Below are 115,343 nucleotides of genomic sequence, written 5' to 3' on the forward strand. Positions count from 1 at the left end.
AACTCGGCGAGATCGAAACCGCACTCCTCACCCACCCCCACATACACGAATGCGTCGTCACCGCCCACGAAGGCACCGACGGACACCGCCGGCTCGTCGCCTACACCGTCACCGACACCGACGTACCCGTCACCGACCTGCGCACCCACCTCGCCCACACACTCCCCGACTACATGATCCCCGCCCTCTTCGTCACCCTCGACCACCTCCCCCTCACACCCAGCGGCAAGGTCGACCGCCGCTCCCTGCCCGACCCCGAGACCCGGGCCGAGCAGCCGGGTGCCGCCTACACCGCCCCGCGCGACGAGACCGAGGAAACCCTCGCCGCCATCTGGGCCGACGTCCTCGGCATCGACAAGGTCGGCGTCCACGACAACTTCTTCGAACTCGGCGGCGACTCCATCCTCTCCATCCAGGTCATCTCCCACGCCCGCCAGGCGGGCCTGCGTCTGACCTCCAAGCTGATGTTCGTCCATCAGAGCGTGGCCGAGCTGGCGTCCGCCGTGCGGCGCGTCGGCGGCGAGGCCGGGCCCACCGAGGAGGAGGCGCCCGAGGTGTCCGGCAGGGTCGAACTGACGCCCGTCCAGCGGTGGTTCTTCGCCGAGCACCCGGCGCACCCCGACCACTACGCGATGTCCGTCCACCTCGCGCTGGCCCCGGACACGGATCCCGCCGTGCTGGAGCGCGCCCTGGAAGCGGTGGTGGACCACCATGACGCGCTGCGCATGCGGTACACGGCCGACGCCGCGGGCGGCAGGGTCCAGGAGTACGGCGAGCGCCCCGCCGGCCTGCTCACCGTCCGGGACCTGACGGCCGTGCCGGACACCGAGCGGGCGCTGCACGACGCCGCGCTGCACGGCGCCGCGCTGGAAGCGCAGCGCGCGCTGGACCTGCGCACCGGCACCCTGGTGCGGGGCGTCTTCCTGCGCATGCCGGACACGGCGCGGCCCCGCCTGTTCCTGGCCGTGCACCACCTGGTGATGGACGGGGTGTCGTGGCGCGTCGTCCTGGAGGACCTGGCCACCGCGTACCGGCAACTGGCCGAGGGCGGCCCGGCCGACCTGGGCGCCAAGTCCACCAGCTACCAGCGGTGGGCGCGGCGGCTGGCCGATCTGGTGCGCTCGGGCGGCCTCGACCACGAGACGGCGTACTGGCGCAAGGCCGTCTCGGGCGCCGTGGACATCCCGTGCGACGGGCCGGCGGCGAGCACGTACGGCGAGGTCGCCGTCGAGTCCTCGGCGCTGGACCGGTCCGTCACGGCGGTGCTGCTGCAACGGGTGCCCGGCGCGTTCCGCACCCGGATCAACGACGTGCTGCTGACCGCGCTGGGCCGTGTGCTGCGGGACTGGGCGGGCGCGCCGGTGACGATCACCCTGGAGGGCCACGGCCGCGAGGAGCTGTTCGACGACGTCGACCTGTCCCGCACGGTCGGCTGGTTCACCACCCTGTATCCCGTCGCCCTCGACGTCCCCGAGGGTCCCTGGGAGCCGGCGCTCAAGGCCGTGCGGAAGGCGCTGCGCAGGCTGCCCGGGCGCGGGCTCGGCTACGGGGCCCTGCGCTACCTGTCCGAACCGGGCAGCGCCGCGCACACCGCGCTCGCCGACGCCCGGCACCCGCGGATCAGCTTCAACTACCTGGGGCAGTGGGACGGCACGGCCGACGACGGGCTGATCCGGGACCGGCTGGACGGCCTCGGCGCCGACCAGGCGCCCGGCCAGATCCGCCCGCACCTGATCGACGTCGTCGCCGCCGTCAGCGACGGCGAACTCCGCGTCGACTGGCTGTACGCGCCGTCCGTCCACGCCCCCGCCACCGTCCGCCGGCTCGCGGACGAATTCACCACCGCCCTGCGGCAGATCGCGGCCGCGGCCGGCAACTGACTACCCATCGGAGGTCTTGCTGTGGCTCGTTACGTCCTGAGCGACGACGAGAAGCACGAACTGGGGGCGCTCGCGGACGAGTTCCTCGCCGCCCACCCCGTCTGGACACCGCTGGAGCACGCGGACGGCATCCGCGCCGAGGCGGAGCGGCTTCCGGTGGGGGTGCGCCGGTTCCTGGTGGCGTCCCGCGCCGCCGAGGACGCCGTCATCGTGCTGGGGAACCTGCCCGTCGACGAGGACCTGGTACCGACCCCGCCGAGCTGGCGGGTCGCGGAGAAGGAGGCCGCCGCGATCCGCGAGGAACTGGTACTGCTGCTGACCGGGTCCGTGCTCGGCGAGCCGTTCGGCTGGGTGAACCAGCAGAACGGCCGCCTGGTGCACGACGTCTGCCCTGCCAAGGGGCATGAGAACTCGCTGACCAGCGCGAGCAGCCGACAGCAGCTCACCCTGCACACGGAGGACGTGTTCCACTCCTGCCGCGGTGACTACGTGGCGCTGATGTGCCTGCGCAACCCCGACGCGGTGGGGACGACGGTGGCGCTGGTGGAGTCGGTGGAGTTCCCCGACGCGGTGCGGCGGGTGCTGCACCAGGAGCGCTTCCGGTTCTTCCCGGACGACTCCCACAACGTGGTGCCGCGGCACAGCGCCGAGAACCCCTCGGCGCTTGAGGACCGGCCGCACGAGGTGGCGTCGGTGCTGTTCGGCCCCGAGGAGGCGCCGTACCTGCGGATCGACGCGGACTTCACCGACGCCGTGCCCGGCGACGGGGAGGCGGAGGCCGCTCTGAAGGAGGCCGCCGGCCTGCTCGCCGACGCCGCGGACCGGGTCGTCCTGGACCCCGGCGACGCCGTGTTCATCGACAACCACCGGGCCGTCCACGGCCGTGACACGTTCACGCCCCGCTACGACGGGACCGACCGCTGGCTCAAGCGCACCAGCCTGGTCCGCGATCTGCGGCGCACCTATGTGCGGACGAAGTCGCGTTCGCGCCTCCTCGGCTGATGCCGCCCGAAAGGACGCGGCCAGGCGGCGGCTTCACGCTGCTGTGGGTGAGTTCGGCGCTCGGCGAGTTCGCGTACAGCACGTCGCTGATCGTGCTGCCGCTGATCGTGCTGGCGCTGACCGGTTCGCCCTCACAGGCGGGGGTCATCGGCTTCGTCGACGCGGCGGCGATGCTCCTGACGGGGCTGCCCGCCGGGGCCGTCGCCGACCGGTTCGACCGCCGGAGTGTGCTGCTGGGGTGCCAGACGGCGCTGGTCGCCGTGTTCGGCGTACTGGCCCTGCTGCTGTGGGCGGGCACCGTGTCACTGCCCGCGCTGGTGGTCCTCGCCCTGGTCAACGGGGCGGCGACCGCCCTGGCGGTGGCGGCCGGCGAGGCGATGATCCCGAGCCTGGTGGCTCAGGAGCGGCTCGCGGACTCGGTGGCGATGAACGGGGCGCGCACCTACGCGGGCCAGCTCGCCGGCACGTCCGCCGGCGGGGCCCTGCTGGCGGTGCGGAACGCCTTCCCGTTCGTCGTCGGCTGCCTGGCGCATCTCGCCGGACTGGTCCTGCTGCTGTTCCTCGAGCGGCAGCCGCCGGCCGCCGGCGCCCCGGCCGACCGGCCGGTGATCAGCGGGCGGGGGCTGCTGGAGGGGGTCCGCTGGATCACCTCCCACCCGTTCCTGCGGGTGGGACTGGTCTGCGCGACGGCGACGAACTTCTTCTTCGGCGTCATCTACTTCGTCGTCATCGCCTCCGCGCAGGCGAGCGGCATGAACACCGGGCTCATCGGGGTGATGGCGGCGCTGCTCGGCGTCGGCGGCCTGCTGGGCGCCCTCGCCTCGCCCCTGCTCCAGCGGGTCCTGACCGGCGCCCGCCCCATCTACGTCGTGCTGTGGACGTTCGTCGTGCTCACGGCGGGGATCGCGGTGCTTCCGGGCGGCTGGACGCCTGGGATGCTGCTGGGCGCGATCGCCTTCGCGGCGCCGACGGCGAACGCGTACTTCACCACCTGGCAGCTGAAGCTCACCCCGGACAGCCACCGGGGGCGGGTGGTGAGCGTCGCGGCCATCGCCAGCGGTGCCGGCGGCGCGATCGCCCCGCTGGCGGGCGGCATCGTCCTGGACGCGGCGGGCCGGTTCGCCGGCCTGCTCGGCTGCTCGGCTGCGATGGCGGTCATCGCCCTGCTGACGTCCCTGAGCCCGGCCCTGCGCGAGCCACCGGAACCCGCGGCGGCCGAGGCCGCGCGGCCCGACGCCGCCCCCGCCGGCTCCGCCGATCCCGCCTCCCCCGCCGGTCCCGCCGACGAGGCGCCGTCCGCCGCGGAACCGGCCGCGGTCATTCCTCCCCCCGTCCGCTGACAGACAGGCAGAGACACCCGCCATGACCCTTGATCTGGCCAACCCCGATCTCTACACCACCGATGCCCGCTTCACCATGTGGCAGGAGTACATCCGGGCGGACGCCAAGGTCTGGAGCGATCCGGGCCTGGCCCCGTCCGGCTTCTGGTCGGTCTTCTCCCACCGGGACGTCTCCGCCGTCCTCTCCCCCAAAGCCCCCTTCACCTCCGAGTACGGCATGATGATCGGCTTCGACGCCGAGCACCCCGACAACTCCGGCGGCAGGATGCTGGTGGTGAGCGAGGGCGACTGGCACTCCACGCTCAAGCGGCTCATCGGCCCGTTCCTCTCCCGGCTGCGCGCCCCCGAACTCCAGTCGGTGCTGCACCGGGAGGTACGGGACGTCATCGACCGGCTGCGGTCCCAGGACTCCACCGACATCGCCCTGCGCATCGGACCGCGGCTGCCCGCCGCGATCGTCTGCGAGGTCATCGGCGTGCCGCTCAGCGAGCGGGAGCACCTGATCGAGCTGACCAACCACGCCTTCGGCGGCGAGGAGAGCAGCTTCGACCGGATGACACCGGCCGAGGCGCACACGGAGATCCTCTTCTACTTCTACGAACTGATCGAACGGCGCCGCCGGCAACCCGGCTCCGACCTGGTCAGCGCGCTGCTCGAGGACGGCCGGCTCAGCACCGAGGACGTGCTCATCAACTGCGACAACGTGCTGATCGGCGGCAACGAGACCACCCGCCACTCGATCACCGGCGCCTTCCACGCCTTCCAGGCGTTCCCCGGCACGCTGGACGCGCTGCGCGCCGACCCGGACCTCGCCGGGCCGGCCGTGGAGGAGGTGGTCCGCTGGACGTCCCCGGCGGCGCACGTCCTGCGGGTGGCCACCGAGGACTGCGCGATCGGCGGCCAGGAGATCCTCAAGGGGCAGCCGGTGGTGGCGTGGCTGTCCGCCGCCAACCGGGACGAGCGGCTCTTCGCGGACCCGCACCGCTTCCGCCCGGACCGCTCACCCAATCGCCACCTGGGGTTCGGCAACGGCCCGCACCATTGCCTCGGCGCCGCCCTCGCCCGTCTCGAACTACGCGCGTTGCTCCAGGAGTTGGCCACCGAAGCGCGTGGTGTGGAACTGGCCGGGGAGGTGCGCTGGATGCGCTCCAACCTGGTGCAGGGATACAGCGGCCTCGAGGTCTCCATGGACTGGCGCTGATCCTTCACCCGTTCATATGCTCGTGACCGACCACTGGGGGGAGCCCTCGTCGTGCTGGAACTGTGCCTCGGCGTTGAGGACCTGGCTCGTGTACGCATCATCGGCACCCTGGGCGTCGCGTTCGAGGCCCACATGGCCTGGGGGCGGTTGGCGGAGCGGCGCCGGGACGCGCTGACCGAGTGGCGCCGGGCCACCCGGCACCGGCTGCGCAGGATCTCCGCCACGCATCCGGTGACGGAGCCGGGCGCGTCCCTCGTGGAGACCCTGACGTCACCCTTCCCGCGTGAGACGGACACGTTCCACGCGGTGGCCGTCGAGCCGTTCTGGGACCGCATCCAGCGATTACTGAAGGCGGAGCGCGACGCCGCCGGGCGGGCGATGCTCACCGGCGGCATGGAGCAGGTCCTCAACAGCCGGCACGACGCCATCCGGTGGGACGCCCCGGTGCTCCGCGTCGACACCGCGCAGCCGTCCCGGCGCGCCGGCCTGGGCGGCCGGGGCGTGACGCTCGTCCCGTCCCTGTTCGCCCCGCACCCCCTGCTGATCGACGACCGCATGGGCTGGCACGGCCTGCCGATCCTGGTGTACGACATCGCCCCGGAAGCGGAGACGGCCGCCGCGCTGTGGCAGGGCGGCGAGGGGGAATCCGCCCTGCACGCCCTGCTCGGCCGCACGCGGGCCGACGTGCTGGCGGCCCTGCGGGAGACCCGTTCGACCGGGCAGGTGGCCGACCGCGTGCGGATATCGAGCCCCTCCGCGAGCAAGCACCTCACCGTCCTGCGCCGCGCCGGATTCGTGACCACGGAGCGCCAGCAGAACCTGGCGGTCCACAGCCTCACCCCGCTGGGCGAGGCCATCCTCGGCTGAAGATCGGACCCCACCGTGCCCACTTCCTCACCCTCGCCGTACCTGACCCGCCACACCCGGCCCGGCCGCCCCGCGCGCCGCCTGGTCTGCTTTCCCCACGCGGGTGGCGCGGCGAGCTTCTACCGCCCCTGGGCCCAGTACACGGACCCCTCGGTCGAGCTGCTGGCCGTCCAGTACCCGGGCCGCGAGAACCGGTTCCGGGAACCGCTGATCCCGACGATGGACCCGCTGGTGTCGGCCGTCACCGACGAGCTGTCGGCCCTGCCGCCGCTGCCGACCGTGTTCTTCGGGCACAGCATGGGCGCGGCCGTCGCGTACGAGACGCTGCTGCGCCTCGAACACGCGGGCGCCTCCCAGGTCACCCGGCTGTGCGTCTCCGGCCGGTCCCCCGACGGCTCGGCCGGCCCGGCCGTACGGACGGACGACGACGTGGTCGAGACGGTCCGGTCCCTGGGCGGGACCCACGCGGACGTGCTCGGCGACCCCGAGATGCGGGAGCTGCTGCTGCCGGTGATCCGCAACGACTACCACCTGATCGACGGCTACCGCCGCCGGCCGGACGCGCCCGCGCTGCGCGCCGACGTCCACGCCCTGACCGGCGACCGGGACCCGCGGGTCACCCCGGAGGAGGCGGCCGAGTGGAGCGCGCTGACCTCGGGCTCGTTCGCCCTCACGGTCCTGGAGGGCGACCACTTCTACCTGGTGCCGGGGGTCGAGCGGGTGGCCCGCATCGCCATGGAACCGGCACGGACTCTTCCGGTTTAGCGGCATGCCCGTGGTCGGGAGAGCCCACGCGGAAGCGGGGGTGCGTCGGATGTCCTGAGGCCGCGCGGAGCCGGAACCTTGTCGTATGGCACGCAACCGGTCCGTACTCGTCCTGTTACTGGTCCTGCTGCTCTGCGCGGGCGTCGTGGGCTCCGGCACCCTCCCGCCACCCGAGACCCGCGCCCTGCGAGCCGCGGAACGCGGCGCCCGCCCGCTGCTCACCACCGGGCCGTACGGCGACCTGGGCGACCTGCGCCCCCTGGGACGTATGGTGGGCGGCGCGAAGGTGGTGGGGCTCGGCGAGGCGACCCACAGCTCGCACGAGTTCTTCACCCTGAAGCACCGCGTCCTGCGCTACCTGGTGGAGCACGAGGGCTTCCGCACCTTCGCTCTGGAGACGAGCTGGAGCAGCGGCCTGCGGCTGGACTCGTACGTGCGCACCGGCGCGGGCGACCCGCGGCGCATCATGCGGGAGGAGTTCCAGGACACGTACGCGTGGTGGAACACGGAGGAGTACCTGGCCCTCGTCGAGTGGATGCGCGCCTACAACGTCGGGCACCCGGCGGATCCGGTGCGCTTCATGGGCGACGACTTCGCGTACGCGGGACCGGAGCAGTACGACAGGGTGCTCCGGTACACGGCCCGGTACCTGCCGGACCTGCTGCCGCGCCTGACCGCGCTGTACCGGGGGCTGCGGCCCACCACGACGGCGGGCGCCTACATGAAGGCGTACCTGACCCGGCCCCTGGCCGAGCGCCGCGCGATGGCCGTCCGCGCGGAGGCGGCGCTGTCCCTGCTCGCCCGGCGGCCGGTTCCCCCCGGCGCGACCGAGGACGCCCACGCCTGGGCGGTGCAGCACGCCCGGACCCTGGCGCAGACCGCGCGCGGCTACGCGTTCGACTTCGACGACCCGGAGCAGCTGAGGCGGTCCATGGGCTACCGGGACCGCCTGATGGCGGACAACGTCGCCTGGTGGGCGGCCCGGACGGGCCGGAAGGTCCTGCTGTCCGCGCACGACAGCCATGTCGCCTACCGCACCTCCGACCCGCGCTACCCCCGCATGCAGGGCGCGTTCCTGCGGGAACGGCTGGGCACGGACTATGTGAGCGTCGGCGTGACGTTCGGCGACGGCTCCTTCAACGCGACGGACCGCGACGGCACGGCCCGTGTCCACACCGTGGGCGCCCCGCCGCGCGGCAGCACCGAACGCTTCCTCGACCGGGTGCGTCCCGGCGACTTCTTCATGGACCTGCGCACCGCCCCCGCCGAGGCCCGCGCCTGGCTGAACACCCCCCGGCCCACCCGCAGCATCGGCACGTCCTACCCCGAACGCCCCCACGAGATCGCTCCCACGGCCTTCCACGACCTCCTCTTCCACCTCCACCACGTCACACCGGCCCGCCTCCTGGCGCCCCCGGCCTGACGACCCCCGCGCGGCCGGCGACCCGGCTCGGGGCCGACTCCGGATCACCGCCCGCCCGCGGCCACCGGTACGGAGCCGGTAGCCGAGCGGCACGCGGCCCGCCCCGGCGAGCCCCGTGCCGCTCGGTACGCTCCCGCACGTGAAGCCGCCCGAATCGAGCACCGGCACCGGGGCGGGTCCTCGGCTTCGGACTGCACCTCGCCGCGCTGCGCGACCCCGCTCTGCGCGCGCTGACACACGAGTGGACCAGGGCCTCAGGCGCCGTTCTGGCCCGCTTCGCCGGGCCCGAGGCCGCCGCCCGCCTGGACGCCCTGCTGGAAGGGCTGATCACGCACGCACTGCTGTCGACGGACCAGGAGCCGCGTGAGGAGACACGGGCGGCCATCGCGCAGACCCTCGGTCCGGCCACCGGATCGGGAACGTGAACACCGGTGCCGGCGAACCGGGTTCGGTTCGCGTGAGACCGCGATGGCCGTGCGGTCGACGTACCTGGTCCTCGCCGCCCTGGGCCTGGCCGGCGCGACCTGGGTGTCCCGGCTGCCGGAGACCCGCGAGCGCATGGGCCTGGACAGCGCGTCGGTGGACCGGAGACCTGGGCGCCGGCATCACCTCACGTCTCGCCGAAGCCCACCCCGAGGCGGTCGTCGGCGTCCACCTGCTCGCCGCCGCGGCCCCGGCCGAGCCCGACCCGGCCGGACTCACCCCCGAGGAGGAGACCTGCCTGGCCTCCGTCGCGGCCTGGCAGGCGCAGGAAGGCGGCCACCCGCACCAGCAGAACACCCGCCCCCTCACCCTCGCCCCCGCCCTGACTCCCTGATCACGGTCGTCTCCGCACACACCGACGGCTACGCGGGGTCCAGCACGGGCTCCGCGGGGAGCCCGCCGTTCTTCTCGCAGCGCAGCTCCTTGGCCATGGCCAGCGAGATGGAGTGGGCCACGGTGGCGTAGGCGTCCTTCAACGCCTTGATGTCACCTTCGGGCTCCTTCGGCATACCCCAGCGCTCCACGCCGATGACGATGTGGGCCGGTTCCGCCGTCTCGGCCAACTTGTCGCTCCGGCAGGCGAAATAGACGTACGCCTTGTCCGCCGCCGCCACGGCCCGCTCCCCCATCTTCAGCGCCGTGAAATTCGGAGCCGAGTCGCCCGTCGGGGCGCCGTCTTCCACGTTCCAGGTGATCCTGAGCTCGAATTTCGGCGTGCCGATGGGCGTGTAGACACGGCAGACGTCATTGGTCCTAGTGGGGGTCGGGTACATCTGGGCAAGGTTCGCCGCGGCCCGCGCGACGGAGTACTCCTTGCCCGACGCCTCGAACCGCGACGACCCCGTGATCACCTTCAGCGCACGGGACGCGTCGGCGGACACGGCATCACCACCGCAGAGTTGTGTCCCGGCAACGATCTTGTAGTCCTTCGGAAGTCCGTCCTTGTCTCCGTCTCCTCCACAACCGGCGGCCCCGAGAAGCAACGAGGCGGCCACGGCCGCGGAGAGGAGTCCTCCGCGTACCGACCTACGACTGATCACTGTCCGCACCCTTACATGTCCTCGGCCGTCCACCGGCCTCAGCCGGTCTCCGGGCGGTTGCCCTGCTGGTTCTCCCGGTCGTTGCCGACCCCGTAGCCGATCCGGCGTCGATTCGTGCAGGTCCTGCCTGAACACGTCCTTCGTTCCCACACCGTGAGACGCCAGGAACTCCTCCATCAGGGCCTCGGCCATGCTCTCACCGGCGGAGTAGATCTTCTTCTTCTCCGTGTCGGTGAGGCCCTCCATCTTCTCCTTGTGCTCATCCACCCAGTTGTCGGAGATGTCGCCGACCATCTGGCCCATGACCTGTTCGACAGCTCCACTGGCGGTATCGGTCGCCAGCGGGATGAGCACCGCGGCCGTGCCCACGGCCGCGGTCGCGGGCAGAAAGCCGACGCCCGCCGCGATGCCCGCCGTGGCCCCGAACTCGATCCATCCCGACCGCTTGGCAACCGTGAGGCGGGAGGAACCCCGGCCGCGGCGCGGCCGGGGTCCCTCGGAACGGTGAGCGCCGGTCAGCAGGCGGGAGGGCCCACGCGGTGAACCGCTTTCCCACATGCTCGCGGACCGCACCACATCACGGTCACCGTGGACCGGGCGGGTCAGCGCCGCAGGGTGAGGACACCCGGCCGCCACGGCAGCTGGTCGTAGGGGCCGCCCGCGGTGGGGGACTTGCCCTGGTACAGGAACTGCAGGTTGCAGGGGTCGACGGTCATGGTCTGGTCGGGGTTGTTGCGGACCAGGTCACCGTGGCTGATGTCGTTGGTCCAGGTGGCACCGCTGTTGGCCTTGCCCGCGAAGGGGTTGCTCTCGCCGGCGCCCTGCGGGGTCCACGAGCCACTGAGGCTGGAGGCTGTGAAGGAGCGGAAGTAACGCCCGTTCGCCCCCATGGCCTCGACGATCATCAGGTACTGGTTCTGGCCCTGGACCTTGTAGACCTGCGGCGCCTCGAACAGGTTGGCCTTCGTGTCGCTCATGACCGTCGTGTACGACGAGCCGAAGTTGCCCGGGAAGTTCCCGATCGGCATGCTCGCCCGGTAGATCTTGCCGTTGTCCCCGGCGAAGAACAGGTACATGTTCTGACCGTCGGCGATCAGGGTCTGGTCGATCGGCCCGGTGTCGGAGCCGGAGATGCTCCCGGTGAACAGCGGCTGCGGAGCGGACCAGCCGTTGGGGTTGGCGGGGTCGCTCGACGTGCGGTAGACGAAGGGCGACGCACCCCACTGGTAGGCCAGCACCCAGATGTTCTTGGGCGCGAAGTAGAACAGCGTGGGCGCCACCGCGGCCTGGTTCATCCCCATCTGGCCGGCCGACGCCATGTCCGACCAGTTCGTGAAGGGGCTGAACATCATCGAGCCGTAGGACGATCCCGACACGTTCGACGCGTAGACCAGGTGCTTTCCGTTGTACGTCACGGTGGTGAAGTCCTTCACCGCGGCCCACCCGTTCGCCGGCTGTGCCAGGACGCCCGTCGACGTCCACCGGTACGTCGACGGAAGAGAGCACGTGCCATCCGTCGGCGGCGTCCCGGTCAGGCCGGTCCACTTCTGGTTGCTGCCACCGTTGCACGTCCCGATCTGCACTGCCGTGCCGTTGGCCGTACCGGCGCCCGCGGCCTCCAGGCACAGCCCGGACTCCACTCCGACGACCGCGCCGTCGGAGTTCACCCGCCACTGCTGGTTGGCGCCGCCGGAACAGGACCAGATCTGCACCCGGGTACCGGGCGCGGTGGCGTGGCCGGGGACGTCCAGGCACTTGTTGCCGTACACGGTCAACTGATGGTCGTCCGTCAGCGTCCACTGCTGGTTGGTCCCACTCCAGCAGTCGTAGATCTGCAGGTTCGTGCCGTCGTCCTGGCCGGCGCCGATCACATCTAGACACCTGTTCGAACCGACACCGCGCAGGGCGCCGCTGGTCGCCGCCTGGGCCGGGGTGACGACGAGCATCGCCGCCAACGCGGCCAGGACCGCGACCGCGGCGGCGAGCACCGCGGACGTGTGCCTGCGCCTGAGACTTCTCCTGTGCATGGGGACTTCCTCAACGTTGAGTGGGCGGTTCCGGTCGGCCTCGTCCGAGGGCGTCCGGACTGTCGGTGCGGTGCGGTGCGCAACGGCCCTGAGCGCCACGGTTGACCGCTTGTGACCTGGCGGCCCTTCGCGACCTCCTCCAGGGCCGGCGGCGCCCCCGGCGCCTGCGGGCGGCAGAGTGCCAGGGGTGGAGGCCTGGACGGCCGGACACCCGGGTGTCACGACCGGACAGCGTGATTGGCGCGGCCATGACATACGCATGCGACACAACTCCTTGCGGCTCTGCGTCAGGGCCCTGCGCCCCACCCGGAATTGCCCTGCTGTGCGATGGAGCGAATTGCCCTGCTGCGCGATGGAGCGACTCGCCACGTTCGCAATATCGAACAAAGGTCGAAGTGTCGAGCAAGCTGAATGATAGGGAACGGATGCTCGGCGTCAACTCCCCTCGCAGGTATCGCTACTCATGCCGAAATGTTGCGAGGAACTCGCCGACGAGACATCGCACGTCAACCGACAGAACGACTGCACCTCACCCCACCTCACGTCAGAGCGAGGAGAATCGTCCGCACACTTCCCCGATGTCGACCTCTGCCCTACGGCTTCCGGCTCCGACCGCGCCGCAGTTCACCATCCGCCCGGCAGGGCATCGAAACTTTCGGACATAAATCAGAAACTTCTTGGGCGTCGAGTATTGACGATGCCGGTGCAGCACCTCAATCATTCCTGTCTGAGAAACCGGCCCCAGTTCGACATTTCGAACCACGTCGCCTCGGGCAATCCCTGACGTACGCCAGATCCACGCACGACTGCACCACCGATCCACGCACCACATCACCTCGGCCACCCCGTTTCGTTCCGGTGGGGCTCGCATCAGCGCGTCCCCGGCTCCGCAGGCAGGGGGAAGGTACGTGACGCCACGGTTCCCCGACCGAGCCGACGGGGGTGCCCCGTGCCCGTCTCGAAGCCCGTCTCGAAGATCGTCCCGCCGCATGACCACGGTGTCCGGTCATTCCGTGCTGCCCGGACTCCGGCCCGACCCGCCCGTCCGTTCGTTCGTGCGTCCGTCTACCGCATGGGAGCGGACGACGCGGACTCCTGCGCTTCAGTCCTTCCATGATCTCTCCCTTGATCTCCCCCTTGGAGGCACAGTCATGGGCTCGTACGCCCTTCCCAGACCCGTCGTCCGCCGGAAGATCCGCGGCCTGCTGTTGACGCTGGTCGCCGGCGTCCTGGGCGTGGTCGCCGCACTGGTCGCGCCGCCGAGCGCGCACGCCGCCGAGAGCACGCTCGGCGCCGCGGCGGCGCAGAGCGGCCGCTACTTCGGCACCGCCATCGCCTCGGGCAGGCTGAGCGACTCGACGTACACGGCGATCGCGGGCCGCGAGTTCAACATGGTGACGGCCGAGAACGAGATGAAGATCGACGCCACCGAACCGCAGCGCGGCCAGTTCAGCTTCACCGCCGCCGACCGCGTCTACAACTGGGCGGTGCAGAACGGCAAGCAGGTGCGCGGCCACACCCTGGCCTGGCACTCCCAGCAGCCCGGCTGGATGCAGAGCCTCAGCGGCAGCGCACTGCGCCAGGCGATGATTGACCACATCAACGGCGTGATGGCCCACTACAAGGGCAAGATCGCACAGTGGGACGTCGTGAACGAGGCCTTCGCCGACGGGGGTTCGGGGGCCCGGCGCGACTCCAACCTGCAGCGCACCGGCAACGACTGGATCGAGGTGGCCTTCCGCACCGCGCGCGCCGCCGACCCGGCGGCCAAGCTCTGCTACAACGACTACAACATCGAGGACTGGACCTGGGCCAAGACCCAGGCCGTGTACTCCATGGTGCGGGACTTCAAGCAGCGCGGCGTGCCGATCGACTGCGTCGGCTTCCAGTCGCACTTCAACAGCGGCAGCCCCTACAACAGCAACTTCCGCACCACCCTGCAGAGCTTCGCCGCCCTCGGCGTCGACGTGGCCATCACCGAACTGGACATCCAGGGCGCCTCGGCCTCGACCTACGCCAACGTGGTCAACGACTGCCTGGCCGTCACGCGCTGCCTGGGCATCACCGTCTGGGGGGTGCGCGACACCGACTCCTGGCGATCGGGTGACACGCCGCTGCTGTTCAACGGCGACGGCAGCAAGAAGCCCGCCTACACCGCCGTCCTCAACGCACTCAACGGCGGCTCCACGACGCCCCCTTCGGACGGCGGGCAGATCAAGGGCGTCGGCTCGGGCCGTTGCCTGGACGTGCCCGGCGCCAGTACCGCCGACGGCACCCAGCTCCAGCTGTGGGACTGCCACAGCGGCACCAACCAGCAGTGGACGTACACCGACGCCGGCGAGCTCAGGGTCTACGGCAACAAGTGCCTGGACGCCGCCGGCACCGGCAACGGCGCCAAGGTCCAGATCTACAGCTGCTGGGGCGGCGACAACCAGAAGTGGCGCCTCAACTCCGACGGATCCATCGTCGGCGTCCAGTCCGGCCTCTGCCTCGACGCCGTCGCAGGCGGCACCGCCAACGGCACCCTGATCCAGCTCTACTCCTGCTCGAACGGCGGCAACCAGCGCTGGACCCGCACCTGATCGACGGATCCCGGCGAAGCCCTGGTCAGGACCGATTCCTCGGCTCATCGTCCGCCGTGCGGACGCCCAGACGTCGAACGGGCGTCAGGGCCGGGAGTCCGTCCCGCCCAGGGCTGAGCAGACCGCCGCAACCAGGTGGTGGACCGAGAGAAACAGGTGGAGCGCTCCACCCGAACCACGAAACCCGGCCGGGGCGGTGTACTCCGCCGAACCGACCGCCGACCGCCGGGGCAGTGCCGCCACTCGCGCCGGTGGGACCGTGGCATGCCGAATGGATGGCGCCGAGCGAAGGCCGACGGCGGATCCACCGCACGGCCTGATGCGCGCCCCCACCGAACAACGCGACGAATGCCCTCAGCTTCAGGACGACTCAGCCGACGTCGGGCTTACGGGCGCGCAGGACGACGTCGAACCGCCCGGGATATTGCCGGTCCATCGGCTCGAACCCCGCTTCGGTGTACCACTGCTCGAATTCCTTCGGCGTGTAGATGCGGCCCTCGGGCGACGCGATCGTGTGCACGTACGCCGACATGAACGCGGCGTGGGCGGGACCGGTCTCGTCGTCGTCCTGGGCGCAAGCGACGATCACCAGGTGTCCTCCCGGCTTCAGCGCCCGGTAGGACTTGGCGAAAAGGTCGCGCACCTGTTCCGGCGACCAGATCTCGAGGAATCGAGAGAATACGACGCAGTCGTGGGACGTGGGGAACTCTTCCTGCCAGATGTCGGCTCCGACCGCGTGGACACGGTCGACAAGACCCGCCTCGGCGATCTGCTCCTCCGCCATCTTCGCCACGTTGGGGAGTTCGAGGATGGTCGCCTGGAGGTGCGGCCACCGCCGGGCGAAGGCGATGGCATTTGTTCCGGTGCCGCCGCCGACGTCCAGTACATGCCGGTAGGATGAGAAGTCCACGGAATTGACGAAGTCCTCGACCACCGAGCGGCTCTGATGTTCCATCATGGCCGTCCACACCTTTTCGAGGTTCTCGTCCTCGCCGAGCAGCTCGTAGAGCGTGGTCGCCGACGAGCCGGCAAGCAGCTCACGGTCCAGCCCCAAGTTGTCGTTCTCCACCAGCGATTCGTAGAGCCAACCCATAGGGCGATACAGCATCTCGTGGGTGTAGCGGATGACGACCGGCATGAATTCGTCCGGATCGCCCGCGAGGACATCGGTCGCGGCAGTGTTGTGATACCCACCGTCCTCCTTGCGCACAAGCTCGAATGTGCTGCATCCCAACAGCAGCACATGGCCCGCGCGTTCCTCCAACTCCAGCGCCTGGGTTATCTCTTCGAGAGTACTGCCTGGCCGCTCCTTGAGCAGGGCAAACAATTTCAGGCGCAGTGCGGCGTGCAGGAACGGGAACCGAAAGCTGGTATAAACCAGCTTCCACAGCTCGTCCATGGCGGTCGCTGACGGTGTGGTCATGGTGATCTCCTTCACGGTGCTACGAGCCTCGGGCGTGAATCCTCGGCCGTGTCGTGTCGTGGCGAAGTCCAGCAATGTCCGGTTGCAACGATTGGCGGCATTGAGACAGGCAGTGGAAGCGAGATCCCCGCAGCGTGCCGCACCCTGTCCCGGGGACGCGGCACCAAGTGGGCGGCGCTAGACCGTCACCCTCACCTGCGTCATCGACGATTTCCTCCCCGTTGACGCGCCCTGCCCGCACGACGAATCCGTTCAGGTCGCGATGCACCATGAGGCAACACCAACCCCGAGAACCGCGCAAGACCATTGCCGCCCCAACCCGCTCGTTGATGGCCTGAATCACTCGCTTCCACCTCCGCACCCCTTCATTTTCGACCGAAGGAGCCCCGATCCCGGCCCCAGCCCGAGCGTCAAGGGGCTGAAAATCGCCCATTGGATAGAGCGGCAGGTAGCCGGAACTTTTTTTCAAAACGGACAGGCCGCCGGAATCGCGACCCCCCATTCGTCGATTACAGTCGAGGATCCGCTCCGGAATATGGCTGCGAGACGCGCAAGCGTCGAAGAAGACCAAAAAGCATCTGGCCGGCCATGGGGCGTTCTGTATCTTTTGATGCCGTCCGCAGCCACATCCGTGACCCAGAGGCGACTCGACCCACAAGGATCCCCGATGTACCTCCGGCTACTCGACGCACAGTTCAATGATCCCGCCTACGACGCCTATCTCGAAGCCCAGCAGCGCGCTTACTCCGCACCCGGCTACGAGACGTTGACGAAGTACGGAAGCACGGACCCGCGCACTACTCGCGACCCGTTGAGTTACCTTGCTGTTTTCGACGAGACGGCAGGCGACGAGGACGAGAGCCTCGTCGGCGGTATCCGCATCCACCGGAAAATAGCGGGCCAGCTGCCGTCCGAGATCCACCTCGCGAGCCAGGATTTCAACGATGCCTTGGCGGACGAAGTCGCCGCCGGCGAGTCGGTGGCAGAGATCTGCGGCATCTGGGTGGATCACGACTGGCGGGGCCGCAACCTCGCGTCCCTGCTGTGCTTCGCCTCCGTCGTGGCGGCCCAGCGACTGGGGGCAACCGTGATCTGTGGCAGCGGCCCCACCGAACGGATCAAGGGATACGAACGGTGCGGTCTCCGTTTCCGGCATGACCGCCCCCTGCACGACCGCCCGTTCCCGGGCATCACGGCGTACTACTCCATCAACCGGGCAGAGGCCATCCGCCATCGCGAGGAGCGATTGACCGATGCGGCGGTGCTGCTGGACCGCGCCCTGGACGAAGCGCCCCTCATCCCCACCGACGTGGCCCGCGCCGTCGCCGAGAAACTCGGCCTCGGGCACTCCACCGCCTCGGCATCCGTAGGCGACGCACGTTAGGAGATCAATGAACCTGGAAGCGCGTCTCGGCACCCTCACCCAGACCGCCGGCGACATGGCTCCATGGCGACCGAGGCTGTACGCACCGGTCGAGCCCGAGCAACGTGCCGCCCTGACAGAGCTCCTCGAAAGCGGTGTCGTCGACTCCGTCCACGACACGTGCGCCGACCAGCTGGCAGAGCTCCTCTCCGCTCGACGCCCCGACTGGCGTCCGAACGCCGACGAGTTGGCCTCCGCGGTCACTGACCACCTCGGCGGTAGGCCCCCGGCGGAGTACGGCACATGGGCGTGGTACGCCTGGTCGCGGCAGCTCGTCCACGTCCTACCGCCGGCCGAGCACCGCGAGCTCCGTCAGTCCCGCAACCGCTACAAGATCACCGCCGAGGAGCAGAACCTCCTGTCACGGAAGACCGTGGCCGTGGTCGGCCTCTCCGTGGGCGCCGCAAGTGCGGTCACCCTCGCTCAGGAGGGCGTGGGCAACCGTTTCCGGCTCGCCGACTTCGACCACCTCTCCCTCTCCAACCTCAACCGGCTCCGCGCCTCGGTCGCCGACGTCGGCCTGCCCAAAGTCGTCATCGCCGCACGGCAGATGTACGAGATCGACCCCTACCTCGACATCTCTGTCTGGCCGGAGGGACTGACCGAGGAGAACACCGACGCCTTCCTCGCGGGCGGTGGCCGCACCGACCTCCTCGTCGAGGAGTGCGACGACATGTTCCTCAAGGTCCACGTCCGCGAACGCGCCCGCGCGCTCGGCATCCCCGTCCTGATGGAGACCAACGAGCGCGGCATGCTGGATGTGGAGCGGTTCGACCTCGAACCTGGACGTCCCCTTCTGCACGGCCTTCTGCGGGGAGTGGCGGCCGCCGGGGTCAAGGCGATGTCGACCCGCGAAAAGCTCCCGCACCTCCTCCGCATCCTCGGTCAGGACGAGCCCTCCGAGCGTCTGGTCTCCTCCCTCGTCGAGACGGGCAAGACCATCTCCTCATGGCCACAACTCGCCTCGGGAGTCAGCCTGGGCGCCGCGCTGGTGACGGACACCGCTCGCCGCCTCCTCCTCGGTCAGTTCACCGCCTCGGGACGGTACTTCGTCGATCCCGGCACGCTGATCCGCGAGGGCGCGGAGACCGCCTTGACACCAGCGGAGCCCACGTCCGAGCCCACTGCGGAGGAGGCCTCCCCTCCCCTCCTCCTGCCGCCGTCCATCAACGCCGGCGCCACCCTGAGTGAAGAAGGCATCCGCCGCCTGGTCGCCTACGGCATCCAGGCGCCGTCCGGCGGCAACAGCCAGCCCTGGCAGTTCACAGCCCATGACGAGGCGTTGGACTGCCGCGTCGACGCCACGCAGCCGCAGACCATGCTCGACTTCGAAGGCCGCGCCACCCATCTGGCCATCGGAGCGGCGGTGGAGAACATTCACCTCGCGGCCCAAGCCTCGGGCTCGGCCTGCCATGTGCGGTACTTCCCCATCCCGGCCGACCCCGGCCTGGTCTGCCGACTCACCTTCTCCAGCGCGGCTGACGTCCCGCGCCCCGCACTGTTCGACTGGATCGAGCACCGCACCACCAACCGCGGTCCCGGCCCCGTTCGCCCACTCGCCGAGTCGCACGCCGCAGCGCTGACGGACTGCGCCACCGAGAGCGGCGCCCGACTCCACCTCGTCACCGGCCGCGAACAGTTGGACGAGATGGGGCGGGTCCTGGGGGCGGGCGACCGGCTGCGGATACTCTCCCCGCAACTGCACCGGGAGATGATGAACGAGTTGCGCTGGGACCCCGAGGAGACGCGGCGCACGCGGGACGGCATAGACGTCGCCACTCTGGGGTTCGACGAGGTCGACCTCGCGGGCCTCCGTCTGGCGCGACAATGGCCCGGTCTGGCTTTCGTCCGCCGGATCGGCGGCGGCAAAGCCTTCGAGGAGAGTGCCGGAAAGGCCCTTGCCGCCTCATCGGCCGTCGGCTGCCTCACCATCCCGGGCAAGGGCCCTCACGCCTTCGTCAAGGGCGGCCGCGCCCTGCAACGGCTCTGGCTCACCGCCACTTCCCTCGGCTTGGGATTCCAGCCCCACACCTCCCTGCTCTACCTGTTCGCCCGCGTGGAAGGTGGCAGCACGACCGGGCTCGACGCCACCGAGACCGACGTCCTGCGCACTCTGCGCACCAGGTTCAACACCCTCATCCCCGGCAAGCCGGACGAGGCCGAGCTCATGCTCTTTCGGCTCTCCTACGCGTCGCCGCCGACGACCCGCTCGCTGCGCCGCACCGTCGACTCGGTGCTCCGATTCGCAGGGCCGCCTTCGCGGAGCAGGGCGTGACGTGGCTCCGGCACGGCCGCGGAACGCTGTCGGTGATCTTCAGGCGGCCATGTTCCGACAGCGCGTGACGCCGTGAGCGTCCGCGACAACGGATGCGTCATGAGGAGGGTCGCCCTCGTTGACCCGGCCGCGGGGCAGGACGCCTGCCGGTTCGCGGCCCCCGACCGGCACTCCTGGAAGCATCACTCCGTTACGGGCAGACACTCGTCGAGCAGACCGACGACGTCACTCCAGGCACGTCGCGCGTGTCGAGGGTGGTGGCCCACTCCAGGGCGCACGCGCTGGTTCACCGGCGGGTGGTGGAAGGCGTGCAGAGCACCGCCGTAGATCACGAGACGCCAGTCGACTCCCGCGGCCACTATTTCGGCGACGAAAGCCTCCCGTTGCGCGGGCGGCATGATCGGGTCTTCCGATCCGACCCCTGCCCACACAGGACAGCGGATGCGCGCCGCCTCACCCGGTCGGCCCGTGGTCAGGGCGTTGACTGTCCCGATCGCACGCAGGTCGACACCGTCACGCCCGAGTTCCAGCCCGATGGCGCCCCCGGTGCCGTAGCCGATGACGGCGATCCGGTCGGGATCGGTCCGCGGTTCGGCACGCAACACGTCGAGCGCCGCGTGACCGATCCCCCGCATCCGGTCGGGATCCGCGAGCAGGGGGGTTACTCGTGCCATCATCTCTTCGGGCTCGGTGAACCACCGTCCGCCATGGATGTCGAAGGCGAACGCCACGTACCCCATCTCGGCCAGGGCGTCGGCCCTGCGGCGCTGGAAGTCGTTCAGTCCGGTCCCCTCGGGCCCGACCAGGACTGCGGGCCGACGGTCGGTGCCGGCCGGGAGCGCCAGGTGCCCGACCATCGTCAGACCGTCGGCCGGGTAGGCGACCGAACGTGTGGTAACCGCGATCATGGGAACGCACTGTAGCGACCTCCGGGCCGGGACGATCGGACCGACAGGGCCGACCGGACAACGCTGGTACCTCTCTGAACTGCGACGATGACCAGCAGGTCGCTGCGATCTTGGTCCCGGCACGTCACCGGCATGGAGCACAGACCGCTGTTGACCCCGGCAACGGTCGATGTCGCGACGTGCCGCGCCCTCCGCCGACAGCACCGACGACGGCAGGGCATGGGAGGGGTTCGTCCAGCACGATGGCCGTCGTCGGCGAGACCGTGACGATCAGCGACGACGGCCGTCCAGTGACCGGGCCCGGCATGTGACGCTTCCCTCGTGTACGAGGGAAGCGAGGAGGAGGGGATGACCTCGACGCCCAGCTCACCGCCGGAATGCGCCGCTACACCGCCGACCGCGACCGGCTCACCGTCTACCGGCTACCGCCCTACGCACCCGACCTCAACCCGGTCGACGGCATCTGGTCCGTCCTGCGCCGCTCCACCACCGCCGACCGGGCCTTCAGGACCCCAGCCGGCCTGATCACCGCGATCCGGCACGGCCTCCGCCAACTCCAGTACCGACACGACGTCCTCGACGGCTGCCTCACCGGCACCGGACTCCTCGATTCACCGTGACGACATCGCGCGTTCAAGGTCAGTAGTGGCAAGGGGAGCGGGTAGTTGTGCGGGTGGTGGTGCGAGATTAAAGTGAGCGGCCGTGCTCGGAGTGCTCGGTGTGGCCGGCGGGGACCGGTCAACCCGGGCCTGAGGGAAGGGAATCCCGTCGTGACCGAGACCGAGAAAGCCGCCGCCGATCCCGCGATACCCGACAGAACCGAACGGCGCGACAACCCCGGCGGGATCGAGTTACTCGCCTCGCTCAGCCCCGACTTCGTCGCCGACCCGTACACCGCCTACGCGAGGCTGCGCGAGCGCGGTCCGGTGCACCAGGTAGTGACGCCCGACAGGGGCGTGGTGTGGCTCGTGGTCGGGTACGAGGCCGCGCGCGAGGCCTTCACCGCCCCGCAGCTCAGCCGGGACTGGCATCGCGAGTGGCGGCAGACCGGCTGGAGCCCGCCGTACGCCCTGAACATGCTCGGCAACTCCAACATGCTGATGAGCGACCCGCCCCACCACACCCGGCTGCGGAAGCTGGTGGCGGGGGAGTTCACGGCCCGGCGGGTCGAGGGGATGCGGGGGCGCGTCCAGGAGATCACCGACGAGCTGCTGGACCACATGACGGCGGACGGAGCGCGCCGCGCCGACCTCATCGAGGCGTTCGCCTCCCCGCTCCCCATGATCGTCATCTCCGAGCTGCTCGGCGTCCCCGGCCTGGACCGCGCCTCCTTCCACGCCTGGTCCAACGAGACCCTCGCGCCCACCAGCCCCGAGGCGGAGAAGGACGCGTACGAGCGGATCATGCCGTATCTCACCGGGCTCATCGCCGCCAAGCGCGAGAGCCCTGGGGAGGACCTGCTCAGCGCCCTCGTCCACACGGTCGACGAGGGCGGCGACCGGCTCACCGAGGACGAGCTGGTCTCGTTGGCCTTCCTCCTGCTCGTCGCCGGGCACGAGACGACGGTCAACACGATCGGCAACGCGGTGCGCGCGCTCCTCGCGCACCCCGAGCAGCTGGCGGCCGTACGGGCCGATCCGGCGGGGCTGGCGACGGGGCTGGTGGAGGAGACGCTGCGCTACGACGGGCCGGTGGCGACCACCACGCCGCGCATCGCCCTTGAGGACACCGAGGTCGGCGGCGTATCGGTGCCGCGCGGTGCCATCGTGCTGATCGCCATGGCCGGCGCGGACCACGACCCGGCGCGCTTCCCCGATCCGGAACGCTTCGACGTACGGCGCAGCGACGCCCGGAACCATCTGTCCTTCGGACACGGGATCCACTTCTGCCTGGGCGCCCCCCTCGCCCGCCTCGAGGGCGAGGTGGCGCTGCGCACGCTGCTGGAGCGCTGCCCGGATCTGACGGCGGACGGGGAGCCGGGCGAGTGGCTCCCGGGGTTGCTGATCCGGGGGAGGCGGAGCCTGCCGGTGCGGTGGTGATACGCCCGCCGCAGGCGGGCTGACGGGCGGTTGAGCGGTCACGGCACGCCGTTCGCGCAGGTCAGCGGGGACTGTCAGGGGCGGGGTCCACACTGTCCGCGGTGCTGCGGCGCAGGCGTCGCGCACCGGACGGGAGAGAGGCGATCGTCATGACCGCGACCCCGCTGCCGGCGAGCACCAGGAAGGGGCTTTTCCCATGTCTGCTGTCGAAGTCATCGACCTGAGCAGCCTGAGTGCTCCGGCCGGGGGCTCGCAGAGGCTGAAGGGGCACCTCACCCGACCGGATGGCCCAGGACCCTGGCCGGGCGTGGTCATCGCTCACGAGGTACTCGGCGTTGACGACGTCATGCTCCGCCAAGCCGAGCGCCTGGCCGGCGCCGGGTACCTCACGCTTTTGCCCGACCTGTTCACCGCGGGCGGCGCACGGCGCTGCCTGATCCCCACGATCCGCGCGGCCATGTCCGGGACCGGGCGTGCTTACCAGGACCTGGAGGCTGCCCGCTCCTATCTGCTGGCCCGGAGCGACTGCACCGGTGCGGTCGGCATCATCGGCTTCTGCATGGGAGGCGCGTTCGCCTTGATGACGGCCGGACGCGGTGACTACGACGCGGCGTCAGCCAACTACGGACAGCTTCCCAAGGACCTGGACGTCCTCGCCGGCGCCTGCCCCGTCGTCGCCAGCTTCGGCAGGAAGGACCGCACCCTGAAGGGGGCGGCCGACCGGCTGAGCGCGGCCCTCGAACACCATGGAGTCGTGCATGACGTCAAGGAGTACCCGCAAGCAGGCCACGCCTTCCTCAACGACGCCGAGGCCGGCCCCAGGCCACTGCGCCCCCTGTTCCGCGTCATGAACATCGGCCCGGATCCGGACGCTTCGGCGGACGCCTGGCGGCGCATCGAGACCTTCTTCGCCACTCACCTTCACGCTCCCCGCACCTGAGTAAGCCGAGTCGTGAGCATTCTTGGCTTTGACGGTTCGAGTCGGGGTCCGGCACACATTCCGGGCTCTGTCGCGGATGTGGTGGTGTACCCGATCGCGGACGGGTGGGCATCACCTGTTGTGTGAGGGATGCGGTGAGCGTCGTTGACGTACTTCTCCCGGTGGGGGGTGTGCCAATTCGTCACCGTCATCGAGGCCCCGCAGGCCGGTGCACACCGCAGGTTCCGCAAAAGCCCGGTATCGCCGCAGGTCAGGTCCTCTCGCTGGACAACTTCGGGACGGAGTTGATGCATCGTGGAACGACGCATGTCGGTTGCGACGCACTGGGGCAGTTTTGTCGCGGTGGTTGATTCCGGTCGGCTGGTGCGAATCGAGCCGAGGGGCGATGACCCCGCGCCGTCGCCCATCGGACCCGGAATGGTGACAGCCGCCGACGACAGCGCCCGCGTGTTGCGCCCCGCGGTGCGCAAGGGCTGGCTGAACGGCCTGCCGCGTGCCCACGACGCGGCCAGGGGCACGGACGCCTTCGTGGAGGTGAGCTGGGACGACGCGATCACCCTGGTGAGCGAGGAACTGCGCCGAGTGCGTTCACAGCACGGAGACCGCGCCGTGTTCGGCGGCTCCTACGGCTGGGCGAGCGCGGGCGCTTTCCACAACGCGCAGGGGCAACTCCACCGGTTCCTGGCGTTAGGCGGGGGGTACACCGACTCTCGCAACACGTACAGCACCGCGGCTTTGGAGGTCATCCTCCCCCATGTGATCGGCGGAGCTCCGTGGAGCTACCAGTCCCGGATGCCGATGTGGGACGAGATCGCCGAGAACTGTGAGCTTGTGGTGGCGTTCGGAGGGCTGGCCCTCAAGAACAGCCAGATCAACCCCGGCGGACTGGCCAGACACCGGACGCAGGACCTTCAGCGAGAGTGCCGTGCGGCCGGGGTGCGGTTCGTGAACATCAGCCCTATCCGCAGCGACACCGCCGGCTTCCTCGACGCCGAGTGGCTGCCCGTCATCCCCAACACCGACACCGCCGCGATGCTCGGCATCGCACACACCATGCTGGTCAACGGCTGGCACGACGAGGACTTCCTTCGCCGTTGCTGCGTCGGGTTCGACCGCTTCGCCTCCTACTTGACCGGCGCATCCGACGGCGTCGCCAAGGATGCCGCCTGGGCGGCGAGGATCACGGGCATCAGCCGGGACACGATCATCGAACTGGCTCGCCGCCTGTCCGCGCAGCGTTCGCTCATCATGGTCAACTACGCGATACAACGGGCGGATCACGGCGAACAGCCGATCTGGATGTCGGTCGTGCTGGCTGCCATGGCGGGTTCGATGGGGCGGCCCGGCTGCGGCTGGGGCGCGGGCTACGCGACGATGGACGCGACCGGCGTCGCCCCCGGCCGGCCCTCCGTGGCTTCGATTCCCCGGGTTCCCAACCCTGTCGCGGATTTCATCCCCGTCGCACGGATCGCCGACACCCTGCTGCATCCGGGCAAGACCATCGACTACGACGGCCGGCGCCTGACCTTGCCCGAGCTCCGCCTGATCTACTGGTGCGGAGGGAACCCGTTCCACCACCACCAAGATCTCCACCGCTTGACCCGCGCCTGGCAGACCCCTGACACGGTGGTGGTTCACGAAGCCTGGTGGAACACCACGGCCAAGTTCGCCGACATCGTCCTTCCCGTCGCCACCAGCCTGGAGCGCGACGACTTCGCCGCCGGATTCTCCGACCCCCACCTCGTCGCGATGCCGAAAGTCCGTGAGCCGGCGGGCGAGTCACGAACCGACCACCACATCTTCACCGCCCTGGCCTCCCGGCTCGGATACGAGTACGAGTTCACGCAGTCACGCTCCGAGATCGAATGGGTCCGGCACCTCTACGAGCAGACGAGGGCCGACCTCGGCGACGACGGGGCCTTGCCGGGCTTCGACGACTTCTGGCGAAGCTCGACGGCTGAGCTGCCGACGCTCAGCGGCCCGTTCCCCGGCAGCTTCGAGGCGCTCCGCGCAGATCCGCGGCGTTTCCCCCTTACCACCCCGTCGGGCCGGATCGAGATCTTCTCCGAGGAGATCAACTCGTTCGGCTACGACGACTGCACCGGGCATCCGGCGTGGTTCGAACCGGTGGAGTGGCTCCGTGCCGGCCTGTCGGACCGATTCCCGTTGCACTTGATCTCGAATCAGCCCGCCTCACGCCTGCACAGCCAGTACGACAACGGCGGCCACAGCCTCAAGTCGAAGATCCATGGCCGTGAGCCCGTGACGATCAATCCGCTGGACGCCGCGTCCCGAGGCATCGAGAACGGCACGATCGTGCGCGTCCACAACGACCGCGGCAGCTGCCTGGCGGGCGCAGTCCTGTCGGACGACGTCATGCCAGGCGTCATCCAACTGTCCACCGGAGCATGGTGGGACCCGGCCCAGCCAGGCCGGAGCGGCACCTTGGACCGCCACGGCAATCCGAACACCCTCACGGCCGACCGAGGGTGCTCGCGCCTGTCCCAGGGACCGAGCGCCCACAGTGCGCTCGTCGACATCGAGCCCTACGACGGCCCCCTTCCGGATGTGCTCGCCTTCGCACCACCACACCTCGAACACTGACACGCAAGCCGCCTGCCTCTTCGGGGAGGTCCTTCGTGTCCGCCGTCGTCAAGCGCGCAGCGGGCCGCCCCGGCTGCCAGAGGCCCCCCCGTTTTGCATTCGCGTAATCAGATGAATACTGTGCGCAGTCGTGACTGCACTTCAAGACCTCAAGTACGGCCAGTGGTTCAGGGGCGCCGACGTCGACGGCGACGGGTTCATCACCCGGCGAGACGTCCGCGCCATGAGCGAGCGCTACATCGCCGCCCGAGACGCCGCGCCGGACTCCGCGACCGCCCGCCGACTCATCGAGGGAATGGACGGGTTCTGGACGAATGTGATCGCCCCGATGGACCAGGACGGTGACGGGAAGGTCGATCTGCGGGAGATGACCGAAGGCTTCAGGAGCGTCCTGACCGACCCGGCCCTCTATCCGCAGCAGATCGCGCCGGTCACCAACTGCTTCTTCGACCTCGTCGACCTCAACGCGGACGGCAAGATCGACCAGGCCGAGTTCCAGCAGATGTTCGACTCGGTCGCCGGAGTGCCCGCCGAGGACTGCGCCACGGTCTTCGCCGCTCTGGACAGGGACGGCTCCGGTGGGCTGGACCGCGCCGAGTTCCACCAGGCCCTCACCGAGTTCTTCTACGGCAACGACCCGGATGCTCCTGCCAACCACCTCTTCGGCAGGGTCACCGCCTGACAGCCCGGGATCCGACCGCCCACACCACTGCCGTGCGGGCGGTCGGCGTCGAGGCCCCGGGCCAGGCGATCAGCGACCGCAGGAAGGCGAGCCGGCCGGCGCCGTCCTCGGCCGTGGCGAGATCCAGGCCGAGAGGGCGAAGACGGTGGCCGCACCGAGCACACCCGGCTCCAGAGGAACGCGCAGAACCGTCCAGGTGTCGCCCGCGAACCAGTCGGGCACTGGGAACGGCTTGGCCACTGAGAGGTCGGGTCCCCTACACGGAGGCCTCGGCACTCCCTACGACACAGGGTGACGCGGCCGGCGCAATCAGTACAGGTCGCCCGGAGACCTGCCGCCGTACGGCCCGAGCCCGAAGGACAGCCCTAAGGCGCTGCTCGACGGGTCAAGCCCGACAGGTCGATTGACCCGCGCTGTCTGATCCAGGACGACGGACGACTACCTCACGCACCGTCAGACACAGCGTCGAGCGAGCGTCAAGACATGCACCGAGCCCGTCTCTGACGGAGTTGAGGCAGAGCGTTCTGGACCCACGCCCCCGCTGCGAAACCGCGGGTGAGCCACGTGGCGGGAACCTACGACATGCTCCACGCGGTGAACTTCGGGAAACGGGTCGAGCACCACCCACCACATCCGGAAAACCCGAGGAAGTCGAAGGTCGGAGTCCCTTCGCAGCAGGCTCCGAAATCGCCACGCACTCCACGTGGTGGGTCATCGGGAAGATGTCACACGTCGAAGCTCCCACGAAATCGCTGGTCAGAGGCCAGTCTTGGCTCAGCCAGGGGCTTTCGGTCGCTCGGAGCGTCAAACGGGCGTCAGCCACCCGCGCCGACGGCATCTTCACGGAACCACTGCGGCGAGGTCTGACAACAACAGGTCAGCCACCAGTTCCTCGACCACCGCGGTGCCGTGTTCGGTCATGGCGCGCGTCAGTTCGGCGTCCCAGGGCGCCTCGGTGAGTCGGCCGGGCTGAGGGCCGTGCGGTGTGCGGGCGACGGCGGCACGGTAGTCCGCGGCCGTCATGCGCCAGGGGCAGACCGGTGTCTTGTCCATGAGGTACGCGGCGATGCGTATGCCTTCTCCGTCGAAGTCGCCGTGGTACCGGAGGATGGCGCCCTGGCCGGCGAGGAGGCGCAGGAGTTCGATGGCCGCGCTGTTGGGCCAGCCGGACGTGCACACGAGCGGCGGGCAGTCCGGGCCGAAGCGGCGCAGGGCGAGAGCCAGGATGCTGGGGTTCTCCACAGCGTGGACCACGGGTGCGGAAGCGACGGCCGGAGTGAACTCGCCAGGGGAGCGCAACTGGGCGAGGGTCAGGCTGGCGGCCTGACCGGCCTCGGCACAGACGCGGGCCACCCGGGCGAGCGGGCCGTCGCCGGACGGCCGCAGTCCAGCGGCGAGCACGGTGGCGGAGAGGTCGTCGTCGGCGACACCCGCCCGCGCCCACAGGGCTCGCCGGTCTGCCGCCGACTGGGGCGCGGCCGTGTCGTGGAGGGTTGCCAGGGCCCGCAGGACGAGCGTGGACACCGGGGTGCCGTCGTCGAGTGCGTGGGAATGACCGTTCAGGACGCGGGCGGCGAAGACCGGCAGTGGCTCCGCCCGGGCGGGCAGCTCCCCGAGCACCGTGAGCGCGTCGGTGAGCAGGGACCGGGTGCGTTCCGGTGAGGCTCCGACCAACCCCGCGGCTCGGCAGGCGGCGACCCACTCGGCGAGCGCGGGCTGGGCCCGCACGGTGTCGTGGCCGGCCAGCCAGGTCCACAGCTCGGCGCGTTCGTCCTGTTGGCGGCGCCGTTCGCCCGCTCGGTCACCGAGGGGGCCGATAAGTTCGGTGACGGTGTCGCGCACGGTACGGCCGCACAGGTCGGCGACGGCTTCTTCCAGCCGGGCGAGGGCGACGGAGGGCCGCGCGTCCGGCAGCCGGTCCATGCCGAGAAGGTCGGCGAGAGCCTCGCGCTGGGCGTCGTCGAGCGGTCCGAGGCGTACCCGTGCGACGGGGCGGCCGGAGGAGAGGCGGTCGTGGACCGTGCGCCAGAGCGGTAGGAGTTCGGGGCGGCGCAGGGTGCGTTCGCCCGGGGACGCATCCGGGCGGGTCATCCCGCCTCCAGATCCGTACCGTTCCAGACGAAGCGGACGCTGGTGACCGCGTCGTCGTCCCCGCCGGTGAGGAGTTGGTGCACAGCGATGCCGGGCAGTTCCCCGTAGGTGCACCATTCGTGGTCGGAGGTGATCACGAGGTCCAGGTCGAGTGCGGTGAGCAGAGCGAAGACCTGCCCTCGGTTGACCGTGTCGACACCGACGAAGACCTCGTCCAGCAGGATGGGCCGGGGGGCCGACGGCACGGCCTCGTAATGGGCGGCGACGGCGGCGAACAGCGGCAGGTGCAGTGCGATGGCCTTCTCCCCGCCGGAGAGTGCGCCGTGCAGCTTCTTGGTCAGCGGCTGCCAGCCGGCTTCGTTCGCCCGGTCGAGGCGGACGGTGAAGCGGTGCCAGGCGGTGTAGTCGAGCACCTCGCCGAGCTGTTCCTCCCAGCTCGCGGCCGTGTCGCTGTCCTTCGCCTCCTCGATACGGGCGCGGAAGAAGGAATGCAGGGCCTCCCGGTCGGTCTCGGTGACCCGGCCGGGGTCCTTGAGCAGCAGCTGACGGGCGGTACGGGTGCTGTCCGGAAGGTCCGGACGGACGTCCCAGACGAGTTGGACGGCGACGTGGGACGCGGTGCGGACCCGCTCCAGGTGCCCGTTCATGCGGTCGACGAGTTCACCGGCCTGACGGATGCGCGCCGCGAGGTGGCGGCGGATGTCGCCGGTGAGGATCTGGTCGAAGAGGCGCCGCTCGGTGGTGGTGATGTCGTCCCGGCTGCGGTCGCGCTCCTGGGTGAGCGTGGTCAGCAGGGCCGTCGCTCCCACGCGCACGCCGTCCAAGGTGGCGGTGAAGAGCTGGATGTCGTCGTCCGGCTCCAGGTTCAGGTCGGCGCGGGCGCCGAGGCGTCGGCGAGCCTCGTGGACCGCTTCGGAGAGACGGGTCGCGGCGTCGCCCAGGTTGCGTGGCGCGTGCGGGACGCCTGGCCACTTCGCCGCTGTGGCGCGGGCGGCCTCCAGAGTGGCCTTGGTGCCGTCACCGGCGTCGAGTTCCGGTGTGATGCCGGCGTCCTCGGCCAGCCCCGCCAGACACTGGTGCCGGAACCGGTGCGCCGCGGTGTCCCGGCTCGCGACGGCCTGTTCCCGTCGTTCGGCGTCCTGGCCGCTGGTGGCCCGCAGTTCTCCGATACGTCCTTCCAGGCGTAGCAGGAGATCGGCCGCCCGGCCGGCCTCCTCACGGCAGCGACGCAGTTGCGCGCGCGCCTGGGCGACGCGTGCGACGATCTGCCGGTAGTCCTCGCCGACGGTGGCTTCCACCGCCTCCAGGCGCGCTCTCAGCCCCGCCGCCTCCGCTTCGGTGGCGGCCGCGTCCTCGGCCTCTTCCTCGGCGGTGCGGCGCGAACGGTCCGCCTGCGCGGCCCTCTGGTGGGCCCGGTCGGCGGCGGCGATCGCGGCGAGGCGGGCGTCCACCCAGCTGTCAGCGGTGTCCCTGAAACTGTCGACGGCGGCGGAAAGTTCACGCAACCGGTCGCGGTCGGTGGGTAGTCCGTGTTCCGCGGTCCGGCGGTCGAGCATGCGCAGAGCGCCCGCCACCACGCTCTCGCACCGCGCGAGATGCCCGGCGGCGTCGCGCACGGCGTCGTCCCGAGCCGCCACTCTGTCCTCCGCACGGTCCCGGTCACGCCGCCGGGCGTCGAGTTCCCGGTGGCCGGGGCGGGCGGCGCGGTCGGCGTCCAGTCGCGCGCGGCGAGCGGCGAGGCCGCGCAACTGGTCCTCGAGTGAGGAAAGGGCGGCGTTCGTCTCCCCGATGCGGTCGGTCAGTTCGCCGATCCTGAGCTGCCGGGCCCGCTGCCGTGCGAGGGCTCCGATGTGGGCCGGTTCCGGCTTGCTCCAGGTCCCGGTGGCCAGCGCGAGACGCCAGGCGCCATCGGCGGACACGGCTGCGGGGTGCCCCCCGGGCAGACCTGTGCCGTACGCGATGCCGGCGAGGATGCCACTCACGGTGTCGGCCGGAACGGGGATGTCCTCCTCGGGCCTCAGCACCTCCAGCAGGCTGGGACCCGGGGCGGCCACGGCCAGGGCCGCCTCGACGCGGGTGTCGTGACCCGGCAGGGTGATCCCGTCGTAGGGGCTGACCCAGGCGTCCAGGAGGCCCGAGGCCTCCAGCGCGGCCTCCACCGCGGCCTGGACGGAGAGCGGGACGCCTTGGCGGAAGGTGACCAACCGCCACAGAGGTGCTCCGGCCGTCGCCGTGCGGACGGTGGTGCGAGTGGGCGGGGGCACGGGCGGCAGGTCGGTCTGACCGCTCAGCCGCCGTACCTCCTCCTCCAGTCGGCTCCGCTCGTCCCGCAGGCCCTGGCGTGCGGCTCGGGTGGTCGCCTCCCCCGTGGTGATCTGCTGTTCCACCGGGCGCGCGGCGGCTTCGGCCAGGGCCGTCACCTCGGCCTCATCCGCTGCTCTTGCCTCCAGTTCCCCGAGATCGGGGATGCGCAGTTCCGTACAGTCCTCGGCCCAGGCGAGCAACCGCTCCACCTGTGCGGCAAGGGCGCGGTCCCAGGCGGCGGACGCCTCGTCCCGCCGGGCGATCGCCTCCGCGAGCCGGGTGCGGGCCTCGTCCAGCAGTTCCTCGGCGGCGCCCCGGTCGCGTACGGCGCGATCGTGCTCGTCGATCGCGTCGGTGACGAGGCTGACCTGCTGCCGTCGGGCGGTGACCGCCCCGCGCAGCAGCCGACGGGCTTGTCGTGCCCCGTCCTCGGCCGTCGTGCGCGGGCTGCCGGAGCCCTGGTCACGCCCCGTGCTGCCGGGGAAGTCCACCGCGGGATCCGCGTCGAGGACCGCCCTCACCTCATGGTGGATGGACTCCAGACCTGCCGCCCGGGCCGACCTGTTTGCTTCCGCGGCGGCTTCGCGTGCGTGCTCGTCGAGCGTGCGGGCCCGGCCCGCCGCCTCGTCGGCGTGCCGCTGGTCCTCCTCCGACCGGTCCCGGGCGGCCTGGGCAGCGGCTCGCTTTCTCCCGGCGGCGGCGGTCACGTCCTCGGTGCGGCGGCGGAGCCGGTCGACTTCCTCGCCTTGCCGGAACGCGTCGCTCTCGCGCAGGCCTTCGACGGTCTCCTCCAGAGTGTGCGCGCGCAGCTCCTGTTCCTCGCGCCGGGCCCGGGCCGCCTCGCGTTCGGCCAGCGCCTGTTGGAGCTCCTCGGCGCTCCGGCGGGCGACGCGGGTGAGGTTGTCCATCTCGGTGGTGGCCGAGATCAGTGCCGCAGCACCGGCACGCAGGACCCGTCGCGCGTAGGCGCGCTGCCGGGAGGCGACGGTCTCGGCCGCCGTCACCTCGTCGTCGAGCCGCTTGAGGTGTTCGCGCTGCCGGTCCAGCCGCTCGAAGCCCTCGGCGAGTTCGGCGATCTCTGCCTCGCCCAGCGGGGGCAGGGCACGGGACAGCAGGGTGGAGAGCAGGGACGGGTCGAGCCGTTCGGACAGTTTGGGCTGGCGCAGCTGGAGCAGGGCGGACAGCAGCGACTCGTAACGCTGCTCCCCCATGTCGGCGAAGAGTGTGCGCCGTACGGCCGTGCGGTAGTCGGTGGCCGACGCATGGACGTCGCCCCGGTCACGCAAGGTCTCGGCGAGGGCGGCCCGGGTCAGTGGCTGTCCCGCCTCGTTGACGAGGAGCACACCCTCGGGGTGGGCGATTCTGGAGCCGGTGGTGAAGTAGTCGACGTGCACCGTGCTGGTGTGCACGCTCGCCTGCAGGCGCGCCCCACAGCCGAACCACCGCTCGGTGCCGTCGTCGCCGAGGCGGCAAAACTCCATCCACACGTACCCGACACGGGTCTTGCCGGAGGCCCCCTCACCGAGCAGGTTCCAGTGCATAGTGCGTTCCGAACCGCCGAAGGTGGAGAGGCGGTTGGGGCGAAGGCTGGCGTCGAAGAGGAACGGCAGCAGAAGTTCCAGCGCCTTGGACTTGCCCGAGCCGTTCTGGCCGCGCAGCAACAGGCGGCCCCGGTGGAAGGTGAATGTCTCGTCGTAGTAGCGCCAGACGTTGAGGATGCCGGCGCGGTTCGGCTGCCAGCGGCTGCGGGCGGCTTCCGCCTGTGCCGGTGCCCCGGCCGGCTCGGTGGACTCCGGCCGCCGGGGCAGAGGAAGCTCTGTCACGCTCACTGGCGGTCTCCTTCCGCGGCGACGTCTTCGCAGGCCCTGCTGCCCGCCGACCCTGCCGGGCGGGCGTCCCGCTCCGCTGGCGGCTTGGCTTCCCGATCCGGACTCGTCGTCCCCGCCAGGCGGTAGCGGTACGCGGCCGGGCACGCGACGAAACGGCCGCCGCCCCGGCGGACCAGACCGACGTCACGCAGCACGCGTACGGCGTCGTCGGTCAGCCGGGCCGCGCCGTCCTCGGACCGATACGCCCTGGCCCACCGCGGAAAACGCCGCAGCAGGTCCGCTCCGGCCTCGGTGAGCTGCTCGGGCAGCAGCCCGGCGGGCGCGGCGCACAGCGGCTCCAGCAGGAGCAGCGCGGCGACCCGTGCGGTGGACGTGTCGTCGGGGAAGCGGACGTCGGTGGCCAGCCCGTCCGGGTCCACCAGCAGGAAGCCCTCGGCTCGTTCCTCCAGCAGCAAACCGGCCTGCGCGACCGAGCGGCGCAGGATCTGGCGTCCGGTCAGGGAGGTGACGTACGCCAGTTCGTCGTCGGTGAGGTCCGCCCGGTACAGCACGGGGTCGTCGAAGAGGCGGCGCAGCACCGAGTGGCGCAGCCTCAGATTGCGTTGCGCGTCCGTGGCGGCGGTGTCGCCGGGCGGCTCGTCCGTGGTCCCGTCGGCGGGCGCGCTGCCGTACCGGCGCTCACGTACGAGCCCGGTGAGCAGTTCCTCGAACCGCGCGGGCACCTCGTCCGGGGGCACGGCCAGCCGGGAGGCGCCGACGGGCGCGGCGGGCAGACGCATCAGAAGCGTGAGGTCCACCCGGTAGAGAACTTTCGCCTCCGCGGACTCGACATACGCCTCGGTGGTCCCGTCGACCGCGCGCAGCACGCCGTACGACTCCAGCAGCTTCAGGACGTCGACGAACGCTATCCGCTCCGGCCTGTTCACCGGGTCGAACGCGGCCAGCGCCCGGTCGGCCGCGGTGGCCTGCACGACGCGGTCGGCGAGCATGCCGATCGTCGTCATCGGCATCGACAGCAGTTCGGCCGCGGTCACGCACAGCAGGACGTACCGCCGGCGGTCGAACGGGGCCCGGCCGGCACGCGTCCTGCGGGCGGGGCGGGAGCCGTCCGGGTCTGCGCGGACCTTGGTGAGGCGGGCGTAGCCGCGGCGCGGCTCCACCACCAGGCTCCAGCCGCAGGTGTAGTCGAACCACTGGGCCAGCGGCTCGCGACGGCGGCGTACCAGTTCGAAGCCGGCCGGGTCGGCGGCCTCGGTCAGCAGGGGGCGGGCCAGCAGCAGGCGGACGGCGCGGGCGACCTCCTCCCGTTCCGCGGCGGCCAGTTGGTTGGCGAGCGTGCTCATCCGGCCGCCTCCCGGCGCCCGGTGCGGACGCCGGTGAGGGCGCTCCCTCCGCCGGCCGCCGTCATGTGGACGACGTAGTCCGGTCCGGCCAGTGTGCCCTTCGTCGTCCGCAGTACGGCGGTGCGCTCGTCGGGAGGCGCAGACAGCGCGATCTCCACCCGGCCGTCCCCCGTCATGGCGCGCCGCAGGCCGCTCGCGTCGGGCCGGGCGGACAGCGCCCGACCCAGCAGATCGAGCAGCCGATCGAAGACGGCGGGATCCAGTGCGCCGAAGGAGGACAGGCGCACGGGGCCGTCCGTCTCCAGCACCCGCCAGGCACACGCGAGTTCCGCCCGCTCCGCGCGGGCCCGCTCCGCACGCTCGGCTCTGACCGCCGCGACGTCCCGCACTCTGGCGGTACGGGTGAAACGCTCTGTCCGTCCACTGGTCCGCAGCAGCGCCGACACCTCCACGGGCGGGGCCTCGGACCAGGAGTGGGACGACGGGATCAGCTCCGGGTCGGGGTGGGCGAGGTGGGCGTGGCGTGCCGGACCCAGTCCGAAGGCCGCGGCCCACAGTCGGTGCAGATCCTCCTCCGCGGGGGCCGCGGCGAACCAGCGCGACAGCTCCCGGAAGTCCTGCACCGCGCTGGAGGAGCGGCGCCGTGACTCGTTGATCCGCTCCAGGACCTGCAGCAGTGACACGATGGCCCGCCGGGCGATGTCGTGCAGCTGATCGATCCGGGGCCGTGTCCCGTCGTCCGGCAGGAACCAGGCTCGCAGACCCGCCCAGCGCGCGCGTCTGCTCTCCAGCCAGCCCGCCGCGGGGTCCTCGCCGGCCATCGGCGGCAGCTCCGCCCCGCGCAGGGCTCGCTCCCGCAGCACGGTGATCCCCTGCTCCTCCACCCGGGCCACGGCGGCGGCGACCGTCTGTCCGCGCCGGTCGAGGTTCACCAGGAACTCCTGCAGATACGCGACGGTCGCGGCCTTGACCTCGCGGAACACCTCCAGGTCCGCGCCCTCGGCGCGCAGCAGGCGCTGCAGTTCACCGTTGAACGCCTTGGTGTTCTCCACCAGGGCCTCCAGGTGTCCCTCCAGCTCGCGCAGGGTGCTGAAGATCCGGCGGTCGGCCGAGGCGGGTTCACCAAACAGCAGGCACAGTTCGTCCAGCCGGTCGGCGATGGCCTCCAGTACGGCCGTCTGCAGCGCCCCCGTGGAGGCCAGCACCTCGAGCGCGTGCCGCACGCCGGCGAGAGCCGCCTCGCCCCGGCGGGTCAGGGAGTACTGGAGATTGCGCCGCTCGTACTCCTCGGCCGTGCGGTAGTTCTCCGCGTGGTTGTGCACGACGTCCAGAAGCTTCCACTGCACGAGCTTTCTGAGCGTCTCGTGCAGCTCCTCGTCCTCGACCGCCGCCGGCCAGCCCACCGCGCGCAGTCGCTCGCGCACCGCGTCGAGCCCGAGCGCGGTCTCCAGGTGCTCGCCGGCCACGCCGAAGGCATCCAACACCGCCCCGTAGAGGTCGGCCCTCTCCCCCGTCGTGAACCGGAACATCTCCGGTGGAATCCTGCGCACGCCCGTCGGTCTCCTCCCCACCGCTTCGGCGGCTTCCTGCTGCCCACCGTAGAGGGCGGCACTGGCATTCCCGGGTGGATCCGGGAAGCGGGAGGCCGGAAACGCCGGGCGGGGCGGCCCACGCCCGCGATGATCAGCCAACGGTATCCCAGGCCCTGGAACCGGTACATCGTGCCGATGTGGACACCCTGGTCACCGCGCGGACCGTCGGCGGTGATCTCCGTCGACACGATGCCGCTCCTTGCCGCGGCCTCGATCCGGGCCGTGCGTTCGATCTCCAGGCGGGCAGCACGCTCGGTGACCTGGCGGTGGGTCTCCACGTTCTTCTCGTCGAGCTGCTGGGTGAACCGCTCGGTCAGCTGCCAGATCTCGGCCCGGTGCGCCCGGGTCATGCTCCTGCCCCGCCCGGCCCGGCGTGCCTTCAAGCAGCCGGCTCGGGAGTCGACCGCCTGGCCGAGGATGACCTGCGTCCACTCGTCCATCAGGAATTCGGCGTCCCACTTGGTCTCGCCGGTTTCCAGTTCTTGGAGTTGGCGTCGACGCGGGCCCGCCACGCCTGTTCCGCGAGCCCTGCCCCACGGTGGCGGCCTGCGGCAGGTAATGAGCTGGTTGAAGCGGATGGCCGGGTCGGTCAGCGTGATGACCGAGTGGTGAGGGCGCAGGATGTCCTGCCCGCGCTGGATGTAGCCGGTGGACCCCAAGACGCCCAACCCCGAAACAGGTCGAGACCCTCCCCCCCATCGCAAAGCAGCAGGTCAGAGGCCCTTTTCCGATGGTTCAAGGATCGCCACACACTCCACGTGCGACGTCATCGGGAACAAGTCGAACGCCCGCAGCGTCCGCACCCGGTACCCGCCCTCGCGGAAGTACGCCAGGTCCCTGGCGAGCGCGGCGGGATCGCAGGCGACGTAGGCGATGCGGCGGGCGCCCAGGGACGTGAGGTGCTCGACCGTCCTGCGGCCGGCGCCCGCACGCGGCGGGTCGAGGACGATCAGGTCGGCCTCCGTGATGCCGGTGCGCGGCAGGACCGACTCGACCTTGCCCTGCTCGATGCGGACCCGCGGGAAGTCGGCCAGGTTGTGCCGCGCGTCCTCCACCGCCCGCTTGCCGGACTCGATACCGAGGACGGCGCCCTTCTCGCCGAGGCGGTCGGCGAGCGCGCCGGCGAAGAGCCCGACGCCGCAGTAGAGGTCGAGGGCCGTCTCGCCCTTGCGCGGCAGCAGGCCCTGCATGACCGCCTTGACCAGGGTGTCGGCCGCCTTCGGGTGGACCTGCCAGAAGCCGCCGCTGCCGACGCGGTAGGTGCGGCCGTCGGCGCGCTCACGGACGAAGGCGCGGCCGTGGACGCGGTGGATGCCGCCGTCGTGCTCGTCGACGCGCATGACGGAGACCGGCTTGTCGAGTTCGACGAGCGGCAGCCGGGCGCCGGGGCGCGGCTCCAGGATCACCATGCGGTCCTGGGACCCGGTGGCGGCGATCGCGTCGACGGAGGCCATGCCGGACCAGTCCCGCTGCTCGATCCCCAGTTCGCTGACGCCCTCGGCCGCGATCATGCAGTGCTCGATCGGCTCGACCTCGTGCGAGCGGTGGCGGCGCAGACCCGCCTTGCCCGTGGCGGGGTCGACGGCGTACTGCACGCGCGTGCGCCACTGCGGGACCTCGCCGGCGGGCAGCTTGTCGCCCTCGGCCGGCATCACCGTGCCGTCCCAGCCGGCCTCCTCGGGGGTGAGGCCCGCGAGCCGCTTGAGCTGCTCGGCGATCACCTCGCCCTTCAGCCGCCGCTGGGCGCCGGGCTTGGCGTGCTGCCAGTCGCAGCCGCCGCAGCGGCCCGGGCCCGCGTAGGGGCAGGGAGCCTCGACGCGGTCCTTGGCGGCGTCGATGATCCGCACCGCGTCGGCCCGCAGGAAGCGCGCTCCCTCCTCGCCCTCGGTCACCCGCGCCACGACCCGCTCGCCGGGCAGCGCGTGCCGGACGAACAGCACCTGGCCCTCGGCGGTGCGGGCGATGCAGTGGCCGCCGTGGGCGACGGGGCCGATCTCGACCTCGTACTCCTGCCCCGCCAGTGAGCGCGGCCGGGTCCCCGTCTCCGGTTCCACCCGCGCGTTCTTCGGTTCTGCCTGCATGGTGGGTGACTCCAGATCGGAAAGCGGGAAACGGCCGGACAACAGCCCACCAGTCTACGTGGGCGCCGTCCGGCCGTTCACCACGAGGCAGCCGGGGCCGGGGCCGGGGACGCGAGGCCTGCCTCGCCCCGGGCCCGGGGCGAGGCAGGCGCCTGGGCCGCACGGGCCCGGGCGCGGGCGGCCGGTGCCGCGCCCGTCAGCCCTTCGCCGCCGGGGACTCCTTCTGTTCCTTCGGCCGCACCTGTGCAGGACCTCGCCGCACCGCGCCCGGCGCGCTCCACTCCTGGCGCCTGCGGGCCCGGTCGCGGGCCGCCTCGGAGGAGGCGAGCTGGTAGGGCACCGAGGTCACCATGACGCCCGCGGTGAACAGCAGCCGGCCCTTCAGCCGCAGGGCGCTCTGGTTGTGCAGCAGGTGCTCGTACCAGTGGCCGACGACGTACTCGGGGATGATCACGGAGACCGCGTCGCGCGGGGACTCCTTGCGCAGGCTCTTGACGTACTCGATGACCGGCCGCGTGACCTCGCGGTAGGGCGAGTCGAGCACCTTGAGCGGTACGTCGATGCCCCGGCGCTCCCACTCCTCGCGCAGCGCCTTGGTCTCCGCCGGGTCGACGTTGACGGTGAGCGCCTCCAGGGTGTCGGAGCGCATCAGCTTGGCGTAGGCGAGCGCCCGCAGCGTCGGGCGGTGGATCTTGGAGATCAGGACGACCGAGTGCACCCGGGACGGCCGGACGCTCTCGTCGCTGGGGCCCTCGGGGGCGGCGATCTCCTCGGAGACGCGGTCGTAGTGCTTACGGATCGCCGTCATCGTCGCGTAGAAGATGCACATGCCGAGCAGGGCCACCCAGGCGCCGTGCGTGAACTTCGTCAGCAGCACGACGACCAGCACCATGCCGGTGAGGAAGGCGCCGAACGCGTTGATGGCCCGGGAGCGGATCATGTGGCGCCGCTTGGCCTCGTCCCGCTCGGTGGTCAGATGGCGGTTCCAGTGCCGGACCATGCCGATCTGGCTGAGCGTGAAGGAGACGAACACGCCGACGATGTAGAGCTGGATCAGCCGGGTGGAGTCGGCGCCGTAGACGACGGTCAGCAAGGTGGCCGCGCCCGCGAGCAGGACGATGCCGTTGGAGAAGGCCAGACGGTCGCCGCGGGTGTGCAGCTGGCGGGGCAGGTAGCGGTCTTGGGCGAGGATCGAGCCGAGCAGCGGGAAGCCGTTGTACGCCGTGTTCGCCGCCAGGAACAGCACCAGTGCGGTGGCCGCCGCCAGCACGACGAACAGGAAGCTGCCCTTGCCGAACACCGCCTCGGCGACCTGGGAGATCACCGGGTTCTGGACGTAGCCGGAGCCGATCGGGACGCCCTTGTGGATCAGGTCGGTGGCCGGGTTCTCGGCCATGTGGACCTTGGTGGTCATCGCGAGGCCGATGATGCCGCAGAACATCGTCACGGCCAGCAGGCCCATCATCGCCAGCGTGGTCGCGGCGTTCTTGGACTTGGGCTTGCGGAAGGCCGGGACGCCGTTGGAGATCGCCTCGACACCGGTGAGCGCCGCACAGCCGGAGGAGAAGGCGCGCAGCAGCAGGAAGACGAGGGCGAAGCCGGCGAGACCCTGGTGTTCGGCCTTGATGTGGAAGTCGGCGGTCGGCGCCCGCATGGTGTCGCCGAGCACCAGACCGCGGAACGCGCCCCAGAGGATCATGATGAACACGCCGGCGACGAAGACGTACGTCGGGATCGCGAACAGCGTGCCCGACTCCCTCACTCCGCGCAGGTTCATCACGGTCAGCAGCACGATCACGGCGACCGCGCACAGCACCTTGTGCTGGACGACGAAGGGCACCGCCGAGCCCAGGTTCTCGATGCCGGAGGAGATCGAGACGGCGACGGTCATCACGTAGTCGACGAGCAGCGCGCTCGCGACCGTCAGGCCCGCCTTGGGCCCGAGGTTGGTGGTCGCCACCTCGTAGTCGCCGCCACCGCTCGGGTAGGCGTGCACGTTCTGCCGGTAGGAGGCGACGACCGTGAACATCAGCACGACGACCGCGACCGCGATCCAGGGGCTGAAGTGGTACGCCGACACGCCCGCGATGGACAGGACCAGCAGTACCTCGCCGGGGGCGTACGCCACGGAGGACAACGGGTCGGAAGCGAAGACGGGGAGTGCGATGCGCTTCGGCAGGAGGGTCTCCCCCAGCCGGTCGCTGCGCAGTGCGCGCCCGATCAGAATCCGTTTGGGCACGTCGGTCAGTTTGGACACAACAGAGGATCGTAGGGCTTCGAACTGGGGGTCGCCCACCTGCCGCCCGAGATCTGCCTCACGAGTGAAATCGGCGGCCGGGAGCGCGACGGATTCCGCAGGTGGACGTCCTGCCGTGCCTAGATGGCTGAAATCCCGCCGCTTTCTCCGTCTCTCGCCGACTCCCGGAGGTCCCATGCCCCCGACCGCGGAACTGATCGGCGCCGCCGCGGCACTGCTCGGCCTCGGATTCCTGACCCTGTGCAGCGTGCGCAGTATCACTCGACGCCGCCCCTCGGAAGCGGAATAAACGCCTTGGCTTCCGGCCTCCGCCGGGCCGTGCGCCCTGGCTTTCGCAGGAAACTCGGGCCCCCCGCCTGCGGGTATCAGCCCATCCTTCCGTAGAGTCAGCCCACCCGTCCGTAGGGTCGGCCCTGCCACCTGCGGGGGCTCCCCCGTCCGCCGGGGCTCCGCCCTTCCGCGCCCGGCCTGCCCCGGCTCCCCTCCCACGCGGCCCGGCTCCGTGCCCCCCGGGGGGGGGCGGCGCCGGAGGGGCGGGGTTCGGAGCGGGTCCCCGTCCGGCATGCGGCAGGGGGGTGCCCACCTCGTACCGCGCATGTGTAGCTTGTCCCTCTGTCTGAGACCCTGATGGGGCTGAGCAGAGGCTATTGACACCGGAAGGACGGTCGTGCACATCGTCATCATGGGCTGCGGGAGAGTGGGTTCCGCTCTCGCCCAGACCCTGGAGCAACAGGGGCACACGGTCGCCGTGATCGACCAGGACCCCACCGCCTTCCGTCGGCTGGGCCCCGGGTTCGGTGGCCGCCGGGTCACCGGGATCGGTTTCGACCAGGACACGCTGCGCGAGGCGGGCATCGAGGAGGCCGGCGCCTTCGCGGCCGTCTCCAGCGGCGACAACTCCAACATCATCTCCGCGCGCGTGGCCCGCGAGATGTTCGGCGTGCAGAACGTGGCCGCCCGTATCTACGACCCCCGCCGCGCCGAGGTGTACCAGCGCCTGGGCATCCCGACGGTGGCCACGGTTCGCTGGACGGCCGACCAGATGCTGCGCCGACTGCTGCCCTCGGGTGCCGAGCCGCTGTGGCGGGACCCCACCGGCGGTGTGCAGCTCGCCGAGGTGCACGCCTCCTCGAAGTGGGTCGGCCACAAGATCAGCAGGTTGCAGGAGGAGACGGGCGTCCGGGTGGCGTTCCTGACCCGCCTCGGTGAGGCGATGCTGCCGTCCTCGCAGACGGTGCTGCAGGAGGGCGACCTCGTGCACGTGATGATGCGGACGGACGACGTGGAGAAGGTCGAGGCGGCGTTCGCCGAGGGCCCCGAAGAGGAGAGCGGTCACTGATGAGGGTCGCCATTGCCGGCGCCGGCGCGGTCGGTCGCTCGATCGCGGGGGAACTGCTGGAGAACGGCCACGAGGTCCTTCTCGTCGACAAGGCGCCGACCGCCATCTCGGTCGAGCGCGTGCCGCAGGCCGAGTGGCTGCTGGCGGACGCCTGCGAGATCACGTCCCTGGACGAGGCCGCGCTCCAGCGCTGCAACGTGGTGATCGCCGCGACGGGCGACGACAAGGTGAACCTGGTCGTCTCCCTGCTGGCGAAGACGGAGTACGGCGTGCCGCGGGTCGTCGCCCGGGTGAACAACCCGAAGAACGAGTGGCTGTTCAACGAGGCGTGGGGCGTGGACGTCGCCGTCTCCACACCGCGGCTGATGTCGGCGCTGGTCGAGGAGGCGGTGAGCGTCGGTGACCTGGTCCGGCTGCTGCGCTTCAGCCACGGTGACGCCAACCTCGTCGAGCTGACCCTGCCGGAGGAGTCCGCGCTGGCCGGCACGCAGGTCGGCGACGTCGAGTGGCCGGAGGACACCTCGCTGGTCACCATCATCCGCGGCACCCGGGTGCTCACCCCGTCCCAGGAGGACTCCCTGGAGGCGGGCGACGAACTGCTGTTCGTGGCCGCACAGGCCCGTGAGGAGCAGCTCGAGGACCTGCTGTCGGTGCGGCGGGCGGACACGGAGGGCTGAGTCCTCCGAGAGTTGCGGCGTGAGGGGCGCCCGGAGATCTCCGGGCGCCCCTCACCGCGTACCGGGTACGCCGGGGCGGAACCGCCGTACGGGAAGCGGTCGGACCGGAACACCGTGCGGTCGGAATGGAAAGCGGTCGCGCGTCGGGCCGCTACGGCTTGTCGTCACATTCCCGTCGTCGCCCGGAGGGCGGCCCCTCGGCGTCCGCTGCCTGCTCCGGGGCCCGCCCCGCCCGAAGGGCTGGGGGGCCGCCTGCCCGGCGTCGCGGGGCAGGCGGGGATGACGACGGGTCCTACGGCTCGCGGCGGTGACGGCCGCCGTTCGCCCCGGCCGGGCCTTCGGTTCCCCCCGGCGCCTCGCCGCGCTCGGCCGCGAGGGCCGCCTTGCGCTCCTCCTCGGCCTTCTCCTCCGCCTCCATCTCCGCGAACACGTCGATGGGCGCGGGCGCCTTCGCCAGGAACAGCCAGGTCAGATAGACCGCCAGCAGGAACGGCGGGATCTTCAGGATGATCAGGACCCACCCGAGCTGTGTGGTGTCGGCCCACCAGTACAGCGGGAAGAGGATCGCGCACTTGGCGAGCAGGATCAGGCCCCAGGCCCAGCTCGCCTTGGTGTACGCCTTCTTGCGGCCCGGGTTGCGGGTGCGCCAGGAGAGGTTCTCCTTGAAGACCGGGCCGAGGATCAGACCGATCAGCGGGACCCCGGCGAGCGCGGTGACGATGTACGCCACGCTCAGTCCCAGGGTGTAGAGCATGCCGGGCAGGTAGAAGTCCTTGGCGTTGCCGGTCATCATCGCGAAGACCACGCCGAAGGCCACCCCGAAGACGCCGCTGAAGGCGTGTTTGACGGTGTCCCGCATCGCCAGCCGGACGGCGACCAGCACCAGGGAGACCACCAGCGCGGCGATCGCCGACCAGTGCAGGTCCTTGTTGATCGTGAAGATGCTGACGAAGAGCAGGCCGGGGAGCACCGTCTCGACCATGCCCCGCACCCCGCCGAACGCCTCGAACAGCGCGGCCTCCGTCACCGCCCGGGCCTCTTGATCGGCGGACGTGTCTTCGGTCGGCTTGTCGAGTGACGTCACGGGCTACTCCCGTCCGAGGGGTCGCAGTTCGTACTTGGGGTTGAACAGCACCCGGCGGCCCCGGCTCATCGAGATCCGGCCTGATGCGATCAGCTTGCGCCCCGGTTCGATCCCGACGATGGAGCGCCTGCCGAGCCACACCACGTCCAGGGCGGCGGAGCCGTCGAACAACTCCGCCTCCAGGGCCGGGACTCCGGCGCGGGGGCGCAGGGTGACCGTGCGCAAGGTACCAGTAACCGTGACGACCTGGCGGTCGTGACAGTCGCCGATCCGGGTGCAGCCCGCGGTCTCGGCGTCCTCCCGCAGCTCCTCCGACTCCAGGTCCTCCTGGGACGAGGAGAGCCGGTCGAGCATGCGCCTGAACCGGCCCACCGGCTTTTCGGGACGAGGGACAGCACTCATATCTGAAGCGTACCGGGGCCCGTCGGCAGGACCGTCACCGCGCTCACCTCTCGAACCGATAGCCCATTCCGGGCTCCGTCACGAAGTGCCGGGGGTGCGAGGGGTCGGCCTCCAGCTTCCGGCGCAGCTGCGCCATGTAGACGCGCAGGTAGTTCGTCTCGGTCCCGTACGACGGCCCCCACACCTCCTGGAGCAGCTGCTTCTGGCTGACCAGGCGGCCGGTGTTGCGCACCAAGACCTCCAGCAGGTGCCACTCGGTCGGGGTCAGCCGCACGTCCTTGCCGGCCCGGTTGACCTTCTTCGCGGCCAGGTCGACGGTGAACTGCCCGGTCTCCACCGTCGTCACCTCGTCGTCCCCGGCGCCGACGGGTTCCGCGCGGCGGACGGCGGCGCGCAGCCGGGCCAGCAGTTCGTCCATGCCGAACGGCTTGGTGACGTAGTCGTCGGCGCCCGCGTCCAGCGCCTCGACCTTCTCGTCGGAGGAGTGCCGGGCGGACAGCACCAGGATCGGCACCCGGGTCCAGCCGCGCAGGCCCCGGATCACCTCCACGCCGTCCATGTCGGGCAGGCCCAGGTCGAGGACGACCACGTCGGGGTGGCGGGAGGCGGCGAGGTCGAGGGCGGTCCGGCCGTCGGAGGCGGCGTCGACCTCGTACTTGCGGGCCTTGAGGTTGATCACGAGGGCGCGCACGATCTGCGGCTCGTCGTCGACCACCAGCACCCTGGTCATGAAACCTGCCTTTCGGGGTGTTCGGGGCTCCGTGTCCCCTCGGGGCGCCGCGTCCCGTCACGGCCGCGCGCCTCCTCGGGACGGTGGGGTTCGCAGTCGAGTGGTTCGCGGCCGGCCGTCTCCGGGGGATGCGGTTCGGGGCGCGGGCCGGCCGCTCGGAGGGTGAGCACCATGGTCAGGCCGCCGCCGGGCGTGTCCTCGGCGCCGAGGGTGCCGTTCATGGCCTCGGCGAAGCCGCGGGCCACCGCGAGGCCGAGGCCGACGCCCGCCCCGCGCGGCGCGTCGCCGTACCGCTGGAAGGGTTCGAAGATGCGGTCCTTGGCCGCGTCCGGCACGCCGGGTCCGCGGTCCACCACGCGCACCTCCACCCGGTCGGCGATGGCACTGGCCGACACCAGGACCGGTGCGTGCGCCGGGCTGTACTTGACCGCGTTCTCCACGATGTTGGCCATCGCTCGCTCCAGCAGCCCGGCGTCCACGGCGACCATCGGCAGCGTCTCCGGGACGTCCAGGTCCACGCTGTCCTCGGGCACTCCGCCGAGCGCCATCGGCACCACCTCGTCGAGGTCGATCTCGCGGATCAGCGGGGTCACCGTGCCGGTCTGCAGTCGGGACATGTCCAGCAGGTTGCCCACCAGGTGGTCGAGGCGGTCGGCGCCGTCCTCGATGCCCTCCAGCAGCTCGGCCCGGTCCTCCTCGGACCATTCGACGTCCTCGGACCTGAGCGAGGAGACGGCCGCCTTGATCCCGGCCAGCGGCGTGCGCAGGTCGTGGCTGACGGCGGCGAGCAGCGCGGTGCGGATGCGGTTGCCCTCGGCGAGGGTCCTGGCCCGGTCGGCCTCCTCCCGCAGCCGCCGACGGTCCAGGACGACGGCGGCCTGTGCGGCGAAGGCGGAGAGCACCCGTCGGTCGGAGGCGGGCAGCACCCGGCCGGTGAGCGCCAGCGCCATGTGGTCCCCGACGGGCATGTCCACGTCCGCGTCCTCCGGGCGTTGCAGCGGCCGGTCCGCGCCCACCCGGCCGGCGCACGTCCAGGGGTCCACCTCGCTCTGCCGCTCCAGCAGCGCCACCGAGTCCATGGCGAAGGTCTCGCGGACCCGCTCCAGAAGGGCCTCCAGACTGGTCTCGCCACGCAGGACGCTGCCGGCGAGGAAGGACAGTATCTCCGCCTCCGCGCGCAGCCGGGCCGCCTGGTGGGTGCGGCGGGCGGCCAGGTCCACCACGGAGGCCACGGAGACGGCGACCCCGACGAAGATGGCGATGGCGACGATGTTCTTGGGGTCGGCGATGGTGAGCCGGTGCAGCGGGGGCGTGTAGTAGTAGTTCAGCAGGAACGACCCGACGGCCGCGGAGGCGAGCGCGGGCAGCAGCCCGCCCAGCAGTGCCGCCGCCACCGTCAGGGTGAGGAACAGCAGCATGTCGTTGGCCAGGCCGAGGTCGACGCCGTTGAGCAGCAGCGCGAGGACCACCGGCCCCACGACGGCCATCACCCAGCCCCCCGCGATACGGGCCCGTCCCAGCCGCGCGCCCCGGGCCACGGGCAGTCCGCGGCCCTTGGCGATCTGTCCGTGGGTGACGATGTGCACGTCGAGGTCGGGACCGGACTCGCGGGCGACCGTCGCGCCGACGCCGGGTCCGAAGACGTACTGCCAGGACTTGCGGCGCGAGGAGCCCAGCACGATCTGGGTGGCGTTGACGCCGCGCGCGAAGTCGAGCAGCGCGGACGGTATGTCGTCGCCGACCACGTGGTGGAAGGTGCCGCCCAGGTCCTCCACCAGGGTGCGCTGGACGGTGAGCTCCTTCGGGGAGGCGGCGGTCAGTCCGTCGCTGCGGGCCACGTAGACGGCCATGACCTCGCCGCCCGCGCCCTTCTCCGCCAGACGGACCGCACGGCGGATCAGGGTGCGCCCCTCCGGGCCGCCGGTGAGGCCCACCACGATCCGCTCGCGCGAGCCCCAGATCCGCGACACCCGGTGCTCGCTGCGGTACCGCTGGAGGTACTCGTCGACCCGGTCGGCCACCCACAGCAGGGCCAGTTCGCGCAGCGCGGTGAGGTTGCCGGGCCGGAAGTAGTTGGACAGGGCCGCGTCGACCTTGTCGGGCTGGTAGATGTTGCCGTGCGCCATGCGGCGGCGCAGCGCCTCGGGCGACATGTCGACCAACTCGATCTGGTCGGCACGGCGGACGACCTCGTCGGGGACGGTCTCCCGCTGCCGCACCCCCGTGATCGACTCGACCACGTCGCCCAGGGACTCCAGGTGCTGGATGTTGACGGTCGAGACGACGTCGATGCCGGCCGCGAGCAGTTCCTCGACGTCCTGCCAGCGCTTGGGGTTGCGGGAGCCGGGGACGTTGGTGTGGGCGAGCTCGTCCACCAGGGCGACCGCCGGGGCGCGTCGCAGCACGGCGTCGACGTCCATCTCGGTGAAGGTGCTCCCCCGGTGTGCCAGCTCGACGCGCGCCACCTGTTCGAGGCCGTGCAGCAGCACCTCGGTGCGCGGGCGGCCGTGGTCCTCGGCGTACGCGACCACGCAGTCGGTGCCCCGCTCCACCCGGCGGTGGGCCTCGGCCAGCATGGCGTACGTCTTGCCCACTCCCGGCGCCGCGCCGAGGTAGATCCGGAGCTTGCCACGTCCCATGGCCTCATTGTCTTCCGTCGCAGCTGTGCACGCTGCGACGACCCTACGGCCCGCGATCGCGACAAAAGGGGCCGGGACGGGGCGTGCGGTCGTCCTTGACGCAACCCTGACACCGGGAAGAGCCCCTGGTGGGACCGCGTGAGCCGGGTCGTCCGGGCGGTCCCGGGGAGCCGGGTCGCGTCGCCGCGGTCGGGGTGGTCCTGATGCTCTGGGGGCCTGGTGCTCCGGGTGGTCCTGGTGCTCAGGCGGCCCCACCGGTCCTCTCGGTCCGGGCTCCCCCGGCCGGGCTGCCCTCCTCGGCCTGGGGGGGTGCCCCTCGGTCCGGACGCTCCGGCGGTCGGGACCGGTCGGCTCAGTGCTCGACGATCTCCCCGTCGCGTCAGTGCTCGACGATCTCCCCGTCGCGCAGTTCCAGGACCCGGTCGGCCAGGCCCAGCAGGGTCGGATCGTGCGTGGCGACCAGCGCGGTAACCCGCTGGCTGCGGACCACGGCGCGCAGCAGTTCCATCACGGCGAGTCCGGTCTCCGCGTCCAGCTGGCCGGTCGGCTCGTCGGCGATCAGCAGGGCGGGATCGTTGGCGAGCGCGCGGGCTATGGCGACGCGCTGCTGCTGACCGCCGGAGAGCTCGCCGGGCCGCTGTCCGGCGTGGTCGGCGAGGCCGACGAGCGACAGCAGCAGCGCCACGCGCTCCTCGCGCTCGCGCGGGTCCGCGCGGCGCATCCGCAGCGGCACCCCGACGTTCTCAGCGGCCGTGAGGATGGGGATGAGCCCGAAGGACTGGAAGACGAAGCCGACCCGGTCGCGGCGGAGCGCCAGCAGGCCGTTCTCACCGAGCTCGGAGAGGTCGTGGCCGTCGACCCGGACCCGGCCCCGGTCCGGCTCGTCGAGCCCGCCGACGATGTTGAGCAGAGTGGTCTTGCCGGAACCGGAGCGTCCCTTGAGGGCGACGAGTTCGCCGCGCGGCACCTCGAAGGAGACCCCGCGCAGGGCGTGCACGGCACCGGCGCCGTGCCCGTAGGACTTGTGGACGTTCTCGACGCGCACCATGGTCTCGGCGACGACCTGACTCATGTGCCCTCCCCGTTGTGCTCCCCCGTGGACCGTGCGCCAGTATCGCCAGCGGCGCCCGTTGCCTCAACCGCCCAACGACCGGCACCCCGCGATGGTTTCCGCCTCGGCCGGGTCGGGTGACGACGCAGGCGCCCGTCACGGACGGGGCGGCCGGGCCACGGACGGGGTCGACCGGCAGGCTCCAGGACCTTCCACCGGGATCTCGCCGGACCCCGCGGGCCCGGCAAGATCCCGACGGCGTGCGCTGCTGCCGCGGCAGGCTACGTCCACCCGACAAGGAGCGGCGTCCGGTGCGTGCTCCGGGGACCCTTGCCTGCTCGAAGAGCTCGCGGGAGGCGTGCCGGGCGCCACGACGGGGCGAACGCCGACTGTCGCGGCTAGCGGACCTCGGTGATCTCCGGGCCGCGCTGCAACTGGCCCATGCCGCCGGAGAAGCGGGACTGGCCCTCGTCCTGCTGGACGCCCTCGGGCACCATCTGCGCGTCGTTCGGCAGCTGCAGGACGATCGGGTCGCGGGGCGCCATCGGGCCCTCGCCGCGGACCACGACCGTGTCGCGGAAGATCTGCTCGAGCAGCCCGGCCGCCTGCGGCTGCACCGCGCCCTGGCCCGAGATGACTCCGCGCAGGAACCATCGGGGGCCGTCCACGCCGACGAACCGCACGACCTGGAAGCCGCCGGTGCCGTCCGGGAGCTGGACCGGCACCTGGGCGCGCAGCTCCCAGCCCAGCGGCCCCTCGACCTCGTCGACGATGCCGCCCTGCTGGGTGATGCCGCCGGCGATCTCCTCGCGCACCTCGCCCCAGATGCCCTCCCGCTTGGGAGCGGCGAAGGCCTGCAACTGCACGGCGCTGTCCCCCAGGACGACGGTGGCCGCCACGATCGCGTCGCCCGCGACCTCCACCCGCAGTTCCATGCCGTCGACGCCCGGCACGAACAGACCGCCCAGGTCCACCCGGCCCTCGCCCGGGTCGCGCACCTCGGAGCCGTCCCAGGGCCCGTCGGGCCGCGGTTCCGGCTCGAGCCGGACCCGCTCGCGCTCGCCCTCGTCGTCCGCCTCGGTGTCGACGCTGTCGACGACCTGCTCGGCCTCGCCGGCCGCGTCCTCGGCGGCACCCTTCTTCTTGCGACGTCCGAACACGTCACTGTCCTTCCCGGTCGGATACGACCGAAGCGTATCGATTCCCACCCGCCGGCCCGCCCTGGGCGGCCCGGCCGCTTGTGCCGCTCACGCCGTCCACCGCGGCGTGGCCACCGGTGGACCCGAAGCCCCCCTCGGCCCGCGCCGAGTCGGGAAGTTCCGCCACCTCCTGGAAGCGGACCCTCTCGACCTGCTGGACGACCAGTTGGGCAATCCGGTCGAAGCGCTCGAACCGCACGGACTCGCGCGGGTCGAGATTCACCACGATCACCTTGATCTCCCCACGGTACCCGGCATCAACCGTCCCCGGGGCATTCACGAGGGCGACACCGCATCGGGCGGCGAGACCGGATCGGGGGTGCACGAAGGCCGCGTACCCCTCGGGGAGCGCCACAGACACTCCCGTGGGCAACACGGCCCGCTCGCCGGGCGCCAGTTCACAGGCCTCGGTGGTGCGCAGATCGGCGCCCGCGTCGCCGGGGTGCTCGTACGCCGGAAGCGGTACGTCCGGGTCGACGCGCCGGATCAGCACGTCCAGCGGAGCACGGCCCGCCGGGTCGGCGGCGCTCACGGGTTCACCTCGAAGGCCCGGGCGCGCCGGACCTGGTCCGGGTCGCTCATGGCGGCCTGGATCTCCTCCTCGCGGCCGTGCCGCACGAAGTGGTCGATCTTGACCTCGACGAACAGGGCGTCCGCGCGGACCGCGACGGGGCCGTCGGGGCCACCGATCCGCCCGACGGCCGTCGAGTAGATCTTCCGTCCGGCCACGGCGGTGACCTCGGCCTCCAGGTGCAGCGTGGTTCCGACCGGCACCGGTCGCACGAAGTCCGTCTCCAGCCGTCCGGTGACGGCGACGGTCCGCAGCAGCCAGTTCAGCGAGCCGAGGGTCTCGTCGAGGGCGGTGGCGAGGATGCCGCCGTGCGCGAGGCCGGGCGCTCCCTGGTGTGCCGGCTGCACGGTGAACTCGGCGGTGATGCGGACGCCGTCACCGGCACGGGCCTGCAGGCGCAGACCGTGCGGCTGGTCGCCGCCGCACCCGAAACACTCGCCGTAGTGCGCGCCGAGGAGCTCGCCCGGCGCGGGGGCATCGGGATGCCGTACGGGGCTCACGGCATCGGCGGGAGGCTGAAGAGCTGCGGAACTACCACTCACAGCCGCAGACCTTACCCGCGCCTCCGGGTCGGGCGGGCACCGTGCCAAGCTAGCTTCATGCAGCTCTCCGCCCAGCCGTACGAAGAACGTCTCACCGCGCCCCGTTCCTGGTGGCTGATCAGCTTCCTGATCGGTGTCTCGTTCGCCCTGATCGTCTTCCCCTTCGGCACCCTGCCCATGCTGGGCGGCCTGGTCGGCGGCACCGCCGCGGCGGCGGTCGTGGCGAGCTCGTACGGATCCGTCCGCATCCGCGTCGTGGGCGGCAACCTGATCGCGGGCGAGGCGAAGGTCCCGGTCACGGCCCTGGGCACCACGGAGGTCCTGGACCCGGAGGAAGCGCGCGCCTGGCGCACCCACAAGGCCGACACCCGGGCCTTCCTGCTGCTGCGCGCCTACATCCCCACGGCACTGCGCGTGGAGGTCACCGACCCGGAGGACCCGACGCCGTACCTGTACCTGTCGACCCGGGAGCCGCAGCGGCTCGCGGAGGCCCTGCTGGCGGCGCGGACGGCCGCCACGCCCGAGGCCGCGTAGACCCGAGCCACCCGTGCGGGGGCAGGTGCGGCGGCCTGGCAGCGCCTCGACGGATCGGCGGGAGCAGGTCGGCGGCCGGGCGGGGCCCAGGTCATTGGTCGTGCCCGGGCGGGACCCAGGTCAGGTGCCCGGGCGGGGCCCACGTCGGATGGGCCGGGCGGGGCCGCGCCAGTGCCCGGGTACGGCATGGCAGCCCGGGTGTACGGATTCGGTCGGCTGCGGCCCTGGTCGCACTGGTGCGACCCACGGCATGGCTCGGCCGGGCGGGACCCGTCTCAGTGCCCGGGCCGGTCCCCGGGTCCGTCCGGGGCGTCGCCCATGGCCAGCGGGTGCTCGGGGGTGTCCAGGGGCGGCAGCGCGGGCAGCTCGTCCCACGGCACCTGGACCTTGCGCAGGTCCGTGCGGACGCGGGCCGCGAGCTTCTTGGTGTCGCGCCGGTTGATGACGGCGCCGACGGCGGCGCCCACCAGGAACGGCATGAGGTTCGGCAGGTCGCGCACCATGCGCTTCATGATCTGCTGACGCAGCCGGCGCTTCATCTGGCCGCCCAGGGCGGTGTCGATCGTCGACGGTTTGAGCACGTCGATCCCGCGCTCCCCCGACCAGGAGGACAGATACACGGTGCTGCGGGCCTTGAGCGGCCCGGACGGCCTCACCCCGTAGACCTCGTGGAGTTCGGCGATCAACTTGAGTTCGATCGCCGCGACTCCGGTGATCTCGGCCGCCAGTTCGGTCGGCATCGCCGGCGGAACCGGCAGCATCGCCGCCGCTCCGATGCCCGCCCCGACCGTGGACGTCGCGTAGGCGGCGCCGGCCACCAGCTTGTCCGCGAGCTGTTCCGGCCCGAGCCCCGGGAACTGCCGGCGGAGCGTGGCGAGGTCGCGCACGGGAACGCGTGGGGCCATGTCGATGATCCGGTCGGCGAGGTGGGACAACGCCGCCCTGGCCCGGCTGCCGCTCTTGCGGACGCCGTTGCGGGCCGCTTCCCCGGCCCGGTCGCGGAACGCCGCGACCCGCCGTCGAGCGACGGGCGCGGAATCCCCCGGCGGGGCCGGGTCGCCGCGCCCGCTCACCCGTGCGAGCGAGACCGGTCCCGTCGATGCTGTCGCATCCGTCCTGTCGGACCGACGGGATGGGCCTCGCTCGTCGTGGTCACGCGCGCCGAAGGGGCCGTCGGGCGGCCCCGAGTCCGCTCCCCCACGGGGGAAGCGGCGCTTCCAAGGAGGGGTCGAGCCAGTCACGGCCGACCCCGCCTCAGTCGCAGTCGCGGCAGATCGGCTGGCCGTTCTTCTCGCGGGCCAGCTGACTGCGGTGGTGCACCAGGAAGCAGCTCATGCAGGTGAACTCGTCCTGCTGCTTGGGCAGTACCCGGACGGCCAGTTCCTCATTGGAGAGGTCGGCCCCGGGCAGCTCCAGGCCCTCGGCGGCCTCGAACTCATCGACGTCCACGGCGGAGGTCGACTTGTCGTTCCGCCGGGCCTTCAGCTCTTCAAGGCTGTCCGAGTCGACGTCGTCGTCGGTCTTGCGTGGGGTGTCGTAATCGGTTGCCATGTCGCTCTCCCCCTCTGGGTGTCTGCGGTGTCTCCAGCGCACGTAACGCGTGAGAGGCCGGACTTGTGCCCGACCCGAGGCGGAGATTTTGCCTCACATCAAGGTCTGTTACTCAATCGACACCCAACCGAACTCCCCGAGAGTGATCGGCTTGGATGGCGATGGGGACCGTACACGGTTCCAATGCCGCACTTCAAAGCGGTCTCACCGTGTACTTCCCGTGATCAGGGGCCCTGAAAACCCGGATTTTTCCGGCTTTCCGGCCTCTTCATGATCACTCAGAGTGGATGGCCGGAAAACCGCCCATGTGATCGATCGCACATGAAAAGGTCGGTAAGGGCGCCCGGAAATTCAGCGCAAAGCGAACATCCTCGCCTGCCGAGGACATGATCTCAGATCGGCAGCGTGACGCGCATCACCAGGCCTCCTCCCTCACGCGGCTGGGCCGCGATGTGCCCGCCGTGCGCCCGCGCCACGGAACGGACGATGGACAGGCCCAGGCCGACGCCCTTGTCACTGCCGGTGCGCTCGGTGCGGAGCCTTCTGAACGGTTCGAAGAGGTTGTCGATCTCGTACGCGGGAACGATCGGCCCGGTGTTCGTGACGGACAGCACCGCCCGGCCGTGCTGGACATCCGTCAGGACCTCCACCCACCCGCCCTCGGCGGTGTTGTACCGCACCGCGTTCTGCACCAGGTTCAGCGCGATCCGCTCCAGCAGCACGCCGTTGCCCTGGACGACCGCGGGCTTGCGCTCGCCGCGGATCTCGACGCCCTTCGCCTCCGCCTCGCCGTGCACCTGGTCGACGGCCTGCGAGGCGACCTCGGCGAGGTCCACCGGCTTGCGCTCGACGATCTGGTTGTCACTGCGGGCGAGCAGCAGCAAGCCCTCGACGAGCTGCTCGCTGCGCTCGTTGGTGGCCAGCAGGGTCTTGCCGAGCTGCTGGAGCTCCACGGGCGCGTTCGGGTCGGACAGGTGCACCTCCAGCAGCGTGCGGTTGATCGCGAGCGGGGTGCGCAGCTCGTGGGAGGCGTTGCCGACGAAGCGCTGCTGGGCGGTGAACGCCCTCTGGAGGCGCTCCAGCATGTCGTCGAAGGTGTCCGCGAGCTCCTTCAGCTCGTCGTCCGGGCCGTCCAGCTCGATCCGCCGGGACAGGTCGGAGCCGGCCACCGCGCGGGCCGTGCGCGTGATCCTGCCGAGCGGTGCCAGCACGCGGCCGGCCATGGCGTAGCCGAAGGCGAAGGCGATGACGGCGAGCCCGAGCAGAGCCAGCAGCGAGCGGCTGAGCAGGCTGTCCAGGGCGACCTGCCGCTGGTGGTCGGTGCACGCGCTGATCGCGGCGTTGAACTCCGACAGCGACAGATTGCCGTTGTTGACCCCCGGGCAGTCGTTGCTGGAGACCTTGAGGTTGCTGAAATCGACGATCTTGAACAGCGGTTGGTTGCCGGTGCGCAGGGCCTGGGCGGCGAGCAGGTAGATGATCGACAGCAGCAGGATGCCGGCGATCAGGAACATGCCGCCGTACAGCAGCGTGAGCCGTATCCGGATGGTCGGGCGCAGCCAGGGGAAGGGCGGTTCGGGCCTTCTGGGGTCCCAGGTGGGCTTCGGGGGCGCCTGTGGCGGCGCGGGAGTGGCGGCCACGGCGGATCAGATCCGGTAGCCGGAGCCGGGCACGGTGACGATCACGGGAGGCTCGCCCAGCTTGCGGCGGAGGGTCATCACGGTGACGCGCACGACATTGGTGAACGGGTCCGTGTTCTCGTCCCAGGCCTTCTCCAGCAGTTGCTCGGCGGAGACGACCGCGCCCTCGCTGCGCATGAGGACCTCCAGCACGGCGAACTCCTTGGGCGCCAGCTGGACCTCCTTGCCGTCGCGGAAGACCTCGCGGCGGTTGGGGTCGAGCTTGATCCCGGCGCGCTCCAGGACGGGCGGCAGGGGCACGCTCGTACGCCGGCCCAGGGCACGCACACGGGCGGTGAGCTCGCTGAACGCGAAGGGCTTGGGCAGATAGTCGTCGGCGCCGATCTCCAGGCCCTCGACACGGTCGCTGACGTCACCGGACGCGGTGAGCATCAGCACCCGCGTGGGCATGCCGAGCTCCACGATCCTGCGGCAGACGTCGTCACCGTGGACGAGCGGGAGGTCGCGGTCGAGGACGACCACGTCGTAGTCGTTGACGCCGATGCGCTCCAGGGCGGCCGCACCGTCGTACACGACGTCGACCGCCATGGCCTCCCGGCGCAGTCCGGTGGCCACCGCATCGGCGAGCAGCTGCTCGTCCTCGACGACGAGTACGCGCACGTCGCTTGTCCTTCCTGTGGCCACCCGCGCGGCGCCGCTCGGGCACGCGCGGGCAGGGGTCTTCATGGGTGTGTGCCTCCATCCTGCCCTTTTCGGCCATAAGTCGGCTGTAAGCCGGGGAAGCCCGGGAGGAGCGCGGAGGAGATTCCCGGGGAAGCGCCCGCCGGAGAACGGGTGAGCGACGGATGAAGCGGCCGGGAACGCGAAATTTTCTCGTGCGGTCGAGGTTTCCCCGGCGGGGAGGTTGGGGAGGACGGGTTTACACCCCGCGATCACGCTCTGCATGTGCCGCACCACAATGCGGTTCACCGTCATCCGCTTCCGCAGAGCGGGCGTGGGTGTCCGGCACCGTCGCCGCCCGGCAGGGCAGCGCTGGGCACCCTGCAGGAGACGTGATCGCCCCTTTCCCAACGGCAGGCACACCCCCGTGCCACCGACCCACGACCCAGGACGAGGGGGCGCAGCATGGACGCATTCACCGCAGGACTTCTGCAGCGCATAAAGGCGACCGAGTCCGACCTCACGCGGGCTCGCGACGAGGGCGACGACTTCCTCGTCGAGGTGGAGCTGGCCGAACTCGACGACCTGCGCCGCCTCGCCGCCGAGCACGGTGTGGAGGTCGGCGTGTCCGGCGTCTGATCATCCTGTTCCAGATCGGCTGCACCTGAGCGGGGCCCCGGCGAATCCAGCGCCGGGGCCCCGGCTTTCCGCTCGTTCTCCTGCCCGATGGCTCGTTCGCCTACGGGGCGCCCGCGCCGGCTCTCTCGCGGCCGGCGCGTGGGGAGGGGCGTCCTGGGACGGCCCTCGCCGTCGGCCGGTGCGGGCCCTTGCGCGTGCCGGGGAGCAGGGCGCCCACTCGGGCTCCCACCGGCGTTCGTGGCCGTGCTGGGACCGTCGTCGCATTCCGGCCTCGAGGGCTCCAGGGCCGTGGCCACGAGATACCAGGAGGGCTTCCACTGCCCCGTGCCGGTCGCCGCGATCCGACGATGGCTCCGTGCCTGAGCGAGTGGTCTGTCGGTGCGGTTCAGCCAGCGTGCTCGGCGGCGCGGGCTTCGGACATCTCTCGGATGACGGCCAGGGTGTTCCGTACGACCCGCAGGGTGCTGACGCGCATGCGCTCGGCGGCCTCATCGTCGTGCTTCGCCTCGGCCGCCTGGCCATGGAAGAGGACTTCGCCGGCGAAGGTCAGAGTGAGATCACCCGTCTCGTCCTCTCCGATCTCGTTGTGGATCACCCACGTGGCTCGGTCGTCCCTGCGATGGAAACTGACACGCTGTCCTACCTGGAAGGCGACGTCCTCGCGGATTCGTTCGCCGTGCACGACGACCTCCCGCACCAGACCCTCCGGCCCGCGCTCCAGGACGGAGCACTCGGACATGCCGGCAACGAACGGGATGGCGTTCTCCGCCTTGCTGCGAAGACCAGCCCACACCTCGTCACGGTCAAGCACGTACTGACCAGGCTGAGAGGGATCGTTGACGGGCTGAGTGACTTCGACGTGTATCACGAGGGCTCCCAGGACATGGTGGTGTGACTTCGATGCCGAGCCTCACACCTCAAGCAGGCTTGAGGTCAAGAAGCGCTCGGCTCGTGCCCTCCCCCCGGATGAGCGGTCTGCTGACGGCTGACCAGCCCAGACAGTTGGCCCCGACCCACCCATATGGTCCGCCGGACACTGCCTAGTCCCGACCGGCGCCCAGTTCCTCCAGGAGTTCCTGGAGGGGCTCGAAGACGCCCGGCGGGGCGGCCACGGTCAGGTCGCGTGACACGCGCTCTCCCGGGCGGCCTCCGGTCAGCGCGCCCGCCTCGCGGGCGATCAGGTCGCCGGCTGCGTAGTCCCAGGGGTGCAGGCCGCGCTCGTAGTAGCCGTCGAGGCGGCCCGCCGCCACGTCGCACAGGTCGATCGCGGCGGAGCCGCCGCGCCGGATGTCCCGCACCAGCGGGATCAGCCTGCGGGCGACGTCGGCCTGGTGGGCGCGGACCTCGGCGACGTAGTTGAAGCCCGTGGAGACCAGGGCCTGGTCGAGCGGCGGCGCGGGGCGGCAGGCGAGCCTGCGCACGCCGGCCCAGGCGCCGGTGGCCCAGGCCCCGCGGCCGCGCACGGCGTGGAACGTCTCGTCCCGCATCGGGGCCATCACGACTCCGACGACCGTCTCGCCGTTCTGCTCGGCCGCGACCGAGACGGCCCAGGTCGGCAGTCCGTAGAGGTAGTTCACCGTGCCGTCCAGGGGGTCGATCACCCAGCGGATCCCGCTGGTGCCCTCGGTGGCGGCGCCCTCCTCGCCGAGGAAGCCGTCGGCGGGGCGCCGGTCGGCGATCAGGTCGGTGATCAGCTTCTCGGCCGCCAGGTCCATCTCGGTCACGACGTCGATCGGACTGGACTTGGTGGCGGCGACCGCCAGGTCGGCCGGGCGGCCGTCCCGCAGCAGCTCTCCGGCGCGGCCGGCGGCCAGCAGGGCGAGCTGGAGCAGTTCCGTGTGCAGGGCGTCGGTCACGGTGCTCCTCACGCGTAGGGGCTGTCGGCGCCCGCGGCGGCGGGCCGGGCGGCGCGGGCCGGGCAGCAGCCCACCGGGCAGACATCGTGGCCGGCCCCGAGCGCACCCAGGGCGCACGGCGTGACCCGCTGTCCGCGCTCGACGGCGGCCCGCTCCAGGATCAGATCGCGGACGGCGGCGGCGAAGCGCGGGTCGGCGCCCACGGTGGCCGAGCGGCGCACCGGCAGGCCCAGCTCCTCGGCCTTGGCCTTGGCCTCCGTGTCGAGGTCGTAGAGGACCTCCATGTGGTCGGAGACGAAGCCGATGGGAGCCATGACGACGGCCGGGACACCCGCCGCGTGCCGCTCCTGGAGGTGGTCGCAGATGTCGGGCTCCAGCCACGGGATGTGCGGCGCGCCGGAGCGCGACTGGTACACGAGCTGCCAGGGGTGGTCCACGCCGGTTCGCTCGCGGACCGCGTCGGCGATCAGCCGTGCGACGTCCAGGTGCTCCCTGACGTACGCCCCGCCGTCGCCGTGCTGCTCCACCGGGCCGGAGGTGTCGGCGGCGGAGGTCGGGATCGAGTGGGTCGTGAAGGCGATGTGCGCGCCGGCCCGGACGTCCTCGGGCAGGTCGGCGAGGGACTCGACCACGCCGTCGATCATGGGTTCGACGAAGCCGGGGTGGTTGAAGTAGTGCCGCAGCTTGTCGATCCGCGGCAGCTCCAGGCCCTCGGCCTCGAGCGCGGCGAGCGAGTCGGCGAGGTTCTCGCGGTACTGGCGGCAGCCCGAGTAGGAGGCGTAGGCGCTGGTGGCCAGGACGAGGATGCGGCGGCGCCCGTCACGGACCATCTCGCGCAGGGTGTCGGTGAGGTAGGGCGCCCAGTTGCGGTTGCCCCAGTAGACGGGCAGGTCCAGGCCGTGGTCGGCGAAGTCCGTGCGGAGGGCGTCCAGCAGGGCGCGGTTCTGTTCGTTGATGGGACTGACCCCGCCGAACAGGAAGTAGTGCTGTCCGACTTCCTTCAGGCGTTCGGTGGGGATGCCGCGCCCGCGAGTCACGTTCTCCAGGAACGGGACCACGTCGTCCGGCCCTTCCGGGCCGCCGAACGAGAGCAGGAGCAGGGCGTCGTACGGGGTGGCATCGAGCGCGTCTGGCATGCTCCGATCCTGCCATCCGGCACCGACGGCAGGGATCCCGACCCGCTCCCGGTGGTGCGTTAGGGTCACCTAACCCGTAAGCTGTATCCGCTTCCTTCGCGCCTTACCGGACCCCCGGAGACGCCTTACCGGATCCCGGAGACCCTGTGCCCAGCCCGTACCGCGCCCTGTTCGCCGCTCCCGGCTCCAAGGGCTTCTCCGCCGCGGGGTTCCTCGGCCGGATGCCGCTGTCCATGATGGGCATCGGCGTGGTCACGATGATCTCCCAGCTCACGGGGCGCTACGGGCTCGCCGGAGCGCTGTCGGCCACCATCGCGCTGGCCGCGGCCGCCCTGGGACCGCAGATATCCCGGCTGGTCGACCGGTACGGTCAGCGCCGGGTGCTGCGGCCCGCGACGCTGGTCGCGCTGGCCGCGGCGGCGGGGCTGCTGCTGGCCGCCTGGTTCCGGTGGCCGGACTGGGTGCTGTTCGTGTGCGCGGCCGGGATCGGTTCGGTCCCGTCCCTGGGCGCGATGGTCCGGGCCCGCTGGGCGGCCCTGTACCGGGGGACCCCGCAGCTGCACACCGCCTACTCGTTCGAGTCGGTGGTGGACGAGGTCTGCTTCATCTTCGGACCGATCGTCTCCATCGGGCTGTCGACGGCCTGGTTCCCGGAGGCTGGGCCGCTGCTGGCCGCCTGTTTCCTCGCCGTGGGCGTCTTCTGGCTGACCGCTCAGCGGGCCACCGAGCCGGCGCCGCACCCGCGCGAGGAGCACAGTGGGGGTTCGGCGCTGCGCTCGCGCGGACTCCAGGTGCTGGTGGCCACCTTCGTGGCGACCGGGTCGATCTTCGGGGCGGTCGACGTGGTCACCGTGGCCTTCGCCGACGAGCGCGGCCACAAGGGCGCGGCGAGCGTCGTGCTCGCCCTGTACGCCGCGGGCTCCTGCACGGCGGGGGTGCTGTTCGGGCTGCTGCGGCCGTCCGGGGCGCCCGCCCGCCGGTGGCTGCTGGGCATATGCGCGATGTCCGTGAGTATGATCCCCCTCCTACTGGTCGGAAACCTGCCGTTTCTGGCCGTGGCGCTGTTCGTTGCGGGCCTCTCCGTCGCTCCCACGATGATCACGACGATGGCCCTCGTCGAAGAGCACGTACCACGCGCGCACCTGACCGAGGGCATGACCTGGGTGAGCACCGGGCTCGCGGTCGGGGTGGCGCTCGGTTCGTCGGTGGCCGGCTGGGTCATCGACGCGGCCGGCGCGCGGTCCGGGTACGGGGTTCCGGCGGTGTCCGGGGCCGTCGCGGTCGCGGTCGGTTTCCTCGGGTACCGCCGGCTCAGCAGGCCGGCTCCGGGTCGGGGAGGCTCCGTTGAGCAGCACAGCGAGCGGGAAGAACGGCACGTGGCGTAACTGGGGCGGCAACGTCGCCGCCCGTCCCGCGCGGGAGGTCGCTCCGGCCTCGGTCGAGGAGCTCCGCGCCGCCGTGCGCCGGGCCGCCGAGGACGGCCTCAGGGTGAAGGCCGTCGGCACGGGGCACTCCTTCACGTCGATCGCCGCGACCGACGGCGTCATGGTCCGCCCCGATCTGCTGACCGGCATCCGTCGCATCGACCGCGACGCCATGACGGTCACCGTGGAGGCCGGCACCCCGCTCAAGAGGCTCAACCTGGCGCTGGCGCGCGAGGGGCTGTCCCTCACCAACATGGGCGACATCATGGAGCAGACGGTGTCCGGGGCGACCAGCACCGGCACCCACGGCACCGGCCGCGAGTCGGCCTCGATCGCCGCCCAGATCAGGGGCCTGGAACTGGTCACCGCCGACGGCTCGGTGCTCACCTGCTCCGAGAGCGAGAACCCCGAGGTCTTCGCGGCCGCCCGAATAGGCCTCGGCGCGCTGGGCATCGTCACGGCGATCACCTTCGCCGTGGAGCCGGTCTTCCTGCTCACGGCCCGCGAGGAGCCGATGCCCCTGGAGAAGGTGCTCGCCGAGTTCGACCAGCTCTGGGCGGAGAACGAGCACTTCGAGTTCTACTGGTTCCCGCACACCACCAGCACCAACACCAAGCGCAACAACCGCAGCGCCGGACCGGAGCAGCCGGTGGGCGGGCTGGCCGGCTGGATCGAGGACGAGCTCCTCTCCAACGGCGTCTTCCAGGTGGCCAACTGGGTCGGCCGCGCGGTGCCCGCCACGGTCCCGGCGATCGCCCGGCTCTCCAGCCGGGCGCTGTCCGCGCGGACGTACACCGACATCCCCTACAAGGTCTTCACCTCCCCGCGCCGGGTGCGCTTCGTGGAGATGGAGTACGCCGTCCCGCGCGCGGCCCTGGCCGACACGCTGCGCGAGCTGAAGGCGATGGTGGACCGCTCCGGCCTGCGCGTGAGCTTCCCGGTGGAGGTGCGCACCGCGCCCGCCGACGACATCGCGCTGTCCACGGCCTCGGGCCGGGACAGCGCGTACGTCGCGGTCCACATGTTCCGCGGCACCCCCTACCAGCGGTACTTCACCGCCGCCGAGCGGATCTTCACCGCCCACGAGGGCCGGCCGCACTGGGGCAAGGTGCACACCGGGGACGCGGAGTACTTCGCCGGGGTGTACCCGCGCTTCGGCGAGTTCACCGCGCTTCGGGACCGGCTGGATCCGCAGCGCCTGTTCCAGAACGACTACTTGCGGAGGGTGCTGGGGTCGTAGCGGACGCGCCGGGCGCCGGGGCGGTGCCGCCGGTCCCGGCCGTGCCGTCCGCCGTCCCCGTGCCGTCGCTGCCGGCGCCGGTGCTCTCCGAGCCCGGGCCGGCGCCGTCCGACCCGGTGCCGCCGGTTCCGGCGCTCGCCGTCGCGTCGGGCGCGGGCGTCCCGCTCGCCTTCCCGGGGCCGTCCGTGCCGTGGGAGGCGGTCCCGCCCGGCGACGTCGCGCCGCCGGTTCCGGGGTCGGCCGTGGGTGAGGTCGCGGGGGTCGGCGTGTCGCCGCCGGACGGCTGCACGTGCGTGCGGCGGCCGGTGACCGCGTCGCCGACCGTCGTGCCGTGTCCGCCGCTGAAGCTGCTGCCCGACGCCGTCTCGTACACCGTGATGCCGGCCATGGTGACGCCGAAGACGAGGGCGGCCGCGAGTACCGGCCGCTTCCAGCTGCGGACCCGGGCGCGGTAGACGGTGCCCTCGGTGAACTCGCCCGGCGCCGGCGTCCGCCCGGCGGGGGCGTCGGCGACGGCCGGCCGGGGAACGGCCTCGGTCCGGGAGGAGACCCTCACCGTCCGGATCTGTTCGCCGGTGCGCCGGAAGAAGTGCTGGAAGACCGTGCCGCCGCAGGTGGCGATGACACTGACGACCCCCGCTCCGAGGATGGTCCCGTAGACGCCGAAGTACGAGGCGAGCTTCGCGGCCACCACCGCCGCCACGGCGCTGCCCGCGACCTGGGCCGCGTTCAGCTCGATCCGTTTCCGGGGCGCCTCCTCCTCCTCGGTGTTCGGCGCGCCGATGCTGTCGGGCTTTTCGCGCATACCCGGATCTTGCCTGCCTCTCCCGCACATGGATGAATTTTCGGGACTTGATCGACCCACTGCACGAGAAAGGGACGTATGGGCGAAACCATTGGTTCCGTTTCTGTCCATTCCGTGAACTACGCCACGTTCATGATCGATAAATCCGGTCAGGGGCGGTCAAGTCCCGTCCGACGCCAGAAGTTCGACGGCGCGCCAATCCACGCACGTGGCCCAAATGGAGTACTGTTGCGAGCCCTGGGTCCGGTCTCCCGCCAGGGTGTCCGGGACCTGCTGGACCGCCGGGAGGGGGCTGGTTGCACAGGGTGACGGAGTTGGTCACTTAGCGTTGCGAACAGGTAACCGTGCCATAACGGCGAGCCAGGGCCCGTGCCCGACACGCCGGGCAACTCGGCAAGGTTGTGGCAGGCTGCACCCGGGCAGGCCACACTCGACTAGCGGAAGCAGCGACGCACGTGACGTCGGCAGGCACCACCCGGGAGGTCCCCATGCCCGAACTGCGTGTCGTGGCCGTCTCCAATGACGGCACACGGCTGGTGCTGAAGGCTGCGGACAGCACGGAGTACACGCTTCCCATCGACGAACGGCTCCGCGCCGCCGTGCGCGGCGACCGTCCCCGCCTCGGCCAGATCGAGATCGAGGTGGAGAGCCATCTCCGCCCCCGCGACATCCAGGCGCGGATACGAGCAGGCGCGTCCGCGGAAGAGGTCGCCCAGCTCGCCGGCATCCCCGTGGACCGCGTACGGCGCTTCGAGGGCCCCGTGCTCGCCGAGCGCGCCTTCATGGCCGAACGGGCCCGCAAGACCCCGGTCCGCCGACCCGGCGAGAACTCCGGTCCGCTGCTCGGCGAGGCGGTCCAGGAGCGGCTGCTGCTGCGCGGCGCCGAGAAGGACACCGTCCAGTGGGACTCCTGGCGCCGCGACGACGGCACCTGGGAGGTCCTGCTGGTGTACCGGGTCGCGGGCGAGCCGCACTCGGCGAGCTGGACGTACGACCCGCCGCGCCGCCTGGTGCAGGCCGTCGACGGCGAGGCGCGCGCCCTGATCGGCGAGTCCGACGACCTGGGAGCCCCGGAGCCGAGCTTCCCGTTCGTGCCGCGCATCGCCCGGCTGCCGCGCGACCGCCCGCTGGACCGGGACCGCGACCGGCCGGCCCTGCCCGCGCAGCTCTCCGACCCGACCGAGGAGAGCGCCGGCGAGCGCGACTCGCTGACCAGCCTGCTGGAGGCGGTGCCCAGCTTCCGCGGCGACCTGGTGGTGCCCGAGCGGGCGCCGGAGCCCGCGACCGAGCCCGACGAGGAGGTGGAGGTGGAGGAGCCGCCGGCCCCCGCTGCCTCCGCCGGAGCCGGGTCCGCCTACGCGGACGTCCTCATGCCCCGCTCCGTCGGCAGTCACCGCGACCGTCTCATCGGCGCCACCGACCGCCAGGCCGAGGCGGACGGCGTCCGCCCCGGCCGCCGGGCCGCGGTCCCGAGCTGGGACGAGATCGTGTTCGGCACCCGCCGCAAGAAGCAGGAGTAGCGAGGCCGTACGAGCGTGAGGACCGCCCCCTTCAGGGGACGGTCCTCCTCGCGTGCCCGGGTGCCCCGGCGGTTACTGCGGGTCCGGCCCCACCGCCACCGGCCTGGCCGGGTCCGCGGACCACTCCGACCACGAGCCGACGTACAGGGCCGCCGGGATCCCCGCCACGGCCAGCGCCAGCACCTCGTGCGCCGCGGAGACGCCCGAGCCGCAGTAGACGCCGACCTCCCCGCCGTCGGCCGCGCCGAGTGCCGTGAACCGCGCCCGGAGTTCCGCCGCGGGCAGGAACCGCCCGTCCGGGCCGACGTTCCCGGTCGTGGGCGCGGAGACCGCTCCGGGGATGTGGCCGCCCACCCGGTCGATCGGCTCCACCTCCCCGCGGTACCGCTCCCCCGCGCGCGCGTCGAAAAGCAGCCCGGAGCGCGCCAGCGCCGCCGCGCCGTCGGCGTCGAGCAGCCGGACGGCGCCCGGCGCCGGCGAGAAGTCACCCTCGGCGGGCTCGGGCACCGAGGTCTCCAGCGGGCCCTCCCAGGCCGCCAGGCCGCCGTCGAGCACCCGTACGTCGGGGTGCCCCGTCCAGCGCAGCAGCCACCAGGCGCGCGCCGCCGCCCAGCCCTGCCCGCCGTCGTACACCACGACCGGCCGGGCCGCGGAGACTCCCGCCCGGCGCATCGCGGCGCCGAACTCCTCCGTGCCGGGCAGCGGATGACGGCCCGCGCCGCCCGGCGCCGAGGCCAGTTCGCGGTCCAGGTCGACGAAGACGGCGCCGGGGAGGTGCCCGGACTCGTAGGCGGCGCGTCCGTCGAAGGGCGGCTCGCCCGCCGCCTTGGCCACGCTGAGCTGCCAGCGGACGTCGAGCAGCACCGGCGGGTTCGGTCCCGCGAGGACGGCGGCGAGATCGGCCGCGGAGATGATGGCGTTCATGGCCACCATCCTTGCGCACGGGGTGGCCCCGGCGTCCAGGTCCGGCTACTCTGCTCGGCCTGACGGTCCCGGTCACGAGGCGTACGGAATCGGCCACGTGCCGTACCGGGGACCGGCATCCGTCGGCAGTGCGCCGCGACCGGCCCGAGACCGCCCGGAAACACGCTTCCGCCCCGGACGGCGGGGCAGCGGCCGGGTCCGGGGAGCTGAAACGATGCGGCCACCGCGAGGGGCCGGGAAAAGGGTGACGATGACCGAGGCACCGGAGCCGGCCGACCACGACGGCCGGACGCCCGCCCGGTACGCGCCCGGCACACCGTGCTGGGTGAGCCTGATGGTCCACGGGATGACCGCGATGCGGACCTTCTACGGAGAGCTCTTCGGCTGGGAGTTCCAGCCGGGCCCCGAACGGCTCGGCCCCTATGTGCGGGCCCTGCTGGACGGCCGGGAGGTCGCGGGCATCGGCCTCCTGCCGCCGGACCGGCACCTGCCCGTCGCCTGGACTCCGTACCTCGCCTCGGACGACGTCGACCTGACCGCTGAAACGGTACGGCGGTGCGGCGGCACGATCGGGGTGGGCCCGCTGGAGGCGGGCGACGCCGGACGCCTGGCGATCGGCTCCGACCCGGCGGGCGCGGTCTTCGGCATCTGGCAGCCCGCCGCGCATCGCGCCACGAGCGTCGACGGCGTGCCCGGCACGCCCGCCTGGAACGAGTTGCTGACCTACGAGACCGCCGCCGTCGCCAAGTTCTACGGAAACCTGTTTGATTATGAGGAGCGGCCGACCGCTTCCGCGGATCCCGACCACATCACCCTGAGCCTCGGCGGCCGCCCGGTCGCCGGCATCCACGGCATGGGCCACGCCCTGCCCCGCGACCGGGGCCCGCACTGGCTGACGTACTTCGAGGTCGCCGACGCCGACGAGGCGGCCGTACGCCTCGTCGCCCTGGGCGGCCGGGTGCTCACCCCGGCCGAGGACACCGCCCACGGCAGGACGGCCACGGTGACCGACCCGGAGGGCGCCCGGTTCGCGCTGGTCAGCCGCCCGCGCTGACGCGCGTGGCCGTGTGCCGCGTGCGGGGAGTTCCGGGCCTCGCGGGCCTCGCTCCGGCTTGCCGGGCCGTGGCCGTGCTGCCGTCGACCTCGTACGGTCACTCGGGAGGGGGTTCGAGGGGGCGAGCCGGTGCAGAGCCTCGGTCACCGCGCCCCTGCCCCACCGAGTCGTCGGTCCAATTCGACGTCCAGGGCGGCTTGTTCACCTGCGCTCGGATCGTAGCCGTTCCACGCCCGCAGGGCGGTGCGCGCCTGCTCGGCGCGCGCCGCGCGCTCCTCGGGGGTGAGCATGGTCTCGGCCAGGTGGGACAGGTAGCCCCGCAGCGACATGCCTTGGGAGGACGCCATCCGGGCAAGCCGGTCGCGGGCTTCGGCGGGGATGCGGATGTTGGCGTCGGACATACCGGCCTCCTCAATCGTCCCCGAAGGTACGGATACGGGTACGCACCCGTCCCGTGTCGAGCGGTCCGGACGGGCTCACCGCCGGCCACCTGACGCGCACGCGCACTCGGTCCTGACGGACTTGCCCGAACCATCCGGGCGCCGGCGCCAGTCCCGGCGGGGCGTAGGAGGCGCGGCTGCGGGGACGGCGGGTCGGGCGGTGTCGGTGAGATTGCCGGGTGTCGTCATCACGCCCCCTGTGTTCCAGCTGGACGCGTAGCGTGACCAGCGGTACCGCGACGACAGAGAGCGGCTGTACGCGCGTTGTACGCCTCTGTCGGCCCCGCGCACCGTGACGGCGCCCCTCGCGGGGGCGTTGAGCAAAAGAGGTGGTGGTGGAGATGACGGAGCGCGAGGGCGTGACGACGGGGGCCGAGACGGTCCCCGGAGACCAGGAGGACGGCGGCGCGGGTGCGGTCGTCGGTCTCGGGGACGTCTGGGACAACGACGACGGGGCCGGGCGGCGAGCGGAGGACGAGGCGGGCCGGGGCGTCGTCATCGCGTTCGGGCAGACCATGAAGACGCTACGGCTGCGGAAGGGACTGGAGCGCGAGGAGCTGGGGAGGCGGCTCGGGTACTCGGCGTCCACGATCGCGGCGTTCGAGCAGGGGCGGAGGATCCCGTCGCCGCGAACGATCGAGCGGACCGATGAGGAGCTGGACGCGGACGGGTTGCTGACCCTGTGGAAGGAGCAGGTGGAGCGGGCTCAGTACCCGGTGTTCTTCCAGGGGATGGCGGTCTTGGAGAAGGAGGCCGTTGAGCTGGTCTCGTACAGCGTGCCTGTCCTCAACGGCCTGCTTCAGACCGAGGAGTACATGAGGGCGCTACTCGCCATGAGGCGTCCCCCTCTGGACGAGGAAACCACCGAGCAGCGTGTAACGGCACGGCTGGCCCGGCAGGACGTCTTCGATCGTCGACCCGCGCCCTTCCTGAGCTTCGTACTCGACGAGTCGCTCCTGCGACGTCCGTACGGGGGCAAGGCGGTGCTGCGCGGGCAGTTGGAACATCTGTTGTCGATCGGCGAGAAGCGCAACGTCGAAATCCAGGTCATGCCTCTCGACCGTGAGGACAACGCGGGTGTGAACGGGCCGTTCACCGTGGTCACGCGCAAGGACGGCAAGAAGTTCGTGTACGCCGAGGCGAGGGGAATCGGCTCTCTTCAGACCGACCCGGAGCAAGGGGTCCTGGCCGCCGCACTCTATGGGATCATCCGATCACAGGCTCTCAGTCCGCGAGAGTCGACGGAGTTCGTCGAAAGGTTGCTGGGATCGCTATGAACAACGCTGAGTCCTCGACCGTCGCCTCCGGCCTCGCCTGGTTCAAGAGCAGTTACAGCGGAACCGAGGGCGGCGAATGCGTAGAGGTCGCTGCCGCCACGGCAGTTGTGCACGTCCGGGACTCGAAGGCCGTGACCGGCTCCATGCTCACGGTCTCGCGTGAGGCCTGGGCGGGATTCGTCGGACTGGCCTCGTCGGAGCGGCGCGTCTGACGGTCGTACGGACGCGAGAGCCCTGCCGGTCCTGACGGGCGGCGGGGCTCTTCCATGACTGCCGGGGTGAGCGGTTCCGAGGCCGGCCGTCACGGTCACGCCGAAGCCGGCCCGGAAGGCGGACCGGCCACCTAGACGAGTTGATCCGAAGTTTCGGCCCGTCAAAGGGGCGAGGGTGTCCAAGATCCGTGTGTGACGACAGACCTGAACACCCTCTTGACCGCACTGTATGTGAAGATCGACGACGAGATCGGGGGAACCCGATGCATGGGCAGGCCGCCGCTGCTCAGCGACTCCGAACTCGTCTGCCTGGCCGTGGCCCAGGCCCTGGCTCGGCTACCACTCTGAGTCGCGCTGGTTGCGCTACGCGAACAAGCACCTGACGGGTATGTTCCCGTACCTGCCGCAGCGCGCGGGCTACAACAAGCGGCTCCGCTCCACGCTCGGGCTGGTCAAGCGCATGATCCGGGAACTGGCGATGGATAGCGACTTCTGGTTCGACAACCTCTGGATCACCGACTCGACTCCGGTGCCGTGCGGGATGTCGCGCCCGACCGTGCAGCGTTCCAATCTCGCGGGCTGGGCCGGCTACGGCTACTGCGCCTCCCACTCCCGGTTCTTTTGGGGCCTACGCTTGTACCTGGTGTGCACCCCGACCGGAATGCCGATCATGTGGGCGCTGGCCAACCCGAAGATAGGCGAGCGCGAGGTCCTTGCGGCGATGCTGGAGGTCGACGCCGACCTGGTCGCCGACCGCGAGGGCATCGTGCTGATCTCGGACAAGGGCTTCGCGTCCAAGCCATTCGAAAAGGCCCTCGCCGGGCAAGGCATCGAGCTGCTGCGGCCCTCGCGCAAGCGGGAGAGGCAGCGGTACGGCGAGCCGGTGCTCAAGAAGGTCCGCCAACTGATCGAGTCGGTCAACGACACCCTCAAGGGTCAGCTCGACCTGGAGCAACACGGTGCACGCACCATCGAAGGTGTGGCGGTCCGCGTCGCCCAGCGCGTCCTGGCCCTGGCCGCAGCGATCCGGCACAACAACAAGACCGGTGCAACCGTCCCCCGATCACTGATCGCCTACGACCACTGAACCGATCAGGAACTTCGCGCCTGGCTAGACCGTCGGAATGCTGCCGCCGTCGACGACGTACTGGCTGCCGGTGAGGAACGCCGCGCGGTCGGAGGCGAGGAACGCGACGAGTTCGGCGACGTCGGCGGGCTGGCCGGGGCGCCCGAGCGGGATGCCGACCCGGTCGATCAGCTGCCGGCGGGCCGTTTCGGCGTCCTGGCCGCTGTCGGCGGTGATCTGGTTCAGACGCCGGGTGACGGCCGGGGTCTCGATGAGTCCGGGGACGACGGTGTTCACTCTGATCCCGTGCTTGCCGACCTCGTTGGCCAGGCCCTTGCTGTAGACGGTCGTCGCGGCCTTCGCCGCCGCGTACGGGAGGGACGCGGGGCCGGGCAGGCGGGCTTGGCCCGATGTGACGTGGATGATGACTCCGCGGTTTTGCGCGATCATCCCCGGCAACAGGGCCCGGTCCAGGCGGACCGCGGACATCAGGTTGGTGTCGAGGTCGCGGTACCAGTCGTCGTCGGCCGCGTCGAGCGCCCCGCCTGGGATGTGCGTCTGGCTGCCGGCGTTGTTGATCAGGACATCGATTCCTCCGAGCAACTGCGTCGCCTGCGCGGCGAGGGCGGCGGCCCCGTCGGCGGTGGCGAGGTCGGCGGCGACGAACCTGCCGGCCGGCGGCTCGTCGACCGGCGTGCGGGCCGCGACGACGACGTCGGCCCCGGCCTCGGCGAACCGGACCGCGACAGCCGCGCCGATTCCCTTCGTGCCGCCGGTGACCAGGACTCGAACGCCGGCAAACTCGCCAGCTGGCCCAGAGGCGGATGTCACGGTGGTGGATGTCATGCGACACAACTCCTTCGTCGGAGGGCGCCGCCTTCCGGGAGTCGGCGGTCGGTTAGGGTGAGCCTCACTCTACAATAAAACGAGAGGTCGTTCTTTTTATGCCCAAGGTTACCCAGGAGCACCGCGACGCCCGGCGCCGGCAGATCCTGGCCGCCGCCCGCGAGGTGTTCGCGGCCAAGGGCTTCGCCCAGACCTCCACCGGTGAGATCGTCGCCGCCAGCGGACTGTCCACCGGAGCGGTCTACAGCTACTTCCCCAGCAAGAACGACCTGGTGGCGGCCGTCTGCGAGGACGCCGTGGATAACCTCATCGACCTCGCCAGCATCCGCGACGCCGCCGAACTGCTCGACCGGGTCCGCGCCCGCCACGGCGGCCACGCCCGGCTGATGGCGCAGGTCTGGGCCGAGGCCGCCGTCTCGCCCGACCTCGCCGCCCAGATCCGGGCGCAACTGGCCAAGGACCAGGAGAAGGTCGCCGGGCTCATCCGCCAGGACCGCTGCGCCCGCGGCCTGCCCGACTCGCCGGACCCCTCCGGCGTGGCCGGCGCACTGCTCGCCATGCTCACGGGATATTCGCAGCGCCTGGCCATCGGCCAGGACATCGACACCGCCGCCTTCCGGCAGGCCCTCCAAACCCTGCTTGGCGACGCGACCTGAAAGCACAGATCTGGGCAGACGGCGCCGTATCAGCTGCTAGTGACCAAGACTGAGGCGAAGTGGATCAGCCCTTTTACCCCGGCGACATTAGGAACAACTCGTCTAGAAGCGTGACCAGCGGTACCGCGACGACAGAGAGCGGCTGTACGCGCGTTGTACGCCTCTGTCGGCCCCGCGCACCGTGACGGCGCCCCTCGCGGGGGCGTTGAGCGGGAGAGGCGGTGGTGGAGATGACGGAGCGCGAGGGCGTGACGGCGGGGGCCGAGACGGTCCCCGGAGACCAGGGGAACGGCGGCGCGGGGGCGGTCGTCGGTCTCGGGGACGTCTGGGACAACGGGGCCGGGCGGCGGGCGGAGGACGAGGCGGGCCGGGGCGTCGTCGTCGCGTTCGGGCAGACCATGAAGACGCTGCGGCTGCGGAAGGGACTGGAGCGCGAGGAGCTGGGGAGGCGGCTCGGGTACTCGGCGTCCACGATCGCGGCGTTCGAGCAGGGGCGGAGGATCCCGTCGCCGCGGACGATCGAGCGGACCGATGAGGAACTGGACGCGGACGGCTTGCTGACCCTGTGGAAGGAGCAGGTGGAGCGGGCCCAGTACCCGGTGTTCTTCCAGGGGATGGCGGTCCTGGAGAAGGAGGCCTTCGAATTGCTCATGTACGACCCTCTGGTCGTCAATGGCCTGCTTCAGACCGAGGAGTACATGAGGGCCCTGCTCGCGATGCGATGCCCCCCCGCTGGACCAGGAAACGACCGAGCAGCGGGTGTCCGCCCGGCTGGTCCGGCAGGACATCTTCGAGCGACGCCCCTCGCCGCTGGTGGGTTTCGTGATGGATGAGTCGGTACTGCGGCACCGGTACGGCGGCACCGACGTCCTGCGTGGACAGTTGGAGCAGCTCCTCCTGATCGCGCAGAAGCCGAACGTCGTCGTCCAGGTCATGCCGACCGAATGCGAGGAGAACGCGGGTGTGAACGGGCCGTTCACAGTCGCCACACGCAAGGACGGCAAGAAGTTCGTGTACGCCGAGACTCACCGATCGAGCACTCTTGAAACGGACCCCGAGCAGGCGGCTCACGCAGCCGCCCGCTATGGGATCATCCGATCACAGGCTCTCAGTCCGCGAGAGTCACGGCAGTTCATCGAGAGGTTGCTGAGGGAGCTATGAACACCGCTGAGTCCTCGACCGTCAGCTCCGACCTCGCCTGGTTCAAGAGCAGCTACAGCGGAACCGAGGGTGGGCAGTGCGTGGAAGTCGCCTCTGCCACGGCGATCGTGCACGTCAGGGACTCGAAGGTTGCCTCCGGGCCCATGCTCACGGTCTCGCGTGCGGCCTGGGCGGGGTTCGTCGGGCTGGCCTCGTCGGAGCGGCGCGTCTGACGGTCGTACGGACGCGAGAGCCCTGCCGGTCCTGACGGGCGGCAGGGCTCTTCCATGACCGCCGGGGGCGAGCGGTCCCGAGTCCGGCCCTCACCGGGCGGCGGGCGTCGCCCGACCGGGTCACCGGGCGCGCGGCCGTACCCCTGGAGCGGCACAGTTGGGGTGCGGTCGTCTGCGAACGCGCGGAACAAGGTGCCACCGGCGGCGTCCGTCGCGGCGGGAGTCCGCCGGACCGGCGGCCGAGGAAGACGTTCCCCACCGGTCCACTAGGAGGATCCGTGCACGACAAGCCGCTCGGCAAGCTCGTGGGTGACCTGTTGCACCGGCGGCCGGGCGCCTCGCGCCCCGCCCGGCAGCGGGTCGGTCCGGACGCGCTCGGCCTGGACGAGGAGAAGGTCCTCGGATTCGTCGACGGCGCGCTGGCCCCCGCGGACGAGAAGAGGCTCGCCGAAGAGGTCGCCGAGATCCTTCCGCTGGGCTGGTCCCTGTCGCCGCGGGCCAAGGAACGGCTGAGCCGGGTGACCGACCACCTCGGTGGTGAGCGGCAGTTGCTGGAGTGGCTGGACCGCCACCCCGGCCTGCCGCGCCTGACCGCACGCCTGTTCGCGCTGACGGGCAACCTCGACCGCTACAGCGAGGACAACGGGATCGTCGAGGCTCTGCGCTCCTCGCGCTCCCGGGACCCGCTCCCCGGTGAACTGGCGGGCATCCTGCCGCCGGAGACCAGCGAGGAAACACTCAGCGACATCGCCTACCGCATCGACGAACTCCTCTTCGAGCACCACACGCAGGACGCCAAGCGGCTCGCCCTGGCGACGACGGACTGGCTGCGGCACGCCACCGAGCAGGCCGCCCCCTCGTCCCCCGGGATCGATGAGATGCGGGACCTGATGACCCATCTGCACAGGGACATCGACGAGGCCGACGCGGCGGAATAGACCCCGAGTGGACGGGTGGGCGGGGGCTGCGGGCCGCACCCTCGGCCCCCTCGGCCGTCGGCCCGGCCCCCTCCGTGCCCTCCCGGTGCCGTGTTCGCGCCCCCCTTCCGGCAGCACTCCTCACCGCGCGTGGCCGTGCGTCCGCCCCCCGGTGGCCGGTGCGCTCACCCCTCCCGGTGTTCGCGCAGGAGACGCTGGATCTCGGCCAGCGTCTCCCGGTCCAGGCCGCCTCCCGCCAGTGCGTCCAGGCGGGCGGCGGTGCGGAAGTCGTAGGCGCGTTCCTCGTCCTCGCCCGGTACGGCGGAGTAGTCCTCCTTCTCCGCGAAGCCGACGACCACGTCGACGGCCTTGGCGATGATCCAGGTCAGCGCGAAGGAGAACGCGGCCACCGCGAGGACGGCGACGACCTGTCGCCAGAGCAGCGAGCCGCCGCCGCCGTAGAAGAGGCCCTGCTTGCCGCTGACGCTCGACGTGGCGAACAGCCCGACCATGATCAGTCCGGTGAGGCCGCCCGCGCCGTGCACACCGACCACGTCGAGCGTGTCGTCGACGTTCAGGCGGTACTTGAGGGTGACGGCGTACGCGCAGACGCACCCGGCGACGAGTCCGGTCACCAGTGCGCCGCTGGGGTCGATCTCGCCGCAGGCGGGGGTGATGGCGACCATGCCGGCCACTGCCGCCGAGCCGACGCCCATCATGGTGACCCGCCGCGTCCGCCAGTACTCCACCAGCGGCCAGGTGACCATCGCCCCGGCCGCGCCGAGCTGGGTGTTGATGAAGGCCGTGGCGGCGGTGCCGGTGTCGCGGATGGCCGATCCGGCGTTGAAGGCCAGCCAGCCGAACCACAGCAGGGCGACGCCGATCATGACCAGGGGGATGTTTCCGGGCCTGGGCTCCTGGCGGCGGAAGTCCTCCGGGCCCCTGATGACCAGGGCCACGGCGAGCCCGGCGATGCCCGAGTTGAGTTCCACCGGCAGTCCGCCGGCGAAGTCCAGCGCGCCCAAGTGCTTCGTGATCCAGCCGTGCCGCGTGTCGAAGACCCAGTGCGCGATCGGCACGTACACGATCAGCAGCCACAGGGCCGAGAAGACCAGCCACCCCCGCATCGTCGCCCGGCCGGCGATGGAACCGCTGATCAGCGCCACCGTGACGATGGCGAAGCCCATCTGGAAGGTGGTGTAGACGTAGGTGGGGACGGACCCGGTCAGGGTGTTCGGCCCGATGCCGCGCAGCAGGGCGTAGTCGAGGTCGCCGATGAGTCCGACGCCGCCCACGTCGGGTCCGAAGGCGAGCGAGTAGCCGAGGAGGTACCAGAGGATGCTCACGAAGCACAGCGAGGCGAAGCTCATCTTGAGCATCACCAGGATGTGCTTCGTGCGGACCATGCCGCCGTAGAAGAAGGCGAGGGCGGGGGTCATCAGCAGCACCATGGCGGCCGCGGCCAGCATCCAGGCGGTGTCGCCGGAGTCGTAGGCGGGTGGCATGGGGGCGGGTGCGATGATCACGGCACGGTCTCCTGGGGTTGAGGGCGCGCTACGGTTTGCGCAGGTCGGGAGCGGGGTGGCCGATGAGCAGCCGGCGTACGGCGTCCCACGCGGCGCGCACGGCCTCGGCGAGGCGGGGCTGTTCGTGGGCGAGGACGCGCACCCAGGCCCCGCAGTCCTCCGGCAGCACGCTCGCCCCGTGCAGCACCTCACGGCCGGTCAGCGCCCGGTGCAGGGCGTCGGCGATCTCCGCGGCGGGGCGCCGGCCGCTCACCACGAACAGCGAGGCGACGTGGTCGTGTCCGGCGAAGACGCCCGGGCCGGTCACCCCGCCGTGCGCCTCCGGCCGCAGCCGCAGGGTGTCCACCGCCAGCGTCGTGCCGTCGGGCCGGCGGATCTCCAGGTCGCCGCCGAGCAGGGTGTAGGCGTGCCGCTCGCCCCGGGCGATCCGGCCCGCCGTGACCGTCTCCCCGTACACCACGGTGGCGTTCTCGTGGACGGTCAGCACCGTGCCCTGGTGGAAGCGCGACCCGGCGAACGGGATCAGCGGATCGGGCAGGTACTCCACGTAGGCGCCGTCGGCCGCGGTCAGGTGGACCCGCTGCGTCGCGTAGTCCTGTTCCATCCGGTAGACCTTGGTGGCCGCCTGCGTGGTGAACAGGACCTGGGTGCCCGGACCGCACCGCAGGTCCTGGCGGTAGCGGTCCGCCTGGGCGATGCCGCCGCCCGTGGCCATCACATAGACGAACGCCATGCCGGGCAGCGCCGGATCGACGTACAGCGGGCGCATGATCTGAAGGGGTGTCTTCTGGTAACGCTCGACCAGTTCCGTCCGGTCGCCGCGCAGCGCGAAGGCGAGGTCGAGGATGCCGACCTTGGCCGGCGAGCCGGGGCCCAGGGTCTCGGGCGCGGCCGAGAGCGCCGTCAGCTCCGGCGGGAGCCGGACGGGCTCGTAGTACTCCGGCGCGAGCCGGTCGCGGACGGCCGGCATGTCAGGTGAGCGCCTTGCGCCGGGCGTCGAGGAAGGCGGCGACCTCGTCGACGCCCTTGCCGGTCAGGCAGTCGGTCAGCACCACCGGTCCGTCGCCGCGCACCCGGTGGGCGTCGGACTCCATCACGTCGATGTCGGTCCGCACGTACCGGGCGATGTCGATCTTGTTGATGACCAGCAGGTCGGAGTCGGTGATGCCCGGTCCCCGCTTGCGCGGCATCTTCTCCCCCTCGGCGGTGTCCAGGACGAAGACGAACACGTCCACCAGGGCCGGGCTGAAGGTGAGGGTCAGGTTGTCGCCGCCGCTCTCGTAGAGGAGGACGTCGACGTCGGGCCAGCGCTCCAGCATCTCGGCGCCCGCGGCCAGGTTCATCGTCGGGTCGTCGCGCACTGCGGTGTGCGGGCAGGCGCCCGTCTCCACGCCCACGACGCGTTCGCCCTCCAGTACGCCGTCGAGCGTGCGCCGGACGTGCTGGGCGTCCTCCTGGGTGTAGATGTCGTTGGTGATAACGGCGGGCCGGTGGCCCTGCTTGATCAGGATCGGGACGAGTGCCTCGATGAGGGCGGTCTTCCCCGAGCCGACGGGGCCGCCGATCCCGACGCGAAGGACGTTGTCTCGCATGGTGTTCCTCTTCGGTGCCGGCCGTGGCGGCCGGGTGTCGGTCAACTGGCGAACAGGCGGGCCTCTGCCCGCTCGTGACGGGCGGACATGACGTCCGCGGCGAACGTGGTGGCCCCGAGGTCGTCGAGGTCCCGGGTCAGCGCCTGGCCCGTGACCTCCTCGATGACCGGGGCCGTGTGCCGCAGCAGGACCTGGGCCAGGCGGTGGTCGGTCAGCCGCAGTCTCAGCGCCGCGCCGGCGAAGCTCGCGCAGAACGCGAACAGGTCGGCGGCGACGGCCTGCCGCACGGGCACCCCGGTCGCCGCGTACACCACCCCGGCGGCGACGGCCTGCGTGCCCGGCGCCCGGCGGGCCGTCACCTCCCGGTGGTAGCGGACGATGCCCTCGGCGCCGAACACCTCGGCGGCGAGGTCCAGCAACTGCCGTCCGGTCCGCACGGCGGCCTGCCGCATCTCGCGGTTGAGCTTCGTCGCGTGCAGCCGCCGGTCCGTCGCCGCCACCGCCGCCCAGTCCTGCGCCTGGGCGGCCCGGTGGGCCAGGGCCAGCGCGGTGGCGTCGGACGGGCCGACGCCGTGCCTGAGGAGGTCGTGGAGCAGCGCGGGGAGACAGTCGTGGTCGACCGCTCCCTCCTGTACGAAGCCCTCCAAGCCGTGGGACAGGGTGTAGAAGCCACTGGGGAACGCCGAGTCGGTGAGCTGGAGGCTGACCAGGAGGTGCCCCAGGTCCGTCTCCGGTGGGACGCCGCCCCGGGCGGAGCCGTCCGGGGCGGAGCCGTCCGGGGCGGCGGTCTCGTTGCGGTACATACCCTCAGGCCAGGAAGAAGAGCTGGTTGAGCGGCAGCTTCTGGGCCGGGTCGATGGTCACGACCTCGCCGTCCACCGTGACCTTGTAGGTCTCCGGGTCGACCTCGATCCTCGGCACGACGTCGTTGCGGATCATGTTGTGCTTGCCGATGGTCCGGGTCTTGCGCACCGGGAGCACCCTGCGCCTCAGGCCGAGCTTCTCGGGCACCCCGGCGGCGATGCCCGCCTGCGACATGAAGGTGACGTGCGTCGACTGCATGGCGCGTCCGTACTGGGCGAACATCGGCCGGTAGTAGACGGGTTGCGGGGTGGGCAGCGAGGCGTTGGGGTCGCCCATCTGCGCCCAGGAGACGATGCCGCCCTTGATGACCATCTTCGGCTTCGCCCCGAAGGAGTGCATCGGCCACAGGACGATGTCCGCCAGCTTGCCCGCCTCGATCGATCCGACGTGATCGGAGATGCCGCTGGCGATGGCCGGGTTGATGGTGACCTTGGCCAGGAAACGCAGGACACGGTGGTTGTCGTTGCGTTCGGAGTCCTCCGGCAGCGCGCCGAAGGCCTCCTTGCACACGTGCGCGATCTGGAAGGCGCGGGTGACGGACTCGCCGACGCGGCCCATGGCCTGGGAGTCGGACGAGATCATGCTGATGATGCCCCGGTCGTGCAGGACCGTCTCGGCGGCGATGGTCTCCGCGCGCACCCGGCTGTCGGCGAAGGCCACGTCCTCGGGGATGTCGTGGCTGAGGTGGTGGCAGACCATCACCATGTCCAGCAGTTCGTCCACGGAGTTCTTGGTGTACGGCAGCGTGGGGTTGGTGGAGGACGGCAGGACGTTGGGCTCGCCGGTGACCCGCAGGATGTCGGGGGCGTGGCCGCCGCCCGCGCCCTCGCTGTGGAAGGTGTGGATGGTGCGGCCGTCGATCGCGGAGCGGGTGTCCTCGAAGAAACCGCCCTCGTTGAGGGTGTCGGTGTGGATCGCGACCTGGATGTCGTGCCGGTCGGCGACGGCCAGGGCGTTGTCGATGACGGCGGGGGTGGAGCCCCAGTCCTCGTGGACCTTGAGGGCGGCGGCGCCGGCCTCGATCTGCTCGTCCAGCGCGCCGGGCAGGCTGCCGTTGCCCTTGCCCATGATGCCGAGGTTGACCGGCAGGTCCTCGGCGGCTTCCAGGAAACGGGCGAGGTTGAAGGGGCCGGGGGTGCAGGTCGTGCCGTTGGTGCCGTCCGTCGGGCCGGTGCCGCCGCCGAACAGCGTGGTGATTCCGTTGCTGAGGGCCTGCTCGCACTGCTGCGGGGAGATGAGGTGCACATGGGCGTCCATGGCCCCGGCGGTCGCGATCAGATGCTCTCCGGCGATGACCTCCGTGCCCGGGCCGATGACGAGCCGGGGGTCCACGGCGTCCTGGGTCTGCGGGTTGCCGGCCTTGCCGATGCCCGCGATGAAGCCGTCCTTGACGCCCAGGTCGCACTTGACCACGCCGGCCACCGCGTCCATGACGACGACGTTGGTGATCACCAGGTCCAGGGCGCCCTGCGCGGCGGTGGCCTGCGGGTCGGAGGCCATGCCGTCGCGCATGGTCTTGCCGCCGCCGTAGACCACCTCGTCGCCGTACGAGCCCTCGCGGACGTCCTTCTCTACCTCGACGACGAGGTTGGTGTCGGCCAGCCGGAACCGGTCGCCCACCGTGGGGCCGAACAGGGCGGCGTACTGCTCACGGGAAAGAGTGGGCATGTCAGTGGGACTCCTTCTTCGTGTTCTTCCTGGCGCCGGACTTGTCCGGACCCGTCTTCTCCGGGCCGTTCCCGCCGCGCGTGTGCTCCTTCTCCTCCTTGGCCCTCGCGCCGCGGAAGCCGTGCTCCAGCGCCCGCCGGACGGCGTCGACCCGGGCGGGGTGCGACTTGACGCTGCCGTTGAGGAGGCCGCTGAAGCCGGTGAGGCGCCCGGTGCCGGCGTACGCGCACAGTTCCACCTCGTGGGTGCCGCCGGGCTCGAAGCGGACGGCGGTGCCGGCGGCGATGTTGAGGTGCATGCCGAGCGTGGCGTCGCGGTCGAAGTCGAGGGCGGGGTTGACTTCGAAGAAGTGGTAGTCGGAACCGACCTGGACGGCCCGGTCGCCGGTGTTGCGGACGGTTATCCTCACGGTCCGCCGGCCGGCGTTGATCTCGATCGGGCCGTCGCCGTACTGGTGTCGAGGGGGAAGCGTCATCGAGGGCTCCTGTGGAGGGGGAGATCGTGCGGGTCGGCACCCCTTCGCGTGACGGCGTCGGCACGGTGGCGCGTGTTCGGGGGGCCGTCCGGGGCGCGGCGGTCGCTGCGCGCGGCTCCGGCGCCGTCCATGGCGTGGGGGTGCGTGCGGGGGTCGTGGGGGTGCGGACCGTGGGGGCGGTGCGGCTCGTCGGTGTGCGCGTGGTCGTGCGCCCGGTGGTCCGGTTCGTGGCTGTGGGCGTGGCCGTGGCCGTGGGCGGCCGCGATCGCCCGGGACAGGCCGTCGTCGCCGAGCCGGCCGTGCCGTTCCCACGCCTGGCGCACCCGCGCGTCGATCACGCCCGCCACGGCGGCCGCCGCGAGCAACGGACCGCCCGGCGCGCAGTGTTCGGGGTCGGGCACCGGTGGCGTCACCCATGCGGCCGGGAGCAGGACGACGTTCCGCTCGCCGAGGGCGCGGCAGCGCCGTACGCCTTCGGCCGGGTCCGGGTCGCCTCCGATCAGGGCGACCTCGACCGTGCGGTGCCGGCCGTACTGCCGTACCAGGCGCGCGATCCGGAAGAGTTCCGCGTCGGCGTACGGACCGCCGGTCGGGGCGGTGAGCAGCAGCGCCTTGTCCCCGGCCACCCGGGTGGCCGCCGCGCGCAGCCAGCCGATCAGGTGGTCCGCGGTGCCGAAGGGCTCGGCCAGCACGGTCCGGGCGCGCTGCTCGGAGGAGAGGGCCAGCAGGGTGCGGGCGGCGTCGGCGATCAGCTCCGGGTCCCTGCCCAGGGTCATCGGCACCACGCAGACGGGTTCGCCGCGGGCGCGCAGCGCGCCGACGCGCCGCAGGAGTTCGCGTCCGCCGGCCACGCACGGCACCTGGGGGTCCAGCAGGCCGCGCAGGGCCCGGCCGCCGTCGCTCTCGTGCCCGCCGACCGCGACCACCTCGCCCGGGGACACGGGTCAGCCGCCGACCGGGTCGTGGCAGGAGACGAGCTTGTTGCCGTCCTCGAAGGTCGCCTCCACCTGGAGCAGCGGCAGCATCTCCCGCACGCCCGGCATGGTCTCGTCCTCGTTGATCACGGTGCGGCCCAGTTCCATGCAGTCGGCGACGCTCCTGCCGTCCCTGGCCGCTTCGAGTATGGCCTCGCTGATGAGCGCCACCGATTCGCTGTAGTTGAGCTTCAGTCCGCGCTCGCGGCGTTTGCGGGCCAGGTCGGCCACGACGTACACGAGCAGTTTGTCGATTTCCCGGGGGGCCAGGTTCATGGATCACGCCTTTCTCGGATGAGCGGGTATGTGCTCCGCGGGCGGGCCGTCAGGAGTCGTCCAGGCGCGTGACGCGCGGCAGGAAGGGGACGGCCGCCAGCAACGCCCAGGTGGTGATGTTGAACGGCCAGGTGAAGGTGTGGCTCCCGAAGACCTTGAAGAACACCGACAGCGAGGCGGTCAGTCCGGTGCTGGCGGCGGCGGCCACCACCGTGTAGGCGTAGTTCCACGCGGTGGGGCGCAGCAGGACGACGCCGAACGCGAGGGACGTCAGGACGGCGTTGTAGCCGTAGATCCCCTCACCGATCAGGGCGGCCGGCGCGCCGAGCGCCCACGCGGTGAGCTGGCCGACGACGCTGCCCACCACGGCGAACAGGCCCACCTTCCAGCCGGCCAGGAAGAGGCCGGCCAGCATGATCAGGCCGACGTACCAGGTCCCGGCGAAGAAGATCTGGGAGACGTTGGCGAAGAAGCCCTGCCACAGGTCGGTCCAGCTGGCGACGGGGCTGGTGGGGGTGGCCGGGGTGACCGCCGTCGGCGGGGTGCCGTGCCAGACCCGGGCGAACGAGGGGGCGCCCAGGACCATCACCAGGGCGACGAGGCAGAACGGTCCGGTGAACGCCTTGAGCCCGAAGGGGCCGAGCAGGTGGTTGAGGGTGGCCGTGATCAGGGTGCACATGACGGCGGCGCTGACGGCCAGGACGTAGGTCGACGGGTGGTTGCCGAGGTACACCACCATGGCGATGGCCCCGAGCACGCCGCAGTAGGTCATCAGGCCCTGGGTCAGCGGATCGCGCTCGACGGCGAGGAGACGGGCGGTGAGCGTGGAGACCACCGCTCCGATGACGGCGAAGAGACCCATCTGCCAGCTCTGCACCCACAGGGCCGCGAGGATGACCAGGGAGGTCCACACGCTCGCCTGGAAGTCCACCTGGCCCACCCCGCGCAACGCGCCGAGCGCCGTCTCCTTCGGGGAGGCCGAGGCCGGCGCGGGGTGGGACGCGAGGGCTTGGGAGGTCACACGTGCTCCTTCGTGAAGAGGCCGCGCGAGTGCGCCGAAAGAGGGGAAGCGGCGGAGTCGGCCGCCCGTTCGGGGGCGGGTGACCGATGGCAACTTAATGTGACAATATGCACCTTATTGGCGATACGCACCTCCACCCCCACCCGGATCACGTCACCGGCTCGCGGCTGCCCGTGGTCGCCGTCGTGGCGGTGGGTGGGGCGGTGGGCGCCCTGCTCCGCTACGCCGCCTCCCGTCTGTGGCGCAACGGCAGCGACGCCTATCTGGTGTGGCGGACCGGCGCGGCGGTCTTCCCCTGGACGATCCTGCTGATCAACGTGGTGGGGTGCTTCCTCATGGGGGTGCTGACCGTCGCGTTCAGGGAGCGGTTCACCGGCGCCCACCGGCTGCTGCACCCCATGCTGGGCACGGGCGTCCTCGGTGGCTTCACCACGTTCTCGTCCTACACGGACGACATCCGGCGGCTGATCGAGAACGACCAGGCGGCCCTGGCCGTGGGCTACCTCGTCCTGACCGTGGCCGGCGCGCTGGCCGGCGTGGCCCTGGGCGTGGCCGTGGCACGCCTGGTCCTGACGCCCCAGCGCCCGGCGTCCACGGCACGGGGCGGCGCCTGATGGGTGACTGGTTCCTGGTCCTGGCGGGCGGGGCGGTCGGCGCGCCGGCCCGCTACCTGATCGGCGCGTCGACGCGGGAGCACCTGCGGTCCGCGTTCCACTGGGGCACGTTCCTGGCCAACATGGCCGCGGCCCTGCTCCTCGGCTTCTTCGTCGAGGCCGGCACCCGCGGCGCGCTCGGCGTGTCCGGGCAGGCGCTGCTGTCGACGGGGTTCTGCGGCGCCCTGTCCACCTGGTCGACCTTCTCCCAGGAACTCATGTCCATGACCAGCGCGCGCCGGGTCGCCGGGGCCGCCGGGTACCTCCTGGTGACGGTCGCCGTCGGCCTCGGCCTGTCGTTCGCGGGCGCGGCCGTCGCCCAGGCCGTGTGGTGAGCACGGCAGCCATCCGCAGGGCGCTCCGCCCGCGCGTATCCGCGCTCGACCCCAGGCGGGCCGCGCGGTCACTGGTGGCCTTCGGCCTCTCCGTCCGAACTGCGGTGACCGGGTGTCAGCCCCGGCCGTCCGCGGCCACCGGCAGGACGTCCGGGGAGAGCGCCGCGGCCCGGGCCGAGGCGGCGGTCATACGGCGGCGGTGGTGCCGGCGGCACAGCACCTCGTAACCGACCTCGTCCGCGGAGTGGTTCACGTCGCCGACGACCACCTGCGCGCCCTCGACGACCATGACGCCGCCCACCGTACGGGCGTTGTGGGTGGCACGGGCGCCGCACCAGCACAGCGCCTCGACCTGGAGCACCTCCACCCGGTCGGCGAGCTCGACCAGGCGCTGGGAGCCGGGGAAGAGCTTGGAGCGGAAGTCGGTGGTGATGCCGAAGGCGAAGACGTCGATCTCCAGATCGTCGACCACGCGTGCGAGCTGGTCGATCTGCCCCGGCGCGAGGAACTGCGCCTCGTCCGCGATCACGTAGTCGGCGCGGCCGCCCCGGGAGAGGTGATCGACGAGGTAGGCGTACAGGTCCACCCCGTCCTCGACCTCCACCGCGTCGGTGACCAGGCCGAGGCGCGAGGACAGCTTGCCCTCGCCCGCCCGGTCGTCCCGGGTGAAGATCATTCCCGCCAGGCCGCGCGCCGACCGGTTGTGCTCGATCTGCAGAGCCAGTGTCGACTTCCCGCAGTCCATGGTTCCGGAGAAGAACACCAGCTCGGACATGGGAAGTCGGGCACCTTTCGGCGGGATGGGCGGCAAGTGGGGGAACGGGCGGTGAGCGGACGGCTGCGTCAGGAGCGTACTTCCAGCAGGGGCACCAGTTGCTCGGCAGGGGTCATCGAGCCGTGGTTGCCGACCATCGAGGACTCCTTCGGCTCCCGCTCCGAGGCGATGAGCAGCACGTCGTCGCGGGCGGCGGCGATCACGTCGCCGAGCCGCGCGTACACGCGGTCCTCGATCCGCGGCCCGAACCAGCCCGCCTCGACCGCCTCGTCCCGGGAGGCCACCCAGAACTGCTCGCCGAGCACCTCGCGCCAGCAGGTCAGCACGTCGTTCCCGGCGCCCGGCACGGCGTACACGTGCCGGGCGCGCCCCTCGCCGCCGAGCAGGGCGACGCCGGCCCGCAGCTCCCAGTCCTCGTCGAAGTCGAGGCGGTGCTGCTCGTCGAACGGGATGTCGACCATGCCGTGGTCTGCGGTGACGTACAGCGCGCTGCGGGGCGGCAGTTGCTCGGCCAGGCGCTGGACCAGCCGGTCGACGTGCATGAGCTGGCCGCGCCAGGTGTCGGAGTCCACGCCGTAGCGGTGGCCGGCGCCGTCGAGCTCGGAGTAGTACGTGTAGACCAGGGCGCGGTCGGCCGCCGCGAGCTGCTCGGCCGCGAGGTCCATGCGGTCCTCGCCGGTCAGCCGTCCCAGGAACGTTCCGCCGCTGAGCGCGACCTTGGTCAGCGGGGTGTTCTCGAAGGTCGGCGAGGACACCTGGGCGGCGTGCACACCGGCCCGCTGGGCGAGCCGGAAGACGGTGGGGTGCGGCTGCCAGGCGCGCGGGTCGGTGTACGGCTGCCAGCGGAGCTGGTTCATCAGCCCGCCGGTGGCCGGGTCGCGCACGGTGTAGCCAGGCAGCCCGTGGGCGCCCGGCGGCAGGCCCGTGCCCACGGAGGCGAGCGAGGTGGCGGTGGTGGCGGGGTAACCGGCGGTGATCGGACGGCCGGTGCCGCCGCGCGAGCTGCCCAGCAGGGAGGTCAGGAAGGGCGCGTCCTCGGGATGCGCGCGAAGCTGCTGCCAGCCGAGCCCGTCGATCAGGAAGACGCAGGCCCGGTCGACCGGGGTCAGCTCGGTGATCGCGGCCGTCATGTCCGGCACGCCCATGCCCGCGGCCAGGGTGGGCAGCAGGTCGGCGAGGGAGCCGGACCCGTACTCGGGGACGGGCGCGGACTCGATGGCGAGAGGTTCGGGGTGGCCCCAGGCGGTGGACTGTGTCATCAGCGGGTGACGTCCGCGGTGGCCTCGGAGATGGCCTGTGCGAAGACGAGGGCCTGACGCACCGTCTCCGGGCCGTCACCGGCCTCGCTGACGCGCAGGCTGAGGTCGTCCGCCGTCGAGCTGCCCGTGTACCCGTGGTCGGCCTCGCAGTTGGGGTCGCCGCAGGCGGCGGGCTCCAGATCGATGCGCGAGACGGCGCCCCAGCCGATGGTGAGGACGACCTCGCGGGGCAGCGTGCCCGGCGTGTACTGCTCCGGGTTGGCCACCACGCGGCTGACCACGACCGACGAGATCCGGTCGAGCTTGACCGACTCCGTGGAGGTGGTGGCGTACGGCGTCGGGGAGGTGTCGTCGGCGGCCTGCTCGTCGGTGTGGCTGACGATGAAGCGGTTGCCCGTGAGGACGAGCACCGTCACGTGCCGCCGCACTTCGTTCTGGTCGAACGTGGTCTCCTGGTGGACCAGGTACGACCGGATCGGCTCGCCGCCGACGGCGGCCTCCACCGCCTCGGCCACGAGGGCCGGGTAGTAGCCGCTGCGCTCGATCGCCGCCCGCAGCCCCTGGGTCGTCGTACTGGTCTTGGCCATGCCGTCCATCCTACGGGGGCGCGCCGACTGCGAGGCACCGCTCCGCGCGGGAAAGCCGCCGCGCGGGAGCGGCTCAGTACACCGGGAGCGTGCGCGGGCCGAGGTCGTCCCGGGCGGGCGGGGGCGCGAGCCGGACGCTGGCGCTGAGGACGCTCACCCCGTGCGGGGCGACGACGGCCGGCTCCAGGGTGACCGCGACCACTTCCGGGTGGTCGTCGACGAGCCGCGACACGCGCAGCAGCAGCTCCTCCAGGGCGGGCGTGTCGACCGGTGCCGAGCCGCGCCAGCCGAACAGCAGGGGGGCGGTCCGGACGGAGCGGATCATGGAGGTGGCCTCCCGGCCGGTGACCGGGACCAGCCGGTGCGCCATGTCGTCCAGCAGCTGGGAGGCGGCCCCGGCCAGCCCGAAGGAGAGCACCGCGCCGGCCGCCGGGTCGATGACCGCGCGCACGACGGTGTCGACCCCGCGCGGCGCCATCGCCTGCACCACCGGGCGCAGTTCCTCCGGCTTGCCGAACAGCTCGGTCAACTCGGCGTAGGCCCGTCGCAGTTGCTCCTCGTCGGCCAGGTCCAGGCGTACCCCGCCCAGGTCGGCACGGTGCCTAAGGTGCGGGGCGGTGGCCTTCAGGGCGACGGGGTAGCCGAGGGCGCGGGCGGCCTCGGCGGCGGCGTCGGGGGTGGGCGCGGGAATGGCCCGGCGGACGTGGATGCCGTAGCGGCCGAGCAGCTCGCAGGTCTCCTCGGGGCCCAGGGTGAGGCCCTGCCCGCGCGCGAGCAGGGAGCCGATGAGCGCGGCGGCGCCCTTCTCGTCGATGTCGTCGTACTCGGGCACCTTGCCAGGGTCGGCGGCCTCCCGCCGCCACTGGCCGTACCGGACGGCTTCGGCGAGGGCGCGCACGGCCCGCTCGGCGGCGGGGTAGGCGGGAATGAGGTGCGAGCCTGGGCGTGGGGCGGTCCCGGGGGCCGCCTGGGGCGGTTGCGCGGGGCGGGCCGTGCCGGGTCCGGAGTGGGTGCCGGGTGCGGGGTCGGCGCCGGTCCCGGGGCCGGCGGCGCCGGTGGCCGGTCCCGTGGCGGTGGTCGTCCCCGGTGCGGCCGGGGGTGTCCGCGCCAGGTCCCGGACGGCGGGGACGGCGCCGGCCGCCGACTGCGGTCCGGTGCTGGCGGCGGCCGACAGCGCCTCCGCGAGACCGCCCAGCTCGACGTGGACAACCAGCACCGGCTTGCCGGGCACCGCGGCCGCGGCCGACCGCAGCGCCTCGGCCAGCGCGGCGTCCTCGGCGGCGCCCTCGCCCAGTGCCGGTATCGCGGTCACGACCACCGCGTCGATCGTGTCGTCGGCGAGCGCCCGCGCCAGCGCGGCCCGGAAGTCCTCCGCCGACGCCGCCGTCGTCAGGTCCTGGGGCGGCTGCGGCCGCAGCCCCTCCGCGAGGCACCGGTCGTACGTCAGCACACCCAACGACTCGGAATTGCCCAGGATCGCCACCCGCGGTCCCGGGGGCAGTGGCTGCCGGGCGAGCAGCAGCCCGGTGTCCACGAGTTCCGTGATGGTGTCCACGCGGATCACGCCGGCCTGCCGCAGCAGCGCGGACACCGTCGCGTGCGGCAGCCGCGTCGCCCGCACGGCGTGTCCCTGCGGGGCCGATCCGGCGCCCTGCACGACGACGAGCGGTTTCGCCGCCGCCGTTCGCCGGGCGAGCCGGGTGAACTTGCGCGGGTTGCCGATGGACTCCAGGTACATCAGGGCGACGTCGGTGTCGGGGTCGTCGTACCAGTACTGCAGGACATCGTTGCCGGAGACGTCCGCGCGGTTGCCGGACGACACGAAGGTCGACACGCCCGTGGTCCCGGTGACCCCGCCGCCGCGCCGGTGCAGCCGGGACAGCAGCGCGATGCCGATGGCCCCGGACTGCGCGAACATCCCGATCCGGCCGGGCCGGGGCATCTCGGGGGCGAGCGAGGCGTTCAGCCGGACCTCGGGCGAGGTGTTGACGATCCCGAAGGCGTTCGGCCCGATGATGCGCATGCCGTGGGTGCGCGCCTGCCGCACCAGGGCGCGCTGGCGCTCGCGCCCCTCGGGGCCGCTCTCCGCGTACCCGGCGGAGATCACGACGAGCCCCTGTACGCCGTGCTCGCCGCACTCGGCGACGACGCCGGGGACGTGTTCGGCGGGCACGGCCACCACCGCGAGGTCGACCGGCCCGGCGATGTCGCGCACCGAACGGTGGGCGGGCACCCCGTCGATCTCCGTCCGGTCCTCGCCGAAGGCGCGGTTGACGGCGTACAGCCGACCGGTGAACCCGGCGTCGCGGACGTGGTCGAGGATGCTGCGGCCCACTCCGCCGCGCGTGCGGCCCACTCCGACGACGGCGACCGAGCCGGGCGCCAGGAGCCGGCGCACCGACCGCCCCTCCGCGCGCTGCTCCCGCGCGTGCTGCACGGCCAGCGAACGGTCCGTGGGCTCGATGTCGAACTCCAGGTGTACGACGCCGTCCTCGAAGCTGCGTTTCTGGGTGTACCCGGCGTCCGTGAACACCTTGATCATCTTGGTGTTGGCGGGCAGCACCTCGGCGGTGAAGCGGCGGATGCCGCGCTCCCGGGCGACGGCGGCGATGTGCTCCAGCAGCGCGGAGGCGACCCCGCGCCCCTGGTGGGCGTCCTGCACCAGGAAGGCGACCTCGGCCTCGTCGGACGGCCCGGCGGCGCCGACGCGGTCGTAGCGCACGGTGGCGATGAACTCGCCGCCGATCGTGGCCGCGAGGCCCACCCGGTCCACGAAGTCGTGATGGGTGAAGCGGTGGACGTCCTTCGCCGACAGACGGGGGTAGGGCGCGAAGAAGCGGTAGTACTTCGACTCGTCCGACACCTGCTCGTAGAAGCTGACCAGCCGGTCGGCGTCGTGGGCGGTGATGGGACGGACCCGCGCGGTGCCGCCGTCGCGCAGCACCACGTCGGCCTCCCAGTGGGCGGGATACTCGTGCCGGTCCGACGAGATGTGCATGGGCCCCAGAGTACGGCTCGCGTCCGGCGGCAGCGGGGGCGGTCCGTGGTGGACACTCGGGGGAGCACACGGGAGAGGACCCCTCGGGCCGGGGCCGCGCGGTCCGAGGCCGTCCCCGGAGCGGGGCACCGTGCCGCTCCGGGGGGTGCTCCGCGTGTGGGAAACTGGTCTAGACAACCCGGTACACCTGAAGGGCAGCATCACATGGCTGAGCGCCGCGTCAACGTCGGCTGGGCCGAGGGCCTCCACGCCCGCCCCGCCTCCATCTTCGTCCGGGCCACCGCGGCCTCCGGCGTCCCCGTGACGATCGCCAAGGCCGACGGCGCCCCCGTCAACGCGGCCTCCATGCTGGCCGTCCTCGGTCTCGGCGCGCAGGGCGGCGAGGAGATCGTCCTGGCCTCCGACGCCGAGGGCGCCGAGGCCGCCCTCGACCGGCTGGCCAAGCTGGTCGCCGAGGGACTCGAGGAGCTTCCCGAGACGGTCTGATCCGAACGGACCGCGCTCCGGGACGGTCTGTTCCGGGGCGAGGTCGTGGGGCCGGACCGATCGAGCGGGACGGCGGAACCCGCCGGACCGCGCGGGGCGGCGGGGCCCGGACGGTTGGAGCCGATAGCGCTCAGGAGCCGCGTCACCCTTTTCCGGGGGGCGCGGCTTCGGCGTCCGCGTCACGGGCTCGGGCGCGGCCCGCGGCGCCGGCGGCCTCGTGAACGACGACGGCCCCGGCGCGGGGCCGGGGCCGTCGAGGGCGTTCGGGGAGCTCGGGAGCGGGCTTCGAGGGCGCCGGTCAGACGTCCACGCCGTGCTTGCGGAGATAGGCCACGGGGTCGATGTCCGAGCCGTAGTCCGGGGTGGTGCGCGCCTCGAAGTGCAGGTGCGGCCCGGTGACGTGGCCGGTCGCGCCGGACAGGCCGATCTGCTGGCCCGCGGCGACCTGCTGGCCCACCGAGACCCCGATGGAGGACAGGTGGCCGTACTGGGTGTACATGCCGTCGGCCATCCTGATCACGATCTGGTTGCCGTACGCCCCGCCCCAGCCGGTCTCCACGACGGTGCCGACGCCGACCGCGTGGACGCTGGTGCCGGTCATGGCGTGGAAGTCGACCCCGGTGTGGGAGCCGGAGGACCACAGGGAACCGCCGCTCTGGTAGCCGGTGGAGACGTAGGAGCCGGCGATCGGCGACACGAAGGCGTTGAGGCGCTTGCGCTCGGCCTCGCGGGCGGCGCGCTCCTTGGCCTCGCGCTCCTTCTTCGCCAGCTCGGCGGCCCTCTTGCGGGCGGCCTCCTCGGCCTGCTTCCGCTCGGCGGCGTGCTGCTGGGCGGCGGCCTGGGCGTCGATCTTCGCGGCGACCGTGTCGCCGATGCTGATGACCGGGGTGAGGCCGGTGTCCTCGGGAGCGGGAGCGTCGGCGGCGAGCGCCGGGGCGGCGGCGAGGGTGCCGATGACGCCGGTCGTGGTGAGGGCCGCGACGCCCGCCGCGCGGGCGGTGGTGCGGTGCATCCGGCCAGGACGGCGGTGCTTCCCGGTGGCGCGGGTGAACGCCATGCAGACGTGGGTCCTTTCCTTCCCTCTCGCCTACCGGGTTAGCTGACGGGTTCGGAGCAGGAAGGTCTCCTACGGGCGCCCCGCTGCGCGCGGGCGTCCGATTCACCCCAGGGACTGGATGGGTCCCCGGCTCCCCTGGCTCGCGCCGTACGGGGACTCGGCGATGACTGTCCGGTGCCGCGGGTGCGGCGCACTGCCTGACGGACAGCCGCACTGACGCTAGACGGGGCCGCTTTCAATTCCCAAACGAATCGGGGTTTTTGTAGCGCAGGCCACAGGTCAGACGGGCAGCCTCTCCCGCAATCCGGACATCACGGGGCCCTGGTGACGCTTCGGTCACCAGGGCCCCGTACGCACCGCCCGCCGCCGTCACGAGCGGCCGGCGGGCGCCGCTACTCCGCTGCGACGACCGTGACCTGACCGATGCCCAGGGCTTCGACGGGCTCCTTGATCTGCGCCGCGTCGCCGACGAGGACGGTCACCAGGCGGTCCACCGGGAAGGCGTTGACGACGGCCGCGGTGGCCTCCACCGTGCCGGTCGCGGCGAGCTGCTGATAGAGCGTCGCCTGGTAGTCGTCGGGCAGGTGCTGCTCGACCTGGTCGGCCAGCGTGCTCGCCACGGCGGCCGCGGTCTCGTACTTGAGCGGCGCCACACCGACGAGGTTCTGCACGGCGACGTCCCGCTCGGCGTCGGTGAGGCCCCCGGCGGCGAGCTTGCGCAGCACCGTGAACAGGTCCTCCAGGGCCGGGCCGGTGTTCGGCGTGTCGACCGAGCCGCTGATCGCGAGCATCGCGGCGCCCGAGCCGTCGGGGGCCGAGCGCAGCACCTGGCCGAACGACCGCACGCCGTAGGTGTAGCCCTTCTCCTCGCGCAGGACGCGGTCCAGGCGGGAGGTGAGGGTGCCGCCCAGGCAGTAGGTGCCGAGCACCTGCGCGGGCCAGACCCGGTCGTGCCGGTCCGGGCCGACCCGGCCGATGAGGAGCTGGGTCTGGACGGCGCCCGGGCGGTCCACGACGACCACCCGGCCGGTGTCGTCGGCGGTGACCGGCGGGACGGGCCGCGGCTTGGCCGGCGAGCCGGTCCAGGCGCCCAGGGTCTCGCCGAGCAGTTCGTCGAGATCGGTGCCGGTGAGGTCGCCGACGACCACGGCGGTGGCCGTGGCGGGGCGGACGTACCGGTCGTAGAAGGTGCGTACGGCCGCCGAGTCGATGTTCCGGACGGTCTCCTCGGTGCCCTGGCGCGGCCGCGACATGCGCGCGGTGGCCGGGAACAGCTCCTTGGAGAGCTCCTTGGCGGCGCGGCGGGAGGGGTTGGCCAGCTCGTGCGGGATCTCGTCGAGCCTGTTGCGCACCAGCCGCTCGACCTCGGACTCCGCGAACGCGGGCGCCCTGAGGGCGTCGGACAGCAGGGCGAGTCCCTTGGCCAGGCGGGAGGCCGGCACCTCAAGGCTCAGCCGTACGCCGGGGTGGTCGGCGTGCGCGTCGAGGGTGGCGCCCGCACGCTCCAGCTCGGCGGCGTACTCCTCGGCGGAGTGCTTGTCGGTGCCCTCGGAGAAGGCCCGCGCCATGATCGTGGCCACGCCGTCCAGGCCGGCCGGCTCGGCGTCCAGGGGCGCGTCCAGCAGCACCTCGACGGCGACGACCTGCTGGCCGGGGCGGTGGCAGCGCAGCACCGTCAGGCCGTTGTCCAGCGTGCCGCGCTCGGGCGCCGGGAAGGCCCAGGGCTTGGCCTCGCCCGCCCGGGGCTGGGGGTGGAAGTCCATGGTGGCCAGCTCGGTCACTTCGCCGTCTCCTCGGTGTCGTCGGTGGCCGCGGCGTCCGCGTCCTGGTCGCCGGCGGCTGCGGCGGGGGTCGGCTCGTAGACGAGCACCGCGCGGTTGTCGGGGCGCAGGCGGGCCTTGGCGACCTCCTGGACCTCCTCGGCCGTCACCTCCAGGACGCGCTTGACGGCGGTGAGGGCGAGCTGCGGGTCACCGAACAGGACGGCGTAGCGGCACAGTTCGTCGGCGCGGCCGGCGACCGTGCCCAGCCGGTCCAGCCACTCGCGCTCCAACTGGGCCTGGGCGCGCTCCATCTCCTCGGCGGTGGGACCCTCCTCGGCGAACCGGGCGAGCTCCTCGTCGATGGCGGCCTCGATGACCGGCACCTCGACGTCACCGGAGGCCTTCACGTCCAGCCAGCCCAGGGACGGCGCGCCGGCCAGCCGCAGCATGCCGAACCCGGCCGCGACGGCGGTGCGGTCGCGCCGTACCAGACGGTTGTAGAGCCGGGAGGACTCGCCGCCGCCGAGGATGGTCAGGGCGAGGTCGGCCGCGTCGCCGGCGCGCGTGCCGTCGTGCGGCAGCCGGTAGGCGGCCATCAGGGCGCGGGCCGGGACCTCCTCCTCGACGACCTCGCGAAGCTGCTCGCCGAGGACGTCGGGCAGGGAGCCGTCCCGCGGCTGCGGCTTGCCGTCGTGGGACGCGATGGAGCCGAAGTACTTCTCGATCCAGGCGAGCGTCTGCTGCGGGTCGATGTCGCCGACGACCGACAGCACGGCGTTGTTGGGCGCGTAGTACGTGCGGAAGAACGCGCGCGCGTCCTCCAGGGTGGCCGCGTCCAGGTCCGCCATCGACCCGATGGGCGTGTGGTGGTAGGGGTGACCCTCCGGGTAGGCGAGGGCGGTCAGCTTCTCGAAGGCGGTGCCGTAGGGGACGTTGTCGTAGCGCTGGCGGCGCTCGTTCTTGACGACGTCGCGCTGGTTCTCCATGGACTCGTCGTCCAGGGCGGCGAGCAGCGAGCCCATGCGGTCGGCCTCGAGCCAGAGGGCGAGCTCCAGCTGGTGGGCGGGCATGGTCTCGAAGTAGTTGGTGCGCTCGAAGCTGGTGGTGCCGTTGAGCGAGCCGCCGGCGCCCTGCACCAGCTCGAAATGGCCGTTGCCCTTGACCTGGGCGGATCCCTGGAACATCAGGTGCTCGAAAAGGTGAGCCAGGCCGGTACGTCCCTTGACCTCGTGCCGGGAGCCGACGTCGTACCAGAGGCACACCGCCGCGACCGGGGTCAGGTGGTCCTCGGAGAGCACCACGCGCAGACCGTTGGCCAGGCGGTGCTCGGTCGCTGTCAGGCCGCCGGAGCCTGCCTCGGCTGTGGCCGTGTGACCCATGGGCATGTACGTCCCTTCGATCGCGATGGCGGTCTGGAAACCGCCCTTTTCCTGCCGGTCCTGCCACTGTATGCAAGCGTGCGCACCCCTGGCGAAGTTCCCCGAGGTCGTACGCCGAGAGCGAGAACGAAAGAGGGACGGCGTCGCCGCGCGGGTGACGGACGAGGGGACGGCGGCACGGCCGGGGCCGGTCGGGCGGGCGGCAGGGGCGCCGGGGCGGAGAGGACACGGGGACCGGCGGGGCACGGCCAGCCGTGCCCCGGATCGCTGCCGGGCGCGGACCAGCGCACGGTGGAGCGCCGGGGCGGGGAGGGCCGCGTGCGCCGGGGCGCGGGCCGGGAGCGCCGGGGCGCGGGCGGGCGGTCGCGGGCCGTGTACGAGCGGTCGCGGACCGCAGGCAGGGGGCCGCGGGCGGTCGGCCGTCGAGGGGGGCGCCGCGGGACCGGCAGGGCCTCGGCACGGTGGACGACGACCGGCACGGGACGCCCCGCGCAGAACGCCCGGTGCGAAACGCCCGGTGCGGGACGCCCGGGACAGGACCACCGGAACGAGATCACCGGCACGGGACCGTCGGCACGGCGCAGGCAGTACGGCGCACGGGCCGCGGAAGCGCGCCGCGGGGCGCCGGCCGGGCCTGCGGGGCGCGGCGTGACGGGACGTCGGAGGGCGTCCGGGCGCGCCGGCCGGGCCGCCTGGAACGGCGCGTCGCCGAGGCGTTGGGGGTGTCCCCGACCGGCGGGGCGGGCGGCCGGGGGGCGGGGTCTGGTCCGCGTTGTCGGTCGGGCGGTCCACAATGGTCGGCATCAGATCCCGTCCCACGCTTCAGCAAGGAGCCGGCAGCGATGGCCCGCCGCAGCACGAAGACCCCGCCGCCCGACGATTCGTACGAGGAGCGGATCCTCGACATCGACGTCGTCGACGAGATGCAGGGCTCCTTCCTCGAGTACGCGTACTCGGTCATCTACTCCCGCGCCCTGCCGGACGCCCGGGACGGTCTCAAGCCGGTGCACCGGCGCATCGTCTACCAGATGAACGAGATGGGCCTGCGCCCCGAGCGGGGCTACGTGAAGTGCGCCCGCGTCGTCGGCGAGGTCATGGGCAAGCTCCACCCGCACGGCGACGCGTCGATCTACGACGCGCTGGTGCGGCTGGCCCAGTCGTTCTCGATGCGCGTCCCCCTGGTCGACGGCCACGGCAACTTCGGCTCGCTGGGCAACGACGACCCGCCCGCCGCCATGCGGTACACCGAGTGCCGCATGGCCGAGGCGACGAGCCTGATGACCGAGTCGATCGACGAGGACACGGTCGACTTCGCGCCCAACTACGACGGCCAGGAGCAGGAGCCGGTGGCACTGCCCGCCGCCTTCCCGAACCTGCTGGTGAACGGCTCGTCGGGCATCGCGGTCGGCATGGCCACGAACATGCCGCCGCACAACCTCGGCGAGGTGATCGCGGCCGCCCGGCACCTGATCCGCTACCCGAACGCGGACCTGGACGCGCTGATGAAGCTCGTTCCGGGCCCCGACCTGCCGACCGGCGGCCGGATCGTCGGCCTGTCCGGGATCCGGGACGCCTACGAGTCGGGCCGCGGCACGTTCAAGATCCGCGCCACGGTCTCGGTGGAGACCGTGACGGCCCGGCGCAAGGGCCTCGTCGTCACCGAGCTGCCCTTCACGGTCGGCCCGGAGAAGGTGATCGCCAAGATCAAGGACCTGGTCGGCGCCAAGAAGGTCCAGGGCATCGCCGACGTCAAGGACCTCACCGACCGCGAGCACGGACTGCGCCTGGTCATCGAGATCAAGAACGGCTTCGTGCCGGAGGCGGTCCTGGAGCAGCTCTACAAGCTGACGCCGATGGAGGAGTCCTTCGGCATCAACAACGTCGCGCTGGTCGACGGGCAGCCCCTCACGCTCGGCCTGAAGGAGCTGCTGGAGGTCTACCTCGACCACCGTTTCGACGTCGTACGGCGTCGCAGCGAGTACCGCCGCGGCAAGCGGCGCGACCGGCTGCACCTGGTCGAGGGCCTGATCACGGCGCTGGTGGACATCGACGAGGTCATCCGTCTGATCCGCTCCAGCGAGAACTCCGCCCAGGCCAAGCAGCGCCTGATGGAGCGCTTCTCGCTGAGCGACGTCCAGACGCAGTACATCCTCGACACCCCCCTGCGCCGTCTGACCAAGTACGACCGCATCGAACTGGAGGCGGAGAAGGAGCGGCTCACCGCGGAGATCGAGGAGCTGACCCGGATCCTGGAGTCGGACGCGGAGCTGCGCAAGCTGGTGTCGGCGGAACTGGCCGCGGTCGCGAAGAAGTTCGGCACCCCCCGGCGCACGGTCCTGCTGGAGGCGGGCGCCGCCCCGGTCGCCGCCGTGCCGCTCCAGGTGGCGGACGACCCGTGCCGCGTCCTGCTGTCCTCGACGGGCCTGCTCGCCCGCACGCCGAACGGCGATCCGCTCCCCCGGGACACCGGCGGCAAGCGGCACAAGCACGACGTGATCGTCTCCGCGGTCCCGGCCACCGCCCGCGGCGAGGTGGGCGTGGTGACGTCGGCCGGCCGTCTGCTCCGGGTGAACGTCGTCGACCTGCCCCAGTTGCCGGAGCCGGTCTCCGCGCCGAACCTGGCCGGCGGCGCGCCGATCGCCGAGTTCATCTCCCTGGAGGGCGACGAGACGGTGGTCTGCCTGACCACGCTGGACGAGTCCTCGCCGGGCCTGGCCCTCGGCACGGAACAGGGCGTGGTCAAGCGGGTGGTCCCCGACTACCCGGCCAACAAGGACGAGCTGGAGGTCATCACCCTCAAGGATGGCGACCGGATCGTCGGCGCGGTCGAGCTGCGCACCGGCGAGGAGGACCTGGTCTTCATCACGGACGACGCCCAGCTCCTGCGCTACCAGGCCGCCCAGGTCCGGCCGCAGGGCCGCCCGGCCGGCGGCATGGCGGGCGTCAAGCTCGCCGAGGGCGTCAAGGTCATCTCGTTCACGGCGGTCGACCCGGCCGTGGACGCGGTGGTCTTCACGGTGGCGGGCTCACGCGGCACGCTGGACGACTCCGTGCACACGACGGCCAAGGTGACGCCGTTCGACCAGTACCCGCGCAAGGGCCGGGCCACCGGTGGTGTGCGCTGCCAGCGGTTCCTGAAGGGCGAGGACTGCCTGTCCTTCGCCTGGGCGGGCCCCGCTCCGGCACGGGCCGCCCAGAAGAACGGCACCCCGGCCGAGCTCCCGGCGATCGATCCGCGCCGCGACGGCTCGGGAGTGTCGCTCGCCAAGACGGTCGCGGCCGTGGCGGGACCGGTCTGGTAGGTCCTGCCCGTCCGGTCCGACGGGACGTGCCGGGGACGCGGCGAGGCCGCCCCCGGCTCCACGGGCGCCCGGGCGTCCGGGCGTCCGGGCGTCCGGCGCCGCGGGGCGTCGCCTCGCGGTGTTCTGATCCGCGGCACGGTCCGCGCAGGCCGGGTTCGCCGGGCGCGGATCGCAGCGGCCGGACTCGTCGAGGTCCGACCGACGGGGGCCGCTTCCCGCCGGTCCGGTTCACGAAGAACCGGTTACTGACGGTCCGGCTCGTAGGGGTCCGGTTCGTAGGGGCCCTGCGCGTATGAGCCCTGCCCGTGGGAGTCCTGCCCGCCTTCGGGGCCGTCCGGCCCGGTCGGCCCTTCCTGCCGCGGTACGTAGCGCAGGACGCCCCACATGCCGTGCTCGTCGGCGTCCGGGGCGTCCGCCTCGCACGCCCGCAGTTCCTCTCCCAGGGCCGGCACGTCGATGCCGGCGCCGATGAGGACGAGCTGGGTCAGGCGGGGCTCGCCGGCCGGCCAGGGCTCGGGGTAGAAGCGCAGGAACCGGCCCACGGCGTGCACGGCGTAGCGGTTGCGGGTGTCGTGGGCGCCGAAGTCGACGTACCCCTTGATGCGGTAGAGGCCGTCGGGCCGGCTGTCGAGGAAGCTCATGAGCCGGCGGGGATCGACCGGCGTGCCGGAGACGAAGGAGAGGCTCTCGTAGGCGGCGTGCGGATGGCCGCTGCCGTCGTGGGCGCCGTCGTCCTCGTGGTGCGGGTGCAGGTCGTCGAAGGAGAGCTGCCCGATGCGCTCCTCGCCGGGCCGGCAGTCGAAGAGGAACTCGGGGTCGATCCGGCCGTAGGAGGCCGGGACGACGGCGGCCCGGTCGACCAGGGACCGCACCAGTGCGAGCACCCGCCCGGCCCCGCCCGGCCCGTCGGCCCGGTCGGCCTTGTTGACGACGACCAGGTCGGCGAGGGCGAGGTGCCGGTCGATCCCAGGGTGCTTCGTGCGGGTGTCCTCGAACTCGGCGGCGTCGACGACCTCGACGAGCCCGCCGTAGACGACCGCGGGGTTCTCGCTGGCCAGCACCATGCGGACGAGTTCTTGCGGCTCGGCGAGGCCGCTCGCCTCGATCACGACGACGTCGATGCCGAGGGCGGGCCGGGTGAGCCGGTCCAGATACAGATCGAGTTCACCGGCGTCGACCGCGCAGCACAGACACCCGTTGCCGAGGGAGACGGTGGAGTCCCCGAGGGCCCCTGCGACCGCCATGGCGTCGATCTCGATGGCCCCGAAGTCGTTGACGATCGCGCCGATCCGGCTGCCACCGCTGTGGTGGAGGAGGTGGTTGAGGAGCGTCGTCTTCCCGGAGCCGAGGAATCCGGCGAGTACGACGACCGGGATCTGCCGCACGCTGCGACTCGGCTCCGCGCCCGGGCTCGGCTGCTCCACCGTACGACCTCTCTCACGCCGACGCGCGCACCGGCTCACGGGCTCGGTGCGCCTTCCGGGACTGGATCCCGCGCCAGGATACGAGGCGTACGGTCCCCGCCGACGTGCCGACGTGGACGCCGGTCGGCGGCACTCGTCACGCAGAGGCCCGGGACGGCCGTCGGCGGCACTCGCCGCGCAGAGGCCCGGGACGACCGTCGGCGGCACTCGCCGCGCGGGGCCGCCGCCGGCGCCTCCCGGCCCGCACGGCGCATCCCCGTCAATGGGGATCACATCAATGGATAACGGGCACCCGGCGGCGGATACGGTGAGCCCCATGCGCGATCAAGAACCTCCCGCCGGCCCCGCGGAGCGGCGGCTCAGCACGAAGGAGACCGCCGAACTGCTCGGCGTGAAACCCGAGACCGTGTACGCGTACGTGAGCCGCGGCCAGCTCGGCAGCCGCCGTGAGCCGGGCGGCCGGGGCAGCACCTTCGACGCCGCGGAGGTCGAGGCGCTCGCCCGCCGCAACAGGCGGGAGAGCGGCGCCGCCGCCGGCGCCGCCGGAGAGCTGACCGTGCGGACCCGCCTCACCCTCATCGCCGAGGACCGGTACTACTTCCGCGGCGTCGACGCGACGGAACTGGCCGCCCGGCACACCTACGAGGAGGTCGCCGAGTGGCTGTGGACGGGACGGCCGCGCCCGGGCGCGGCCTTCACCGCGCCGGAGCCGGCCGTCGCCGTGGCCCGTGCGGCGGTGAACGCCCTCCCGGAGCACGCGGGACCCACCGACCGGCTGCGGGTCGCCGCGATCGCCGCCGCGGCGGCCGACCCCCTGAGGTTCGACCTGTCGGAGGGCGCCGTGCTCGGCACCGCGCGCGTCCTCATCCCGACCCTCGTCGACGCGCTGCCACCGGTCCCGGGTGGTCGCGATGACCGGCCGGTCCCTGGTGGTCGCCACGACCAGGGGCCGCTCGCCCACCGCCTGTGGGTGCGGCTGACCGGCCGTCCCGCCGACGAGGCCTCGCTGCGCGTGCTGGACACCGCCATGGGCCTGCTCGCCGACCACGACCTGGCCGCCTCGACGCTCGCCGTGCGGGTGGCCGCCTCGGCCCGCGCGCACGCCTACGCCGCCGTCTCCGCCGGGCTCGGCGTGATCGAGGGCCCGCTGCACGGCGCGGCCGGCGGACTCGCCCACCGGCTGCTCCTGGAGGTGCTGGACCGGGGATCGGCCGGCCCGGTCGTCGCCGACGAGCTGCGCGACGGCCGTCGCATCCCCGGACTCGGCCACCGCCTCTACACCGGCGAGGACCCCCGCGCGAGGGCCCTGTTCGCTCTCCTGGAGGAGATCCCGCACGCCGCTCCCGCCCTCGCCGCCGCCCGCGACATCGTGGCCACCACGGCCCGCCGCACCCCGCTGCACGCCAACGTCGACCTGGCTCTCGCCGTGCTCACCGCTTCCTCCGGCATGCCCTCCACCGCGAGCGAGACGATCTTCGCCGTGGCCCGGACCGCGGGCTGGATCGCCCATGCCCTGGAGGAGTACGGGGAGCGCCCGCTGCGCATGCGCCCCAGCGGCCGGTACGTCGGCCGGCGGCCCCCGCAGCCACTGCCCGAGTAGATCACCCCGAGGGCCGGCCACCATATGGCGCCAAGTCAGGTTAGGCTCACCTGTGTGAGTACGTGCGCGACCGTCTCCCGGCAGTTGGACGAGTCCATGTCCGCCACCGCGCCCACGGCGAGGACCTGGCTGCTCCTGGAGCAGCCCGGCCCGTGGGGCGCCGAGGCGCTCACTTCGAGCCACCTGGACCCGGCGCTGGGACGTGCCCTCAAGCGTGCGGCCGCGGGCACCGGCGTCCGTGTCGCGCTCATCCGCCGGCCCGGCCGGCACGCCGACCGCCGTACGCCGACCGCGCGGCATGTGTACGCGGCCCACACGGTTCCGGGCGGCGTATGGCTGCACAGCGCCGTGATCACCGATCCGGAACGGCTGCTGGACCTCGACTTCCGCGCGCTGGGCAGGGGCGAGCACCACACCTTCGACGCGGCGCTGGGGGGCGCGCCGCACACGGGCGACCCGCTCGCGCTCGTCTGCACCAACGGCAGACGGGATCGGTGCTGCGCCCTGCTCGGCCGCCCGCTCGCGGCGGAACTGGCCTCCTCCGGAGTCGGCGGGGCGTGGGAGGTCACCCACCTCGGCGGCCACCGCTTCTCACCGACCCTGCTCGTCCTGCCGTACGGATACGCGTACGGGCGGGCCGAGGCGCACGCCGTCAAGGAGGCCCTGCACGGCGTGCGGGAAGGCCGTGTCGTCCTGGAGGGCTGCCGGGGCCGTACCGCCTGGGAGCGGCCCGCACAGGCCGCCGAGCTCTCCGTGCGGGCGGCGGCCGGCGAGTTCCGGGCGGACGCGCTGAGCGTCGTGCGCACCGAGGCGCTGGAGACCGGGGCCGCCGCACCCCGTTGGGCGGTGACCGTCGCCCACGCCGACGGGCGCGAGTGGCACGTCACCGTCGCGCGGGGCGCCGCGGAGCCGCCCCGCCCGGAGAGCTGCGGCGCGCCGGTGCTGGGCGGCCCGGCCCGCATGGACGTGGTGGCCGTCCGCGAACTGGCCGTGCCCCGCCCCGCCGGCTGAGTCACCCGTCGAGGTCGCCGGACGGACAGGTGGCCGCGCGGGCGAGCGGCCGGACGGCGGACGGCCGAACTGCCCCGCGGCGAGCGACCGGACGACAGGGCCACCGGGCCACCGGGCCACCGGGCCTCGAACAGCCGGACGACCAGTGGGCGGGCAGTCGGGCCACCGGCCGTCGAACGGCCGCACGACCAGTCGGCCGGCAGCCAGGCCACCGGTCGGTCGAGCAGCCAGGCCGCCAGGCCACAAGTCGGTCGAGCAGCCGGACGACCGGGCCACGTCGGTCGGGCAGCCACGTCCGCCAGGCGGCCTGGAGATACACGCCACACCCTCTGGGGCGGTCCCGTCCGCCCACGTACCGTCATCGCCATGAGCCCCACTTCCCCCGCGCGCCGCAGGCGCCTCAGCCTGCCACGACGCGTGTTCTCGCAGGTGCTGCTGATGCAGCTGGCGGTCGCCGCGGGAGTCGCGGTGCTCGCGACCGGGCTCTTCCTCGCCCCGCTCAGCCACCAGCTGGACGACCAGGCGATGCGCCGCGCGCTGGCCATCGCGGAGACCACCGCGCAGAACCCGCAGATCGCCCGGGACCTGCGGAACACCACCCCGAGCGTGGACGGGCCCGTGCAGCAGGAGGCGGAACGGATCCGGCTGGCCACGCACGCCGAGTACATCGTGGTGATGGACATGCGCGGCACACGCTGGTCCCACACCGACCCGAGGCAGATCGGCGACGTCGTCTCGACGGACCCCAGACCGGCGCTGGCCGGCCACGAGGTCATGCAGATCGACACCGGCACCCTGGGCCGCTCAGCCCGCGGCAAGGTGCCGCTGTACGACACCGGCCGCCATCGCATCATCGGGGCGGTCTCGGTCGGCATCGCCTACGACAGCGTGCGCGCCAGGCTGATCGACGCCATCCCGGGCCTGCTGGCGTACGCAGGCGGCGCCCTGGCCGTCGGTGCGCTGGCCGCCTGGCTGATCTCCCGGCGGGTCCAGCGGCAGACGAGGGACCTCGCCTTCTCGGACATCGCGGCCCTGCTCGCCGAGCGGGAGGCGATGCTGCACGGCATCCGGGAGGGCGTCGTGGCCCTCGACCGGGGCGACCGCGTCCGGCTCCTCAACGACGAGGCGCGACGGCTGCTCGGCATCGGTGACGAGGCCGTCGGCCGCACGCTGGACGAGGCGCTCGGCGCGGGCCGTACGACCGACGTGCTGGCCGGCCGGGTCAGCGGCACCGACCTGCTCACGGTGCGCGGCCGGCGGGTCCTGGTCGCCAACCGCATGCCCACCGGCGACGGCGGCGCGGTCGCCACCCTGCGCGACCGCACCGAGCTGGAGCAACTGGGCCGGGAACTGGACTCCACGCACGGTCTCATCGACGCGCTGCGCGCCCAGGACCACGAGCACGCCAACCGCATGCACACGCTGCTCGGGCTGCTGGAGCTGGAGATGTACGACGACGCCGTGGAGTTCGTCGGAGAGGTCGTCGGCGACCACCGGGCCACGTCGGAGCAGGTCACCGAGAAGATCCAGGATCCGCTGCTCGCCGCCCTGCTGGTCGGCAAGGCGACCGTCGCGGCCGAGCGCCAAGTGGCGCTGTGGGTGTCGGACGGGACCTGGCTGCCGGACCGGCTGGTGGACCCCCGCGGGCTGGTGACGGTCGTCGGCAATCTGGTGGACAACGCGCTCGACGCGGTGGCGGCGACACCGCACGCGCGCGTGGAGGTCGAACTGCGGGCGGAGGGCCGGGCCGCCGTCCTCAGGGTGCGCGACACCGGCCCGGGGATACCCGCCGACCGGCGCGACCTGATCTTCACCGAAGGGTGGTCCACCAAGGAGCCTCCCGCCCACGGCAAGCGCGGCCTGGGCCTCTCCCTGGTCCGCCGGCTCGCCGAACGGCAGGGCGGCGGCGTGACGGTGGGCGAGGCGCGCGGCGGTGGCGCGGAGTTCACGGTCGTCCTGCCCGAGGCGCTCGCCGAACCGGCCCCGCGGCCCTCCGGGGCCGGGACCGGAGGGCCGGAGTCCGGCGGCACCGCCGCCGTCGGGACGGCCGACGAGGAGGCACGGTGATCGAGGTCCTGGTCGTGGACGACGACACCCGGGTCGCGCGGGTCAACGCGGCCTACGTCGCCAGGGTGCCGGGTTTCCACGTCGCCGCGGAGGCGCACAGCGCGGCCGGGGCACTGCGCCGGCTGGCGGAACTGCCGCGCATCGACCTGGTCCTCATGGACCAGCACCTGCCCGACCTGACGGGTCTGGCGGTCGTCCGGGAGATGCGCCGCCGCGGCCGCCGGACGGACGTGATCATGGTGACGGCGGCCCGGGACATGGCGACCGTACAGGCGGCGATGCGGCACGGTGCGCTGCAGTACCTCGTCAAGCCGTTCGGTTTCGCGGGCCTGCGGGTCAAGCTGGAGGCCTACGCCGAGCTGCGGCGCACGCTGGACGGCGGCGGTGAGGCGGAACAGGCCGCGGTGGACCGGATCTTCGGGGCGCTGTCCGCGCCCACCGGGCCCCGACTGCCCGGCGGACACTCCCCCACCACCGCCGACCGGGTCCGCCAGGCCCTGATGCGGGCCGGGGAGCCGCTGTCGGCGCAGCAGATCGCCGACCGGACGGGAGTGAGCCGGCAGACGGCCCAGCGCTACCTCAAGCTGCTGGAGCGCGCCGGCCGGGCCGCGCTGACCCTCAGGTACGGCGAAGCGGGCCGCCCGGAACACCGTTACGTGTGGGCGGCCCGCCTCTGAGGACACGGCTCGCGGCACGGGCGCGAAGGACCGTGCCGCCGTTGCGTACGGAGGTCAGCCGGTGACCTTCTCGACGAACTCGGTGGTGTAGGTCTTGCCCAGGTCCACCTTGGCGTTCTTGATGTTGGGGTTGAACGCCTTGAGGACCTTCTCGACGGTCTCGGGACCGTTCGCCGGCATCACGCCGTCCTTGGTGAACATCGGCAGCGTGCTTTTGATCGCCTCGGCGTAGAGCGTCTTGTCGCCCTGCGAGTAGTCCGCGGGCATCTTGGCGGCGATCTCGGACGCGCTGTGGGTGGACATCCACCTGAGCGTCCTGACGAACGCGTTGGCGAGCTTCTGGACCGTCTCCTTGTGGCCGTCGACCCAGTCCGTCCGCATGTACAGGCTCGACGACGGGTACGGCCCGCCGAGCGCCGCCTGCGATCCCTCGGGGGTCCGCATGTCGACGAGGATCTTGCCGGCCTTCTTGTCCAGGATGGTCGCGACGGTCGGATCGGTCGTCATGCCGCCGTCGATGGAGCCCTTCTGGAGCGCGGAGACGAAGGTCGGTCCGGCGCCGACGGCGACCGGAGCGAACTCGCTGACGCTCACCCCGTTCTTGACCGCGAGGTACTTGGTGAGGAAGTCGGTCGAGGAGCCGAGGCCGGTGACGCCGAGCTTCTTGCCCTTGAAGTCCTTCGCCGAACTGATCTTGCCCGCGGCCTTGGTGGAGACGACCTCCACCTCGCCGGGCGCGTGCGAGAACTGCACCACGGACTCGACGTTCTTGCCCTTGACCTGCAGATCGAGGGTGTGGTCGTAGAAGCCGACGGCGCCCTGGACCTGACCGGAGACGAGTGCGGTCTCCGCCTGCACCCCGGCGGGCTCGCTCAGCAGCTCGACGTTCAGGCCCTCCGCCGAGAAGTAGCCGAGGCGCTGGGTGAGCATCGCGGGCAGGTAGATGACCTTGTCCAGGCCACCGACCATGATCTTGACGTGCTCTCCCTTGCCGCCCCCGCCGCCGCTGCCGGAGTCGGCGGCGGATCCGGCCGCGTCGTTGGCACAGGCGGTGAGGGAGGACAGGGCGAGCAGGCCGGCGGCGGCCGACGCCGCGAGTCTGGCGGACTTGCGCATGGCGGTTTCACGTCCTTGTGAGAGGGCGGTACGGGGTGCGGAAGGCGGGGAGGAAGGGGGTGCGGCGGGACCGGGTCGCTCAGTCCCCGGAGCCCGCGGGCTTCCAGCGGAAGATGCGGCGCTCGGCGAAGGTGAGCAGTCCCTCGGCGACGAGCGCGACGGCGGCGAGGATGACCATCGCGGCGTACACGCCGGCCGCGTTGAACGTGCCCTGGGACTGCGCGACGAGCAGGCCGATGCCCTTGGTGGCGCCGATGTACTCGCCGACGATCGCGCCGATCAGGGCGAAGCCGAAGCTGACGTGCAGGCTGGTGAAGATCCACGAGGTCGCGGACGGGATGACCACCTGGAGCGTCACCCGGCGGTCGCTCGCGCCGAGGATCCGGGCGTTGGAGACCAGGTTGCGGTCCACCTCCCGGGCGCCCTGGAAGGCGTTGAAGAACACCGGGAAGAAGACGAGGACGACGGCCGAGGCGACCTTGGAGACCGGTCCGAGCCCGAACCAGATCACGAAGATCGGGGCGAGCACGATCCTGGGGATCGAGTTGAGCACCTTGATGTAGGGGCCGAGGACATCGGCGAGGAAGGTGACGCGGCCGAGCGCGATCCCGAGGACCACACCGGCCACCACACCGAACACCCAGCCGAGCAGGGCCTCGTAGAGCGTGTACCAGATCTGCTCGCCCAGCGAGCCGAGCGCGGTGCCGTGCGTGATCCAGGTCCAGATCTGGTCCCAGATCTGCGAGGGCATCGAGAAGTTGAAGGGATCGATGGCCTTGGCCCGGGAGAGCCCTTCCCACAGGCCGAGCACGGCCACCAGGAGCAGGGCGCGGGCAGCGGTGACGATCACCTTGCGTCTGCGGGCCGCGCGGGCCCGGGAGTGCGCCCGGTCGGGGGTCTTGACCGTGTCGACGACCGGCGCGCCGAGAACCTCAGGCGACATGGGCGGCACCCCTCTCACGGGTGATGCGGACCTCTTCGCCGAGGGACTCCCAGATCTCCCGGTAGATCTCGATGAACTGCGTCTGCAGGCGCACCTGCTCGACCTTGCGCGGCCTGGGCAGGTCGATGTCGAAGATCTGCTTCACGGTCGCCGGGCCGGCCGTCATCACGACGACTCTGTCGGCGAGCGCGATGGCCTCCTCCAGGTCATGAGTGACGAAGACGACCGAGGCGCCCGTGCCCTCCCACAGCTCCATCAACTCGTCCGACATCAGGGCCCGGGTCTGCACGTCGAGCGCCGAGAACGGCTCGTCCATCAGCAGGATCTCGGGGTCGTTGACGAAGGTGGCGGCGAGGGCGACGCGCTTGCGCTGGCCGCCGGAGAGCTGGTGCGGGTAACGGTCCTCGAACGCGGCGAGCCCGACCCGGGCCAGCCAGGCGCGCGCCTTCTCCTGCGCCTCCGCCTTGGGCAGACCGCGGAAGCGCGGTCCCGCCATCACGTTGGACAGCACCGTGCGCCAGGGGAAGGTGGCGTCCTGCTGGAAGACGAAGCCGACCTTGCCGCCGACGCCGCGAACCGGCTCGCCGGCCACCAGCACCTCGCCCTCGGTGGGCTCCTCCAGGCCGCTGACGAGCGTCAATGTGGTCGACTTGCCGCAGCCGGTGGGACCGACCACGGCCACGAACTCGCCCCGGCGGACCGTCAGGTCGAGGTCCCTCACAGCCGTGTGCAGGCCCCCCGAGGGGGTCCTGAACGTTTTGCTCGCGCCCCGCAGCTCGATGGCGGGGCCGGTGTCTGTGCTCATGGCCAAGGACGGTAGGTGTGGCACCGGCCACAGCAGCAGTCTTCTGGGCGCAAGTCGTTCTTTTGCTCGCAAGGACCTGTTGTGCTCGTTTTGCTCGCGCTACAACAACGGAGCCGAAACACGGGCTTAACGCTCGCCAGGCCTGGGAGGGAAGAGGCCCGATGATTGACGTCCTGGTGGTCGACGACGACTTCCGTGTCGCCGAGATCAACGCCAAGTACGTGGGAAAGGTTCCCGGTTTCCGGGTGACCTCCCGCGCGCACAGCGCCGCGCAGGCGCTGACCGCCGTGCAGCGCGGCGGCGTCGACCTGGTGCTGCTGGACCACTACCTGCCCGACCGTCCGGGGCTGGAACTCGTCCACCGCATGCGCGAGCAGGGCCTGGGCACCGACGTCATCATGATCACGGCAGCCGGGGACGTGGCCACCGTGCAGCAGGCGATGCGGCTGGGCGCATTGCACTATCTGGTGAAACCCTTCACCTTCAGCGCGCTGCGCACCCGCCTGGACTCCTATGCGGCCCTGCGCCGCACCGTCGACCGCGTCGGCGGCCGGGGGGTGGCCGGACAGGAGCAGGTGGACCGGATCTTCGGCGCGCTGCGCACCACGCCGGCTCCCTCCTCCCCCGGCCTGCCCAGTGGCCACTCGGAACCGACTACGGACCTCATCTGCGGTGTTCTGCACCGCGCCGCGGGGCCGCTGTCGGCTCACGAGGTGGCCGCCCGGACCGGCCTGAGCCGCTCCACCGCCCAGCGGTACCTCCGCCACCTGGAACAGGCCGGCCGGCTGCGCCTGTCGCTGAAGTACGGCGACACGGGACGGCCCGAGCACCGCTACGCCTGGGTGGCTCCGTAGACCGGGCCCGGTCCGCCCCGGGCGGAGGGCACGGCGGTGAGGCGCTACGACGGCGACGGCTCGACGGTCACACGGCTCCGGCACCGGTCAGCGAACGCACCTCCGTCTCCGCGTACTTGGCGTGGTCCGGCGGCTCGGCGGAGATCACGGTGCCGAGCCAGCCGGCGAGGAAGCCCAGCGGAACCGAGACGATGGCGGGGTTCTCCAGCGGGAAGAACTGGAAGTCGACACCCGGGAGCAGCGAGCCGGGGCTGCCCGAGACCACCGGGGAGAGCACGACGAGCACCAGCGCCGGGACCAGCCCGCCGTACACGGCCCACACCGCCCCGCGGGTGGTGAACCCGCGCCAGAACAGCGGATAGAGCAGTACGGGCAGATTCGCGGAGGCGGCGACGGCGAAGGCGAGGCCCACCAGGAAGGCGACGTTGAGGTCGCGGGCGACCAGACCGAGGGCGATCGCGACCGCCCCGACGCCGACCGCCGCGATGCGTGCCACGGCCACCTCGCCGCGCGGCCGGCCGCCCCGACGCCGCAGCGACGCGTACAGGTCGTGGGCCACGGAGACCGAGGAGGCGAGGGTGATCCCGGCGACCACCGCGAGAATCGTGGCGAAGGCGACGGCGGCCACCACCGCGAACAGGACGGTGCCGCCCGTGGAGTCGGCGCCGCCGCCCAGGTCGAGGGCGAGCAGTGGAACCGCCGTGTTGCCGGCCGCGTTCGCGCCCTGTACGGCCCGGGGGCCGACGATCGCGGCCGCTCCGAAGCCGAGGACGATCGTCATCAGGTAGAACGCGCCGATGAGACCGATGGACCAGATGGCCGAACGGCGGGCGGCCCGAGCGGTCGGCACGGTGTAGAAGCGGGACACGATGTGCGGCAGCCCACCCGTGCCGAGCACCAGTGCGAGGCCGAGGCTGATGAAGTCCAGCCGGGCGGTCCAGTCCCCGCCATACCGCAGTCCGGGGGCCAGGAAGGCGGTTCCGTGGCCGCTGCGCTCGGCCGCGGTGAGCAGCAGCCGGTCCAGGTCGCCGTGGAAGCGGACCATGACGAGCACGGTCAGCACGACGGTGCCGCCCAGCAGCAGCACCGCCTTGACGATCTGGATCCAGGTGGTGGCCCGCATACCGCCCAGCGACACGTAGACCACCATCAGCGCACCGACCCCGATGACGGTCCAGGACTGGGCCGCCCCGCCCGTCCGGCCGAGGAGCAGCGCCACCAGGCTGCCCGCGCCCACCATCTGCGCCACCAGATACAGAACGGACACCGTCACCGAGGAGGTTCCCACGGCGATCCGCACCGGTCGCTCGCTCATCCGGGCCGCGACCACGTCGGCGAGTGTGAAGCGGCCGCAGTTGCGCACCAGCTCGGCGACGAGGAACAGCACCACCAGCCAGCCCACGAAGAAGCCCACCACATAGAGCACACCGTCGTAGCCGAACAGAGCGATCAGCCCGGGGACTCCCAGGAACGATGCGGCCGACGCGTAGTCACCGGCGATGGCAAAACCATTCTCCATCGGGGAGAAGAGCCGCCCGCCGGCGTAGAACTCCTCCGCCGAACCATGCCGGTTGCGGCTCACCCAGGTCGTGATCGCCAGCGTGACCGCCACGAACACGCTGAACAACAGCAGGGCCAGGGTCTGGTGGTCGCCGGTCACGACACACCTCCTTGCGCACCGCGTGCCAGTTCCTGGGTGTCCCAGCGCAGTTCGAGCGCGGCCCGGTCCCGGCGCAACCGCGCGTGGCGGGCGTAGGCCCAGGTGAGGAGGAAGGTGGTGAGGAACTGCCCGAGCCCGGCGAGCATCGCCACGTTCACGGCGCCCACCACCGGCCGGGCCATGAGCCCGGGCGCGGTCGTCGCGGTCACGACATAGCCCACGTACCAGACGAAGAAGACCGCCACCGCGGGCACCACGAACCGCCGGTACCGGCCGCGCACCTCCTGGAACGCCGCACTGCGCTGCACCTCGACGTACGCGTCGGCCGTCGTGCCGGCGCCCCCTGCCGCCCGCGCCGCCCGCCCCTCGCGCCGGGCCGCGGACACCGGCGCGGCGGGCACGCCGGCGCCGCCCCCCTCTCCCCAGCCCGAGGCCAGCGCCTCGTACCAGGGGTCGCGGTATCCCAGGTCCTCGGGTGCCGGCTCCCGGCCCTCGTGGTTCCCGGACGCCCTTTCGGGAACGCCCCCGCTCCCGTGGGAGCGGCCGTTGCTTGACTGCATGCCCAAGCATGGACGCAGCCGGAAGATCCCCGGCTTCCCTTCCTCCCGCTCTTCACCCCATCAGGTGATTCACCTCGCCGGTGGCCTCGCCAGCCCGTGCGCGTAGGCATAGCGCACCGCCTGGGTACGGTCCTTGAGCCCGGCCTTGGCGAAGAGGTTGTTGATGTGGGTCTTCACTGTCGCGGTGGACACGTGCAGCCGACGGGCGATCTCCTGGTTGGACAGACCCTCGGCGATCAGGACCAGCACCTCGCACTCCCGCGCGGTGAGACCGTCCGGTGCCTCGGCGGCGGGAGCGTGCCGGGGCTCGAGGCCAACCTCGGACAGCCGCTCCAGCAGCCGCCGCTGAATGCTGGGCGACAGCCCCGCTTCGCCGGACAGCACGCTCTCCACGGCCCGGACGATCTCCGGAGCGGACGGGGAGCGCGGCGGCGAGGGCCGGCCGGAGAGCGGAGCCGTTCCGGTGCATGCCGAGCAACGCACCGATAGCGAAGAGGCCGACACACAGGACGATGCCCCCGAGCCGGGCGGCCACGCCGGCCGTCGTGCTTCTGGTCCGCACGGCGCCGTCCGGCTTCTCCCGCATGCGGGTGGTCCAGGCCCGGCCGGACCCGGCGCCCGGACCGAGGGCCGGTCCGGCGGCGAGCAGTGCCTCGGCCCCGGCACGTTGGCGGGCGTCGAGTATTCCGGACCCGCGGAGCGCGACGATCGTCAGGATCGCCGGCAGGAGCCGTCGACAGCCGTCCGCGTCGGGCCGGTGTGCGCGAAACTGCCGCGGGGTCACGAGGGCGGCGGCGGTGATCGCCGGCGCGTCGACGAGCCGGGGCATCTGAGCCTCCGTGAGCGGGAAGGGGAGACCGGCGGCAGGTTGCCGCCGACGCCTTCGACACTACGGAAGATCGCGAGCCGACTGATCGGAGCGGAGGTGGATCACGGGTGGATCCTGCGGTGCCGCTGAACTCCACCCGGGGGTGGAGATCCTGCCCCGGCTCCCCCTCGGCTCCTTCCCGGCCGCGCTGCCGTGACGATCCCGGCGCGCCCCGCCGTCCGTCACCGGACCGGCCCCCGGGGCCGGTCCGGGTGCGGCTACGCGTCGATGCGGGAGCGGTCCAGGGTGGCCGCCGAGCTGGCGATGAACTCCTTGCGGGGCGCCACGTCGTTGCCCATCAGCAGGTCGAAGACGCCTTCCGCGGCCTCCAGGTCCGAGAGGTTGATCCGGCGCAGGGTGCGGTGCCGCGGGTCCATGGTGGTCTCGGCCAGCTGGTCGGCGTCCATCTCACCGAGGCCCTTGTACCGCTGGATCGAGTCCTTGTACCGGATGTTCTTGGTCTGGAACTCCAGCAGCCTGTCGCGCAGTTCACGGTCCGAGTACGTGTAGACGTACTTGTCCTGGCCCTTCTTCGGCTGGATCAACTCGACGCGGTGCAGCGGCGGGACCGCGGCGAACACCCGGCCGGCCTCGACCATGGGCCGCATGTAGCGGTGGAACAGGGTCAGGAGCAGGGTCCGGATGTGGGAGCCGTCCACGTCGGCGTCGGTCATCATGATGATCTTGCCGTAGCGCGCCGCGTCCAGATCGAAGGTCCGGCCCGACCCGGCTCCTATGACCTGGATGATCGCCCCGCACTCGGCGTTCTTCAGCATGTCGGTGACGGACGACTTCTGGACGTTGAGGATCTTGCCGCGGATCGGCAGCAGTGCCTGGAACTCGGAGTTCCGGGCGAGCTTCGCCGTACCGAGCGCCGAGTCGCCCTCGACGATGAACAGTTCGCTGCGGTCGACGTCGTCGCTGCGACAGTCGGCGAGCTTGGCGGGCAGCGAGGAGGACTCCAGGGCCGTCTTGCGGCGCTGCGCGTCCTTGTGCTGGCGGGCGGCGATCCGCGTACGGGCCGCGGCGACCGCCTTCTCCATGATGACGCGGGCCTGCTGGGCGGCGTCCCGCTTGGTGGAGGTCAGGAACGCCTTGAGCTCCTTGGTGACCACGTTGTTGACGATCCGGCGGGCCGCCGAGGTGCCGAGCACCTCCTTGGTCTGGCCCTCGAACTGCGGTTCCGCGAGGCGGACCGTGACGACCGCGGTGAGGCCCTCCAGGGCGTCGTCCTTGACGATGTTGTCCTCGGCGACGCGCAGCAGCTTCTTGGCGCGCAGCACCTCGTTCAGCGTCTGGGTGACCGCCTGCTCGAAACCGGCGACGTGGGTGCCGCCCTTGGGGGTGGCGATGATGTTGACGAAGGACCGGAGCGTGGTGTCGTAGCCCGTTCCCCAGCGCAGCGCGACGTCCACGCCGAGCTCCCGGGTGACCTCCGTGGGCGTCATCTGGCCGTGCTCGTCGAGGACCGGAACGGTCTCCTTGAAGGAGCCCTGCCCGTTGAAGCGGAGGACGTCGCAGACCGGCCTGTCGGTCGCCAGGTACTCGCAGAACTCGCTGATGCCGCCGTCGAAGCGGAAGGATTCCTCCCCCTTGCTGCCGCCCTCGCCGAGACCGTACTCGTCGCGGACGAGGATGGTCAGGCCGGGCACCAGGAACGCCGTCTGGCGGGCGCGCTGGTGCAGCGTCTCCAGGGAGAGCTTGGCGTCCTTGAGGAAGATCTGGCGGTCCGCCCAGTAGCGCACGCGGGTGCCGCTGCGCGTCTTGGGGATCTTCCTCGCCTTGCGCAGACCGCTCTTGGCCTCGAACTTGGCCTCCGGCCCGTCCCCCGTGAACGCTCCGGGCACCCCGCGCCGGAAGCTGACGGCGTGGGTGTGGCCGACTCGGTCGACCTCCACGTCAAGCCGGGCGGACAGGGCGTTGACCACGGAGGCGCCCACGCCGTGCAGACCGCCGGAGGCGGCGTACGAGCCGCCGCCGAACTTGCCGCCGGCGTGCAGCTTGGTCATGACGACCTCGACGCCGGACAGACCTGTCTTGGGCTCGACGTCGACCGGGATGCCACGGCCGTTGTCCTGCACCTCCACGGAGCCGTCGTCGTGCAGGATGACCTCGATGTGGTCGCAGTAGCCGCCGAGGGCCTCGTCCACGGAGTTGTCGATGATCTCCCACAGGCAGTGCATCAGGCCGCGGCTGTCGGTCGACCCGATGTACATGCCCGGGCGCTTGCGCACGGCTTCGAGGCCCTCGAGGACGAGCAGGTGCCGCGCGGTGTAGTTGGAACCGTCCCGGTCTGCTCCTGCCAGCAGCGCTGTGGACGGCACGGACGTATCGGCGGTCACGCGGTTCGCTCCTCGCTGAATTTCAGATGAGGCCCTGATGGGTAAGGGCGTGGCTTCGGTTGCCGCTCAGAGGGTACCGAGGCCTGGTAGAGCCCTTGTAACGCAACCCTCGGCAGCGACCCAGACTAGTCCAGAGTCGCATGTACGTTCGATCCCTCGATGGAGTGAAGCACATATCACGTTCCCTTTGGGGCATGAACCATTTAGGCTCCGGGCACGTCCTCATGAACAACCGGCAACCCGGCCGGGGGGACCGACCATGACCGACAGCGCGAACCCGTAAGACACACAGACGTAATACGGCACATTCGCCGCCAAACCGGCAACGGACAGCCGCCCCGAAAGATTCTTTCGAGGAAAAGCCGCGAGCGGGAACGTTTGGGGCTGGTTGGATGTTGACCCTGGTACGACAGCTCGTCGAGCTAGAGAAGAGGCGACGTGACTACTGTTCTGACCCCCGCGAGCCCGCTGACGGCCGCTGATCGCTGCGACCGCTGCGGCGCCCAGGCATATCTGCGCGTCGTCCTGCTGAGCGGCGGAGAACTGCTCTTCTGCGCCCACCACGGTCGCAAGTTCGAGCCGGAACTCAAGAAGATCGCCGCTGAGATACAGGACGAGACGGAGCGCCTGACGTCCGTTCCGGCAAGCGCGTCCGAAGACGAACGCTGACACCTCGCACGACGAGCCAGCACCGGCACAGGCCGGCGAACGGGCGGCCGCTCCTGACACACGGGAGCGGCCGCCCGTTGTCGCCCACCGACCCGGTCAGGCTCCGTCGGCACCCTGTGGCAGCACCTTGGCGTCGGCGGCCCCCTTGAGGGCCCGCACGACGTCGGACACACGTGTGTACACGCCAGGGCTGCCCGGACGCCCGCAGCCACTCCCCCACGACACCAGGCCGATCAGCCGCCCCTGGGCGACCAGCGGCCCGCCGCTGTCCCCCTGGCACGCGTCCTTGCCCCCCAGGGTCTCGCCCGCGCACAGCATCGTCCCGGCCGCGTACGTGCCGTCGTCGCTCCCCGGATAGGCCCGCTCGCACTGGGCGTCGGGCAGCACGTGAACCCGTGCGGCGCGCAGGCTACGGGAGTAGGCGGCTGTGCCGTCGACGTCCCCCCAGCCGTACACCGTGGCGCTCGTGCCGGGCGTGTAGGCCGGGTCACCGGCGCCCGCCATCGGGATGACCGCGTTCCGGGGGAGCGACTCGGCCAGGGTCAGGACGGCGAAATCACCGCTGTTCGTGACGGTGTCGTAGTGCGGGTTGACCCAGACGGCGCGTACGGGGATCTCCTTGCCCTGGCTGGAGAGCAGATCCGTTCGCCCGGTGATGACCTTGAGGTCCCGTGCCGGCGGCGCTCCGACCAGGTCTCCGGCCAGGCAGTGGGCCGCGGTGAGCACGGCGGCCGGGGCGATGGCCACACCCCCGCAGAACTGCCCCGCGCGATTGCCCCCGAACAGGTCACGGCTGGCGAGCGCCACGGTCCAGGGACTCTGTGACACGTCGACGGGGAAGCCGCCGACGACGACACCGTCGGCGGTCGCCGGCGCAGCGTTCATCAGCGGTATGGCGGCCCCTGCGGCCGCCATGACCAGCGGCCGGGCCAGCGCCCGGACAATACGGCCTCGCATGCGCGCTCCTCACTCTGGGTTGATCATCGGACACCCAGGGTCGGGCAGAGCGGCGCCGGTCGCAGCACGAGGGCCCGGCTCCCCGCGGGGAACCGGGCCCTTGGCGTGCTGTGAACCCGACCTAGTCGAGGTAGTCGCGCAGCACCTGCGAACGCGACGGGTGACGCAGCTTCGACATGGTCTTGGACTCGATCTGACGGATCCGCTCGCGCGTGACGCCGTACACCTTGCCGATCTCGTCGAGGGTCTTCGGCTGGCCGTCGGTGAGACCGAAGCGCATGGAAACGACGCCCGCCTCGCGCTCGGACAGGGTGTCGAGGACCGAGTGCAGCTGCTCCTGCAGCAGCGTGAAGCTGACCGCGTCGGCCGGAACGACCGCCTCGGAGTCCTCGATGAGGTCACCGAACTCGCTGTCGCCGTCCTCGCCCAGGGGGGTGTGCAGCGAGATGGGCTCGCGGCCGTACTTCTGGACCTCGATGACCTTCTCCGGGGTCATGTCGAGTTCCTTGGCCAGCTCCTCCGGGGTGGGCTCGCGCCCGAGGTCCTGGAGCATCTGGCGCTGCACACGCGCGAGCTTGTTGATGACCTCGACCATGTGCACCGGGATGCGGATGGTACGGGCCTGGTCGGCCATCGCACGGGTGATCGCCTGCCGGATCCACCAGGTGGCGTACGTGGAGAACTTGTAGCCCTTGGTGTAGTCGAACTTCTCGACCGCGCGGATCAGACCGAGGTTGCCCTCCTGGATGAGGTCCAGGAAGAGCATGCCGCGGCCGGTGTAGCGCTTGGCCAGGGAGACCACCAGACGGAGGTTGGCCTCCAGCAGGTGGTTCTTGGCGCGGCGGCCGTCCTCGGCGATGATCTCCAGCTCGCGCTTGAGCTTGGGAGCGAGCTTGTCGGAGTTCGCCAGCTTGTCCTCGGCGAAGAGACCGGCCTCGATACGCTTGGCCAGCTCGACCTCCTGCTCGGCGTTGAGCAGGGGAACCTTGCCGATCTGCTTGAGGTAGTCCTTGACCGGGTCCGCGGTGGCGCCGGCGGCGGCGACCTGCTGGGCGGGGGCGTCGTCCTCGTCCTCGTCGGAGAGGACGAAACCGGCGCTCTCGGTGCCCTCCGGCTCTTCCGCGCCCTTGGGGTCCTCGAGCACCTCGTCCTCGAGGAGCTCGACGTCGTCCTTCTTGCCGGTCGTCTTCTTCGCCGCCGTCTTCTTGGCGGCCGTCGTCTTCTTCGCCACCGTCTTCTTGGCGGGGGCCGCCTTCTTGGCAGCCGCCCTCTTCGCGGGGGCGTCGTCGTCGGCGGACGCGTCGACGACGGGTGCCGCCGGCGTGGCCGTGGCGGTGGCCTTCCGGGTGGTCACCGTCTTCGCCGCGACCGTCTTGGTGGCGGTGCGCTTGGCCGGGCTCTTCGCTGCGACGCTCTTCCGGGTGCGCTTGTTGGGCTCCGCGGCACTGACCATCAGCGTCACACCCTCTTCCTCGAGGATCTGATTGAGGCTGCGCAGTACGTTCTTCCACTGAGTGGCCGGAATCTGGTCAGCTTCGAAGGCCCGACGCACATCGTCGCCGGCGATCTGCCCCTCAGCCTTTCCCCGCTCAATGAGCGCCATGACAGAGACGGACTCGGCGATCTCCGGCGGGAGCGTACGGGATGTGCTGGCCGACACGAACAACCTCTCGGAACGTTGGAAAACGGCTTCCGGCCCCGTCCACGGGGGACAGGAACCGACCACCGGCCTGGGGATTGGGCCGACGGCGCGGGCGGGTGCCGGGAAGATGCACAGCGCCGTGAACGGCGTCCGTATTCCCTCCTCGGCTGTCACCTCTTAGGTCATCGCGCTGTTTCCACGAGCGTTACGCCCAATCCGCGTGGCCCGAGTCACACCCCGTAAGCGGACAAATATGGGCAAATAAGAGCAAACGGGGTCACTCGCGGTTGTCGCCAGGACCCGTCGAGCCCCGCCCGACCGGCACGCGCGCGGACCCCGCCGAGTACGCGGAGGATCCGGCGGGGTCCTGCGGGAGGCCGCTCACCGGCCGGGCGGGGCCGCCGGAGGACGGCAGGGCACGGCCGTGCCGCCCGGGCTCGGAGCAGCAGCGCGGACGGCTCAGTGCTCGCGCGGCGCGGGGACGACCCGCTCGATCTCCGGATGCACGGTGAGGAGCTGCCGCATGGCCGACTCAGCGGCCGCGCCGTCACCTGCGGCGAGGGCGTCGGCGATCCGGGCGTGCTGGGCCACGGAGTTCTCGTTGGGCCGGTCGCAGCCCGTGACGGGGCCGCCGGACACCTGGAGGGCGGCCGAGACGATCCCGGACAGGTGCTCCAGCATCCGGTTGCCCGCGACCTGGATGAGCAGCGAGTGGAACTCGCTGTCCGCTCGGGAGAAGGTGAGCGCGTCGCC

General features: G+C 71.7%; 95 protein-coding genes, 6 pseudogenes and 1 riboswitch (1 of these 102 running past the window's edge). Of the genes and pseudogenes, 42 read left to right on the forward strand and 59 right to left on the reverse strand.

Annotated features, from left to right (window positions below):
• From ACF061_RS25895 to ACF061_RS25935, 9 genes are all read left to right on the forward strand, one after another.
• The coding region (locus ACF061_RS25895) for a condensation domain-containing protein (RefSeq protein WP_392269366.1) at positions 1 to 1,880 on the forward strand (1,880 nt) is incomplete at its 5' end.
• 21 nt (positions 1,881 to 1,901) lie between these two features.
• Positions 1,902 to 2,882 (forward strand): TauD/TfdA family dioxygenase, encoded by a 981-nt coding sequence (locus tag ACF061_RS25900; RefSeq protein ID WP_392269367.1) that lies wholly within the window; start codon positions 1,902 to 1,904, stop codon positions 2,880 to 2,882.
• 47 nt (positions 2,883 to 2,929) lie between these two features.
• Positions 2,930 to 4,222 (forward strand): MFS transporter, encoded by a 1,293-nt coding sequence (locus tag ACF061_RS25905; protein WP_392269368.1) that lies wholly within the window; start codon positions 2,930 to 2,932, stop codon positions 4,220 to 4,222.
• 22 nt (positions 4,223 to 4,244) lie between these two features.
• Positions 4,245 to 5,423 (forward strand): cytochrome P450, encoded by a 1,179-nt coding sequence (locus ACF061_RS25910; RefSeq protein WP_392269369.1) that lies wholly within the window; start codon positions 4,245 to 4,247, stop codon positions 5,421 to 5,423.
• Between the two features lie 51 nt (positions 5,424 to 5,474).
• Positions 5,475 to 6,290, forward strand: coding sequence for a winged helix-turn-helix domain-containing protein (locus tag ACF061_RS25915; RefSeq protein ID WP_392269370.1), 816 nt, complete (start codon positions 5,475 to 5,477; stop codon positions 6,288 to 6,290).
• A gap of 15 nt (positions 6,291 to 6,305) precedes the next feature.
• Entirely contained in the window at positions 6,306 to 7,055 is a 750-nt protein-coding gene (locus ACF061_RS25920) for a thioesterase II family protein (RefSeq protein WP_392269371.1), read from the forward strand.
• A gap of 85 nt (positions 7,056 to 7,140) precedes the next feature.
• Positions 7,141 to 8,478, forward strand: coding sequence for an erythromycin esterase family protein (locus tag ACF061_RS25925; protein WP_392269372.1), 1,338 nt, complete (start codon positions 7,141 to 7,143; stop codon positions 8,476 to 8,478).
• Positions 8,479 to 8,669: 191 nt separating this feature from the next.
• Positions 8,670 to 8,903: a hypothetical protein gene (locus ACF061_RS25930; RefSeq protein WP_392269513.1), complete on the forward strand. Its 234-nt coding sequence runs from the start codon at positions 8,670 to 8,672 to the stop codon at positions 8,901 to 8,903.
• A 32-nt stretch (positions 8,904 to 8,935) separates the two neighbouring features.
• Positions 8,936 to 9,295: a hypothetical protein gene (locus ACF061_RS25935; RefSeq protein ID WP_392269373.1), complete on the forward strand. Its 360-nt coding sequence runs from the start codon at positions 8,936 to 8,938 to the stop codon at positions 9,293 to 9,295.
• Positions 9,296 to 9,323: 28 nt separating this feature from the next.
• On the opposite strand, the gene ACF061_RS25940 is transcribed toward ACF061_RS25935, so the two are convergent.
• From ACF061_RS25940 to ACF061_RS25950, 3 genes and pseudogenes are all read right to left on the reverse strand, one after another.
• Positions 9,324 to 9,956: a hypothetical protein gene (locus ACF061_RS25940; RefSeq protein WP_392269374.1), complete on the reverse strand. Its 633-nt coding sequence runs from the start codon at positions 9,954 to 9,956 to the stop codon at positions 9,324 to 9,326.
• An 83-nt stretch (positions 9,957 to 10,039) separates the two neighbouring features.
• A pseudogene (locus ACF061_RS25945) lies at positions 10,040 to 10,454 on the reverse strand (hypothetical protein); the annotation flags it as partial.
• A 149-nt stretch (positions 10,455 to 10,603) separates the two neighbouring features.
• Positions 10,604 to 12,028 (reverse strand): non-reducing end alpha-L-arabinofuranosidase family hydrolase, encoded by a 1,425-nt coding sequence (locus ACF061_RS25950; protein WP_392269375.1) that lies wholly within the window; start codon positions 12,026 to 12,028, stop codon positions 10,604 to 10,606.
• 1,151 nt (positions 12,029 to 13,179) lie between these two features.
• Here ACF061_RS25950 and ACF061_RS25955 point away from each other — a divergent pair.
• On the forward strand, positions 13,180 to 14,610 hold the full coding sequence (locus ACF061_RS25955) for an endo-1,4-beta-xylanase (RefSeq protein WP_392269376.1): 1,431 nt from the start codon (positions 13,180 to 13,182) through the stop codon (positions 14,608 to 14,610).
• 370 nt (positions 14,611 to 14,980) lie between these two features.
• Here ACF061_RS25955 and ACF061_RS25960 read toward each other — a convergent pair whose 3' ends face one another.
• Positions 14,981 to 16,033, reverse strand: coding sequence for a methyltransferase (locus ACF061_RS25960; protein ID WP_392269377.1), 1,053 nt, complete (start codon positions 16,031 to 16,033; stop codon positions 14,981 to 14,983).
• A gap of 667 nt (positions 16,034 to 16,700) precedes the next feature.
• On the opposite strand from ACF061_RS25960, the gene ACF061_RS25965 reads away from it, so the two are divergent.
• Positions 16,701 to 17,417, forward strand: coding sequence for a GNAT family N-acetyltransferase (locus tag ACF061_RS25965; protein ID WP_392269378.1), 717 nt, complete (start codon positions 16,701 to 16,703; stop codon positions 17,415 to 17,417).
• A gap of 7 nt (positions 17,418 to 17,424) precedes the next feature.
• On the forward strand, positions 17,425 to 19,731 hold the full coding sequence (locus tag ACF061_RS25970; RefSeq protein ID WP_392269379.1) for an Rv1355c family protein: 2,307 nt from the start codon (positions 17,425 to 17,427) through the stop codon (positions 19,729 to 19,731).
• A 182-nt stretch (positions 19,732 to 19,913) separates the two neighbouring features.
• Here ACF061_RS25970 and ACF061_RS25975 read toward each other — a convergent pair whose 3' ends face one another.
• Entirely contained in the window at positions 19,914 to 20,639 is a 726-nt protein-coding gene (locus tag ACF061_RS25975; protein ID WP_392269380.1) for a dienelactone hydrolase family protein, read from the reverse strand.
• A gap of 377 nt (positions 20,640 to 21,016) precedes the next feature.
• Between ACF061_RS25975 and ACF061_RS25980 the strand changes: the two genes are divergently transcribed.
• The 5 genes from ACF061_RS25980 to ACF061_RS26000 all read left to right on the forward strand — a co-directional run bounded on the left by ACF061_RS25980 (position 21,017) and on the right by ACF061_RS26000 (position 26,904).
• The gene (locus ACF061_RS25980) at positions 21,017 to 21,259 is read left to right on the forward strand and encodes a transposase (RefSeq protein WP_392269381.1); all 243 of its coding nucleotides are present in this window, start codon (positions 21,017 to 21,019) and stop codon (positions 21,257 to 21,259) included.
• A 225-nt stretch (positions 21,260 to 21,484) separates the two neighbouring features.
• The gene (locus tag ACF061_RS25985) at positions 21,485 to 22,678 is read left to right on the forward strand and encodes a cytochrome P450 (protein WP_392269514.1); all 1,194 of its coding nucleotides are present in this window, start codon (positions 21,485 to 21,487) and stop codon (positions 22,676 to 22,678) included.
• A gap of 196 nt (positions 22,679 to 22,874) precedes the next feature.
• Positions 22,875 to 23,618 (forward strand): dienelactone hydrolase family protein, encoded by a 744-nt coding sequence (locus tag ACF061_RS25990; RefSeq protein ID WP_392269382.1) that lies wholly within the window; start codon positions 22,875 to 22,877, stop codon positions 23,616 to 23,618.
• Positions 23,619 to 23,912: 294 nt separating this feature from the next.
• Positions 23,913 to 26,222 carry a molybdopterin-dependent oxidoreductase gene (locus ACF061_RS25995; protein WP_392269383.1) on the forward strand — a complete coding sequence of 770 codons (2,310 nt, stop codon included), beginning with the start codon at positions 23,913 to 23,915 and terminating at the stop codon, positions 26,220 to 26,222.
• A gap of 130 nt (positions 26,223 to 26,352) precedes the next feature.
• Entirely contained in the window at positions 26,353 to 26,904 is a 552-nt protein-coding gene (locus ACF061_RS26000; protein WP_392269384.1) for an EF-hand domain-containing protein, read from the forward strand.
• 840 nt (positions 26,905 to 27,744) lie between these two features.
• Here ACF061_RS26000 and ACF061_RS26005 read toward each other — a convergent pair.
• The 8 genes and pseudogenes from ACF061_RS26005 to ACF061_RS26040 all read right to left on the reverse strand — a co-directional run bounded on the left by ACF061_RS26005 (position 27,745) and on the right by ACF061_RS26040 (position 40,401).
• The gene (locus tag ACF061_RS26005) at positions 27,745 to 28,995 is read right to left on the reverse strand and encodes a TIGR02679 family protein (protein WP_392269385.1); all 1,251 of its coding nucleotides are present in this window, start codon (positions 28,993 to 28,995) and stop codon (positions 27,745 to 27,747) included.
• Positions 28,992 to 33,128, reverse strand: coding sequence for a TIGR02680 family protein (locus tag ACF061_RS26010; RefSeq protein ID WP_392269386.1), 4,137 nt, complete (start codon positions 33,126 to 33,128; stop codon positions 28,992 to 28,994). The genes ACF061_RS26005 and ACF061_RS26010 overlap by 4 nt, the downstream gene beginning before the upstream one ends.
• A complete protein-coding gene (locus ACF061_RS26015; protein ID WP_392269387.1) occupies positions 33,125 to 34,471 on the reverse strand; it encodes a TIGR02678 family protein in 1,347 nt (448 codons plus the stop codon). The genes ACF061_RS26010 and ACF061_RS26015 overlap by 4 nt, the downstream gene beginning before the upstream one ends.
• On the reverse strand, positions 34,468 to 36,021 hold the full coding sequence (locus ACF061_RS26020; RefSeq protein WP_392269388.1) for a TIGR02677 family protein: 1,554 nt from the start codon (positions 36,019 to 36,021) through the stop codon (positions 34,468 to 34,470). Before ACF061_RS26020 ends, ACF061_RS26015 begins: the two co-directional genes overlap by 4 nt.
• Before the next feature lie 239 nt (positions 36,022 to 36,260).
• Positions 36,261 to 36,539 (reverse strand): annotated as a pseudogene (locus ACF061_RS26025) (DNA helicase); the annotation flags it as partial.
• A gap of 5 nt (positions 36,540 to 36,544) precedes the next feature.
• Positions 36,545 to 36,731, reverse strand: a pseudogene (locus ACF061_RS26030) (ATP-binding protein); the annotation flags it as partial.
• Between the two features lie 45 nt (positions 36,732 to 36,776).
• The gene (locus ACF061_RS26035; protein WP_392269389.1) at positions 36,777 to 38,144 is read right to left on the reverse strand and encodes a class I SAM-dependent RNA methyltransferase; all 1,368 of its coding nucleotides are present in this window, start codon (positions 38,142 to 38,144) and stop codon (positions 36,777 to 36,779) included.
• A 196-nt stretch (positions 38,145 to 38,340) separates the two neighbouring features.
• Entirely contained in the window at positions 38,341 to 40,401 is a 2,061-nt protein-coding gene (locus tag ACF061_RS26040; protein ID WP_392269390.1) for an APC family permease, read from the reverse strand.
• A 667-nt stretch (positions 40,402 to 41,068) separates the two neighbouring features.
• Here ACF061_RS26040 and ACF061_RS26045 point away from each other — a divergent pair.
• Positions 41,069 to 41,740 carry a potassium channel family protein gene (locus tag ACF061_RS26045; protein ID WP_392269391.1) on the forward strand — a complete coding sequence of 224 codons (672 nt, stop codon included), beginning with the start codon at positions 41,069 to 41,071 and terminating at the stop codon, positions 41,738 to 41,740.
• On the forward strand, positions 41,740 to 42,417 hold the full coding sequence (locus ACF061_RS26050; RefSeq protein WP_392269392.1) for a potassium channel family protein: 678 nt from the start codon (positions 41,740 to 41,742) through the stop codon (positions 42,415 to 42,417). Before ACF061_RS26045 ends, ACF061_RS26050 begins: the two co-directional genes overlap by 1 nt.
• Positions 42,418 to 42,709: 292 nt before the next feature.
• On the opposite strand, the gene ACF061_RS26055 is transcribed toward ACF061_RS26050, so the two are convergent.
• From ACF061_RS26055 to ACF061_RS26090, 8 genes are all read right to left on the reverse strand, one after another.
• Positions 42,710 to 43,501 carry a DUF3159 domain-containing protein gene (locus ACF061_RS26055; protein ID WP_392269393.1) on the reverse strand — a complete coding sequence of 264 codons (792 nt, stop codon included), beginning with the start codon at positions 43,499 to 43,501 and terminating at the stop codon, positions 42,710 to 42,712.
• 3 nt (positions 43,502 to 43,504) lie between these two features.
• Positions 43,505 to 43,903 carry an OB-fold nucleic acid binding domain-containing protein gene (locus ACF061_RS26060; protein ID WP_392269394.1) on the reverse strand — a complete coding sequence of 133 codons (399 nt, stop codon included), beginning with the start codon at positions 43,901 to 43,903 and terminating at the stop codon, positions 43,505 to 43,507.
• A 43-nt stretch (positions 43,904 to 43,946) separates the two neighbouring features.
• On the reverse strand, positions 43,947 to 44,633 hold the full coding sequence (locus tag ACF061_RS26065) for a response regulator (RefSeq protein WP_392269395.1): 687 nt from the start codon (positions 44,631 to 44,633) through the stop codon (positions 43,947 to 43,949).
• Positions 44,630 to 47,272, reverse strand: coding sequence for an ATP-binding protein (locus ACF061_RS26070; RefSeq protein WP_392269396.1), 2,643 nt, complete (start codon positions 47,270 to 47,272; stop codon positions 44,630 to 44,632). The genes ACF061_RS26065 and ACF061_RS26070 overlap by 4 nt, the downstream gene beginning before the upstream one ends.
• 379 nt (positions 47,273 to 47,651) lie before the next feature.
• Positions 47,652 to 48,344, reverse strand: coding sequence for an ABC transporter ATP-binding protein (locus tag ACF061_RS26075; RefSeq protein ID WP_392269397.1), 693 nt, complete (start codon positions 48,342 to 48,344; stop codon positions 47,652 to 47,654).
• 377 nt (positions 48,345 to 48,721) lie between these two features.
• Positions 48,722 to 49,483 (reverse strand): DUF3710 domain-containing protein, encoded by a 762-nt coding sequence (locus ACF061_RS26080; RefSeq protein WP_392269398.1) that lies wholly within the window; start codon positions 49,481 to 49,483, stop codon positions 48,722 to 48,724.
• A 1-nt stretch (position 49,484) separates the two neighbouring features.
• Positions 49,485 to 50,054 carry a dUTP diphosphatase gene (gene dut, locus ACF061_RS26085; protein ID WP_392269399.1) on the reverse strand — a complete coding sequence of 190 codons (570 nt, stop codon included), beginning with the start codon at positions 50,052 to 50,054 and terminating at the stop codon, positions 49,485 to 49,487.
• A complete protein-coding gene (locus tag ACF061_RS26090; protein ID WP_392269400.1) occupies positions 50,051 to 50,635 on the reverse strand; it encodes a PaaI family thioesterase in 585 nt (194 codons plus the stop codon). Before ACF061_RS26090 ends, dut begins: the two co-directional genes overlap by 4 nt.
• Before the next feature lie 57 nt (positions 50,636 to 50,692).
• Here ACF061_RS26090 and ACF061_RS26095 point away from each other — a divergent pair, with 57 nt between their 5' ends.
• The gene (locus tag ACF061_RS26095; RefSeq protein WP_392269401.1) at positions 50,693 to 51,169 is read left to right on the forward strand and encodes a DUF3093 domain-containing protein; all 477 of its coding nucleotides are present in this window, start codon (positions 50,693 to 50,695) and stop codon (positions 51,167 to 51,169) included.
• Positions 51,170 to 51,444: 275 nt separating this feature from the next.
• Here ACF061_RS26095 and ACF061_RS26100 read toward each other — a convergent pair whose 3' ends face one another.
• From ACF061_RS26100 to ACF061_RS26115, 4 genes are all read right to left on the reverse strand, one after another.
• Positions 51,445 to 52,410, reverse strand: a complete 966-nt coding sequence (locus tag ACF061_RS26100) for a hypothetical protein (protein ID WP_392269402.1) — start codon at positions 52,408 to 52,410, stop codon at positions 51,445 to 51,447.
• A gap of 13 nt (positions 52,411 to 52,423) precedes the next feature.
• Positions 52,424 to 52,720 (reverse strand): DUF4193 domain-containing protein, encoded by a 297-nt coding sequence (locus ACF061_RS26105; RefSeq protein ID WP_005481602.1) that lies wholly within the window; start codon positions 52,718 to 52,720, stop codon positions 52,424 to 52,426.
• 392 nt (positions 52,721 to 53,112) lie between these two features.
• Entirely contained in the window at positions 53,113 to 54,360 is a 1,248-nt protein-coding gene (locus tag ACF061_RS26110; RefSeq protein WP_392269403.1) for a sensor histidine kinase, read from the reverse strand.
• A gap of 6 nt (positions 54,361 to 54,366) precedes the next feature.
• Positions 54,367 to 55,020, reverse strand: a complete 654-nt coding sequence (locus ACF061_RS26115) for a response regulator transcription factor (protein ID WP_009191109.1) — start codon at positions 55,018 to 55,020, stop codon at positions 54,367 to 54,369.
• A gap of 465 nt (positions 55,021 to 55,485) precedes the next feature.
• Between ACF061_RS26115 and ACF061_RS26120 the strand changes: the two genes are divergently transcribed.
• Positions 55,486 to 55,659, forward strand: coding sequence for a hypothetical protein (locus ACF061_RS26120; protein ID WP_019981855.1), 174 nt, complete (start codon positions 55,486 to 55,488; stop codon positions 55,657 to 55,659).
• A 385-nt stretch (positions 55,660 to 56,044) separates the two neighbouring features.
• On the opposite strand, the gene ACF061_RS26125 is transcribed toward ACF061_RS26120, so the two are convergent.
• The 3 genes from ACF061_RS26125 to ACF061_RS26135 all read right to left on the reverse strand — a co-directional run bounded on the left by ACF061_RS26125 (position 56,045) and on the right by ACF061_RS26135 (position 58,651).
• Positions 56,045 to 56,527: an SRPBCC family protein gene (locus tag ACF061_RS26125; RefSeq protein WP_392269404.1), complete on the reverse strand. Its 483-nt coding sequence runs from the start codon at positions 56,525 to 56,527 to the stop codon at positions 56,045 to 56,047.
• A gap of 172 nt (positions 56,528 to 56,699) precedes the next feature.
• A complete protein-coding gene (locus ACF061_RS26130) occupies positions 56,700 to 57,515 on the reverse strand; it encodes an inositol monophosphatase family protein (protein ID WP_392269405.1) in 816 nt (271 codons plus the stop codon).
• An 8-nt stretch (positions 57,516 to 57,523) separates the two neighbouring features.
• Positions 57,524 to 58,651, reverse strand: a complete 1,128-nt coding sequence (locus ACF061_RS26135; RefSeq protein ID WP_392269406.1) for a ferrochelatase — start codon at positions 58,649 to 58,651, stop codon at positions 57,524 to 57,526.
• Between the two features lie 146 nt (positions 58,652 to 58,797).
• Between ACF061_RS26135 and ACF061_RS26140 the strand changes: the two genes are divergently transcribed.
• Together ACF061_RS26140 and ACF061_RS26145 are read left to right on the forward strand one after the other, a co-directional pair.
• Complete coding sequence (locus ACF061_RS26140; protein ID WP_392269407.1) at positions 58,798 to 60,036, forward strand: MFS transporter; 1,239 nt, start codon at positions 58,798 to 58,800, stop codon at positions 60,034 to 60,036.
• Positions 59,996 to 61,315 (forward strand): D-arabinono-1,4-lactone oxidase, encoded by a 1,320-nt coding sequence (locus ACF061_RS26145; RefSeq protein WP_392269408.1) that lies wholly within the window; start codon positions 59,996 to 59,998, stop codon positions 61,313 to 61,315. Before ACF061_RS26140 ends, ACF061_RS26145 begins: the two co-directional genes overlap by 41 nt.
• Here the strand turns inward: ACF061_RS26145 and ACF061_RS26150 are convergent.
• The gene (locus ACF061_RS26150; protein WP_392269409.1) at positions 61,239 to 62,120 is read right to left on the reverse strand and encodes a hypothetical protein; all 882 of its coding nucleotides are present in this window, start codon (positions 62,118 to 62,120) and stop codon (positions 61,239 to 61,241) included. The two genes, ACF061_RS26145 and ACF061_RS26150, sit on opposite strands and share 77 nt — an antisense overlap.
• Positions 62,121 to 62,608: 488 nt before the next feature.
• Between ACF061_RS26150 and sepH the strand changes: the two genes are divergently transcribed.
• Entirely contained in the window at positions 62,609 to 63,640 is a 1,032-nt protein-coding gene (gene sepH, locus ACF061_RS26155) for a septation protein SepH (RefSeq protein ID WP_392269410.1), read from the forward strand.
• Between the two features lie 72 nt (positions 63,641 to 63,712).
• Here the strand turns inward: sepH and ACF061_RS26160 are convergent, their stop codons facing one another.
• Positions 63,713 to 64,564 (reverse strand): sulfurtransferase, encoded by an 852-nt coding sequence (locus ACF061_RS26160; protein WP_392269411.1) that lies wholly within the window; start codon positions 64,562 to 64,564, stop codon positions 63,713 to 63,715.
• A 250-nt stretch (positions 64,565 to 64,814) separates the two neighbouring features.
• Between ACF061_RS26160 and ACF061_RS26165 the strand changes: the two genes are divergently transcribed.
• Positions 64,815 to 65,618, forward strand: coding sequence for a VOC family protein (locus ACF061_RS26165; RefSeq protein ID WP_392269412.1), 804 nt, complete (start codon positions 64,815 to 64,817; stop codon positions 65,616 to 65,618).
• Between the two features lie 143 nt (positions 65,619 to 65,761).
• Here the strand turns inward: ACF061_RS26165 and ACF061_RS26170 are convergent, their stop codons facing one another.
• Positions 65,762 to 66,019, reverse strand: coding sequence for a hypothetical protein (locus ACF061_RS26170; protein WP_392269413.1), 258 nt, complete (start codon positions 66,017 to 66,019; stop codon positions 65,762 to 65,764).
• A 380-nt stretch (positions 66,020 to 66,399) separates the two neighbouring features.
• Here ACF061_RS26170 and ACF061_RS26175 point away from each other — a divergent pair, with 380 nt between their 5' ends.
• The 3 genes and pseudogenes from ACF061_RS26175 (at position 66,400) to ACF061_RS26185 (ending at position 68,634) form a co-directional block, all read left to right on the forward strand.
• Positions 66,400 to 67,335 carry a Scr1 family TA system antitoxin-like transcriptional regulator gene (locus ACF061_RS26175; RefSeq protein ID WP_392269515.1) on the forward strand — a complete coding sequence of 312 codons (936 nt, stop codon included), beginning with the start codon at positions 66,400 to 66,402 and terminating at the stop codon, positions 67,333 to 67,335.
• Positions 67,332 to 67,547 carry a DUF397 domain-containing protein gene (locus ACF061_RS26180; RefSeq protein WP_392269414.1) on the forward strand — a complete coding sequence of 72 codons (216 nt, stop codon included), beginning with the start codon at positions 67,332 to 67,334 and terminating at the stop codon, positions 67,545 to 67,547. The genes ACF061_RS26175 and ACF061_RS26180 overlap by 4 nt, the downstream gene beginning before the upstream one ends.
• Positions 67,548 to 67,739: 192 nt before the next feature.
• Positions 67,740 to 68,634: pseudogene (locus ACF061_RS26185) on the forward strand (IS982 family transposase).
• A 24-nt stretch (positions 68,635 to 68,658) separates the two neighbouring features.
• Here ACF061_RS26185 and ACF061_RS26190 read toward each other — a convergent pair.
• Positions 68,659 to 69,459 (reverse strand): oxidoreductase, encoded by an 801-nt coding sequence (locus ACF061_RS26190; RefSeq protein WP_125523378.1) that lies wholly within the window; start codon positions 69,457 to 69,459, stop codon positions 68,659 to 68,661.
• 98 nt (positions 69,460 to 69,557) lie between these two features.
• Here ACF061_RS26190 and ACF061_RS26195 point away from each other — a divergent pair, with 98 nt between their 5' ends.
• The 4 genes and pseudogenes from ACF061_RS26195 (at position 69,558) to ACF061_RS26210 (ending at position 72,426) form a co-directional block, all read left to right on the forward strand.
• Positions 69,558 to 70,115, forward strand: a complete 558-nt coding sequence (locus ACF061_RS26195) for a TetR/AcrR family transcriptional regulator (RefSeq protein WP_030399878.1) — start codon at positions 69,558 to 69,560, stop codon at positions 70,113 to 70,115.
• A 230-nt stretch (positions 70,116 to 70,345) separates the two neighbouring features.
• Positions 70,346 to 71,276, forward strand: a pseudogene (locus ACF061_RS26200) (Scr1 family TA system antitoxin-like transcriptional regulator).
• Positions 71,273 to 71,488 carry a DUF397 domain-containing protein gene (locus ACF061_RS26205; RefSeq protein WP_392269415.1) on the forward strand — a complete coding sequence of 72 codons (216 nt, stop codon included), beginning with the start codon at positions 71,273 to 71,275 and terminating at the stop codon, positions 71,486 to 71,488. The pseudogene ACF061_RS26200 and the gene ACF061_RS26205 overlap by 4 nt, the downstream one beginning before the upstream one ends.
• Positions 71,489 to 71,766: 278 nt before the next feature.
• On the forward strand, positions 71,767 to 72,426 hold the full coding sequence (locus ACF061_RS26210) for a hypothetical protein (RefSeq protein WP_392269416.1): 660 nt from the start codon (positions 71,767 to 71,769) through the stop codon (positions 72,424 to 72,426).
• A 164-nt stretch (positions 72,427 to 72,590) separates the two neighbouring features.
• Here ACF061_RS26210 and ACF061_RS26215 read toward each other — a convergent pair whose 3' ends face one another.
• The 9 genes from ACF061_RS26215 to ACF061_RS26255 are packed head-to-tail and all read right to left on the reverse strand — an operon-like array spanning position 72,591 to position 80,801.
• The gene (locus ACF061_RS26215) at positions 72,591 to 73,931 is read right to left on the reverse strand and encodes an ammonium transporter (protein ID WP_392269417.1); all 1,341 of its coding nucleotides are present in this window, start codon (positions 73,929 to 73,931) and stop codon (positions 72,591 to 72,593) included.
• A 28-nt stretch (positions 73,932 to 73,959) separates the two neighbouring features.
• Complete coding sequence (locus ACF061_RS26220; RefSeq protein WP_392269418.1) at positions 73,960 to 74,901, reverse strand: urease accessory protein UreD; 942 nt, start codon at positions 74,899 to 74,901, stop codon at positions 73,960 to 73,962.
• Between the two features lies 1 nt (position 74,902).
• Positions 74,903 to 75,523 (reverse strand): urease accessory protein UreG, encoded by a 621-nt coding sequence (ureG, locus tag ACF061_RS26225; RefSeq protein ID WP_392269419.1) that lies wholly within the window; start codon positions 75,521 to 75,523, stop codon positions 74,903 to 74,905.
• 41 nt (positions 75,524 to 75,564) lie between these two features.
• Positions 75,565 to 76,326, reverse strand: a complete 762-nt coding sequence (locus tag ACF061_RS26230) for an urease accessory protein UreF (protein WP_392269420.1) — start codon at positions 76,324 to 76,326, stop codon at positions 75,565 to 75,567.
• 4 nt (positions 76,327 to 76,330) lie between these two features.
• Positions 76,331 to 78,055, reverse strand: a complete 1,725-nt coding sequence (ureC, locus tag ACF061_RS26235; protein ID WP_392269421.1) for an urease subunit alpha — start codon at positions 78,053 to 78,055, stop codon at positions 76,331 to 76,333.
• A 1-nt stretch (position 78,056) separates the two neighbouring features.
• The gene (locus tag ACF061_RS26240; RefSeq protein ID WP_392269422.1) at positions 78,057 to 78,530 is read right to left on the reverse strand and encodes an urease subunit beta; all 474 of its coding nucleotides are present in this window, start codon (positions 78,528 to 78,530) and stop codon (positions 78,057 to 78,059) included.
• A complete protein-coding gene (locus ACF061_RS26245; RefSeq protein ID WP_392269423.1) occupies positions 78,527 to 79,471 on the reverse strand; it encodes a sirohydrochlorin chelatase in 945 nt (314 codons plus the stop codon). The genes ACF061_RS26240 and ACF061_RS26245 overlap by 4 nt, the downstream gene beginning before the upstream one ends.
• Positions 79,472 to 79,474: 3 nt before the next feature.
• Complete coding sequence (locus tag ACF061_RS26250; protein WP_392269424.1) at positions 79,475 to 79,780, reverse strand: urease subunit gamma; 306 nt, start codon at positions 79,778 to 79,780, stop codon at positions 79,475 to 79,477.
• 49 nt (positions 79,781 to 79,829) lie between these two features.
• On the reverse strand, positions 79,830 to 80,801 hold the full coding sequence (locus ACF061_RS26255) for an urea transporter (RefSeq protein WP_392269425.1): 972 nt from the start codon (positions 80,799 to 80,801) through the stop codon (positions 79,830 to 79,832).
• 107 nt (positions 80,802 to 80,908) lie between these two features.
• Between ACF061_RS26255 and ACF061_RS26260 the strand changes: the two genes are divergently transcribed.
• Both ACF061_RS26260 and ACF061_RS26265 read left to right on the forward strand, forming a co-directional pair.
• The gene (locus ACF061_RS26260) at positions 80,909 to 81,415 is read left to right on the forward strand and encodes a fluoride efflux transporter FluC (protein ID WP_392269426.1); all 507 of its coding nucleotides are present in this window, start codon (positions 80,909 to 80,911) and stop codon (positions 81,413 to 81,415) included.
• A complete protein-coding gene (locus ACF061_RS26265; protein ID WP_392269427.1) occupies positions 81,415 to 81,789 on the forward strand; it encodes a fluoride efflux transporter FluC in 375 nt (124 codons plus the stop codon). Before ACF061_RS26260 ends, ACF061_RS26265 begins: the two co-directional genes overlap by 1 nt.
• Before the next feature lie 115 nt (positions 81,790 to 81,904).
• Here ACF061_RS26265 and ACF061_RS26270 read toward each other — a convergent pair whose 3' ends face one another.
• The 4 genes from ACF061_RS26270 to ACF061_RS26285 all read right to left on the reverse strand — a co-directional run bounded on the left by ACF061_RS26270 (position 81,905) and on the right by ACF061_RS26285 (position 87,408).
• A complete protein-coding gene (locus ACF061_RS26270; RefSeq protein WP_392269428.1) occupies positions 81,905 to 82,564 on the reverse strand; it encodes a thymidine kinase in 660 nt (219 codons plus the stop codon).
• A 68-nt stretch (positions 82,565 to 82,632) separates the two neighbouring features.
• Positions 82,633 to 83,823: an alkaline phosphatase family protein gene (locus ACF061_RS26275; protein ID WP_392269429.1), complete on the reverse strand. Its 1,191-nt coding sequence runs from the start codon at positions 83,821 to 83,823 to the stop codon at positions 82,633 to 82,635.
• A complete protein-coding gene (locus ACF061_RS26280) occupies positions 83,823 to 84,410 on the reverse strand; it encodes a DUF5998 family protein (protein ID WP_392269430.1) in 588 nt (195 codons plus the stop codon). The genes ACF061_RS26275 and ACF061_RS26280 overlap by 1 nt, the downstream gene beginning before the upstream one ends.
• 73 nt (positions 84,411 to 84,483) lie before the next feature.
• On the reverse strand, positions 84,484 to 87,408 hold the full coding sequence (locus ACF061_RS26285) for a GNAT family N-acetyltransferase (protein WP_392269431.1): 2,925 nt from the start codon (positions 87,406 to 87,408) through the stop codon (positions 84,484 to 84,486).
• A 204-nt stretch (positions 87,409 to 87,612) separates the two neighbouring features.
• On the opposite strand from ACF061_RS26285, the gene ACF061_RS26290 reads away from it, so the two are divergent.
• Positions 87,613 to 87,894: an HPr family phosphocarrier protein gene (locus ACF061_RS26290; RefSeq protein ID WP_392269432.1), complete on the forward strand. Its 282-nt coding sequence runs from the start codon at positions 87,613 to 87,615 to the stop codon at positions 87,892 to 87,894.
• 298 nt (positions 87,895 to 88,192) lie between these two features.
• Here ACF061_RS26290 and ACF061_RS26295 read toward each other — a convergent pair whose 3' ends face one another.
• The 3 genes from ACF061_RS26295 to ACF061_RS26305 form a co-directional block, all read right to left on the reverse strand.
• Entirely contained in the window at positions 88,193 to 88,951 is a 759-nt protein-coding gene (locus ACF061_RS26295; protein ID WP_392269433.1) for a M23 family metallopeptidase, read from the reverse strand.
• Positions 88,952 to 88,963: 12 nt separating this feature from the next.
• Positions 88,964 to 89,124, reverse strand: a riboswitch (cyclic di-AMP (ydaO/yuaA leader).
• A gap of 219 nt (positions 89,125 to 89,343) precedes the next feature.
• Positions 89,344 to 90,732 (reverse strand): M16 family metallopeptidase, encoded by a 1,389-nt coding sequence (locus tag ACF061_RS26300; protein ID WP_392269434.1) that lies wholly within the window; start codon positions 90,730 to 90,732, stop codon positions 89,344 to 89,346.
• On the reverse strand, positions 90,729 to 92,099 hold the full coding sequence (locus tag ACF061_RS26305; RefSeq protein WP_392269435.1) for a M16 family metallopeptidase: 1,371 nt from the start codon (positions 92,097 to 92,099) through the stop codon (positions 90,729 to 90,731). The genes ACF061_RS26300 and ACF061_RS26305 overlap by 4 nt, the downstream gene beginning before the upstream one ends.
• Positions 92,100 to 92,935: 836 nt before the next feature.
• Here ACF061_RS26305 and ACF061_RS26310 point away from each other — a divergent pair.
• Complete coding sequence (locus ACF061_RS26310; protein WP_392269436.1) at positions 92,936 to 95,395, forward strand: DNA topoisomerase (ATP-hydrolyzing) subunit A; 2,460 nt, start codon at positions 92,936 to 92,938, stop codon at positions 95,393 to 95,395.
• A 242-nt stretch (positions 95,396 to 95,637) separates the two neighbouring features.
• Here the strand turns inward: ACF061_RS26310 and ACF061_RS26315 are convergent, their stop codons facing one another.
• Entirely contained in the window at positions 95,638 to 96,819 is a 1,182-nt protein-coding gene (locus ACF061_RS26315) for a CobW family GTP-binding protein (RefSeq protein ID WP_392269437.1), read from the reverse strand.
• Positions 96,820 to 97,135: 316 nt separating this feature from the next.
• Between ACF061_RS26315 and ACF061_RS26320 the strand changes: the two genes are divergently transcribed.
• The 4 genes from ACF061_RS26320 to ACF061_RS26335 all read left to right on the forward strand — a co-directional run bounded on the left by ACF061_RS26320 (position 97,136) and on the right by ACF061_RS26335 (position 102,174).
• Positions 97,136 to 98,419 carry a citrate/2-methylcitrate synthase gene (locus ACF061_RS26320; RefSeq protein WP_392269438.1) on the forward strand — a complete coding sequence of 428 codons (1,284 nt, stop codon included), beginning with the start codon at positions 97,136 to 97,138 and terminating at the stop codon, positions 98,417 to 98,419.
• A gap of 54 nt (positions 98,420 to 98,473) precedes the next feature.
• Positions 98,474 to 99,430 carry a sucrase ferredoxin gene (locus tag ACF061_RS26325; protein ID WP_392269439.1) on the forward strand — a complete coding sequence of 319 codons (957 nt, stop codon included), beginning with the start codon at positions 98,474 to 98,476 and terminating at the stop codon, positions 99,428 to 99,430.
• A 366-nt stretch (positions 99,431 to 99,796) separates the two neighbouring features.
• A complete protein-coding gene (locus ACF061_RS26330; RefSeq protein ID WP_392269440.1) occupies positions 99,797 to 101,497 on the forward strand; it encodes an ATP-binding protein in 1,701 nt (566 codons plus the stop codon).
• On the forward strand, positions 101,494 to 102,174 hold the full coding sequence (locus ACF061_RS26335; protein ID WP_392269441.1) for a response regulator: 681 nt from the start codon (positions 101,494 to 101,496) through the stop codon (positions 102,172 to 102,174). The genes ACF061_RS26330 and ACF061_RS26335 overlap by 4 nt, the downstream gene beginning before the upstream one ends.
• Before the next feature lie 54 nt (positions 102,175 to 102,228).
• Here ACF061_RS26335 and ACF061_RS26340 read toward each other — a convergent pair whose 3' ends face one another.
• From ACF061_RS26340 to ACF061_RS26350, 3 genes are all read right to left on the reverse strand, one after another.
• Positions 102,229 to 103,290, reverse strand: a complete 1,062-nt coding sequence (locus tag ACF061_RS26340) for an ABC transporter substrate-binding protein (protein ID WP_392269442.1) — start codon at positions 103,288 to 103,290, stop codon at positions 102,229 to 102,231.
• Positions 103,291 to 103,369: 79 nt separating this feature from the next.
• Positions 103,370 to 104,233, reverse strand: a complete 864-nt coding sequence (locus ACF061_RS26345; protein ID WP_392269443.1) for an ABC transporter permease — start codon at positions 104,231 to 104,233, stop codon at positions 103,370 to 103,372.
• Complete coding sequence (locus ACF061_RS26350) at positions 104,223 to 105,038, reverse strand: ABC transporter ATP-binding protein (protein WP_392269444.1); 816 nt, start codon at positions 105,036 to 105,038, stop codon at positions 104,223 to 104,225. The genes ACF061_RS26345 and ACF061_RS26350 overlap by 11 nt, the downstream gene beginning before the upstream one ends.
• Before the next feature lie 161 nt (positions 105,039 to 105,199).
• On the opposite strand from ACF061_RS26350, the gene ACF061_RS26355 reads away from it, so the two are divergent.
• A complete protein-coding gene (locus ACF061_RS26355) occupies positions 105,200 to 105,892 on the forward strand; it encodes a response regulator (protein WP_392269445.1) in 693 nt (230 codons plus the stop codon).
• A 67-nt stretch (positions 105,893 to 105,959) separates the two neighbouring features.
• Here the strand turns inward: ACF061_RS26355 and ACF061_RS26360 are convergent, their stop codons facing one another.
• From ACF061_RS26360 to ACF061_RS26375, 4 genes and pseudogenes are all read right to left on the reverse strand, one after another.
• Positions 105,960 to 107,552 (reverse strand): cation acetate symporter, encoded by a 1,593-nt coding sequence (locus ACF061_RS26360; protein WP_392269446.1) that lies wholly within the window; start codon positions 107,550 to 107,552, stop codon positions 105,960 to 105,962.
• Positions 107,549 to 108,112 (reverse strand): DUF485 domain-containing protein, encoded by a 564-nt coding sequence (locus tag ACF061_RS26365; RefSeq protein WP_392269447.1) that lies wholly within the window; start codon positions 108,110 to 108,112, stop codon positions 107,549 to 107,551. The genes ACF061_RS26360 and ACF061_RS26365 overlap by 4 nt, the downstream gene beginning before the upstream one ends.
• Positions 108,113 to 108,181: 69 nt before the next feature.
• Positions 108,182 to 108,520, reverse strand: a pseudogene (locus ACF061_RS26370) (response regulator transcription factor); the annotation flags it as partial.
• 678 nt (positions 108,521 to 109,198) lie between these two features.
• Entirely contained in the window at positions 109,199 to 111,322 is a 2,124-nt protein-coding gene (locus ACF061_RS26375; protein WP_392269448.1) for a type IIA DNA topoisomerase subunit B, read from the reverse strand.
• A 438-nt stretch (positions 111,323 to 111,760) separates the two neighbouring features.
• Here ACF061_RS26375 and ACF061_RS26380 point away from each other — a divergent pair, with 438 nt between their 5' ends.
• Positions 111,761 to 111,991 (forward strand): hypothetical protein, encoded by a 231-nt coding sequence (locus tag ACF061_RS26380; RefSeq protein WP_030171920.1) that lies wholly within the window; start codon positions 111,761 to 111,763, stop codon positions 111,989 to 111,991.
• Between the two features lie 96 nt (positions 111,992 to 112,087).
• Here ACF061_RS26380 and ACF061_RS26385 read toward each other — a convergent pair whose 3' ends face one another.
• From ACF061_RS26385 to ACF061_RS26395, 3 genes are all read right to left on the reverse strand, one after another.
• On the reverse strand, positions 112,088 to 112,948 hold the full coding sequence (locus ACF061_RS26385) for a serine protease (protein ID WP_392269449.1): 861 nt from the start codon (positions 112,946 to 112,948) through the stop codon (positions 112,088 to 112,090).
• A gap of 121 nt (positions 112,949 to 113,069) precedes the next feature.
• The gene (locus ACF061_RS26390; RefSeq protein WP_392269450.1) at positions 113,070 to 114,608 is read right to left on the reverse strand and encodes an RNA polymerase sigma factor; all 1,539 of its coding nucleotides are present in this window, start codon (positions 114,606 to 114,608) and stop codon (positions 113,070 to 113,072) included.
• A 441-nt stretch (positions 114,609 to 115,049) separates the two neighbouring features.
• Positions 115,050 to 115,343: the end of a FadR/GntR family transcriptional regulator gene (locus tag ACF061_RS26395; protein ID WP_392269451.1), read on the reverse strand. 594 nt of this gene lie beyond the right edge of the window; the window shows 294 of its 888 coding nt (coding positions 595-888); its start codon lies off the right edge, out of view — the gene reads right to left on this strand; its stop codon occupies positions 115,050 to 115,052.

Origin of the sequence: Streptomyces sp. NPDC015220 (assembly GCF_043079345.1) — a bacterium.
Classification (GTDB): domain Bacteria; phylum Actinomycetota; class Actinomycetes; order Streptomycetales; family Streptomycetaceae; genus Streptomyces.

Bases quoted from the DNA above. Each gene is read 5' to 3' on its own strand.
- ACF061_RS25980 (WP_392269381.1), top strand. From the start codon at position 21,017: ATGCGCCGCTACACCGCCGACCGCGACCGGCTCACCGTCTACCGGCTA.
- ACF061_RS26355 (WP_392269445.1), top strand. From the start codon at position 105,200: ATGATTGACGTCCTGGTGGTCGACGACGACTTCCGTGTCGCCGAGATC.
- ACF061_RS26230 (WP_392269420.1), bottom strand. From the start codon at position 76,326: ATGTACCGCAACGAGACCGCCGCCCCGGACGGCTCCGCCCCGGACGGC.
- ACF061_RS26365 (WP_392269447.1), bottom strand. From the start codon at position 108,112: ATGCAGTCAAGCAACGGCCGCTCCCACGGGAGCGGGGGCGTTCCCGAA.
- ACF061_RS26180 (WP_392269414.1), top strand. From the start codon at position 67,332: ATGAACAACGCTGAGTCCTCGACCGTCGCCTCCGGCCTCGCCTGGTTC.
- ACF061_RS26015 (WP_392269387.1), bottom strand. From the start codon at position 34,471: ATGAGCACGCTCGCCAACCAACTGGCCGCCGCGGAACGGGAGGAGGTC.
- ACF061_RS26305 (WP_392269435.1), bottom strand. From the start codon at position 92,099: ATGCCCATGGGTCACACGGCCACAGCCGAGGCAGGCTCCGGCGGCCTG.
- ACF061_RS26385 (WP_392269449.1), bottom strand. From the start codon at position 112,948: ATGCGAGGCCGTATTGTCCGGGCGCTGGCCCGGCCGCTGGTCATGGCG.
- ACF061_RS25975 (WP_392269380.1), bottom strand. From the start codon at position 20,639: ATGATCGCGGTTACCACACGTTCGGTCGCCTACCCGGCCGACGGTCTG.
- ACF061_RS25955 (WP_392269376.1), top strand. From the start codon at position 13,180: ATGGGCTCGTACGCCCTTCCCAGACCCGTCGTCCGCCGGAAGATCCGC.
- ACF061_RS26105 (WP_005481602.1), bottom strand. From the start codon at position 52,720: ATGGCAACCGATTACGACACCCCACGCAAGACCGACGACGACGTCGAC.
- ACF061_RS26060 (WP_392269394.1), bottom strand. From the start codon at position 43,903: ATGAGTGCTGTCCCTCGTCCCGAAAAGCCGGTGGGCCGGTTCAGGCGC.
- ACF061_RS26270 (WP_392269428.1), bottom strand. From the start codon at position 82,564: ATGTCCGAGCTGGTGTTCTTCTCCGGAACCATGGACTGCGGGAAGTCG.
- ureG (WP_392269419.1), bottom strand. From the start codon at position 75,523: ATGCGAGACAACGTCCTTCGCGTCGGGATCGGCGGCCCCGTCGGCTCG.
- ACF061_RS26250 (WP_392269424.1), bottom strand. From the start codon at position 79,780: ATGAACCTGGCCCCCCGGGAAATCGACAAACTGCTCGTGTACGTCGTG.
- ACF061_RS26150 (WP_392269409.1), bottom strand. From the start codon at position 62,120: ATGCGCGAAAAGCCCGACAGCATCGGCGCGCCGAACACCGAGGAGGAG.
- ACF061_RS26260 (WP_392269426.1), top strand. From the start codon at position 80,909: ATGCACCTTATTGGCGATACGCACCTCCACCCCCACCCGGATCACGTC.
- ACF061_RS26005 (WP_392269385.1), bottom strand. From the start codon at position 28,995: ATGACCCGCCCGGATGCGTCCCCGGGCGAACGCACCCTGCGCCGCCCC.
- ACF061_RS26330 (WP_392269440.1), top strand. From the start codon at position 99,797: ATGAGCCCCACTTCCCCCGCGCGCCGCAGGCGCCTCAGCCTGCCACGA.
- ACF061_RS26350 (WP_392269444.1), bottom strand. From the start codon at position 105,038: ATGAGCACAGACACCGGCCCCGCCATCGAGCTGCGGGGCGCGAGCAAA.
- ACF061_RS26240 (WP_392269422.1), bottom strand. From the start codon at position 78,530: ATGACGCTTCCCCCTCGACACCAGTACGGCGACGGCCCGATCGAGATC.
- ACF061_RS26190 (WP_125523378.1), bottom strand. From the start codon at position 69,459: ATGACATCCACCACCGTGACATCCGCCTCTGGGCCAGCTGGCGAGTTT.
- ACF061_RS26195 (WP_030399878.1), top strand. From the start codon at position 69,558: ATGCCCAAGGTTACCCAGGAGCACCGCGACGCCCGGCGCCGGCAGATC.
- ACF061_RS26295 (WP_392269433.1), bottom strand. From the start codon at position 88,951: ATGGCGTTCACCCGCGCCACCGGGAAGCACCGCCGTCCTGGCCGGATG.
- ACF061_RS25910 (WP_392269369.1), top strand. From the start codon at position 4,245: ATGACCCTTGATCTGGCCAACCCCGATCTCTACACCACCGATGCCCGC.
- ureC (WP_392269421.1), bottom strand. From the start codon at position 78,055: ATGCCCACTCTTTCCCGTGAGCAGTACGCCGCCCTGTTCGGCCCCACG.
- ACF061_RS25990 (WP_392269382.1), top strand. From the start codon at position 22,875: ATGTCTGCTGTCGAAGTCATCGACCTGAGCAGCCTGAGTGCTCCGGCC.
- ACF061_RS26310 (WP_392269436.1), top strand. From the start codon at position 92,936: ATGGCCCGCCGCAGCACGAAGACCCCGCCGCCCGACGATTCGTACGAG.
- ACF061_RS26165 (WP_392269412.1), top strand. From the start codon at position 64,815: ATGACCGAGGCACCGGAGCCGGCCGACCACGACGGCCGGACGCCCGCC.
- ACF061_RS26340 (WP_392269442.1), bottom strand. From the start codon at position 103,290: ATGCGCAAGTCCGCCAGACTCGCGGCGTCGGCCGCCGCCGGCCTGCTC.
- ACF061_RS26035 (WP_392269389.1), bottom strand. From the start codon at position 38,144: ATGCAGGCAGAACCGAAGAACGCGCGGGTGGAACCGGAGACGGGGACC.
- ACF061_RS25950 (WP_392269375.1), bottom strand. From the start codon at position 12,028: ATGCACAGGAGAAGTCTCAGGCGCAGGCACACGTCCGCGGTGCTCGCC.
- ACF061_RS26095 (WP_392269401.1), top strand. From the start codon at position 50,693: ATGCAGCTCTCCGCCCAGCCGTACGAAGAACGTCTCACCGCGCCCCGT.
- ACF061_RS26050 (WP_392269392.1), top strand. From the start codon at position 41,740: ATGAGGGTCGCCATTGCCGGCGCCGGCGCGGTCGGTCGCTCGATCGCG.
- ACF061_RS26205 (WP_392269415.1), top strand. From the start codon at position 71,273: ATGAACACCGCTGAGTCCTCGACCGTCAGCTCCGACCTCGCCTGGTTC.
- ACF061_RS26290 (WP_392269432.1), top strand. From the start codon at position 87,613: ATGGCTGAGCGCCGCGTCAACGTCGGCTGGGCCGAGGGCCTCCACGCC.
- ACF061_RS26070 (WP_392269396.1), bottom strand. From the start codon at position 47,272: ATGGGACGTGGCAAGCTCCGGATCTACCTCGGCGCGGCGCCGGGAGTG.
- ACF061_RS26175 (WP_392269515.1), top strand. From the start codon at position 66,400: ATGACGGAGCGCGAGGGCGTGACGACGGGGGCCGAGACGGTCCCCGGA.
- ACF061_RS26120 (WP_019981855.1), top strand. From the start codon at position 55,486: ATGGACGCATTCACCGCAGGACTTCTGCAGCGCATAAAGGCGACCGAG.
- ACF061_RS26280 (WP_392269430.1), bottom strand. From the start codon at position 84,410: ATGGCCAAGACCAGTACGACGACCCAGGGGCTGCGGGCGGCGATCGAG.
- ACF061_RS25960 (WP_392269377.1), bottom strand. From the start codon at position 16,033: ATGACCACACCGTCAGCGACCGCCATGGACGAGCTGTGGAAGCTGGTT.
- ACF061_RS26320 (WP_392269438.1), top strand. From the start codon at position 97,136: ATGCGCGATCAAGAACCTCCCGCCGGCCCCGCGGAGCGGCGGCTCAGC.
- ACF061_RS26170 (WP_392269413.1), bottom strand. From the start codon at position 66,019: ATGTCCGACGCCAACATCCGCATCCCCGCCGAAGCCCGCGACCGGCTT.
- ACF061_RS26275 (WP_392269429.1), bottom strand. From the start codon at position 83,823: ATGACACAGTCCACCGCCTGGGGCCACCCCGAACCTCTCGCCATCGAG.
- ACF061_RS26075 (WP_392269397.1), bottom strand. From the start codon at position 48,344: ATGAGTCAGGTCGTCGCCGAGACCATGGTGCGCGTCGAGAACGTCCAC.
- ACF061_RS26345 (WP_392269443.1), bottom strand. From the start codon at position 104,233: ATGTCGCCTGAGGTTCTCGGCGCGCCGGTCGTCGACACGGTCAAGACC.
- ACF061_RS26220 (WP_392269418.1), bottom strand. From the start codon at position 74,901: ATGCCGGCCGTCCGCGACCGGCTCGCGCCGGAGTACTACGAGCCCGTC.
- ACF061_RS25965 (WP_392269378.1), top strand. From the start codon at position 16,701: ATGTACCTCCGGCTACTCGACGCACAGTTCAATGATCCCGCCTACGAC.
- sepH (WP_392269410.1), top strand. From the start codon at position 62,609: ATGCCCGAACTGCGTGTCGTGGCCGTCTCCAATGACGGCACACGGCTG.
- ACF061_RS26285 (WP_392269431.1), bottom strand. From the start codon at position 87,408: ATGCACATCTCGTCGGACCGGCACGAGTATCCCGCCCACTGGGAGGCC.
- ACF061_RS26065 (WP_392269395.1), bottom strand. From the start codon at position 44,633: ATGACCAGGGTGCTGGTGGTCGACGACGAGCCGCAGATCGTGCGCGCC.
- ACF061_RS25970 (WP_392269379.1), top strand. From the start codon at position 17,425: ATGAACCTGGAAGCGCGTCTCGGCACCCTCACCCAGACCGCCGGCGAC.
- ACF061_RS26265 (WP_392269427.1), top strand. From the start codon at position 81,415: ATGGGTGACTGGTTCCTGGTCCTGGCGGGCGGGGCGGTCGGCGCGCCG.
- ACF061_RS26160 (WP_392269411.1), bottom strand. From the start codon at position 64,564: ATGAACGCCATCATCTCCGCGGCCGATCTCGCCGCCGTCCTCGCGGGA.
- ACF061_RS25925 (WP_392269372.1), top strand. From the start codon at position 7,141: ATGGCACGCAACCGGTCCGTACTCGTCCTGTTACTGGTCCTGCTGCTC.
- ACF061_RS26135 (WP_392269406.1), bottom strand. From the start codon at position 58,651: ATGCCAGACGCGCTCGATGCCACCCCGTACGACGCCCTGCTCCTGCTC.